Source organism: Streptomyces sp. NPDC028910 (assembly GCF_055564955.1).
This window is the reverse complement of sequence record NZ_JBVHVF010000003.1, coordinates 169,245-282,713: the sequence shown is the minus strand read 5'-3', so window position 1 is coordinate 282,713 and position 113,469 is coordinate 169,245. Positions and strand designations below refer to the sequence as shown.

At 70.0% G+C, this 113,469-nt stretch carries 103 protein-coding genes, 2 tRNA genes and 1 pseudogene (1 of these 106 cut by a window edge); 38 read left to right on the top strand and 68 right to left on the bottom strand.

Annotated elements, in window-relative coordinates:
• Positions 1–88 precede the first annotated feature (88 nt).
• Positions 89–367, top strand: coding sequence for a hypothetical protein (locus ACZ4TV_RS06150; protein WP_468131186.1), 279 nt, complete (start codon positions 89–91; stop codon positions 365–367).
• Positions 368–569: 202 nt separating this feature from the next.
• On the top strand, positions 570–1,631 hold the full coding sequence (locus ACZ4TV_RS06145; RefSeq protein WP_468131184.1) for a restriction endonuclease: 1,062 nt from the start codon (positions 570–572) through the stop codon (positions 1,629–1,631).
• Positions 1,632–1,691: 60 nt separating this feature from the next.
• Here the strand turns inward: ACZ4TV_RS06145 and ACZ4TV_RS06140 are convergent, their stop codons facing one another.
• The 6 genes and pseudogenes from ACZ4TV_RS06140 to ACZ4TV_RS06115 form a co-directional block, all read right to left on the bottom strand.
• Positions 1,692–2,420, bottom strand: a complete 729-nt coding sequence (locus tag ACZ4TV_RS06140; protein ID WP_468131182.1) for a class E sortase — start codon at positions 2,418–2,420, stop codon at positions 1,692–1,694.
• 13 nt (positions 2,421–2,433) lie between these two features.
• Positions 2,434–3,306, bottom strand: a pseudogene (locus ACZ4TV_RS06135) (class E sortase); the annotation flags it as partial.
• Complete coding sequence (locus tag ACZ4TV_RS06130; protein WP_468131180.1) at positions 3,270–3,908, bottom strand: aminodeoxychorismate/anthranilate synthase component II; 639 nt, start codon at positions 3,906–3,908, stop codon at positions 3,270–3,272. The gene ACZ4TV_RS06130 and the pseudogene ACZ4TV_RS06135, both read right to left, overlap by 37 nt.
• Positions 3,905–4,081: a hypothetical protein gene (locus tag ACZ4TV_RS06125; protein WP_468131178.1), complete on the bottom strand. Its 177-nt coding sequence runs from the start codon at positions 4,079–4,081 to the stop codon at positions 3,905–3,907. Before ACZ4TV_RS06125 ends, ACZ4TV_RS06130 begins: the two co-directional genes overlap by 4 nt.
• Positions 4,082–4,170: 89 nt before the next feature.
• Positions 4,171–4,935, bottom strand: coding sequence for a class E sortase (locus ACZ4TV_RS06120; protein ID WP_468131176.1), 765 nt, complete (start codon positions 4,933–4,935; stop codon positions 4,171–4,173).
• Positions 4,907–5,680 carry a DUF881 domain-containing protein gene (locus ACZ4TV_RS06115; protein WP_468131174.1) on the bottom strand — a complete coding sequence of 258 codons (774 nt, stop codon included), beginning with the start codon at positions 5,678–5,680 and terminating at the stop codon, positions 4,907–4,909. Before ACZ4TV_RS06115 ends, ACZ4TV_RS06120 begins: the two co-directional genes overlap by 29 nt.
• A 91-nt stretch (positions 5,681–5,771) precedes the next feature.
• Here ACZ4TV_RS06115 and crgA point away from each other — a divergent pair, with 91 nt between their 5' ends.
• The gene (gene crgA / locus ACZ4TV_RS06110) at positions 5,772–6,026 is read left to right on the top strand and encodes a cell division protein CrgA (protein WP_030383881.1); all 255 of its coding nucleotides are present in this window, start codon (positions 5,772–5,774) and stop codon (positions 6,024–6,026) included.
• A 115-nt stretch (positions 6,027–6,141) separates the two neighbouring features.
• On the opposite strand, the gene ACZ4TV_RS06105 is transcribed toward crgA, so the two are convergent.
• The gene (locus tag ACZ4TV_RS06105) at positions 6,142–7,017 is read right to left on the bottom strand and encodes a rhomboid family intramembrane serine protease (RefSeq protein ID WP_468131172.1); all 876 of its coding nucleotides are present in this window, start codon (positions 7,015–7,017) and stop codon (positions 6,142–6,144) included.
• A gap of 136 nt (positions 7,018–7,153) precedes the next feature.
• The gene (locus ACZ4TV_RS06100; RefSeq protein WP_468131460.1) at positions 7,154–7,681 is read right to left on the bottom strand and encodes a peptidylprolyl isomerase; all 528 of its coding nucleotides are present in this window, start codon (positions 7,679–7,681) and stop codon (positions 7,154–7,156) included.
• 174 nt (positions 7,682–7,855) lie between these two features.
• On the opposite strand from ACZ4TV_RS06100, the gene ACZ4TV_RS06095 reads away from it, so the two are divergent.
• A complete protein-coding gene (locus ACZ4TV_RS06095) occupies positions 7,856–8,605 on the top strand; it encodes a DUF5324 family protein (protein ID WP_468131170.1) in 750 nt (249 codons plus the stop codon).
• Positions 8,606–8,698: 93 nt separating this feature from the next.
• Here ACZ4TV_RS06095 and ACZ4TV_RS06090 read toward each other — a convergent pair whose 3' ends face one another.
• On the bottom strand, positions 8,699–9,238 hold the full coding sequence (locus ACZ4TV_RS06090; RefSeq protein WP_468131168.1) for a LysM peptidoglycan-binding domain-containing protein: 540 nt from the start codon (positions 9,236–9,238) through the stop codon (positions 8,699–8,701).
• Between the two features lie 193 nt (positions 9,239–9,431).
• On the opposite strand from ACZ4TV_RS06090, the gene ACZ4TV_RS06085 reads away from it, so the two are divergent.
• Both ACZ4TV_RS06085 and ACZ4TV_RS06080 read left to right on the top strand, forming a co-directional pair.
• The gene (locus ACZ4TV_RS06085; protein WP_468131165.1) at positions 9,432–10,367 is read left to right on the top strand and encodes an ATP-grasp domain-containing protein; all 936 of its coding nucleotides are present in this window, start codon (positions 9,432–9,434) and stop codon (positions 10,365–10,367) included.
• 86 nt (positions 10,368–10,453) lie between these two features.
• Complete coding sequence (locus ACZ4TV_RS06080; protein WP_468131163.1) at positions 10,454–10,615, top strand: hypothetical protein; 162 nt, start codon at positions 10,454–10,456, stop codon at positions 10,613–10,615.
• Between the two features lie 73 nt (positions 10,616–10,688).
• On the opposite strand, the gene ACZ4TV_RS06075 is transcribed toward ACZ4TV_RS06080, so the two are convergent.
• Positions 10,689–13,901, bottom strand: coding sequence for an AfsR/SARP family transcriptional regulator (locus ACZ4TV_RS06075; RefSeq protein WP_468131161.1), 3,213 nt, complete (start codon positions 13,899–13,901; stop codon positions 10,689–10,691).
• A 211-nt stretch (positions 13,902–14,112) separates the two neighbouring features.
• Here ACZ4TV_RS06075 and ACZ4TV_RS06070 point away from each other — a divergent pair, with 211 nt between their 5' ends.
• Positions 14,113–15,561 carry an NB-ARC domain-containing protein gene (locus ACZ4TV_RS06070; RefSeq protein ID WP_468131159.1) on the top strand — a complete coding sequence of 483 codons (1,449 nt, stop codon included), beginning with the start codon at positions 14,113–14,115 and terminating at the stop codon, positions 15,559–15,561.
• A 13-nt stretch (positions 15,562–15,574) separates the two neighbouring features.
• On the opposite strand, the gene ACZ4TV_RS06065 is transcribed toward ACZ4TV_RS06070, so the two are convergent.
• The 12 genes from ACZ4TV_RS06065 to ACZ4TV_RS06010 are packed head-to-tail and all read right to left on the bottom strand — an operon-like array spanning position 15,575 to position 28,435.
• The gene (locus ACZ4TV_RS06065) at positions 15,575–16,570 is read right to left on the bottom strand and encodes an MmcQ/YjbR family DNA-binding protein (RefSeq protein ID WP_468131157.1); all 996 of its coding nucleotides are present in this window, start codon (positions 16,568–16,570) and stop codon (positions 15,575–15,577) included.
• Positions 16,571–16,599: 29 nt separating this feature from the next.
• Positions 16,600–17,745 carry an NAD(P)/FAD-dependent oxidoreductase gene (locus ACZ4TV_RS06060; RefSeq protein ID WP_468131155.1) on the bottom strand — a complete coding sequence of 382 codons (1,146 nt, stop codon included), beginning with the start codon at positions 17,743–17,745 and terminating at the stop codon, positions 16,600–16,602.
• Between the two features lie 36 nt (positions 17,746–17,781).
• Complete coding sequence (locus ACZ4TV_RS06055; RefSeq protein ID WP_468131153.1) at positions 17,782–19,044, bottom strand: ATP-grasp domain-containing protein; 1,263 nt, start codon at positions 19,042–19,044, stop codon at positions 17,782–17,784.
• A gap of 5 nt (positions 19,045–19,049) precedes the next feature.
• A complete protein-coding gene (locus ACZ4TV_RS06050) occupies positions 19,050–19,553 on the bottom strand; it encodes a YbaK/EbsC family protein (protein ID WP_468131151.1) in 504 nt (167 codons plus the stop codon).
• Entirely contained in the window at positions 19,553–21,331 is a 1,779-nt protein-coding gene (locus ACZ4TV_RS06045; protein WP_468131149.1) for an ABC transporter substrate-binding protein, read from the bottom strand. Before ACZ4TV_RS06045 ends, ACZ4TV_RS06050 begins: the two co-directional genes overlap by 1 nt.
• The gene (locus ACZ4TV_RS06040) at positions 21,328–21,663 is read right to left on the bottom strand and encodes an avidin-fold protein (RefSeq protein ID WP_468131147.1); all 336 of its coding nucleotides are present in this window, start codon (positions 21,661–21,663) and stop codon (positions 21,328–21,330) included. Before ACZ4TV_RS06040 ends, ACZ4TV_RS06045 begins: the two co-directional genes overlap by 4 nt.
• Positions 21,660–22,484 (bottom strand): dimethylargininase, encoded by an 825-nt coding sequence (gene ddaH / locus ACZ4TV_RS06035; protein ID WP_468131145.1) that lies wholly within the window; start codon positions 22,482–22,484, stop codon positions 21,660–21,662. The genes ACZ4TV_RS06040 and ddaH (ACZ4TV_RS06035) overlap by 4 nt, the downstream gene beginning before the upstream one ends.
• On the bottom strand, positions 22,477–23,730 hold the full coding sequence (locus tag ACZ4TV_RS06030) for an ATP-grasp domain-containing protein (protein WP_468131143.1): 1,254 nt from the start codon (positions 23,728–23,730) through the stop codon (positions 22,477–22,479). The genes ddaH (ACZ4TV_RS06035) and ACZ4TV_RS06030 overlap by 8 nt, the downstream gene beginning before the upstream one ends.
• Positions 23,731–23,744: 14 nt before the next feature.
• Entirely contained in the window at positions 23,745–25,058 is a 1,314-nt protein-coding gene (locus tag ACZ4TV_RS06025) for an MFS transporter (protein ID WP_468131141.1), read from the bottom strand.
• A gap of 15 nt (positions 25,059–25,073) precedes the next feature.
• Positions 25,074–26,693 (bottom strand): class I tRNA ligase family protein, encoded by a 1,620-nt coding sequence (locus tag ACZ4TV_RS06020; protein WP_468131139.1) that lies wholly within the window; start codon positions 26,691–26,693, stop codon positions 25,074–25,076.
• The gene (locus tag ACZ4TV_RS06015) at positions 26,690–27,067 is read right to left on the bottom strand and encodes a cupin domain-containing protein (protein WP_468131137.1); all 378 of its coding nucleotides are present in this window, start codon (positions 27,065–27,067) and stop codon (positions 26,690–26,692) included. The genes ACZ4TV_RS06020 and ACZ4TV_RS06015 overlap by 4 nt, the downstream gene beginning before the upstream one ends.
• A 54-nt stretch (positions 27,068–27,121) precedes the next feature.
• Positions 27,122–28,435 carry a lysine N(6)-hydroxylase/L-ornithine N(5)-oxygenase family protein gene (locus ACZ4TV_RS06010; protein ID WP_468131135.1) on the bottom strand — a complete coding sequence of 438 codons (1,314 nt, stop codon included), beginning with the start codon at positions 28,433–28,435 and terminating at the stop codon, positions 27,122–27,124.
• A 281-nt stretch (positions 28,436–28,716) separates the two neighbouring features.
• Between ACZ4TV_RS06010 and ddaH (ACZ4TV_RS06005) the strand changes: the two genes are divergently transcribed.
• Positions 28,717–29,583 carry a dimethylargininase gene (gene ddaH, locus ACZ4TV_RS06005; protein WP_468131133.1) on the top strand — a complete coding sequence of 289 codons (867 nt, stop codon included), beginning with the start codon at positions 28,717–28,719 and terminating at the stop codon, positions 29,581–29,583.
• 114 nt (positions 29,584–29,697) lie between these two features.
• Here ddaH (ACZ4TV_RS06005) and ACZ4TV_RS06000 read toward each other — a convergent pair whose 3' ends face one another.
• The 5 genes from ACZ4TV_RS06000 to ACZ4TV_RS05980 form a co-directional block, all read right to left on the bottom strand.
• Entirely contained in the window at positions 29,698–31,125 is a 1,428-nt protein-coding gene (locus ACZ4TV_RS06000) for an FAD-dependent monooxygenase (RefSeq protein ID WP_468131131.1), read from the bottom strand.
• 33 nt (positions 31,126–31,158) lie between these two features.
• Positions 31,159–32,187 carry a methyltransferase gene (locus ACZ4TV_RS05995; RefSeq protein WP_468131129.1) on the bottom strand — a complete coding sequence of 343 codons (1,029 nt, stop codon included), beginning with the start codon at positions 32,185–32,187 and terminating at the stop codon, positions 31,159–31,161.
• A gap of 11 nt (positions 32,188–32,198) precedes the next feature.
• Complete coding sequence (locus ACZ4TV_RS05990) at positions 32,199–33,125, bottom strand: NAD-dependent epimerase/dehydratase family protein (RefSeq protein WP_468131127.1); 927 nt, start codon at positions 33,123–33,125, stop codon at positions 32,199–32,201.
• A 20-nt stretch (positions 33,126–33,145) separates the two neighbouring features.
• Positions 33,146–36,001 (bottom strand): AMP-binding protein, encoded by a 2,856-nt coding sequence (locus ACZ4TV_RS05985; RefSeq protein WP_468131125.1) that lies wholly within the window; start codon positions 35,999–36,001, stop codon positions 33,146–33,148.
• Between the two features lie 183 nt (positions 36,002–36,184).
• A complete protein-coding gene (locus ACZ4TV_RS05980; RefSeq protein WP_468131124.1) occupies positions 36,185–36,496 on the bottom strand; it encodes an ArsR/SmtB family transcription factor in 312 nt (103 codons plus the stop codon).
• Between the two features lie 119 nt (positions 36,497–36,615).
• Between ACZ4TV_RS05980 and ACZ4TV_RS05975 the strand changes: the two genes are divergently transcribed.
• Together ACZ4TV_RS05975 and ACZ4TV_RS05970 are read left to right on the top strand one after the other, a co-directional pair.
• Complete coding sequence (locus tag ACZ4TV_RS05975; protein WP_468131122.1) at positions 36,616–38,193, top strand: MFS transporter; 1,578 nt, start codon at positions 36,616–36,618, stop codon at positions 38,191–38,193.
• A 205-nt stretch (positions 38,194–38,398) separates the two neighbouring features.
• The gene (locus tag ACZ4TV_RS05970; protein WP_468131120.1) at positions 38,399–39,910 is read left to right on the top strand and encodes an FAD-dependent monooxygenase; all 1,512 of its coding nucleotides are present in this window, start codon (positions 38,399–38,401) and stop codon (positions 39,908–39,910) included.
• A 77-nt stretch (positions 39,911–39,987) separates the two neighbouring features.
• On the opposite strand, the gene ACZ4TV_RS05965 is transcribed toward ACZ4TV_RS05970, so the two are convergent.
• The 4 genes from ACZ4TV_RS05965 to ACZ4TV_RS05950 all read right to left on the bottom strand — a co-directional run bounded on the left by ACZ4TV_RS05965 (position 39,988) and on the right by ACZ4TV_RS05950 (position 43,306).
• Positions 39,988–41,196: a cytochrome P450 gene (locus ACZ4TV_RS05965; RefSeq protein WP_468131118.1), complete on the bottom strand. Its 1,209-nt coding sequence runs from the start codon at positions 41,194–41,196 to the stop codon at positions 39,988–39,990.
• A 27-nt stretch (positions 41,197–41,223) separates the two neighbouring features.
• Positions 41,224–41,880 carry an HAD family hydrolase gene (locus ACZ4TV_RS05960; protein ID WP_468131116.1) on the bottom strand — a complete coding sequence of 219 codons (657 nt, stop codon included), beginning with the start codon at positions 41,878–41,880 and terminating at the stop codon, positions 41,224–41,226.
• 42 nt (positions 41,881–41,922) lie between these two features.
• Entirely contained in the window at positions 41,923–42,936 is a 1,014-nt protein-coding gene (locus ACZ4TV_RS05955; protein ID WP_468131114.1) for a ScbA/BarX family gamma-butyrolactone biosynthesis protein, read from the bottom strand.
• Between the two features lie 297 nt (positions 42,937–43,233).
• Positions 43,234–43,306 (bottom strand) — tRNA-Ala (locus tag ACZ4TV_RS05950).
• 161 nt (positions 43,307–43,467) lie between these two features.
• On the opposite strand from ACZ4TV_RS05950, the gene ACZ4TV_RS05945 reads away from it, so the two are divergent.
• Together ACZ4TV_RS05945 and ACZ4TV_RS05940 are read left to right on the top strand one after the other, a co-directional pair.
• On the top strand, positions 43,468–44,016 hold the full coding sequence (locus ACZ4TV_RS05945) for a helix-turn-helix domain-containing protein (protein ID WP_468131112.1): 549 nt from the start codon (positions 43,468–43,470) through the stop codon (positions 44,014–44,016).
• A 44-nt stretch (positions 44,017–44,060) separates the two neighbouring features.
• Positions 44,061–45,332 carry a protein kinase domain-containing protein gene (locus ACZ4TV_RS05940; RefSeq protein ID WP_468131110.1) on the top strand — a complete coding sequence of 424 codons (1,272 nt, stop codon included), beginning with the start codon at positions 44,061–44,063 and terminating at the stop codon, positions 45,330–45,332.
• Here ACZ4TV_RS05940 and ACZ4TV_RS05935 read toward each other — a convergent pair.
• The 11 genes from ACZ4TV_RS05935 to dnaA all read right to left on the bottom strand — a co-directional run bounded on the left by ACZ4TV_RS05935 (position 45,319) and on the right by dnaA (position 59,584).
• Positions 45,319–46,644 carry a hypothetical protein gene (locus ACZ4TV_RS05935; protein ID WP_468131458.1) on the bottom strand — a complete coding sequence of 442 codons (1,326 nt, stop codon included), beginning with the start codon at positions 46,642–46,644 and terminating at the stop codon, positions 45,319–45,321. The two genes, ACZ4TV_RS05940 and ACZ4TV_RS05935, sit on opposite strands and share 14 nt — an antisense overlap.
• Before the next feature lie 121 nt (positions 46,645–46,765).
• A complete protein-coding gene (locus tag ACZ4TV_RS05930) occupies positions 46,766–46,900 on the bottom strand; it encodes a DLW-39 family protein (RefSeq protein WP_208809277.1) in 135 nt (44 codons plus the stop codon).
• 145 nt (positions 46,901–47,045) lie between these two features.
• Positions 47,046–47,119: transfer RNA gene (locus ACZ4TV_RS05925), tRNA-Ile, on the bottom strand.
• Positions 47,120–47,202: 83 nt separating this feature from the next.
• The gene (locus tag ACZ4TV_RS05920) at positions 47,203–47,751 is read right to left on the bottom strand and encodes a DUF3566 domain-containing protein (RefSeq protein ID WP_468131108.1); all 549 of its coding nucleotides are present in this window, start codon (positions 47,749–47,751) and stop codon (positions 47,203–47,205) included.
• A gap of 87 nt (positions 47,752–47,838) precedes the next feature.
• Positions 47,839–50,454, bottom strand: a complete 2,616-nt coding sequence (gene gyrA / locus ACZ4TV_RS05915; RefSeq protein ID WP_468131106.1) for a DNA gyrase subunit A — start codon at positions 50,452–50,454, stop codon at positions 47,839–47,841.
• Between the two features lie 41 nt (positions 50,455–50,495).
• Positions 50,496–52,565: a DNA topoisomerase (ATP-hydrolyzing) subunit B gene (gene gyrB, locus ACZ4TV_RS05910; RefSeq protein ID WP_468131104.1), complete on the bottom strand. Its 2,070-nt coding sequence runs from the start codon at positions 52,563–52,565 to the stop codon at positions 50,496–50,498.
• A gap of 390 nt (positions 52,566–52,955) precedes the next feature.
• A complete protein-coding gene (locus tag ACZ4TV_RS05905; RefSeq protein WP_468131102.1) occupies positions 52,956–53,495 on the bottom strand; it encodes a DciA family protein in 540 nt (179 codons plus the stop codon).
• Complete coding sequence (recF, locus tag ACZ4TV_RS05900) at positions 53,492–54,628, bottom strand: DNA replication/repair protein RecF (RefSeq protein WP_468131100.1); 1,137 nt, start codon at positions 54,626–54,628, stop codon at positions 53,492–53,494. The genes ACZ4TV_RS05905 and recF overlap by 4 nt, the downstream gene beginning before the upstream one ends.
• Before the next feature lie 110 nt (positions 54,629–54,738).
• Positions 54,739–55,614 (bottom strand): phosphogluconate dehydrogenase (NAD(+)-dependent, decarboxylating), encoded by an 876-nt coding sequence (gene gnd, locus ACZ4TV_RS05895; RefSeq protein ID WP_468131098.1) that lies wholly within the window; start codon positions 55,612–55,614, stop codon positions 54,739–54,741.
• Positions 55,615–55,805: 191 nt separating this feature from the next.
• Entirely contained in the window at positions 55,806–56,936 is a 1,131-nt protein-coding gene (dnaN, locus tag ACZ4TV_RS05890) for a DNA polymerase III subunit beta (RefSeq protein ID WP_468131096.1), read from the bottom strand.
• 875 nt (positions 56,937–57,811) lie between these two features.
• Positions 57,812–59,584, bottom strand: coding sequence for a chromosomal replication initiator protein DnaA (dnaA, locus tag ACZ4TV_RS05885; RefSeq protein ID WP_468131094.1), 1,773 nt, complete (start codon positions 59,582–59,584; stop codon positions 57,812–57,814).
• Between the two features lie 355 nt (positions 59,585–59,939).
• Between dnaA and rpmH the strand changes: the two genes are divergently transcribed.
• The 9 genes from rpmH to ACZ4TV_RS05840 all read left to right on the top strand — a co-directional run bounded on the left by rpmH (position 59,940) and on the right by ACZ4TV_RS05840 (position 66,404).
• Entirely contained in the window at positions 59,940–60,077 is a 138-nt protein-coding gene (gene rpmH, locus ACZ4TV_RS05880) for a 50S ribosomal protein L34 (RefSeq protein WP_008741645.1), read from the top strand.
• 21 nt (positions 60,078–60,098) lie between these two features.
• Complete coding sequence (gene rnpA / locus ACZ4TV_RS05875; protein WP_362389471.1) at positions 60,099–60,473, top strand: ribonuclease P protein component; 375 nt, start codon at positions 60,099–60,101, stop codon at positions 60,471–60,473.
• Positions 60,470–60,751 carry a membrane protein insertion efficiency factor YidD gene (gene yidD / locus ACZ4TV_RS05870; protein ID WP_076043740.1) on the top strand — a complete coding sequence of 94 codons (282 nt, stop codon included), beginning with the start codon at positions 60,470–60,472 and terminating at the stop codon, positions 60,749–60,751. The genes rnpA and yidD overlap by 4 nt, the downstream gene beginning before the upstream one ends.
• Before the next feature lie 3 nt (positions 60,752–60,754).
• Entirely contained in the window at positions 60,755–61,858 is a 1,104-nt protein-coding gene (gene yidC, locus ACZ4TV_RS05865; RefSeq protein ID WP_468131092.1) for a membrane protein insertase YidC, read from the top strand.
• Between the two features lie 15 nt (positions 61,859–61,873).
• On the top strand, positions 61,874–62,386 hold the full coding sequence (locus ACZ4TV_RS05860; protein ID WP_030707720.1) for a Jag family protein: 513 nt from the start codon (positions 61,874–61,876) through the stop codon (positions 62,384–62,386).
• A gap of 143 nt (positions 62,387–62,529) precedes the next feature.
• Complete coding sequence (rsmG, locus tag ACZ4TV_RS05855; RefSeq protein WP_468131089.1) at positions 62,530–63,246, top strand: 16S rRNA (guanine(527)-N(7))-methyltransferase RsmG; 717 nt, start codon at positions 62,530–62,532, stop codon at positions 63,244–63,246.
• 264 nt (positions 63,247–63,510) lie between these two features.
• On the top strand, positions 63,511–64,599 hold the full coding sequence (locus ACZ4TV_RS05850) for a ParA family protein (RefSeq protein WP_468131087.1): 1,089 nt from the start codon (positions 63,511–63,513) through the stop codon (positions 64,597–64,599).
• Positions 64,596–65,684: a ParB/RepB/Spo0J family partition protein gene (locus ACZ4TV_RS05845; protein WP_468131084.1), complete on the top strand. Its 1,089-nt coding sequence runs from the start codon at positions 64,596–64,598 to the stop codon at positions 65,682–65,684. Before ACZ4TV_RS05850 ends, ACZ4TV_RS05845 begins: the two co-directional genes overlap by 4 nt.
• Before the next feature lie 102 nt (positions 65,685–65,786).
• Entirely contained in the window at positions 65,787–66,404 is a 618-nt protein-coding gene (locus tag ACZ4TV_RS05840) for a GNAT family N-acetyltransferase (protein ID WP_468131082.1), read from the top strand.
• Between the two features lie 71 nt (positions 66,405–66,475).
• On the opposite strand, the gene trxA is transcribed toward ACZ4TV_RS05840, so the two are convergent.
• The 7 genes from trxA to ACZ4TV_RS05805 form a co-directional block, all read right to left on the bottom strand.
• Entirely contained in the window at positions 66,476–66,817 is a 342-nt protein-coding gene (gene trxA, locus ACZ4TV_RS05835; RefSeq protein WP_468131080.1) for a thioredoxin, read from the bottom strand.
• A gap of 61 nt (positions 66,818–66,878) precedes the next feature.
• Positions 66,879–67,841 carry a thioredoxin-disulfide reductase gene (gene trxB / locus ACZ4TV_RS05830; RefSeq protein WP_468131078.1) on the bottom strand — a complete coding sequence of 321 codons (963 nt, stop codon included), beginning with the start codon at positions 67,839–67,841 and terminating at the stop codon, positions 66,879–66,881.
• Positions 67,842–67,964: 123 nt separating this feature from the next.
• Positions 67,965–68,867 carry an anti-sigma factor family protein gene (locus ACZ4TV_RS05825; protein ID WP_468131456.1) on the bottom strand — a complete coding sequence of 301 codons (903 nt, stop codon included), beginning with the start codon at positions 68,865–68,867 and terminating at the stop codon, positions 67,965–67,967.
• A 14-nt stretch (positions 68,868–68,881) separates the two neighbouring features.
• Complete coding sequence (gene sigM, locus ACZ4TV_RS05820) at positions 68,882–69,577, bottom strand: RNA polymerase sigma factor SigM (protein ID WP_468131076.1); 696 nt, start codon at positions 69,575–69,577, stop codon at positions 68,882–68,884.
• A 98-nt stretch (positions 69,578–69,675) separates the two neighbouring features.
• On the bottom strand, positions 69,676–71,385 hold the full coding sequence (locus ACZ4TV_RS05815) for a protein kinase family protein (protein WP_468131074.1): 1,710 nt from the start codon (positions 71,383–71,385) through the stop codon (positions 69,676–69,678).
• Between the two features lie 117 nt (positions 71,386–71,502).
• On the bottom strand, positions 71,503–73,677 hold the full coding sequence (murJ, locus tag ACZ4TV_RS05810) for a murein biosynthesis integral membrane protein MurJ (protein WP_468131072.1): 2,175 nt from the start codon (positions 73,675–73,677) through the stop codon (positions 71,503–71,505).
• A 46-nt stretch (positions 73,678–73,723) separates the two neighbouring features.
• Positions 73,724–75,979, bottom strand: coding sequence for a DUF6049 family protein (locus ACZ4TV_RS05805; protein WP_468131070.1), 2,256 nt, complete (start codon positions 75,977–75,979; stop codon positions 73,724–73,726).
• A 186-nt stretch (positions 75,980–76,165) separates the two neighbouring features.
• On the opposite strand from ACZ4TV_RS05805, the gene ACZ4TV_RS05800 reads away from it, so the two are divergent.
• Positions 76,166–77,632, top strand: a complete 1,467-nt coding sequence (locus ACZ4TV_RS05800) for a CCA tRNA nucleotidyltransferase (protein ID WP_468131068.1) — start codon at positions 76,166–76,168, stop codon at positions 77,630–77,632.
• 69 nt (positions 77,633–77,701) lie between these two features.
• Here ACZ4TV_RS05800 and ACZ4TV_RS05795 read toward each other — a convergent pair whose 3' ends face one another.
• The 3 genes from ACZ4TV_RS05795 to ACZ4TV_RS05785 all read right to left on the bottom strand — a co-directional run bounded on the left by ACZ4TV_RS05795 (position 77,702) and on the right by ACZ4TV_RS05785 (position 80,809).
• Positions 77,702–78,970, bottom strand: coding sequence for an MFS transporter (locus ACZ4TV_RS05795; protein WP_468131066.1), 1,269 nt, complete (start codon positions 78,968–78,970; stop codon positions 77,702–77,704).
• Positions 78,971–79,074: 104 nt separating this feature from the next.
• Positions 79,075–80,157 carry an inositol-3-phosphate synthase gene (locus ACZ4TV_RS05790; RefSeq protein WP_468131064.1) on the bottom strand — a complete coding sequence of 361 codons (1,083 nt, stop codon included), beginning with the start codon at positions 80,155–80,157 and terminating at the stop codon, positions 79,075–79,077.
• 49 nt (positions 80,158–80,206) lie between these two features.
• Entirely contained in the window at positions 80,207–80,809 is a 603-nt protein-coding gene (locus ACZ4TV_RS05785; RefSeq protein WP_468131062.1) for a PadR family transcriptional regulator, read from the bottom strand.
• Between the two features lie 273 nt (positions 80,810–81,082).
• Here ACZ4TV_RS05785 and ACZ4TV_RS05780 point away from each other — a divergent pair, with 273 nt between their 5' ends.
• Together ACZ4TV_RS05780 and ACZ4TV_RS05775 are read left to right on the top strand one after the other, a co-directional pair.
• Positions 81,083–83,689 carry a transglycosylase domain-containing protein gene (locus ACZ4TV_RS05780; RefSeq protein WP_468131060.1) on the top strand — a complete coding sequence of 869 codons (2,607 nt, stop codon included), beginning with the start codon at positions 81,083–81,085 and terminating at the stop codon, positions 83,687–83,689.
• Positions 83,690–83,782: 93 nt separating this feature from the next.
• Positions 83,783–85,243, top strand: coding sequence for a glycosyltransferase family 87 protein (locus ACZ4TV_RS05775; protein ID WP_468131058.1), 1,461 nt, complete (start codon positions 83,783–83,785; stop codon positions 85,241–85,243).
• Positions 85,244–85,253: 10 nt separating this feature from the next.
• On the opposite strand, the gene ACZ4TV_RS05770 is transcribed toward ACZ4TV_RS05775, so the two are convergent.
• The 3 genes from ACZ4TV_RS05770 to ACZ4TV_RS05760 form a co-directional block, all read right to left on the bottom strand.
• Positions 85,254–86,285: an alanine racemase gene (locus ACZ4TV_RS05770; protein WP_468131056.1), complete on the bottom strand. Its 1,032-nt coding sequence runs from the start codon at positions 86,283–86,285 to the stop codon at positions 85,254–85,256.
• A gap of 77 nt (positions 86,286–86,362) precedes the next feature.
• Positions 86,363–87,481, bottom strand: coding sequence for a lipid II:glycine glycyltransferase FemX (locus ACZ4TV_RS05765; protein WP_468131054.1), 1,119 nt, complete (start codon positions 87,479–87,481; stop codon positions 86,363–86,365).
• A gap of 133 nt (positions 87,482–87,614) precedes the next feature.
• Positions 87,615–87,929: a hypothetical protein gene (locus ACZ4TV_RS05760; RefSeq protein ID WP_468131052.1), complete on the bottom strand. Its 315-nt coding sequence runs from the start codon at positions 87,927–87,929 to the stop codon at positions 87,615–87,617.
• A 250-nt stretch (positions 87,930–88,179) separates the two neighbouring features.
• Between ACZ4TV_RS05760 and rpsF the strand changes: the two genes are divergently transcribed.
• The 4 genes from rpsF (at position 88,180) to rplI (ending at position 89,884) form a co-directional block, all read left to right on the top strand.
• Positions 88,180–88,470: a 30S ribosomal protein S6 gene (rpsF, locus tag ACZ4TV_RS05755; protein ID WP_004950685.1), complete on the top strand. Its 291-nt coding sequence runs from the start codon at positions 88,180–88,182 to the stop codon at positions 88,468–88,470.
• Positions 88,471–88,542: 72 nt separating this feature from the next.
• Positions 88,543–89,139, top strand: coding sequence for a single-stranded DNA-binding protein (locus ACZ4TV_RS05750; RefSeq protein ID WP_468131050.1), 597 nt, complete (start codon positions 88,543–88,545; stop codon positions 89,137–89,139).
• Between the two features lie 43 nt (positions 89,140–89,182).
• Positions 89,183–89,419 carry a 30S ribosomal protein S18 gene (rpsR, locus tag ACZ4TV_RS05745; RefSeq protein WP_005315025.1) on the top strand — a complete coding sequence of 79 codons (237 nt, stop codon included), beginning with the start codon at positions 89,183–89,185 and terminating at the stop codon, positions 89,417–89,419.
• Between the two features lie 18 nt (positions 89,420–89,437).
• The gene (rplI, locus tag ACZ4TV_RS05740; protein WP_468131048.1) at positions 89,438–89,884 is read left to right on the top strand and encodes a 50S ribosomal protein L9; all 447 of its coding nucleotides are present in this window, start codon (positions 89,438–89,440) and stop codon (positions 89,882–89,884) included.
• Positions 89,885–90,057: 173 nt separating this feature from the next.
• Here rplI and ACZ4TV_RS05735 read toward each other — a convergent pair whose 3' ends face one another.
• Complete coding sequence (locus ACZ4TV_RS05735) at positions 90,058–91,395, bottom strand: MATE family efflux transporter (protein WP_468131046.1); 1,338 nt, start codon at positions 91,393–91,395, stop codon at positions 90,058–90,060.
• A 452-nt stretch (positions 91,396–91,847) separates the two neighbouring features.
• On the opposite strand from ACZ4TV_RS05735, the gene dnaB reads away from it, so the two are divergent.
• Entirely contained in the window at positions 91,848–93,311 is a 1,464-nt protein-coding gene (gene dnaB / locus ACZ4TV_RS05730; protein ID WP_468131454.1) for a replicative DNA helicase, read from the top strand.
• Between the two features lie 55 nt (positions 93,312–93,366).
• On the opposite strand, the gene ACZ4TV_RS05725 is transcribed toward dnaB, so the two are convergent.
• Both ACZ4TV_RS05725 and ACZ4TV_RS05720 read right to left on the bottom strand, forming a co-directional pair.
• Positions 93,367–94,257, bottom strand: coding sequence for a helix-turn-helix domain-containing protein (locus ACZ4TV_RS05725; protein ID WP_468131044.1), 891 nt, complete (start codon positions 94,255–94,257; stop codon positions 93,367–93,369).
• Between the two features lie 23 nt (positions 94,258–94,280).
• Positions 94,281–95,090, bottom strand: a complete 810-nt coding sequence (locus ACZ4TV_RS05720; protein ID WP_468131042.1) for an alpha/beta fold hydrolase — start codon at positions 95,088–95,090, stop codon at positions 94,281–94,283.
• Positions 95,091–95,257: 167 nt separating this feature from the next.
• Between ACZ4TV_RS05720 and ACZ4TV_RS05715 the strand changes: the two genes are divergently transcribed.
• Positions 95,258–96,643, top strand: coding sequence for a serine hydrolase domain-containing protein (locus tag ACZ4TV_RS05715; RefSeq protein WP_468131040.1), 1,386 nt, complete (start codon positions 95,258–95,260; stop codon positions 96,641–96,643).
• A 24-nt stretch (positions 96,644–96,667) separates the two neighbouring features.
• On the opposite strand, the gene ACZ4TV_RS05710 is transcribed toward ACZ4TV_RS05715, so the two are convergent.
• From ACZ4TV_RS05710 to ACZ4TV_RS05700, 3 genes are read right to left on the bottom strand one after another with little or no spacing between them, the layout of a single operon-like run.
• The gene (locus tag ACZ4TV_RS05710; RefSeq protein WP_468131038.1) at positions 96,668–97,843 is read right to left on the bottom strand and encodes a winged helix DNA-binding domain-containing protein; all 1,176 of its coding nucleotides are present in this window, start codon (positions 97,841–97,843) and stop codon (positions 96,668–96,670) included.
• A 54-nt stretch (positions 97,844–97,897) separates the two neighbouring features.
• Positions 97,898–98,359, bottom strand: a complete 462-nt coding sequence (locus ACZ4TV_RS05705; RefSeq protein ID WP_468131036.1) for a GNAT family N-acetyltransferase — start codon at positions 98,357–98,359, stop codon at positions 97,898–97,900.
• Positions 98,360–98,375: 16 nt separating this feature from the next.
• Positions 98,376–99,269: a GNAT family N-acetyltransferase gene (locus tag ACZ4TV_RS05700; RefSeq protein WP_468131034.1), complete on the bottom strand. Its 894-nt coding sequence runs from the start codon at positions 99,267–99,269 to the stop codon at positions 98,376–98,378.
• 155 nt (positions 99,270–99,424) lie between these two features.
• Between ACZ4TV_RS05700 and ACZ4TV_RS05695 the strand changes: the two genes are divergently transcribed.
• The gene (locus ACZ4TV_RS05695; RefSeq protein WP_468131032.1) at positions 99,425–100,075 is read left to right on the top strand and encodes an HAD family hydrolase; all 651 of its coding nucleotides are present in this window, start codon (positions 99,425–99,427) and stop codon (positions 100,073–100,075) included.
• Between the two features lie 228 nt (positions 100,076–100,303).
• Complete coding sequence (locus tag ACZ4TV_RS05690; protein WP_468131030.1) at positions 100,304–101,404, top strand: globin domain-containing protein; 1,101 nt, start codon at positions 100,304–100,306, stop codon at positions 101,402–101,404.
• A 34-nt stretch (positions 101,405–101,438) separates the two neighbouring features.
• On the opposite strand, the gene ACZ4TV_RS05685 is transcribed toward ACZ4TV_RS05690, so the two are convergent.
• From ACZ4TV_RS05685 to ACZ4TV_RS05675, 3 genes are all read right to left on the bottom strand, one after another.
• Positions 101,439–101,918, bottom strand: a complete 480-nt coding sequence (locus ACZ4TV_RS05685; protein ID WP_468131028.1) for an NUDIX domain-containing protein — start codon at positions 101,916–101,918, stop codon at positions 101,439–101,441.
• A gap of 169 nt (positions 101,919–102,087) precedes the next feature.
• Complete coding sequence (locus ACZ4TV_RS05680) at positions 102,088–103,257, bottom strand: cystathionine gamma-lyase (protein WP_468131026.1); 1,170 nt, start codon at positions 103,255–103,257, stop codon at positions 102,088–102,090.
• A 39-nt stretch (positions 103,258–103,296) separates the two neighbouring features.
• Entirely contained in the window at positions 103,297–103,677 is a 381-nt protein-coding gene (locus ACZ4TV_RS05675) for a phage holin family protein (protein WP_468131024.1), read from the bottom strand.
• A gap of 89 nt (positions 103,678–103,766) precedes the next feature.
• On the opposite strand from ACZ4TV_RS05675, the gene ACZ4TV_RS05670 reads away from it, so the two are divergent.
• The 4 genes from ACZ4TV_RS05670 (at position 103,767) to ACZ4TV_RS05655 (ending at position 106,063) form a co-directional block, all read left to right on the top strand.
• Positions 103,767–104,084, top strand: coding sequence for a cupin domain-containing protein (locus tag ACZ4TV_RS05670; protein ID WP_319721218.1), 318 nt, complete (start codon positions 103,767–103,769; stop codon positions 104,082–104,084).
• 176 nt (positions 104,085–104,260) lie between these two features.
• Positions 104,261–104,488: a DUF5326 family protein gene (locus tag ACZ4TV_RS05665; RefSeq protein WP_468131452.1), complete on the top strand. Its 228-nt coding sequence runs from the start codon at positions 104,261–104,263 to the stop codon at positions 104,486–104,488.
• Between the two features lie 257 nt (positions 104,489–104,745).
• The gene (locus ACZ4TV_RS05660) at positions 104,746–105,516 is read left to right on the top strand and encodes an IclR family transcriptional regulator (protein ID WP_468131021.1); all 771 of its coding nucleotides are present in this window, start codon (positions 104,746–104,748) and stop codon (positions 105,514–105,516) included.
• A 97-nt stretch (positions 105,517–105,613) separates the two neighbouring features.
• Entirely contained in the window at positions 105,614–106,063 is a 450-nt protein-coding gene (locus tag ACZ4TV_RS05655; protein ID WP_468131019.1) for an SsgA family sporulation/cell division regulator, read from the top strand.
• A gap of 66 nt (positions 106,064–106,129) precedes the next feature.
• Here ACZ4TV_RS05655 and ACZ4TV_RS05650 read toward each other — a convergent pair whose 3' ends face one another.
• The gene (locus tag ACZ4TV_RS05650; protein WP_468131017.1) at positions 106,130–107,509 is read right to left on the bottom strand and encodes a YibE/F family protein; all 1,380 of its coding nucleotides are present in this window, start codon (positions 107,507–107,509) and stop codon (positions 106,130–106,132) included.
• Between the two features lie 211 nt (positions 107,510–107,720).
• On the opposite strand from ACZ4TV_RS05650, the gene thiC reads away from it, so the two are divergent.
• Positions 107,721–109,508, top strand: coding sequence for a phosphomethylpyrimidine synthase ThiC (thiC, locus tag ACZ4TV_RS05645; RefSeq protein ID WP_468131015.1), 1,788 nt, complete (start codon positions 107,721–107,723; stop codon positions 109,506–109,508).
• Between the two features lie 67 nt (positions 109,509–109,575).
• Here thiC and ACZ4TV_RS05640 read toward each other — a convergent pair whose 3' ends face one another.
• Complete coding sequence (locus ACZ4TV_RS05640) at positions 109,576–110,664, bottom strand: tetratricopeptide repeat protein (RefSeq protein WP_468131013.1); 1,089 nt, start codon at positions 110,662–110,664, stop codon at positions 109,576–109,578.
• Positions 110,665–110,954: 290 nt separating this feature from the next.
• Between ACZ4TV_RS05640 and ACZ4TV_RS05635 the strand changes: the two genes are divergently transcribed.
• Positions 110,955–111,767 carry a hypothetical protein gene (locus ACZ4TV_RS05635; protein WP_468131011.1) on the top strand — a complete coding sequence of 271 codons (813 nt, stop codon included), beginning with the start codon at positions 110,955–110,957 and terminating at the stop codon, positions 111,765–111,767.
• Between the two features lie 40 nt (positions 111,768–111,807).
• Here ACZ4TV_RS05635 and ACZ4TV_RS05630 read toward each other — a convergent pair whose 3' ends face one another.
• Together ACZ4TV_RS05630 and ACZ4TV_RS05625 are read right to left on the bottom strand one after the other, a co-directional pair.
• Entirely contained in the window at positions 111,808–112,626 is an 819-nt protein-coding gene (locus ACZ4TV_RS05630; RefSeq protein ID WP_468131009.1) for a hypothetical protein, read from the bottom strand.
• 148 nt (positions 112,627–112,774) lie between these two features.
• On the bottom strand, positions 112,775–113,469 hold the 3' portion of the coding sequence (locus ACZ4TV_RS05625; RefSeq protein ID WP_468131450.1) for a metallophosphoesterase. 673 nt of this gene lie beyond the right edge of the window; 695 of the gene's 1,368 nt are visible here — the last part of the coding sequence; its start codon lies beyond the right edge, outside the window; it ends in the stop codon at positions 112,775–112,777.

The window sequence follows — 113,469 nt, the reverse complement described above, 5'->3', positions numbered from 1 at the left end:
GCTAGCTGCTACGGGACCGAGCTGTGGCGACGCTTATCAGATCGGCAGCACGGGGTACATCACGGTCAACGGAGCCACCGCGGCCTCGGTGAAGCAGTACTACTCCCCGAGCTGCAACAAGAACTACGGGTACGTCTACGTCTGGCAGAGCTTCCGCAACGCCCACTCCGGCTGGTTCGTCTCGGCCGGTGTGCTCTCCACCTCGGAGCAGTACGTCTATGCCGGCCAGGGTGACTACAACGTGACCGAGATCTGGTCCGGAGCGGCCAGCACGGCTGGCAAGTCCACCAAGGGCTATGGGCACCTCTCGGTCACGCCCCAACCCAACAACAGCTGGGGCACCGGCTCCAGCAGCGAGCGCTGCTGACGCTTCCCCACTGCCACGGCCGGCTCCCGCCCATCGCGAGAAAAAAATGGGTCCGGCTCTTCTCCCTTGAGAGAAGAGCCGGACCTTTCCTCATGCCGCACGACTGCGCACATTTCAACGAAACCCGATCGTGTCTTCATATGTCGGGAGTCGTTGATCCGGTTGGGGTGGGGCATCGGGCTCTGCCGGAGAGGGGCGGGCCGTGATCGAAGAAACCGTGCTGCTGGAGTCCAGGACCCTGCGCGGAAGCGTTCTGGAGCGGACGCACGTCCTGGACAAGGTGAAGACCCTGTCGCTGCTGCCGGACGGTCTGCATGTGACGACGGCGATGGTGGCGGCCTACTTTGAAGTCGCGGAGGAGGTCATCAACCGGCTGCGCCAGCGGCACCGCGAGGAACTCACCGCGAACGGCATGCGCACGCTCAAGGGCGCTGACCTGGAAAGTTTTGAAAGAGACAACCTGTCTCTTTCAAACGAGAGTTATCCACAGGGTCGTGGTGGACGGGTTCACCTGGCCGTTTACACCCGCCGGACCATCCTCAACGTGGCGATGCTGCTGCGCGATAGCGAGATCGCCCGGAACGTGCGCACCTACCTACTCGACCGCGAGCAGTCGTCCCGGACGCAGCCCGCCCCCAGCGACATCGAATCGCTCGACGAGCGGATCACCCGGCTCAGCGAGGCGAGCTTTACCAAGCTGCTGGGCAGGACCGTCGTCCCCATGCTCAATGCCCTCGTCGAGGCCTCCGGCGAACAGCGCAGGGACCTCCTCAGCCTCCGCAATGACGTGGAGCAGATCCAGATGAAACTCGTCGAGCACGATCTCCAGCTCAGCCGGCTTCAGCGCGGCCAGGACGTGAAGGCCCTCACCGGGGTCATCGGGACCATCGACGCCATGAACTGGAGGGAGTTCGAGCAGCACGTCGCCGGCCTGCTGCGCCGCGACGGGTGTACGGACGTCGAGGTGTACGGCGGGCACGGCGGCGACCGCGGGGTCGACATCACCGCCCGCACCGCCGACGGCCGCTCGGTCGCCGTCCAGTGCAAGAACTTCGCGCCCTTCCGGCACGTACTCAGTGGCGAGATGCAGAAGTTCCTCGGGGCGTCCAAGGTCCTTCACCAGGCCGACGCGGCCCTCTACGTGGCCACCTGCGCGTTTACCCGGGAGGCTCTGGCCATCTCCGCGCAAGGAGGCGTCACGGCCGTCCACAGGGGCCTTCTGGAGGCCTGGAGCGCCGGTGTCCGGCTCCAGGTACTCCGCTGATTTGAAAGCGACAGCCTGCCGCTTTCAAACGCCGAGTTATCCACAGCCCCGTAACTGCGGTCAGCGCAGTTCCGCCGGGGGCGTGCGCTTGGCGTCGACCTTTTCCGTCCGGACCAGTTCCCCCCACACGATGTACCGGTACTTCGAGGTGTAGACCGGGGTGCAGGTGGTGAGCGTGATGTAGCGGCCCGGGGCGGTCCGGCCCGATTCCTTCGGGACCGGGTTGATCACGTCGGTGTTGTACTTCGAGGTCTGGCGCAGTTCCGCGAAGACCTTGTAGACGTACCAGGTGTCCCGGGTCTCGAAGACGATCGCGTCGCCGTTCTTCACCTTGTCGATGTTGTGGAACTTCGCCCCGTGCCCGTCCCGGTGCGCGGCGAGCGAGAAGTTCCCCTTCTCGTCCCACGGCAGCGCCGACTTCACCGGCTCCGTGTAGTACCCGGCCACCCCGTCGTCGAGGACGTCGGGGGCCGTTCCGCGCTTGACGAGCACCTCGCCGTTCTTCATCGCCGGCACGTGCAGGAAGCCGACGCCGTCCTGGGTGTCCAGCGCGCCCGGTTCCGCGGGCCGCGCCGGGGCCGGTGCCTGCCACCGCTGGCGGATCTCGTCACCGCGCGCCGACGCCTGCCGGTCCGCGAGCACGTTCGTCCACCACAGCGAGTAGGCCACGAACAGGCCCAGCACCAGGCCCGCCGTGATCAGGACCTCGCCCAGCAGGCTCAGGAACCCGGCGAGCACACTGCGGCTGCCGGCGGACGGGGCCGCGGAGCGGCGGCGGGCACGAGACACTGCTGATTCGTCCTTAACTGGTCAGCGCGGGCGGCGGGCCCTGGCTGCGGGGGCGTTCATCGATCATCCTGCCCCATACGATCATCCGGTAGGTGCTGGTGAACTCCGGGGTGCAGGTGGTCAGCGTGATGTACCGGCCCTCGGAGGTGAACCCCGACCCCTCCGGCACGGGCTTGATCACCGACACGTTCGTCGGCGGTGTCTGCGCCAGCGAGGAGGTCATCGCGTACGTGTAGTACGCGTCCCGGGTCTCGACCACGACGGGATCCCCGGGCACCAGCCGGTTGATGTAGCGGAACGGCTCGCCGTGGGTGTTCCGGTGACCGGCCACCGCGAAGTTGCCCTTCTTGTCCGCCGGCATCGCCGTCTTCAGGGCGCCCTCGCCGTAGTGCCCGACCATGCCCCGGTCGAGCACCTTCGGCTTGCTGATGCCCTCGGCCACCGGGACCTTCACGTCCAGCTTGGGGATGTGGAGGATGGCGAAGCCCTGGCCGGGCTCGAAGGCCGTGACGGGCGGCGCGGCGGCCCCGTCGCCGCCCGATCCGCTCTCCCCGGACTGACGCTCCCACGTCTGCCGCAGGGAACCGGCGGCCCCGTTCGCCGTCCACTCCGCCAGCAGGTTCGTGTACCAGAGCTGGTAGGCGACGAACAGCAGCATCACCAGGCCCAGCGTGATGAACAGCTCTCCGCCCAGCCGGCTCGCGATGACCACCGGGCCGCCCGACGCGGGCCGCTTGCGCCGCCGCCCGCCCCGCCTGCGGGTGTTCCTGGCGGCCCGTTTCGCGGCCTCCTGAGCTGCCCTGCGTCGCGCGGCCCGGCCCTCCGTGGGGGCGGACGGCGCGACCGCCGTCACGCGACGGCCTTGCCCACCACCGGCGCCAGCCCCACCGAGCGCTCCACGGCACCCGCGTCACCGCACCGCACCAGCCAGTTCGCGAGCATCCGGTGCCCCCACTCGGTCAGCACCGACTCGGGGTGGAACTGCACGCCCTCGACATCGTGCTCCCGGTGGCGCAGGCCCATGATGATCCCGTCCTCGGTCCGCGCGGTGACCTCCAGCGCGTCGGGCAGGGTCTGCGGCTCGGCCGCCAGGGAGTGGTACCGGGTCGCGGTGAAGGGGGAGGGCAGTCCCTCGAAGACGCCCCGGCCCTCGTGCACCACCGGCGAGGTCTTGCCGTGCAGCAGCTCCGGGGCCCGGTCCACGACCCCTCCGTAGGCGACCGCCATCGACTGCATGCCCAGGCACACGCCGAAGACGGGAACGCCCGTCCGCGCGCAGTGCCGGACCATGTCGATGCAGACGCCCGCTTCCTCCGGCGTCCCCGGCCCCGGGGAGAGCAGCACGCCGTCGAAGCCGTCCTGGGCGTGCGAGAGCTCGACCTCGTCGTTGCGCAGCACCTCGCATTCGGCGCCGAGCTGGTAGAGGTACTGGACCAGGTTGAAGACAAAGCTGTCGTAATTGTCGACAACCAGAATGCGCGCGCTCACTGAGTGGCTCCCGATCCCTCGTCCACCGTCACATCGTTGAACGGCAGGAGCGGCTCGGCCCACGGGAAGACGTACTGGAACAGCACGAAGACCACCGCGAGGACCAGTACGAGTGAGATCAGCGCGCGCACCCACGCGTTGCCCGGCAGATGCCGCCAGATCCAGCCGTACATGCCGCCTGTTTCCTTTTCGTCCGCGTTCGTTCAACGCACCGCAGGGGCGGTACGCGAACAGACTAAAGCCACCGGCCCGAAAGGGTGGGTCACCTGGACAAACCCTCCGGTCCGCCCTGGCCCGCGGGTCGCGTCCCGGTCAGCTCCGCCCAGACGACCAGCCGGTGGCTGTGGCCCCATTCCGGGTCGCAGGTGGTCAGTGTCAGGTACCGGCCGGGCGCGGTGAACGGCGACTTCTCCGGAACGGGGTCGACCACCCCGACCTCGGTCGGCAGGGTGCGCAGGGGCCCGCCCCGCACGGTGTACGTGTACCAGGCGGAGGCGTCCTTGAGGATCACCTCGTCGCCCCGGCGCAGCCGCGGGAAGTCCTTGAAGGGATCGCCGTACGTGCGCCGGTGACCGGCCACCGAGAAGTTCCCGACGGCGCCGAGGCGGGCGGTGCCGGCGTAGTGGCCCAGGCCCTTCTTCAGCAGCTCGGTGTCCGTGCCCTCCAGGACGGGCTTGATCCAGTCCGGGCCGAAGCGCGGGACGTACATCTCGGCGAAGGCCCGGCCGGCGGGGTAGCGCTCCGGTGGCGCCGCTTGCGCCGGCTGCGGGGACGGCGCCGGGGCGGCCTCCGGGGCGGCCTCCGGGGCCGCCGCCGGGGCCGCCGCCTCCCAGCGGTCGCGCAGCCGCGCCATCTCCCCGTCCATGGCCCGGTCGGCCTTGACCCCGGTCCACAGCAGGACGTACGCCACGAACAGCACGATCAGCGTGCCCGCCGTCAGGCACACCTCGCTGAACGTCCGTACCACCAGGCGCAGTACGACGTCAGGACGAACCCCTTCACGGGGTGGGTGCCACCGGCTTCGCATAGTGGAGGTCCACTGTGCCGGAGTAGCCGGGAAGTGTCAGCGCCTTGTGCTCGTCCACTTTCCAGCCGAGCCCGTACGCGTTCACGTACAGCTGGTAGTTCTGCAGGGCGGGAGAGGCGGCCATGGCCTTGCGCAGCGCGCCCGGGTCGCCGACCGCCGAGACCTTGTACGGCGGCGAGTAGACCCGGCCCTGGAGGATCAGGGTGTTGCCCACGCAGCGCACCGCGCTCGTGGAGATGAGCCGCTGGTCCATGACCTGGATGCCCTGGGCGCCGCCCTGCCACAGGGCGTTCACCACGGCCTGCAGGTCCTGCTGGTGGATCACCAGGTCGTTGGGCTGCGGCTCGGGCACGTTGGGGATGCGGGCGGTGGCGTTCGGCGGAGCGTCGTTGAGGGTGACGGTCAGGCCCTTGCCGGCGAGCTCCTCGGTGCCCGAGGCCGCGCGCAGGGCGGCCAGTCTGGCGTCCTCGGCCTTGGTGCTGCCGTCGTCGCGTTCGGCGAGGGCGTCCACCCGGCGGCGTACCGCTCCGGTGCTCTCCTCCAGCTCCGCGTTGTCCTGGCTGCGTTCCTTGATGAGGTCCGACAGCTTGAGGAGCGAGGCGTCCGTCCGGATGTTCGTACCCTTGGAGGTGTTGAAACTGGTGACGAAGAGCAGCCCGGCCAGGGCGAAGACGGCGGCCGTCAGCAGCCGGACCGGTCTGGCCCGGCGACGGGGACCCGCGGAGGAGTCGTCGGAATTGCTCAACGTACCCTTCTCCTTCAACGCCACAGGTCCACTACGCTAACGGACGCCCGGGGCAGGCAAGGTCCCCAGCGCATCGACAGGAGAGCCCCTCGTGCCGAAGTCACGTATCCGCAAGAAGGACGACTACACGCCGCCGCCGACGCGGCAGCCGCAGAGCATCCGGCTGACGAACCGCAGCTGGGTCGCCCCGGTCATGCTGGCCTTCTTCCTGATCGGACTCGCGTGGATCGTCGTTTTCTACGTGACCGAGACCCAGCTGCCGATCGAGGCGCTGGGCAATTGGAACATTGTGGTCGGTTTCGGCTTCATCGCCGCGGGATTCGGCGTATCCACGCAGTGGAAGTAGCACGCATCAATCCCTGACGGAAGCTCTCCCCATGAGTTATCCACAGCGTCATCCACACCTGAGGAAAAGACAGAAGATCTGTGGATAACCCTGTGGAGAGTTGACGCCGGTGTGATCAGGTGAGTTCCGCCGTACGGAGCAGGATCACCGCCGCCGCCAGCAGGAAAGCCACCGCGCAGGTCCCCCACTGGACCAGTGTGCGGGTCCTGCCGGCGGCGGGCGTGAGCATGCCCAGGCCCACCAGCGCACCGGTGACCAGGCCGCCCACGTGGGCCTGCCAGGACACGTTGAGGCCGCCGCCGAACGGTACGAAGGTCAGCACCAGCATCAGCACGACCATGACGATCACCGGCCGCATCTCGTACCGCAGCCGCCGCACCAGCACCACGGTGGCGCCGAGCAGGCCGAAGACGGCGCCGGACGCGCCGAGCGTGGGGGTGTTCGGGGCGGTCAGCAGATAGACGAGGGCGCTGCCGCCCAGGCCCGAGAGCAGGTAGACGGCGAGGTAGCGGGCCCGGCCCAGCGCGGCCTCCAGCGGGCCGCCGATCACCCACAGCGCGATCATGTTGCCGATGATGTGCCACCACTCGACGTGCAGGAACACCGAGCTCAGCAGGCGGTGGTACTCGCCGGTGGAAACCCCCTCGACGGGGCCGCCGAGGTATTCGACGTAGCGGCCGAGCAGCTCCAGGTGGACCACGACCGCCGGAGCGAGGAGGCCGACGAAGAACACGGCGGCATTGATGGCGATCAGGGTCTTGGTGACCAGCTGGGGGTCCGCGGCGACCATCCCGCCCGCCAGGGTGCGCGGTGCGTTCGCGGCCGGGCGGTGGCCGGTGCCGGAGCCCTCGCGGACGCATTCGGGGCACTGGAAGCCGACCGAGGCGCTGATCATGCACTCGGGGCAGATGGGGCGCTCGCAGCGGGTGCAGCGGATCCCCGTGTCGCGGTCCGGGTGGCGGTAGCAGCCCGGCAGACGGTCGGTGTCCATCGGTTCCCTCGATCAGCGGCGAGGCAGGCAGTGCGCCCCGCCGGTCCGGTATGCATGCAGGACGGACGGGCGGGGCGGAAAGGTTCCCGGAGCCAGGCCCGGCCTCGGGTCCGGGTCGGGTCCGCGGCCGAGACCGTCAGCGCTTCTCGACGACGACGGACTGGATGATCACGTCGTCCAGGGGCCGTTCGGTACGGGGGTTGGTGGGGCTGGCGGCGATGGCGTCCACGACCTTCTGGCTGGCCGGGTCGGTGACCTCGCCGAAGATGGTGTGCTTGCGCGTGAGCCAGGCGGTGGGCGCGACGGTGATGAAGAACTGCGAGCCGTTGGTGCCCGGGCCCGCGTTGGCCATGGCGAGCAGGTAGGGCTTGGTGAAGGCCAGGTCCGGGTGGAACTCGTCCGGGAACTGGTAGCCGGGGCCGCCGGTGCCGTTGCCCAGCGGGTCGCCGCCCTGGATCATGAAGCCGCTGATGACACGGTGGAAGACGGTGCCGTCGTACAGCGGGTCCGTGGTCTTCTGACCGTCCGTGGGGCGGGTCCATTCGCGGGCGCCCGTGGCGAGCTCGACGAAGTTCCGGACGGTCTTCGGAGCGAAGTTCTCCAGCAGCTCGATCTCGATGTCGCCGTGGGTGGTCTTCAGGGTGGCGTAGAGCTTCTCGGCCACGGATCTGCCTTCCATAGTCATCACTGTCGGTCCAGATGGTCGCACGGAGCGCTCCGCGGCACTGAAATCGTCCACCCGTATGCCCTGTCACGCATGCCGGTCAGCGATATGGCAGGCATGATCCGACAAAGGGTGGAAAGGTGAACTGTGTCCGCCACCGAGGAGGAGGATCCCGTGACCCGCAAGGACAGCGTGCGCCTGGCCGCCGAGAGCGCCAAGGAAACGGTGAGGCACGCGTCGGAAGTGGTCGCGCCGTACGCGGAAAGCGCCAAGGGCGCGGCGGTGCACTACGCGCAGGAGGCGAATGCGCTGCTGGCGCCGAAGGTGTCGCATGCGGCCCATGAGGCCGCGCGGCAGGCTCGTACGACGTACGGCTGCCATGTGCATCCCCGGATCAAGGCGGCGCGTGCGCACGTACCGCCCAATGTCGACCGGGCGGCGACCCGGGCCGTGAAGCAGACGCGCCGGGCGGCGCGGCAGGCCGCCGACTTCACACAGCCGCGGATCGAGAGCGCGATCGCGGCCGCCACGCCCGTGGCCGAGGAGACCGTGTCGCGGTCGGCGGCCGCGCTGGCGGCGCTGCGCGGCCAGGTGTCGGCCAAGGAGGTGCGCAAGCTGGTGCGCCGCCACGAGCGGCGGGCACGCCGCAACCGGGTGTTCAAGGGTGTCGCGGTGGTCGGCGTCCTGGCGGGCGGCGCCTTCGCCGCGTGGAAGTGGTGGGACCAGCAGTCGAATCCGGACTGGCTCGTGGAGCCGCCGGCGGCGACGGAGATGTCGCCGCAGGAGGGTGTTGCGGCGCGCAAGGAGGCTGCTGCGGCGACCTTCGAGGACGAGCTGGCGGAGAAGGAACGCGAGGCGGAATCGGGGTCGTCACCGGCGTCCGGTTCCGACGCGGGGCCGGGTCCGGAGGACAAGCAACTCTGAGCGAGGCGCCGGCCGAGACGCGCGGCGCAAGCAGTGGTAGCGGAAGGGGCCCGGATCCCCACAGGATCCGGGCCCCTTCCGCGTGCCGGCTCCTCAGCCGGGGAGGGTGAGGACCATGCCCGGCCGGACGAGGTCGGGGTTGGCGCCGATGACGCCCTTGTTCATGGCGTAGAGCTCACGCCAGCGGGCTTCGTTGCCGAGCTCGTCCCGGGCGATCGTGGCGAGCGAGTCGCCGGGCTTGACGGTGTACGTGCGCTTCTCGGCGGCGGCCGCCGGCTTGGGCATGGGGGCCGCCGGCACGGCCTTGTGCGCGGCCGAGTGCGGCGTGGGGGTGTGCGGGGCGCCCGGCGGCGGGGTGGCGGAGGCCGCGGGCTTCGGCAGCGGAGGCTTGGGGGTGGCGGGTACCGCCTTGTGCGCGGCGGACGAGGGGGTCGGCATCGCGGGGGCGGGCCTGGGCGGCGCGGTGGCCGCCATGCGATCGGCGGCGCCCTTGGTGGCCGAGGCGGCGTCGGCCGCCGAGCTCGCGGGAGGCTTCCCCACCGCGGCCGACTGCTGCTCCACCTGCTCCTTGGCCTTCTCGGCGGCCTCGTGTGCTTTCTTCTTGTCGGACTTCAGGAAGTCGAAGAGTCCCATGTGTGTACGCCTCCGGCGTGATGGTGCCCCCCTGGCTCGGTGCCTTCCCCCACTGTCGGACACGGGCCGCGGGGCGGCCGCGTGACAGGGCCGTCCGGGGGACGCGTGGCCCCTACACCTCCTTGGGACCGCGCCGGGAAGGGACCGGGAAGACACGGCGCGAGCATCGTGGGACACGATGGAGGAGAATGCTGTGATCATCAGACAGGCCGCGGAGCGGGTAGTGCTGGTCAGGCCCGGACCCGGGCTCGTACGGGCCGCGGTCGTGGCGGGCCTGGACGTCTGGGTGGTGACGGATCTCGGACCGTGGCCACCGGACGCGCGGCTTCCCGCCGAGCTGCCCCCGCAGCGGCTGCTCCGGGTGGATTTCGACGACGCGGCCGCGCTGCGCGCCCTGCTGACGGACACGGTCCTCAAGCACGGGATCGGCCACATCCTCCATCTCGCGAGCGATCTCGGGAGGGGCCTCGCCGGTGCGGCGGCGGCCGCCGCCGGGGAGGTGCTCCGGGACCTCTCCGCGAGCCACGAGCAGCCGGCGGGCCGGCTGCCGGACGCGGTGACGATCCGGCGGATCCTCAACCAGAGCCGGACCTCGGCCGTACGCGCCGAGGAAGCGCGGTCCCTCGCCGAGGCGCGCTCACTGGCGGAGGACTTCCCCTTGCCGGTGGTCATCAAGTCGGCTGACAAGTCCGGCTGTTGGTGGACCGTGCCGGTGCACGACCGGGCCGGACTCGACCGCTGGTCCGAACAGGCGGTCACCGCCCGGCATTCACCCCCCTATCTCGTCGAAGAGCTCTTGACCGGAGCCAAGTTCCATGTGGAGACGCTCACGGTCGACGGCATGCACCTGGTCGCCGACATCACCGCCGACGGGGACGCGGACGCGGCGCCGCTCCGCGACGCGGAGCAGGCGGGGATCCGGGCGACGGTGCGCGCCCTGCTGGATCTGGCCGGGTACGAATCGGGGACCACGCGGACGGATGTGCTGGTCACGGCACGCGGATCGCGGATCGCGGCGGCGCGGGAACCGGACCGGGAACAGGACCGGGAATCCGGCCGGGAACACCCCGGTAACGGCCGTTCCCGACCCACGGCCACGAGCGGTATCGAGAGGGGAACGGACCGGTAAGGGCCTCGACGAGTCTTTGTCCTGTCGAGAGCGGCCACCGCACCACACGGGAACCGCACACCGGGTACAAACAGGGGGTTCAACACATGCGCAGCAAGCTGGCTGGACTGATCGGGATCTTCGCGGCGACCCTGGCGATCGGAGCCGGCGTGACGGTCCACGCGGCGGACGCCGGTCAGCCCTCCGGGTACCAGGTGCTCGCGGACGACAAGGGCCCGACGCTCCCCTCGCCGGTCCCCGCCCCGTAAGTCGGCCGCTTGCCGCGCAGGACGCGGATGTGCCCCGCACCGGATTCCGGTGCGGGGCACATCCGCGTGCGGGTCAGTAGGTCCGGCGGTGCTCCGGCAGACCCATGAAGTCGAATAATTCCTCGGCCGCCGTACGGTGTCCGGCCGCCGCCGGGGAATCACCGAGCGCCTCGGCCGCATGGGCGAGCCCCACCAGCGCGGACGCCTCCTCGGCACGGAAGCTCATCGGCGCCGCGATCTTGTACGCATGGGTGTGGAGGTCCAGCGCCTCCTCGTGTTCCCCCCACATCATGTGGAGCTGACCGACGACGTTCGCGACTTTGGCGAGCCGGATCGGGGCACCGCTCGTTCGGCCGAGGACCAGGGCCCGCTCGGCGAACGCGCGCGCCTGCGAGCCGTCGCCCCGCTCCTGCGCGACCTGGGCGGACAGCGCGAGCACCAGGGCGACGTCCCCCGGCGACCTCGTCTCGTCGCACAGGTCACGGGCGCGCTTCAGGCTGGCGTCCGCGTCCGCGTGGTCCCCGAGGCCCACCTGGGCGAAGGCCAGATCGGTCAGGGCCATGATCTCGTTGCTGTGGTATCCGAGGTCGCGGCCGATCTCGATCGCCTGGCGGGCGGCGGCGGCCGCTTCCGGATAGCGTCCCCACCGCTCGTACAGCGTGCTGAGGCTGGTCAGGCTCTCGGCTTCCGTGCGCGGGTCGCCCAGCTCCCGGGCCACGGCCACGGCCCGCTCCAGCAGGGGCAGGGCCTCTCCGTACCTCCCGAGCATCGACAGCAGCAGCCCGATGGTCGATTCGCTGTGCCCCTCGGTGTTCCGGTCTCCGGCGCGAATCGCGGTGTCGCGCGCCTCCTTGGCCACCTCCAGCCCTTCCTCGAAGCGGCCGAGCTTCCAGCATGCAGCGCCCAGATTGGCCAGGCTGACGCTCAGCAGCGCCGGGTCGTCGAGCCGGCGGGCGGCGGCGACCGCGAGGTGCCCGACGCTCCAGAACTCGTCGAGCTGTCCGTGCGCGTTCAGGTGGAATCCGACATTGCGGCTCAGCCATGCCGCGTACCGGTCGTGACCGCACCGCTCGGCGAGGGACACGGCCGCGAGCAGCCCGGCCTGCTCCCGGTCGAACCACCGCACGGCCTCGTCCGCGTCCCTGAAGGACGGCAGTTCGCCCCGATAGGGCGGGATCCCGGTGGGCCGGCGCTCGCGGCCGGGGAAGAGCAGCTCGCAGGCGGCGTTCGAGGTCGTCAGGTAGTAGCCGAGCAGCCGCTCGACCGCCGCCGCGTCGTCGTCCGCCGTCGCCGGGCCCCGCAGGCTCTGGGCGAAGCTGCGCACCAGGTCGTGGAAGGTGTAGAGGCCGATGTCGGGCTGCCGGACCAGGTGGACGTCGAGCAGGAACTCCAGGGCGTCCTCGGCGTCGCGGACGGCGGTGCCGAGGAGCGCGGCCGCCGAGTGGACGTCGGTACCGGCGCACGGGTACAGGCTCAGGATGCGGAAGGCGGTGCGGTACTCCTCGTCCATCGCCAGGTACGACAGGCGCAGGGTGGCCGCGACGCTGCGCTCGCCCGAGCTCAGCTCGTCCATCCGGCGCGTCTCGTCGCGCAGCCGCTCGACCAGGTAACGCACCGTCCAGCGCGGCCTGTTGCGCAGTCGGGCGGTCGCGATCCGCAGGGCCAGCGGGAGGTGGCCGCACAGCTCGGCCAGTTCGGCGGACGCCTCCGGCTCGGCGGCCACCCGGGTCGTGCCGAGCGTCTCCGTCATCAGGCTGGTGCTGTCCTCGGGCTGCATCATCCCGATGGACACCCACTCGACGCCGTCGAGGTCCAGCAGCCGCCCCCGGCTCGTGATCAGGACCAGACAGCCGGGCGAGGCCGGCAGCAGCGGCCGGACCTGCGCTGCGTCGACCGCGTTGTCGAGCAGGAGCAGCATCCGCCGGCCGTCCAGCTTCGAGCGCCAGAGGGTGGTGCGTCCCTCCAGGTCCTCCGGGATGCGGTCGCCGGGCGTACCGAGCGTCCGCAGCAGGCTGTCGAGGGCGGTGGCGGGCGCCACGGGCTTCCCGCCCGGGGTGAATCCGTGCAGGTCGATGTGGAGCTGCCCGTCCGGATACCGCCCGGCCAGGTGGTGGGCGGCCCGTACCGCCAGGGAGGTCTTGCCCATGCCGCCCATGCCGTCGAGGGCCACGATCCGGGAGTGCCGCTCGCCGCCCCGGCCCTCGCCCTGTACGTAGTCGAACAGTTCGGCCAGCTCCTTGGCACGGCCGGTGAAGTCGGGCAGGTCGTACGGCAGGGTGCACGGGGCATCGGCCGAGGTGGGCGGCGTGGCCCGTGGCTGCGTCTGCGTGTGCGTCTGTGCCTGTGCCTGTGCCTGCGTCTGTGCCTGTGCCTGCGGCGGCTCGGGAACCAGTTCCCCGAGAGCCGGCGGCTGGGAAGCCGCGGCCTCGGGCACCGGGCGTACGGCCGCGACCGGCTCGGGCTCCGGCCGTACGGGAACGACCGGCTCGGGCACGGCCCGTACGGGAGCCGGGCGCTCGGGAGCGGCCAGCTCGGGGCTGTCCCGCAGGATCGCCTCGTACAGCTTGGCCAGCCGGGGTCCCGGGTCGATGCCGAGCTCGTCGACGAGCAGCTCGCGCACCTCGCCGTACTCCTTGAGCGCCTCGGCCTGCCGCCCGGAGCGGTACAGGGCGAGCATCAGCTGACCGCGGAGGGTCTCCCTCAGCGGGTGCTGGGTGATCAGCGCGCGTAGCGCGGAGACGAGCTCGCCGCTCTCACCCAGTGCGAGGCACAGGTCGAAGAGCTGCTCGGCCGCGGCCAGTCGGCGTTCCTCCAGCGCGGTCGCCGCTGCCTCGATCACCGGGCCGCCCGCGCCGGACAGCACGGAGCCGCGCCACAGGGCGAGGGCGGTCCGCAGGGCTTCGGTGGCCGGGAACTGCCGGCCCTCCCTCAGGGCCTGACCCGCCGCCTTGATGAGTGCGTCGAACTCCAGGAGGTCAACCTGGTCGTCCGTCACCACCACGCGGTATCCGGGCCCATCGGTGGCGATCACCGTGTTGCCGGTCGGTATGCGCCGCCGCAGGTCGGCGACGGCCTTGCGTACCTGGTGCGCCGCGGTCACCGGCGGGTCCTTCTCCCAGGTCGCCTCGACGAGTCGCGCGACGGGCACCACCCGGCCGGCTTCGAGAAGGAGCATGCAGAGGACCCGTTCCTGAATCGCTCCCCCCAGCCTCAGCCGTACGTCGTCGATCCAGCCTTCGAGCGAGCCCAGCACGTTGAAACGCAGCCGGCCCCCCGCAGGGTCCACCCCGCGTCTCTCTCCAGAATCCGCATCCGCCCCCGGCATCGGACAACCACCCCCATTGACAACCCCCCTGGCGAGATCACGTCAACCGGATCATAGGGGTTCCCCCTAGCGCGCGGTAAGCATCCGGTAGCGGATCGGGAAGCACGAAACGGAAGCTTCAGCGGCAGGCCTGAGCAGGCGGCGACCAGAGCGAGTGCCAAAGGAGCAGAGTGTGGGAAGACTGGAGAGACCACTGGCCCCCGATGCCGGACCAGTCACCGCGTTCGCCCGCGAGTTGCGCAGGTTGCGGGCCGCGGCGGGCAGTCCCGGCTACCGCGACATGGCCACGCGGGCCATGTTCTCCGCCTCGGTTCTCTCCGACGCGGCCGCGGGCTACCGCCTCCCGACCCTTCAGGTGGCCCTCGCCTTTGCGGAGGCCTGTGGTGGGGACCGCGCCAGCTGGGAGCGCCGCTGGCACGAGGCGGCACGCGCCGAGGGCGATGACGGCACGCCCCGCCCGGCGGGCAAGGCCGTACAGCAGCACCAGGAGAACGAGCTGCGCGCCGCCGACGTGCGCGCCGTGCTGCCCGCGCCGGCCCAGTTGCCGATGGAGCCGCACCCCCTGGTCGGACGGGGCGAAATGCTCCAGCGCGCCAGGGCCCTGACCGCCCCCTCCTACGGGGAACAGCGCGCCTCGGCCCCGCTCGTGATCAGCGGGCAGGTCGGCGCGGGCAAGACGGCCTTCGCGCTGCGGCTCGCCCACGAACTGGCGGTGAACCTGCCCGACGGCCAGCTGTACGCGAACCTGGACCCGGCCGCGGACGGGCGCAAGGACGCCGCCGGTATCGCGGGCGGCTTCCTGGAGGCGCTCGGCATCCCCGCCGAACGCATCCCCAACGACCCCGGGCAGCGGATCGGCCTGTACCGCTCGCTGCTCAACCGGCGCCGGATCCTCGTGGTGCTCGACGGCGTGCAGCACGAGCGCCAGGTACGGGAACTCCTCACGGCCGCGCCCGAGAGCCGCATCGTCATCACCAGCCGCTCACGGCTGCTCGGCCTCGACGGAGTGAGCCGGATGCGGCTGCCCGCTTTGGACCGGGACGAGTCGATGGAGCTGCTCGCCCAACTGCTGGGCGGGGACCGCGTCGGCACCGAGCCGCGCGCCTGCCTGCGCCTCGCCGACGCCTGCGGGGACCTGCCGCTCGCGCTGAACCTGGCCGGCCGGCGCATCGCCGCACGGCCCGAGTGGATGCTCCAGGACGCCGTGTCCGAGCTGCTCGGCGAGGGGCGGCCGGAGCCCGGCCGGTTCCTGGGCCGGCTCCAGGTCGGGGACGACGCCCTGAGCGTCCGCCTGGAGAGCGCCTACCGGCTGCTGACGCCGTGGGCCCGCCTGATGCTGCGCCAGTTCGCCGTCTCCGAGAACCCTCCCTCGGTGGACAACGTCGTGTACGAGTCCACGGACGCCCTGGCCGTCCTGGTGGAACGGTCCGCGCAACCGGTGGAGGACCTCCTCGAACGCCTCCTCGACGCGGGTCTGCTCGACCACTCCGACCTGCCGGGGCAGTACGGTCTGACGCCCATGGCCCGGGCGTTCGCGCTGACCCAGCCGGACCCGACGGACGAGGAAGCGCCGCCCCCGGCGCGCGCCGGGGGACAGGCCCACGCGCGGGTGTCGAGGTAGCACACCGGGCCGCTCATGGCGCGGCGTCCTTCCTCGTGCCGTGGGTGATCGTGAGGTAGAGGTGTTCGTCGAGGATCTTGGCCAGGGACACGTCGGGCCTGCCGAGATCGGCGCACAGGGCCGCCTCGCGCGGACCGCCGCCCTCCGCGAGCGCCGCGCGCGCCCAGGCCCGGCCGGTCCGCAGGTGGCGGGCGAAGGCGGCCCCGTCCCGGACCCCGTAGAGCCGGTCCGCGATGGCCGCGTCCCAGGGCATGACGGAGGCGGGCCGCAGGGCGTACAGCGCCTTGGAGGCGGCGGTCGGGCCGAGGCTGCGGCGGCCGATCGGCAGCGCCGCCAGCTCCTCGTAGGCCCGGGCGAACCGGGTGATCTCGCGCGGGGTGAGCTGGGCCAGCGGCGCGTCCGGCAAGGGGTGTCGCCCCCACCATGCCGCGAGGCCCGCGCCGAACAGGTCGGGCTCGCCCTCGCGCGGGTAGCGGATCCGGCAGCCCCACGAGTTCAGCCAGCGGTGCAGGGCGGTCCGGTGGCCGGCGACGGTGAGGTCGAGGCCGGGCCGGGTCTCCTCGCGCAGCGCCAGCCAGCTCCGGTCCACATTGGCGAACCCGTTGAACACCTCGGCCGAGGCCCGTAGTGCGGCCAGGGACGGAGCGGGGGGAGACGGCTGCGCCGCGGCCGGCTCCAGGTGCTCGCGGGCGACCCGGGCCGGCACCACCATCCGCCAGGCCTCGGTGACCAGTTCCGTCAGCTCGTCGAGGTCCAGGGCCGGCAGCCTGGCCTCCACCCAGTGGAACCGCAGATCGGACTCACGGGGCAGGAAGAACTTCGCGGGTTCGGCGGCGACGAGCGCCGCCCGCTCCTCCTTGGGGAAGGCGAAGCCCAGTTCGGTCTCGTCCCGGGACAGGGCGAGATAGACGATCTTGCCGATCCGGAACTTCACCCGGTCCCGGATCAGGTGCTCCTCGGTCCTCGGCAGGCCGAGCGCGAGCCGCCGTACGTCCTCCACCGTGACCACCGTTTCCTCCTTCACTCACGGCCGCCGGCTCACAGACCCGCGAGGTGCGGGGTCCGGACGTCCAGCGGTGGTCCGTCGAGCGCACCGAGGCCGGTCAGCGACGGAGTCCTGCCGGTCAGCCGGTCGGCGAGCGACCGGGCGATGAGCGGCGCGAACTTGAAGGATGTGCCACCGCAGGCCGCGTACGCGTAAGCGGCGCCGCCGAGGGCGACGAGCAGCGGGCCGCCGGTCTCGGTGAAGGCCGTGTAGTAGGCGTCCTTGGCGGCGGTGACCCAGGCCGGGCCGAAGCCGGGCAGGATGTCGCCGAACTCCTTCTCCAGCCGGCGCTGCCAGTACGGGTCGGTGGCGTGGTCGGTGAGTTCGTCGACCACGCGGCAGGCGGTGGCCGAGGTGAGCTTGAGGGCCGTGCCCGCCACCGGTGGGATCAGCCAGGCACCGCCCTTGGTGCCGAGGGCCGGGATGGCCGGAGTGGCCGCCCAGGCCTGCGCCTGCTGCCGGGGCACCCGGCAGTAGAGGAGGGACTGCCGGTACAGGGTCAGCCGCTCGGCGATGCTCTGCGGCAGCAGGTCCCGGGACCAGGGCCCCACCGCCACGAGCACCGCGTCACCGCGCAGCACCCGCCCGTCGACCAGCCGTACGCTGCCGCTCTCGCCGTCCACGGCGGTCACGGCCCGGTGCTCGATCAGCTCGATGCCCCGCTGCCACTTCAGCCAGCCGACGCAGGCCGTGAGGACCCGTTCGGCGAGCAGGACCCCGGCCTCGTCCTCGAGCACCGCGCCGAGACCGCCGCCCACGTGCAGGTGCGGATAGCGGTCGGACAGGCCGGCCGCGGTCAGCTCCCTGGCGCTGCCCCCGGCGTTGCCGAGCAGCGCCGCCGCGTCCGCCGCCGCCGCGGGCGGCAGCACGGTGAGCGCGCCGACCTGCTCGTAGAAGCGGGTCAGGAACAGCTCTTCCAGTTCGACCCAGCGGCGGTGCGCACGCAGCGCGGCCGCCGTGGTCCGCGGGTCCTCGGGGTGCAGGGCCCGCAGGATCCGGTGCTGGTCGAAAGAGGTGGCTCTGCTGTGCGGGATGGGGCCCTGGTCCACCACCGTGACCTTGTGCCCTTCGAGTACGCACTCGACTGCCGTGAGCAGGGCGATCACACCGCCGCCCACTACCGTCACCCTCGCCGACATCACCCACCTCCCTTCAGTTTTCCGTGAGCCGACGTGTCAGCTGCCGAGGACGATCGTGGTCAGTGCGGCGGCCTTGGCGAGGGACTCCTCGCAGCCGGGCCAGTCGTCGCCGGCGCAGATCACGTTGGCGTACCTGCTGAGGTAGCCCTCCGGGGGCAGCAGCAGCGAGACGCCGGGCTCCACCATCACGTTCGCCTCCAGCAGCCCCGGTACGTCCGGGGCGGCCGGCACGTCGACCGATCGGACGGTGCCGTTCTCGTGCGGGTAGAGGAAGCGGATCCCCACCGTGCGGGACAGGGTCGGCGTCCACTCGGGGCGGACGCCGGCCGCCACCTCCACGGCCAGTTCGCCCGGCTCCACCCCGGTGGCGAGACTGCCGAGGTACGGGATGAGGTCCCCGCCCAGCCGGGCGTTCACCTCGATGATCACCGGTCCGCGGGTGGTGAGCTTCACCTCCGTGTGCGTGATCCCGTACCCGACTCCCAGTTCGCGGTGGGCGGCCTTGAGGACGCGCAGCAGCTCCTCGTCGGCCAGCAGCGGGTCGGTGGCGCTGACCACGTGTCCGGTCTCCTCGAAGTAGGGCGCCAGGCCCACTTCCTTGTGCGCGAGGAAGAGCGGGGTGTAGCCGCCGTCGAAGACCACTCCGTCGATGCTGATCTCGGGGCCCATGACGCACTCCTCGACCAGCACCCCGCCTTCGTACGCGAGGCTTCCGCCGCGGCTGGCGGCGTCCGCCACCTCGAAGGCCGGACGGATCGCCTCGGGCCCGTCGACCCGGATGACGCCGATGCTCGCCCCCATGCCGCGAGGCTTGAGCACGACCGGGTATCCGAAGGAGTCGGCCGTCGCGAGCGCCTCATCGGCGTCGGTCACGTAGGCGAAGTGCGGCTGGGGCAGTCCGGCGGCGGTCAGCAGTTGCCGGGTGTTGTGCTTGTTGCGGCAGTTGTCCGCACCGCGCGCGGTCAGTCCGGGCAGTCCGAGCCGCTCGGCTATGAGGGCGGTGGTCACCACGAGCGTCTCGTCGTAACTGAACACCCCCACCACCCGGTGCTCGGCGGCCACCGCCTCGGCGGCGCTGATCAGCCCCTCCTGGTCGGGCACCAGCCGTTCCCGGTCGAGCAGTTCAACCGTGGTGGAGCCGAGTACGTACGGCTCCTGCCAGGTCGGCGGGGCAGCGTCCAGGATCCATATCGGGCGTTTGCGGGCCGCGCCCGCCAGGAGGTACTCGCGGTAGGCGCGCTGTCCGCTGCCGACCAGGATCACCACGCCGTCATCGGTCGTCTTGGCGTCATCAGTCATCTTCGTCACCTCGCGGAGGGGGTAAGGACCCGGTGCCCGGCCGTCGAGATCGCCGCGACCTGCGGCGTGGCGATGGCGAGGTAGTCGGGGGTGGACAGGGCCACGGAGCGGTCCAGGCGGGCCGCGTTGAAGTAGATCTCCTCGGTGAGGAGCAGGTCCTCGTCGACGACGAGGTGCAGATCGGGGTGGAAGCTCAGCGGCATCACCGTGCCGCAGACGCTGCCGGCCAGGCGTTCGGCGATCTCGGGCGTGGCGAAGGCCGTCCTGCCCCCGCCGACCAGCGAGGCGACCGCGTCGAGGTCGACCTGCCGGTCACCGGGCACCACCGCGAGCACGTACTTGCCGACCCGCTTGGTGATGCTGACGCGGACGATGATGCACTTGGCGGCCTGCTCCAGCGGATGGCCGCGCAGCACGCTCGCCAGGTCCGTCCGGCCCTCGGCGGGGTGGTCGATCAGCCGGTAGCGGGCCTGGTGCCCGTCGAGGAGGTCGATCAGCCTCTGGTACATCACCGCACCTCGCCGACGTAGTGCCAGTCCTCGGGGTTGATCAGCCCGAACGGGTTGACCGGGGCCACGCCCTGGAGGTTCTTGGCCACCTCCAGCAGGCGGAAGGGGAAGTTCGGCATCCAGATCACCGGGACCTGCTGCGCGATGTAGTCCTGGTAGGCGTAGAGGTCCTCCAGGTCGTCGCTGACGACCGTGCGCGCGATCAGCTCGTCCGCCTTCGGGTCGCTGTAGCTGCCGAAGTTGACCGAGGAACCGGTCGAGTAGAGGGCTTCTCCGGTCGGGTAGAAGCCGGGACCGTAACCCCAGCCGCCGTTCCAGTCGCTGAACTCCCACAGGCAGGGGCTGTCGGGGCCCGGGGTGCAGGTGGTGTCCTCCAGGACCAGCACGCTCGCCTCGACCTCGGTCAGCACGATCTCGATGCCGGCCTGCGCGGCGTCGGCCGCGAACTTGCGCATGACCTCGGTCAGCGTCTCGTGCCCCTTGGCGTACCGCATCGAGAACCGCAGCGGGGTCCCGGCCGGGATGCCCTCACCCGCCTCGCCGGGTCCGGTCCCCTCGCGCACGCAGACCGCCGGGGTGGTGCTGGTGTCCCACCCGTTCTCGGCGAGGAAGCGCCGGGCCCGGTCGATGTCGAAGGGGTACGGGTCGTGGTGCGCGCCCGGCGAGAGCAGCGGGCTGTCCGGCAGGGCCGGGATCGGCCCGGTGGTCGGATAGCCGTATCCCTTGTAGACGTCGCGGATGGCGCCCCGGGAGTCGAGGCTGGACTGCAGCGCCTGGCGGAAGTAGAGCTGCTTGAAGATCTTTCCCGCGACCGTCGGGTTGTTGAAGTTGATCGGGAAGTAATGGATCTTGTAGGTGAGCTGGGGAACGAGGTCGTAGTGCTCGCCGAGCGGATTGGGCCCGCCCAGCTGGGGGTCCTCGGCCGGCTCGGTGACCTCGTCGAAGGGCAGGAAGCCGATCTGCACGCCGTCGGCGGCATCGGGGCCGCGACGGAGCATCTCGTACTGGTCGGTGTCCGAGGCGGTCGGCACCAGCCGGAACTCGTCGAGGTAGGGCTTGTTGGGGCCGGAGTAACTCTCGTTGGGCACCAGGACGGCCTCTCCCGAGGTGCCGTCGATCGTGTAACTGCTCAGCTTCCAGGGACCGTTGACCACGCTCCACACCGGACTGGTGTCCCAGCCCTTGCGCTCGTCGTTGCAGGCCCGCAGGTAGGCGTAGACCGCGGAGGCCTGGGCCGGGTCGTGGGTGGCGTCGGCCGGCCGGTCGTCACCCGTGCGGTCCCAGGCCCTGGGCAGCGGGGTGATGGTGCTGAACTGGTTCATCAGCACCCAGTTGTGCGAGTAGGCGCGGTCGAAGGTGAAGCTGACCTTGTCCTCGGCGACCTTCTCGTAGCCGGCCAGGTTGTCCGGGAAGAAGCCCGGCGTGTAGCCGCCGAAGCTGTCCTTCTCGGCCTCCAGCAGGTGCATCCACAGCATCACGTTGTCGGCGTTGACCGTCTCGCCGTTCGACCACCGGTAGGGCTTGACCGTGATCGTCGCCGTGAGCCCGTCCTCGCTCCACTCCGGGGGCTCGGCGAGGCTGCGCTCGTAGTCCACCGTCGGCTGCCCGCCGGAGCCGTACCAGTACAGCGGGCGGTACATCAGCGTCTGGAACTCGTGCAGGTTGGCCACCCCGTAGTACTCGCCGGGGGTGAACGGGAAGATGAAGACCGGGCTGAAGCCGCTGGTGCAGGCCCAGGTCACGCTGCCCCCGCGGAGCGGGGTGGTGGGCGGGGTCATCTCGGTACCTCCTCCAGTGCGGACTCGCCGCTTGCCGACCGGGCTCCGTAGCGCTCCCAGCGCTCGTTGAGCCGGATCCGTCCGTCGTCGAGGAACTCGGGGGTGCTCCAGCACCTCCCGGCGATCACTTCGCCGTCCGCGAGCACCATCGTGTAAGCGAATTCGAGCTTCCCGTCGGGCTTCACGCACCCGGTCAGCGCGCCCCTGCGGACGTCGCCGCCGTCGAAGTCCGCCCAGAGCAGGTCGCCTTCCTGGCGGTACCGGCCGATGGGGGCGTCCTCGTCCGACGGGTAGCCGGTGTTGCGGAATCTTCTGCCGTCGTAGTCGATCACCGGTGTCGTATCTCCTGAGTGATGCACTTGACCGCGCCGCCGGCCTTCAACAGTTCCGACATGTCCACGCCGTGCGGCTCGAAGCCGCGCTCGCGCAGTTCACCGATCAGGTGGGTGGCGGTCTCGGTCAGGACCACGTTCAGTCCGTCGCTCACCGCGTTCAGGCCGAAGGCGTCGGCATCGTCCCGGGTGGCGAGGATCGCGTCCGGGTAGATCTCCCGCAGCACGTCCTGGCTCTCTTCGGAGAAGGCGGCGGGGTAGTAGGCCACGAGGTCGTCGTCGAGGACGCACAGCGCGGTGTCCAGGTGGTAGAAGCGGGGGTCGGTCAGGGTCAGGCCGACCACCGGCAGGCCGAAGAAGGCGCGGAGCTCATCGAGCGCGAAGGGGTCGCTGCGGAATCCCGAGCCGGCCAGGATCCGCCCGCCGGCGGGGGCGAAGTCCCCCTCGCCCTCGTTGACGTGCTCCGGGACGAGGACCTCGCCGTAGCCGCGGTCCTCGAACCAGGTCCGGTACGCGTCGGCCTCGGCCGCCCGTTCCTGATGGCGGAACCTGGCGATCAGCGCCTTGTCGTCGATCACGGTGGCGCCGTTGGCGGAGAACACCATGTCCGGCAGACCCTCGACCGGGTCGATGAAGGAGACCTCGTGGCCGAATCCGAGGTAGAGGTCCCGGACCCGCTCCCACTGGGCCAGCGCGAGCTCGGCGTCCATCGGCTTGTCCGGGTTCATCCACGGGTTGATCGCGTAGCTCACCTCGAAGTGGGTGGGCCGGCACATCAGGTAGTGGCGCTTCGTGGTCCGCCGCCGCGTGGACTCAGCCATGCTCCGGCCTCATCTCCGTACGGATCTTGGTGGCCAGCACGTGGGCGGTGGTCAGCGCCTCCGTCAGGGAGGTGCCGGTGGCGCCGAGGAAGCCGAGGATGGTGTTGCCCGCCGGCGGACGCTTGATGACGGTCCCCGGGGTGGCCGTGATCTTGAGGAAGAAGACCGCGGGGTCCTGCGCGACCTCGGCCGGCACGTCGATCGACTCGACCGTGCCCGCTCCGCTGATCAGGCACATCGCGGCCGTGTGCACGGACGTCGGGGAGTAGTGCGAGACGTCGGGCCGGGCGCCCCGGGCCACGTCCACCACGCACTGGATGGGATCGTGGCCGGCGCTGATCCGCGCCATGTGGTCGAGACCGCCGCCGCCGGGACGGATCGCGATCTCCAGGATGAACGGCGCGCCCTGGTGGAAGCGCACTTCGGCGTGGAGCACGGACCGGCGCAGCCCCTGGGCGTGCGCGGCGTCCCGGACCACCTCGTGGACCGCGGCCACCTGCTCCTCGGTCAGGGCGCTCGGCGCGTGGTGGACGTCGTCGTCGAAGGTGCCGCTCTCGACGGTGATCCGGTCCACGATCGAGCCGAGGTACACCTCTCCGTCCCAGGCCAGCGCCTCGATGAGGTGCTCGTGGCCGTCGAGGTAGCCCTCGACGATGATCCCGTTCGGACCCAGGTCCAGGCCGTCGGCCTCCATCAGCGCCCAGGTCATGGTCTCGATGCCCCAGGTGGCGTCCGCGAAGCGGGCGCGCATCTCCTCGGCATCGTCGACCTTGAAGACGAAGTTGCTGGCCGCGCCCAGGGTCGGCTTGAGGATCAAGGGATAGCCGAGCTCCTCACCGGCGGCCAGCGCCGCCTCGACGTCCGGGGCGTAGCGGAAGCCGGGGTGCGCCGCGCTGCCGCGCTCGTGCGCCTGGCGCATCAGCAGCTTGTTGCGGCTGGTGCGGGCGGCCTCGAAGCCGATGCTCGGCAGGCCGAGCGCCTCGGCGACGACCGCCACCGTGACGACCCCGGACTCCGAGAAGGTCAGGACCCCCTCGAACTCCTCCTCCGCGTGCCAGACCTTGGCGGCCGTGACGATGTCCTCGATGTGCTTGGATCCGGCGATCCGGTACCGCTCCGCGTCCCAGAAGTCCTCGGTGCCTATGCCGTTGAGGACGTAGACCTGCGCTCCGCGCTCCTCGATCTGCTGGTAGCGGGACTTGTAGTAGGTGGCGTTCTGACTGGCCTCGATGGCGAGCAGCTTCATCTGCGCGTCCCCCCTCAGACCTTCGCCGCGACCGGCGCGGGGGCCTCGGTCTCGGGGGCGGACTCGGTGACGGCCTCGGAGGCGGTCTCGGCGACGGCCTCGGAGCGCTCGGCGGCGGCCGCGGTCTCCCGGTCGTACTTGCTGAGCGACATGACGGTGACGGTCGCGATGACGGCGACGAGCGCGCCCAGGGCGTAGAAGCCGTTCCGCACGTCGGTGGCGTCGACCAGGAGCGAGATCAGCACCACGGCGACGGTGCCGGCGGCGAGGCCGAAGGCGTTGGTGGCGCCGAACACGAAGCCCGTACGCTCCTCGGGCGCCGCGCTCATCAGGGCCGTACGGGCCGAGATGCGGGCCATGCAGAAGGCGATCGCGGCGAACGGGATGACGGCCATCATCATGTAGAGGTGGATCGACTCCATGACCAGGAGCACGGAGAACGCCAGGTATCCGATCAGCGCCGTCTTCAGCATGGTCGCCTTGGAGCTGACCTTCTTGAAGACCGCCGCGGCGAACAGCGCACCGATGCCGAACAGCGCGTCGACGATGCCGAGGTAGCCCGCGTTGGACTTGAAGCCCTCGATGACCAGGACCAGCATGATGCTGTTGCCGACGATGATGACGATGTTGCCGATGATGTAGAGCACCGCGAGACGGGCCAGCGGCGCGCTGACGGCGGCCAGCTTCGCGGCGGCGGCCGCCGCGGCCTTGGCCGCGGCCTCCGGTGCGCTGAGGACCACGTCGGCCGGACGGCGGCCCATGAAGAACAGCAGCGCGGCCGAGAGGAGGAACGTGACCGCGTTGAAGTAGAACAACGAGGTCGTGCCGACCCAGACGATCACCCAGCCGCCGAGGGCCGCCGAGGCGAGCGTGCCGCCCTGGATGGCGATCTCCGCGTTTCCGTTGAACTGGGCGAGCCGGGACTCGGGGATGCGCTCCTTGATCAGCGCGTTGCTGGCCGGGAAGAAGAGGGCCGCAGAGATCGACAGGACGAAGCTGGCGACGTAGCTGACCGTGGACGGGTCACCGCCGAGGGCCAGCCAGATCGGCAGGGCGATCGCCGCGGCGGCGCTGACCAGGTCGGAGACCATCGCCAGCGTCCGGCGGTCGAAGCGGTCGGCGAGCTTGCCGAAGAAGAGGGAGAGCGCCACCTGCGGGATGGTGACGGCGATCATCAGCCAGCTGACCGCGAGCATGGTGTTCTCCTCGGAGAACACCAGGTACGAGGCGGCGGTGAGCTGGATGCCGTTGCCCAGGTTGGTGATGAAGGTCGCGGGGATGAGCAGTCGTTCTGCTCGATTGGGCCGGAGTGGGGCGGTCGTGGACACAATGCTCCTCGGAGATCAGGCTCGGATGTCGACCGGCTCGGTCAGGGACTCGAAGGCCCCGACCTCGGTGGACAGGAGGGGGAGTCGCAGGGGAGCGACGGGGGCGGCCGCGAAGGGGCCGGCCGGCAGGGTCAGGTCGGCTCCGGCCCGCTCGGCACGGGCCGCGAGGTCGACGAGCAGCGGAGCGGCGCACGCCGTCAGCGTCCTGACGGCGAGGACCAGGTCCCCGAGGTCGCCCGGTACGTCCACCGCGACGCGATCCGCCTGCTTGAGCAGCCGGTCGAGGTGCACGACGATCAGGTCCGCGGCCCGGTGGAGGCTGAAGCTCTCCAGCTCGTAGTGGGAACGGAAGCGCTCGACGACGATCCCCGCGTGCGCGGCGCCGGTCTCGGACACCGGCAGCAGCGCGTCCGCCGGAAGTGCGGCGAGCAGGTCGTCCAGGCGGCCCGCGAGCCGGTTCCACGGCTCGACCAGCCGGGAGCTCGCCAGGCTGTCGAGCGCCTCGCGGCTGAAGTTCGTACGGGAGTGCTCCGGCGCGGTCAGCGCCAGGTAGAAGCGCACCAGGTCGCGCGGCACCTCGGCCACCAGATCGGCGGCCCACACCACGTGGCCCTTGCTCGTCGAGAACTTCTGGTTCTCCAGTTCGTAGAACTCGTTCGACACGATGGCGTGCGGCTCGACGTACCGGTCGCCGTGCGCCATCAGCAGCGCCAGGTGCGTCATTCCCCAGAAGTAGACGTTGTCGAATCCGAGGAAGTACACGAGCTCGATGCCGTGCTCGGCCAGCCAGTGCTCGTCGAAGCGGTCGGCGTGCTCACCGAGCTGCTCGGCCGCGTACCAGGTGCAGTACATCGACGCGGCCATGCCCTCGGCCCAGGCGTTGAGGACCTGCCCCGGCGTCTCGGTGAACGGCGCCGGGATGCCCCATCCGGTGGGATAGGTGATCGGGAAGTCCGGCAGCGGCCGGTCCAGCGCCTCGCGGATCAGCTGTGCGGTGTGCGGCCGCAGCACGTCGCGGTGCCTGACGTAGTAGTCGGCGAGGCGGTCCCGGTACTCCTCCATCGGCAGCACGAGGATCTGCGCCTCGCGGTGCGTCACCACGGCGTCCGGGTCGACGGTGGAACGCGGGCGGAGCAGCTCGTCGAAGTTGTTGGGGTGTCCGCAGGACTCACACAGGCCGCCGCGGCTCTCCACGAGGCACACCGGGCAGTCACCGGCGACCAGGCCCTCCATGAGGTACTCGCCGGTGGCCTCGACGTACGGCAGCAGCACCGTCTTCAGCCGGAAGGCACCGTCGCTGTGCAGGTCGGTGACGAAGTCGATGACGGTCTGCCGGTAGCCCTTGTCGAAGGGGGCGAAGCCGTCCACGGAGATCCCGGCCGCCTCCAGGGTGGCGCGGATCTGCGTCGCGGAGCGCAGGGCCAGTTCCTCCGGGGTCAGACCCGCCCGCAGGGCGCTGCCGACCACGTAGGTCTGGCTGTCGTCGGTACCGCTGGTGAAGATCACCGGACGGCCGGACGCCCGCAGGTAGCGTGCGTAGACGTCGCCGGCCAGGTAGGGACCCGCCAGGTGCCCGGTGTGCAGGTCCCCGTTGGGGGTCGGCGGCGGCGCGATGATGACCGTACGGCGTGTCATGCCGGGACTCCTTCGAGGCGTGCGTGGCGTGCTGCGAACCGCTGCGTCATGTCGAGGTCCCACCAGACGGAGTACATCTCGAAGTCCGCGTCGGACTCGTTGATCACCCGGTGCTCGGAGCCCGGGGTGAAGTGGACGATGTCCCCGGTCACGAAGGGCTTGCGGACGCCCTCCGACTCCAGGACTGCGGAGCCGGCGACGGCGATGAAGATCTCGTACTCGTGATGGGCGTGCGCCGTCGATGCGGTGCCGGGCCGGATCACGCACCAGGACCCCTCGAAGGGGGCGTTGAGCTCGGGCCAGGGCAGCAGCCGCTGGGCGTCCAGGCCGTTCTCGTGCGTGAGTCCGTCGCGGTCGAGTTGCTTGATGAGCATGTGGGTCGGTCTCTCCTCGTCAGACTGGTACGGCTCGTGGGGGGTGCGCGGCTCTCAGGACGCGCCGGCGAGCGCGAGCTCGCGCGCCTGGGCGGGGACCTCCACGGCCCTGGTCCGGCGGTGCGCGAGGATGTCCTGGGTGATCTCGGCGGAACGGCCCGCGAGGACGCTGAGCAGCGAGTCGGCGATGCCGTGGGTGGCTTCGTTGACGCCCTGCAAGTAGCAGGCGCCGGTCGCCGGGCGGCCCAGGTCGAGCCGGTAGTGCCGGCTCACGTTGATCTGGTCGAGTCCGATCGACTCCGCGAGCGCCTTGACCGCCCACGGCATGTCACGGACGAAGCCGGTCCCCAGGAGGACCAGATCGGTGCGCATCTCCCGTTCGGCACCGGTCTTGCGGTCCTTGAGGGTCAGGACGATCTCCTCGCCGTCCATGCGGGCGGCGCTCACGTCGGTCATGGCGTGCAGTCCCAGGCGCTCCTGTCCGGTGCGGCGGTCCTGGTAGAACTGCCGGTAGAGCGCGTCCAGGGTGGCGGGGGACAGACCGCCGTAGTTGGAGCGGTACATCTCGCCGAGCAGCTGCTGGCGGGCCTCGGGCGACGCGTCGTAGAACTCGTCGATGAAGGACGTGTAGTACAGCTCGTTGGTGAACTTGCTGCTCTCGTAGCCGTTCAGACCGATGGACCGCATGATCATGGTCGGCTTGCACTCGGGCAGGTCCCGCAGCGCCGCTCCGAACAGCTCGGCCGCGCTCTGCGCACCACCGATCACCGCGACCCGGTGCGGCAGGTCGGCCCGCACCTCGGCGATGCGCTGCGTGTACTGCGTGCTGTGGATGACGCGCTCGGCCGGCAGACCGTCGAAGACCGCGGGGACATGGGCGTCCCGGCCCGCGCCGATCACGAGGTAGCGGCAGCCGATGGTGTCGCCGTCGGCGAGGGTGACCAGCCAGCCGGAGATCTCGCCGTCGTCGCCCGTCACCGACTCGACGGCGGCGCACTCGCGGCCGTATTCGACCTGGACCATGGCCAGTTCGTCGGCCACCCATTGCAGGTACTCGGATATCTCGCTCCGGTACGGAACGAAACTGGCCAGGTTGACGAAGGCGTCGAGGCGTTCGTGGGAGTGAAGGAAGTTGACAAAGGAGAAGCGGCTGCACGGATTGCGCATGGTGACCAGGTCCTTGAGGAAGGAGACCTGACTGAGCGCGTCGGGCAGCAGCATGCCGCGCTGCCACACGATGTCCTGCTCACGCTCGATCAGCAGGGTGTCGCCGGCGAGCTCAGGAGCGAGCTCCTCGACGGCGACCGCCAGCGCGAGGTTCGCCGGACCTGCACCGACTGCGAGCAGTTCGACGTTGCGATGCGCCATGGAATGACCTCCAGATGGAACAGGTGGACAGGTTTGGAAACCGGTGATGACCACATTCCAAGTCGGCGGCGCATTGCCCGGAAGGACATTCGGACACGGACAATCAACTCGGCCGGGGGCCTGGTCAGGGGGTTGATTGGCCGGTTTCCGCCCGCGCTTCCGGTCAACGCGGAGCGCACTTTCCATGGGACCGAGTGATCAGTTGCGTCACACGCATCCGGCTGGCCGAAACATCCCTCGGGCGGCCGGGCTTCCATCGAAACCCATGAGAAGGAGCCCTCGTGCCGCTCACCGAGCCCATCACCCCTGCCGGCGCGCTCCACCGTTCCGACAGCACGACCCGGGTCGCCACTCGCCGCCGTCTGCTGATGTGCCGGCCCCAGCACTACGACGTCACGTACTCGATCAACCCGTGGATGAACCCGCAGCACAGCACGGACACCTCGCTCGCCCTCAGCCAGTGGGAGGCACTGCGCGACCTGTACCTCGAACTGGGCCACGTGGTCGAGGAGATAGATCCCATCGAGGGCCTGCCCGACATGGTGTTCGCGGCCAACGGCGCCACCGTCGTCGACGGAAAGGTCTTCGGTGCCCGCTTCCGGCACGCGGAGCGCACCGCGGAAGGGCCCGCGTACCTGCGCTGGCTGGAGAGCCGCGGCTACAAGGACACGCTGTGGCCCGAACACGTCAACGAGGGCGAGGGCGACATCCTCACCGTCGGGCGCCGCCTGCTGGCCGGTACCGGCTTCCGTACCGACCCGCGCTCACACGCGGAGGCGCAGGAGTTCTTCGGGCTCCCGGTCACCTCGCTGACGCTGGTCAACCCGGACTACTACCACCTGGACACGGCGCTCTCCGTGCTCTCGGACGACGAGATCATGTACTACCCGGCCGCTTTCTCGCCGGGCAGCCAGGCCGTCCTGCGCGCCATGTTCCCCACCGCCGTCCTGGCCACCGCCGAGGACGCGGCCGTCTTCGGGCTCAACGCCTTCTCCGACGGTCGCCACGTCCTCCTGCCCGCCGCGGCGACCGGCCTGCACACCAAGCTGCGGGCCCGGGGCTTCGAGCCCATCGGGGTCGAGCTCTCCGAGCTGCTCAAGGCGGGCGGCAGCGTCAAGTGCTGCACGTTGGAGCTCCGCGACCGCTGAGCATGCCGGGCCGTGCCGGGTCGGCCCGGGCCCGGACCGAGCGGGACCACGTAAAGGTGCGCCTTCCGTGCTGCCACGTCAGCACGGAAGGCGCACCTTTACGTGGGCGTCCCTTCACCGCACCGGCCAGCGCTCCAGCGCCGCGCGCACCCGCTCGGTGTCCGGGTCGTCAGCCGCCCAGGCGATGTGACCGTCCGGGCGGACCAACAGGGTGCTGCGCAAGCGCCCGGCGGGGGCGGCACGTCGCAGCCACCGCGTCTCCGGCACCGCGTGACCCCGGGTGACCAGCACGAAACCGCCGCCGCGCAACACCTCGTACAGGCGCTGTCCGTCCGCGAGCCGCAGGTCGGGCACCCGGCGGCCGGTGAGCGGGTGGCTGCCGCGCGGCGCCGGGTAGGAGATGCCGATGCCGGAGAGCAAACGTTCCCCGAGGGCGGTGAGCGAGCTCAGCCGGGACACGTAGGGCATCACGACGTCGCGCAGTCGGCGCACCCGGACGCTGCGGGGGGCGCTCAGCACGCCCCGCGTGATCGCCCCGGAGATCCGCAGCGCCTGCCGCCCGACGGGGTAGCGCTCCTGCTCATAGGAGTCGAGCAGCGATTCCCCGGCCCGGCCCTGAACCACCGCGGCCAGCTTCCAGCCCAGGTTGGCGGCATCCTGCAGCCCCGTGTTCATGCCCATGCCCCCGGCGGGCGAGTGCACGTGCGCGGCATCGCCCGCCAGCAGCACCCGGCCTTCGCGGTAGCGCACGGCCTGCCGCTCGTCGCTGTGGAAGCGCGAGATCCAACGCGGGTCGTGCATCCCGTAGTCGGAGCCGAGCACCCGCCGCAGCAGCCCGGCGAGCTCCTCCGCCGACACCGGCGCGTCATCGGGCCGGTCGTCGCCCGCGACCCATCCGATCGCCCGGTACCAGCCGTCACCGAAGGGCACCAGAGAGGCGAAACCGTGCTCGTTGGCGTTCGTGGTCACCGCCGCGGCCGGCACGTCCTTGAGCTGGACGTCGGCCAGCATCACCGAACGCACCACCCACCGGCCGGGGAACCCGATGCCGGTGAGCCGCCGCACCGCGCTGCGCACTCCGTCGCACCCCACCACGTACCCGGCGCTGAAGCTGCCCTGGCCGACCGTGTCCACCTCGACGCCGTCCGCCCTCTGGCGTAGCGCCACCACCTCGGCGCTGCGCACGATCCGCACGCCGGCGGCGAGGGCACGCCGCTCCAGCAGCCCCTCGAGGTTGTACTGCGGGGTGATCAAGGCGAACGGAAAACGGGTGCGCAGCCGCTCCAGGCGCAGTTCGAGCCGGCCGAAAACCCCTACCACGGGGGCCTTGCGCCCCAGGGCGACCAGTTCGTCGGCGAGGCCGCGTGCGTCCAGCACCTCCAGGGTGCGGGCGTGCACCGCGAAGGCACGGGTCATGTTGGCGTTGGCGTGCTCGCGCCGCTCGAGCAGGGTGACCCCCACTCCGGCGGCGGCCAGGTCCCCGGCCAGCAGCAGGCCCGTGGGCCCCGCCCCCACGACCAGTACGTCGACGTTTTCGGCCATGCGGATCCGCCCTCCTCTCGTTCGGTGCCGCGACTACGCGGGCGTCGTGGCTTCGATCAGGTGCTGGTACGAGTTGACGGGCCGCACGTCATGGACGACGAGGCCCGCCCGCTCCACGAGCCCGAGCAACCCCTGCCGGGTGTGCTTCCTGCCTCCAACGGTGAGGAGCATCCGCAGGTCCATCCCGGTGCTGAACTTCTGCCCCGGGCCGTCGTCGACGAAGTTCTCGACGATGAGCACGCGGGCACCGGCGCGGGCCGTCTTCACCAGGTTGGCCAGTACGACGACGGCGTCCTCGTCGTTCATCCCCAGGATGTTCTTGAAGACGTACGCGTCGACGTCCGCCGGGATCTCCTCGCGGCAGTCGCCGGCCACCAGCCGCACCCGCCCCGCGAGCGCGCCGCCGTCGCGCAACCGGGCGTCGGCGCCCGCCACCACGTCGGGCCGGTCGAACAGGATGCCCCGTACGTCGGGGTGGTGCTCCAGCAGCGAAGCCAGCAGGAGGCCCTGTCCGCCGCCGATGTCGGCGACGCTCCGCGCACCGGACAGGGGCAGGACACCGGCGATCGCCTTGGCGGACTGCCTGCTCGCCTGGGTCATCGCGCGGTCGAACACGGCCGCCGACTCGGGCCAGGCGGCGTGCACGTGGTCGAAGAACTCCCGGCCGTGCAGATCGACGAACACGTCCTTCCCGGTGCGCACCGACTCGTCGAGCCGGCCCCACAGCTCCCAGGTCCACGGTTCGGTCATCCACAGCACGAGGTGGTCGAGGCTGTCCGGAGCGTCCGCACGAAGCAGCCGCGAGACCTCCGTGTGGACGAACCGGCCCTCGGAGTCCTCGGCGAACACCTCGTGACAGGTGAGCGAGCGCAACAGTCGCCGCAGCGCGTCCGGGTCGGCCTCCACCGCCACGGCGAGGTCCTCCGCCGTCGCCGGGGTGTCACCGAGGGCGTCGGCGAGGGCGAGTTTCACGGCCGCGCGCAGCGAGGCCGCGCAACTGGCACTCAGCGCGCGCTCCAACAGCCCCAGCACGTTCGGTTCGGCGGGCGTTTCTTCGGTCACGATGGAATTCCTCATCTCTGGGAGGTTGCTTTGACGGCGCCGGGAAAGTGGGCCTCAAGGGTCTGCCGGACCCCTTCGCGCCAGGACAGCTCGCACGCGCCGGCGATGCTCCTGCGGCGGGTGTCGTCGAACGCGCTGACAGCGCGGGTGACGTCGCTCGGCACGAAGTCGACCGGCACCCCGGTGATCTCGGAGACGTAGGCCATGAGGTCCCGCACGCCGACGACCTCGTCCCCTCCCCAGTTCACGACGGTCGCGGGTGCCTTCGCCGCGGCCCACAGCCCCGGAACATGCCGCGCGATGTCGTCCGTGTGGATGGGGGAGCAGTAGTGCTGCCCCCCGTGGGGGACCGCGATCGGCTCCCCGGCGAGCATCTGCCGGAAGAAAATAGTCGGGAGCCCGCCGTGCCCGTGCGGTCCGTAGGCCACGTTGAGCCGGGCGATGGTCGTCGGCAGGCCGAGCGTCACGGCGAGCGCACGCACGGCGCCCTCGGTGGCCAGCTTGCCGACCGGGTACGTCGGCAGCCACGCCGATTCGGTCCCCAGCGGGTCGCCCTCGGTGTGCGGGTGGTCCAGTGCCTGCGGCGCGTACACCGCGCTGCTGGAGATGAAGAGAAAGGCTTCGGCGGAGCGGCAGTGGGTCATCAGGCGGCCGGTGGCGACGGAGTTGACCGCCACCACCTCCTCGAAGTCCCCGCTGCCGCGCTCGACCGCCGCGTGCAGCACATGCGTGAAGTCGTCGGGGACGCCGTCCAGTCCGTCCGCGGCCATGTCCCAGCGCCAGGTCCGTATCCCCCGTTCCCGGAGCCGATGCTCCACCTCGGGATCCGAGAAGCGTCCGAGACACCACACCTCGTTGTGTTCCGCGAGCGTCCCGGCCACGGAGCGCGCCACCAGACCGGTCGCCCCGGTGATCAGGATCTTCTTGCCAGCCGGCATACGGGTGTTCCCGCCTTCCTCTAGTTCCCGCTCGGCGCGGTCGGGTCGTTCGGGTCGTTCGTGGAGGCCGGCTCCGGCAGTACCCGGTCGAGCTCCGCTCGCAGGAGCGACTGGAAGGCGGCCACGTGCTTAGGCCCCATGAGGGTGTAGTGCTCGCCCGGCACGTCGATGTACCGGGGCGCCTCGCGGGTGAAGTCCTCCCAGCGCTTCAGTTCGTTGTTCAGCCAGTCCTGCTTGCTGCCGCGCAGCGGGACGGCGTAGAAGACGCTCATGCGGGCGACACTGCCGCGTGGCCGGTAGGTCCGGCCGAGGCCGGTGAGGCCGTCGGCGAGCTGCGCCCACGCGGTGAACCGCGCGAGGTCCAGGTCGAGTTCGGCGAGCCGGTCCGCGGGAGCGATCTCGATCAGACGGCCGAGCTGCTCCTGCTTGCTCAGCGGGCGCAGCTCGGCGGGCAGCGTCTTCGCCTGCTGCTCGGAGATCAGCTCCAGGAACATCGCCAGGTTGACCGCGGTCTCGACGAAGTCGAGCTCGTCCATGCGGTACTTGATGTGCGGGGGCAGGTTGAAGCTTCCCAGGAAGTCCACCCGCTCGCCCTCGGCCTCCAGCAGCTTGGCCACCTCGAAGGCCACCGCCGCGCCGAAGGAGTACCCGGCGATCGCGTAGGGGCCGTGCGGCTGCCTGGACCGGATCGCGTCCACGTAGGCGCGTGCCATCTCCGCGAAGCTCTCGAACGGCTTCTCCCCCGGGTTGAACCCCCGTGCCCGCAGGGCGTAGAAGGGCCGCTCGTGGACGAAGTACTTGGCCAGGTTCACGAAGACGAGGACCTCGCCGACCCCGGGATGGACACAGAAGAGCGGTGTCCCGGAGCCGCTGGTCTGGAGCGGAACGATCGGGTCGTACGGGGCGGGCTCCGCGCTGCGGCCGGTCTCGATGCGTGCGGCCAGCGCGCGGACGCTGGGCGAGGTGAGGATCGCGAGCACCGGGAGCTCCGTGCCGGGGAAGCGCTCGGAGACCATGCTCTTGAGGCGCAGGATGTCCAGCGACGTCCCGCCGAGATCGAAGAAGCCGGCGGTGGCACTGATCGTGGACGGTTCCACCTCGAACAGCTCGCCGTAGAGTTCGGCGAGGGTCTGCTCGATCTCGCCGACGGGGGCGACGTGGCCGCCGAGTTGGCGGGTCACCAGCTCCTCGACCGACTCCAGGTACTCGCCGTAGTCACCGGCCTCCAGTCGGCGGCGCATGAGTGATCGGGGGATCTTGCCCAGGCTCGTCTTCGGGAAGGCGTCCTGGGGAAGCGGCAGCAGGAGCGCCGGACGGAACCCCCAGTGCAGGACCACGCTGTTCCTGATCGCGATGAGCAGGCGGTGGAGCGCCGCCTCGTCGCCGGCCACGTCGGGGGCGGCCGCGAACACGACGGCGAGGTGCTCGGTGTCGCTGCCCTGCGGGCGGGTCGGGAACGCGGCGACGAAGGACTTCTCCACTCCTTCGAGGTCGTCGAGCACCGATTCCAGGTCATGGCTGTAGTAGTTGACGCCGTTGACGATGATGCTGTCCTTGCTCCGCCCCACGAGGGTCAGCCGTCCCCCGCGGAGCCGGCCGAGGTCACCGGTCCGGAACCAGCCGTCCGCCGTGTACGCGTCCTGGGTCGCTTCCTTGTTGTTCCAGTACCCGCCGGTGATCATCGGGCCCGTGAGCTGCACCTCGCCGACTTCGCCGTCGGCGAGCGGCGTATCGCCGTCCGCTTCCGCGATCCTGATCCGGAGCCCGTCGACCGGCCGCCCGACCGCCGCGAACTCGGCCCCGCGGTCGGCGTCGGGGAACTCCTGGTTGTAGATGCTGCCGGCGCAGGTCTCGGTCATCCCGAAAGCGGGCCACAGGGCCCCGCGGCGCAGCCCGTACGGGGCCAGCCGGTCGAGGAAGCCGATGCCCGTGGCGACCGGATTGGCCTCACCGCCGGAGACGATGTGCCGCAGGCAGGACAGGTCCAGGGGCGGCGGGGACGGCAGCTCGTCCAGGGACTTGTTGATCAGCCCGAGCAGGAAGTTCGGGGTGAAGGTCATCGTCACCCGGTGGGCATCGATCAGCTCCAGGAAGCGCATCGGGTCGGCCAGCACCGACTCCGGCGGGACCTGGAGCTGCACGGCCCCGACGGACAGCGGGAGCAGGTGGGCCTCCAGCAGCGCGGCGACGTGATCGTAAGAGATCCAGTTGAGTGTCACGTCGGCCGCGGTGAGCGACTGCGCCGCGGCCTTCGCCGCCATCGAGGCCAGCAGGTTGCCGTGAGTGAGCCGAACCGCCTTGGAGGCGCCGGTGGAACCGGAGGTGAGCACGAGCAGCGCCACCTCGTCCGGGCCCGGGGCAGCCGCCCGGACCGTGCGCGCGTCCGTGTCGGCCGCGGCCACGAGCAGGTCCTCGATCGTGGCGACCGCCAGATCCTGAACGGCGGGAAGCGCCTCGCGTGTGCGACGGTCGGTGACCAGGAGCGGTCCGTCGAGCAGGGTGTTGACGTGGCTCAACTGCGCCGCCCACCGCTGTGGATCGTTCCGGACGGGAACCAGCGGGCAGGCGGTGATCCCTCCGAGCAGGCAGGCCCAGAAGGCGGGAATGAAGTCCTCGGGGCGGTCGAGCGACAGTGCTACGACCCGCCCCGGCCGGACCCCGGCCTCCCGCAGGGAAACGAGCAGCCGGAGCGACTCCTCCAGGAGCTGGGGATAGGTCCGGAACGTGTGGTCGGAGGGCCGCTCTCCCGAGCAGTACCGCAATCCGTGCTCCGGGAACCGCGCCGCGGCCCTCACGAGCAGCCCGCCCAGGTCGGCGCCTTCGTCGCCCTCGACCGCAGCGGCTCGACCCACGGATAACTCCTGGTTCGTCGTCATCGTCTCTCCTTCACGTGGCTTGTCCGGGCATGCGTGGGAGCCGCTCGGCGCAACCGCTGTTCGACAGCGCCGGCCGGGCGGCATGTGATCAGTGCGACACGGGGGTGTCCGGGGACCCGCGGCTACGCGGCGACGGATCCTGCCGGGTGGTCACCGGGTGGTCACCGGGTGGTCACCGGGTGGTCAGCGGTCGGCTCCGATCAGGTCCAGCAGGCCGGGAAAGCGCTCGTCCAGGTCCGCCCGGCGCAGCGTGGCCGCCCTGCTGTTGCCGCGGTCCACCTGTCGTACCAGGCCCGCCTCGCGCAGGATCCTGAAGTGGTGGGTGATCGTCGACTTCGAGACCGGAAGGTTGAAGGAGGCGCAGGTCCGCGCCGTCCCTTCCGGTTCCCTCAGCAGGGCGGCCACGACCGCGTAGCGCAGGGGGTCGGACAGCGCGCTCAGCACGGTCAACAGGCTCATCTCCTCGAGCGAGGGGTGGCCATCCTCGTCGGGCATCGCGCCCTCCCTTCCTGAGGTACGGGTTGCATCATACCTCTCATCTGTGCCAGCTTAAGGTTCGATCCAAACCGTACCTGGTCGTGAGTCGGCCGGACCGAGCCTGGAGTAGTGCCCCCATGAGTACGCAGACCACGTCGTCGGCCGCGCCACCTGTGCAGGCGGAAGGGCAGCCGGGCCGCACGCTCACCCTGGCCGCCGTGCTCCTCGCGGTGTTCGTCGTCCCGATGTCGATCTCCGGCACGGCCGTCGCGCTGCCCGACATCGGGGCCGACACCCACGCCGGCCTCGCCCCCCTCCAGTGGGTGGTGAACGGCTTCAACGTCGCCTTCGCCTGCTTCACACTCGTCTGGGGTTCCGTCGCCGACATCGTCGGCCGGGTCAAGGCCTTCGCCGCCGGTGCCGCCGTCTACGCCGTGGCCTCGCTGGCCAGCGCCCTCGCCACCAACGTGCTGTGGCTGGACGCCGCCCGCGCGCTCGCCGGAATCGGCGGCGCGGCGATCTTCTCCTGCGGCGCGGCGATCATCGCGACCGTGTTCGACGGCCCGGCCCGGGCCAAGGCCTTCGCCCTGTTCGGCACCGTCGCGGGCGTCGGCGTGGCGATCGGGCCCTCGCTGGCCGGCGTGCTCGTGCAGGGCCTCGGCTGGCGCTGGGTGTTCGCGGTGCACGCGGTCGCCCTGCTCATCGTGCTGCTCGCGGTGCCCGCCATCGCCAAGGCCATGCCGGCCGACGGCGGCAGCGGTGCGAGCATCGACGTGCCGGGCAGCGCGCTGTTCGTCGTCGCCATGGTGCTGCTGACCACCGCCATCGTGCAGGGCTCGCAGTGGGGCTGGGGGAGCACGGGCGTGCTCGGGCTGTTCGCCGGCGCGGTCGTGGTCCTCGCGGTCTTCGCGGCGGTCGAGAACCGCCGGGAGCACCCCATGCTGGACCTGAGCGTGCTGCGCAACCGGCGCTTCGTCGGCCTGTGCCTGGTGCCGGTCGCCGCGTCCTTCGGCTTCGTCACCATGCTCACCTACCTGCCGAGCTATCTGACCGCCGCCACCGGCCGCGACAGCGGCGCCGCCGGCCTGATCATGCTGCTGCTCACCGCGCCCGTGCTGGTCTGCCCGATGCTCGCCGCGAAGCTGGTCACCCGCGGGGTCTCCGCGATCACCCTCATCTACATCAGCCTCGCCTGCCTGGTCGTCGGCGATCTGGCGCTCACGCTCTTCTCGCCCGACGTGAAGATCCTCGTCGTCGCCCTGCCGATGCTCGTCACCGGCGCCGGCATGGGCCTCGCGGCGGGGCTCGTCGACGGCCAGGCGCTGGAGCTGATCGACCCGGCCAAGGCGGGCATGGCGGCGGGCTTCCTCAACACGCTGCGGCTCGGCAGCGAGGCCATCGCCGTGGCGGTGTACGGGTCGGCCCTCGCGACCGTGCTCGGCACCCGCGTCGAGGACGGCATCGGCGACTACGCCGGCGCCTCGCACGCCGACCAGGTCGCCGACCAGGCCGCGGGCGGCGACCTGGCCCGGGCCGCCGAGGTGTCCGGTGCGGTGGACACCGAGGGCTTCACCCACTTCCTCGCCCAGTCCTACGACTCCGCGTTCCACACCGTCCTGTGGGGACTCGCCGCGGTCTGCGTCGTGCTGTGCGCCGTGGTCTTCGTCCTGCTGCGCGGCGGCTCCGCCAAGAGCGCCGCCAAGAGCGCCGCGTGAGCGTCGTATGACCGTCGTGTGAGCCCGGGGAGCGCCCACCGCGCTCCCCGCCCGATCCACGCGACACCCCGAGACCGGCCCGGCGCCCCGATTCCCCCGTCAAGGCGCCGGGCCACCCGCGTTCACCCGCGCCGGCACGCCCGCGGTCCCCGCAGCACACCGTGACCGACCGGCCGGGGCGGCACCAGGAAAGGACCCGCGCCCCATGAACCGTCCCCTCGACGACCCCCGCCCCGCCCGCACCCACGCCCAGGTCCTGGTCGTCGGGGGCGGGCCCGTCGGGATGCTCGTCGCCGCCGAGCTCGGGCACTACGGCGTCTCCACCGTCGTGCTCGAAGCCGAACCACGGACCGTCGACCAGCCCAAGGCCGGCACCCTGCACGCCCGCACCGTGCAGGGCCTCGCCCGGCGCGGTCACCTGCACGCGCACGCCGCGACCGAGGACCGGATGCGGCGCAGTTCCGCCGACACCTTCCACTTCGCGGGCATGCCCGGGCTCGTCATCACCGCTCCCGCCACCGAGCCCGGACCCATCGTCGGCCGTTCGCAGGCCGACCTGGAGCGGGACTTCGAGCGCCGGGCCCGCGACAGGGGCGTCACCGTGCTGCGCGGACACCGCGTGACCGACATCGTCCAGGGTCCCGACGCGGTCGAGGTCACCGCCCAAGGGCCCGACGGCGTACGTCACTTCACCGCCGAGTACGTCGTCGGCGCGGACGGCGCCCGCAGCACCGTGCGCGAGCGGCTGGGCTTCGCCGAGGACACCCACCCCGCGACCGTGTCCGCCCTGCTCGGCCTCGTGCGGCTGACCGACCCGGACAACGTGCCGTACGGCTGGCACCGCACCCCGCGCGGCTGGACGGTCGCGGGCGTCAACCCGTACGGGCACAGCCGGTTCATCACGATCGACTTCCGTGGCGCGCACCCCGACCGGCACTCCGAGCTCACCCTCGACGAACTGCGCCAGGAGGGCGAGCGCATCCTCGGCCACGGCGTGCCGATGGCCGACCCGGTCTTCTTCTCCCGCTTCAGCGACTTCGCCCGCCTGGTACGCGACTACCGCCAGGGCCGGGTCTTCCTCGCCGGCGACGCGGCCCACGTCCACTTCCCGGTGGGCGGACAGGGACTCAACCTCGGTCTCCAGGACGCCCTCAACCTCTCCTGGAAACTCGCGCACACCCTTGCGGGCACCGCGGGCAAGGACCTGCTGGACACCTACGACAGGGAACGGCGGCCCGCCGGACAGCGCGTCATCGACAACACCCGCGCCCAGCTCGCCCTGATGCGGCCGGACCCCGGCCTCGACCCGCTGCGCGACCTCGTCGCCGAACTCCTCGGGCTCGACGAGGTGAACACCCGTATCGGCCACATGATCAGCGCCCAGGAGACGGTGTACCCCGCGCGAACCGGGCTCGGCTCCCGCTGGGAGGGCCAGTTCCTGCCGAACCTGCCGCTCACCCATGACGGCGGCCCGACCGATCTGACCCGCCTGCTGCTGCCCGGCCGCCCCGTGCTGCTCCTGCTCGGCGAGGCCGGCACGGTCCACCGCGAACAGGGCGAGCGCTGGGCCCACGTGCTGCGCACCGTACCCGCGACGACCGCCCGCCCGCTGCCCTGGGACGCCGTCCTCGTCAGGCCCGACGGCTATGTCGCCTGGGCCCCGGACGGGGGCTCCCTGGCCGACACGCTGCGCCAGTGGTTCGGCGAGCCGCGCTGACGGGCGCGACGACGGGGCGGGCACGGACCTCCGTACCCGCCCCGTCAGGGCCCCGTCACCTCAGCCGGAACGCCGGCTCACCAGCGCACCGGCAGCGAAGTCGGCCGGCGCAGCACCGTTCCGTTGTCCCAGGGCACCTCGGCCGGGTCGGTGGCCAGCGCCAGGTGGGGGAACTCCTGGGCCAGGCGCGTCAGTACGGTCACGATCTCCATGCGGGCGAGAGCGGAGCCGATGCAGTGGTGCATGCCGTAGCCGAACTGCAGGTGCCGCTTGGCCGGCGTGCGGTCGGGGTCGATGGTCAGCGGTTCCGGGAACGCCTCGGGGTCGCGGTTGGCGGCGAAGGAGTCCGGGTAGACCACGCTGCCCGCCGGCACGACCCCCTCGCTGGTGTGCAGGTCGCGACCCACGATGCGCGGAAACGCGGAGATCGTGCCCAGCGGGATCAGCCGGATCAGTTCCTCCGCGAGGCGCGGGGCGATCCCGGGATCGTCGGCGAGCCGGCGCCACAGCGGGGGTGCCGCGAGCAGCGCGTACAGCGACTTGGTCAGCACGGACACCACGTTCTGGTCGGCGCCGAGCAGCGAGCCGAAGAAGATGCCGGTCAGCTCGGCGTCGTCCAGCGGCGGCTGGGCCCGGTCACGGTCGCCGCGGAAGCGGTCGATCAGACCGCCCGGCAGCACCGGCCGGGCCCCGGTCACCAGGTCCTGGACGTAGCCGTACACCCGGTAGAAGTGCTCCACCAGATCCGGCACGTCCTCGTGCGAGGCGATCTGCACGATCCGCGCCGACGGCCGGAAGTACGGTACGTCCTCGGCCGGCACGCCGAGGAAGTGGCAGTTGACGGCGATCGGAACCCGGTCGACGAGGTCGGTGAAGAGGTCGGGGGACGCCGCCGAGCGCAGTCGCCGGATCCCCTCGTCCACCACCTGATCGAGCACCGGGCGCAGCCGCTCGACGCCCGCCGCGCTGTAGTCGGCGGCGGCGAAACCGCGGACCCGGGCGTGGTGCGGGGCGTCCAGGTTGAGCAGCAGTTCCTTCGGCATCACGGTCGGCAGGAAGCTCGGCCCGCCCTCGACGTTGGTCTCGGTGCGGCCGGACGCCGGGTCGGTGAGCACCTTGTGCACATCGGCGTAGCGGGTCAGGTGCATGACCTTGTGGCCGCTCGGCAGCTGGATCAGCGGGACGCCGCCCGGGGCGCGCTCGTCGAGCCGGGTGAAGGCCGGGACGGGGTCGAGGTGGGGTATGTCCGCGACGGTGACGGCCGCGGACGTGGCGGTACTGGTCATGTGTGCTCCGTGGGGAAGAGTGGTGCGTCAGACGAGGGCGGGCAGTCCGGTGAGGCCCGCCAGCTCGCGTACGGCCTGGGCGTTGTTGCGGAAGTGCACCGCGCGCCAGCCGACGGAGCGGGCAGCCGCGCAGTTCTCGTCGAGGTCGTCGACCAGCACGCACTCCCCGGCCGGCACCCGTGCCTCCTTCTCGGCCCGCCGGAAGATCTCCGGATCGGGCTTGCGGACGCCGACCTCGCAGGAGTCGACGATGCAGTCGACCTCGCCGACGGGCGCGACGATCGCCCGCCAGTAGGGCTCCCACTCGACGACGTTGTTGCTGAGGATGCCGATCCGGTAGCCGTGCTCCTTGGCGTGCCGGGCCGTCGCCACCATCACCGGGTTGGCGCGGACGCCCTCGAACCACTGCCGGCCGAAGTGCTCGAAGCGCGCACGCGACAGGTCGATGCCGGGGTTGGCCTCCTTGAGGACGCGGACCATGGACCGTCCCCAGTCGGCCTCGGTGAGCAGGGCCAGTTCGAGGGGTGCCAGGGGTTCGAGGCCCATCTCGGCGGCGACCGCGGCGAGCGCGGTCTTCATCTGGCGGGGCGTGATGCCCGTACGCGCGTGGTACGAGTCGAAGAGGTCGTCGAGCGGCGGCGAGAGCACACCGCCGAAGTCGAACCAGATCATGGGCTGGGGCACTGCTGTGTCTCCTTGAGTCGCCCGGTTACGGGATACGCGCGCTCAGGCGCCTGCGGCGGCGTAGGAGAACTGGTTCAGCAGCGCTCCGGCGATGGGGCTGGTACGGGTGAGGTGCACCCGGGCCCGGGCGATCTGCTCCTCCTGGCTCATGGTGATCTCGAAGGCCACCGAGTCCGGAGTCGGCGATTCCACCATCCGCACCAGGCAGTCGGTGGGCAGCTCGAACTCACCGAAGCGCGTGAAGTCCGTCTCCACGCGCGTGAGCAGGAGCCCTCGCGGCGAGAGGCCGAACAGCTCGTACGCGGCGTGCACCGCGGACTGCCGGAACCCCTCGAAGATCAGCGCACCGGGTATGTGGTCCAGCGGGTGGTCGAAGAGCGCCGGGTTCGTCTGGTCGACGATGACCTGCGTGAGCACCTCGTAGTCGCGCACCTCGGTCTCGGACAGCACCACGTTCTGCGGAGAGATGCGTCCCACGGTGACCGGGGCGACGCGGCGGCCGGTGGGGTGCGGCCGGGCCTCGGTCAGCGCGAGCGAGGCGCGCCCCTTCTCGCGCATCCGGTTCCACGCCCGGCCCGGCATCCACTGGCAGGTGGTGCGCATGGTCGCGGCCTCACGCCCGTCCACCGTGAGGACCATGTCGAGCGTGCTGCCGGTGACCACACCGTCGCGGTGCTTCAGCCCCGCCTGCCGGGCGCGGATCTGCGCGTGTCCCGGCCGTGCGCCGATGTGCAGGGCGGTGACGTCGGTGATGACCATGTCGCCGCTGTTGAAGATGAACTTCTCGTCGACCGCGGCGTCGAGGAAGGTGTGGGCGGTGTAGATCGACGCCTGGCGGAAGACCTCGACGAGGAGCAGCGGGTCGTAGACGGCGGGCGACGTGATCTGGTCGTTGTAGTAGCTATGCACGCGCGGGAGTTGCGCGGCGATGAGGTATTCGTCCTCGGCCACCCGGACGGAGTCGGTGAGGAACACCTCACAGACGGCCGCTCGGTGCACCAGGGCTCGTGTCACGGTGCTCGAGTAGCTGAGTTCGGCTTCCATGGTCGTGGACATGGCTGAGTTCCCCCTCTTGCATGCAGGTACGCCTCCGAACGGAGGTACGCATACGACCGTACCTTGATCGACCGCCCGGCCACCGTGGCGTACGCCACTTCAGGGGCGCCCTTCGCCTTCCGGCGAGGCGTCTCCCGTGGTCCGGAGGTTTCCAGCCACCCCACACCCCACGGGATTTGTAGATGTATTCACCATACTTTCGGACAGCGGTCCGCAAGGGCAGCCACGCCCGCCGCGCCCCGGCACAAAAAAATGCCCCCCGAGCCGCGTTTCCGCAGATCAGGGGGCATTTATATGTGGAGCCTAGGAGATTCGAACTCCTGACATCTGCCTTGCAAAGGCAGCGCTCTACCAACTGAGCTAAGGCCCCATGGAACTGGACGCACCCGTCCCAGGCGGGAGAGCGGTCGTTCCGCAGAACAGAGTACCGGGTGTACCCCCTCATCCCGCAAAATGATAGGGACTCCCGCCCCGCGACCACTCTCCGTAAGATGCTCGCGAGGTTCGCACCAGCGAAGGGGAGTAGTAAGAGTGGACGCAGTACAGCAAGAGGCTACGGCCAGAGCCAGGGAGCTCCAGCGCAGTTGGTACGGGGAGCCGCTGGGCGCGCTCTTCCGCCGGCTCATAGATGACCTCGGCTTGAACCAGGCCCGCCTCGCTGCCGTCCTCGGACTGTCGGCGCCCATGCTGTCGCAGCTGATGAGCGGCCAGCGCGCCAAGATCGGCAACCCGGCCGTGGTGCAGCGTGTCCAGGCCCTCCAGGACCTCGCCGGCCAGGTGGCCGACGGAAGCGTCAGCGCGGCGGAGGCCACCGACCGGATGGACGAGATCAAGAAGACCCAGGGAGGCTCCGTCCTCAGCAACAGCGGCCAGACCCCCACCAGCTCCGGCGCACCCACGGTCAAGCGGGTCGTCCGCGAGATCCAGTCGCTGCTGCGCTCGGTCTCCGCGGCCGGCGACATCATCGACGCGGCGAACACGCTCGCCCCCAGCCACCCGGAACTGGCAGAGTTCCTCCGGGTGTACGGCGCGGGCCGCACCTCCGACGCGGTGGCCCACTACGAGGCGCACCAGAACTGAGACGTACGAGGGCGGACGACGGGTGACGGGGGACGGGCGCAGCGATGGGTGAGGTCTTCGCCGGTCGGTACGAGTTGATCGATCCGATCGGGCGCGGTGGCGCGGGCGCCGTATGGCGGGCCTGGGACCACCGCCGGCGCCGCTACGTCGCCGCGAAAGTCCTGCTGCAGAGCGACGCCCACACGCTCCTGCGGTTCGTACGGGAGCAGGCGCTGCGGATCGATCACCCGCACGTACTGGCCCCTGCCAGCTGGGCGGCCGACGACGACAAGGTCCTCTTCACCATGGACCTGGTCGCCGGCGGCTCGCTCGAACACGTGATCGGGGACTACGGTCCCCTGCCGCCCCGGTTCGTGTGCACCCTGCTCGACCAGCTCCTGTCGGGGCTGGCGGCGGTGCACGCGGAGGGCGTGGTCCACCGCGACATCAAACCGGCCAACATCCTGATGGAGGCCACCGGAACCGGGCGTCCGCACCTGCGGCTGTCCGACTTCGGCATCTCCATGCGCAAGGGCGAGCCCCGGCTGACCGAGACGAACTACGTGGTCGGCACGCCGGGCTATTTCGCCCCCGAGCAACTGCTGGGCGCCGAGCCCGACTTCCCCGCCGACCTCTTCGCCGTCGGGCTGGTCGCCCTGTACCTCCTCCAGGGGCGCAAGCCCGATTCCCAGGCCCTGGTGGAGTACTTCCTGGCCCACGGGACGCCGGGCGCCCCGCAAGGCGTTCCCGCCCCGCTCTGGGACGTCATCGCCAATCTCCTGCTGCCGGACCCCCAGAGCCGGTTCAAGACGGCCACAGGGGCCCGCAAGGCCCTTGCCGAGGCGGTGGAGCTGCTGGCCCCGCCCGCCCCGGACGAGGGTCCGGTGGAGGTGTTCGACCAACTCGGGCCGCTGCCGCCCGGATTCGGCCCCGAGGGCCCGGTGGCCACGGCGGCGGTGACGCCCGGGGCGCCCACCGCGGGCGGGGCGGCGCCGGGCGGGCCCGCCTCGGTGACGATGGCCGCGGAGCCCACCCGTACCGATCCGCGCGGTACGGCTGCGACGGGGGCGACGGCTCCGATGGCCCCGCCCGCTTCGAACGCTTCCACCGCTTCGACGGCCCCGTACGCGGCCGTCCCGGCCCAGGTGCCGGCGTACGGACCCTCGGAGACGGGCAGCTTCCACCTGCCGCCGCCGACCGTGCCGGACGCGACGGCCGCCACCGCCCCCGGGGCGGCCCGCGGGATCACTCCGCCCCCGCCGAAGGCGGTGGCCTCGATCCTCGCCGCGGCCCTGCTCTGCTTCGCCGTGGGCGTCTGGGCCCTCACCCAGCTGTAGCGCCGCGCCCCCGTCGGCCGAGCAGGATCCAGCCGCCCAGCACGAGCAGCAGCACCGTCCCGGTGCCGAAGCCGGCGCCCGCCACGACCCGCATCACGGACCGGTTCGCGGCGGCGTCGGCGGCCTCCGGGGCGGTGAGCCCCTCCTTGGCGGCGATCCGGTCCTCGGCTCCGACCCCGAACCCTCCGGCGGCCAGACTCCCCTTGTACGCGGGCGCCTTGGCGGGGGCACCGCTGACGTCCACCCGCAGGGTCAGCGGCACGGGCACCGCGTCCTCGGTGAATTCGGCGACCTTCCCGCCCATGGTCACCGCGACGTAGTACCAGCCCGCGATGCTCACGGACCGCACGGCCCGGTCGGTGGAGAAGCGGTTCTCGTAGGCGACCGGAGGGGTCTTCTCCAGGGTGATCCCGGCCTGCTTGCCGTCGTACGAGGTGTCCTTGTCCGAGATCGGGCTCCGGTAGGGACTGTAGAGGGAGACGGTGAGCCCGCCCGGGGCGAAGCCGGACGGCTTGGTCAGCTTGGCCGCGGCGAGTTCGGCGCCGAGGCCCAACTGCCGGCCCCAGTCCAGCGGGACCCGGTAGTAGCGGGTCTGGCCGGGCCTCATCTCGTCGCGCCACACCCCCGCGTCCAGCGCGCGGGCGTCGTTGAAGCCGGTGCCTCCGGCGCGGCCCACCGCCTCGGTGCCGGGCAGGGCCGGGGGACCCGAGGGCCAGGTGCTGGGCGCGGTGGTGGGAAGGCCCGGACCGCGGCCCGGTTCCCGCTGCACGCGCAGTTCGAGCGGCCAGGGGCTCTGGTCGGAGGGCTTGGCCGAGGTCCGGGTGACCTTGGCGTAGTACACGCCGGCGGGCGCGCAGTCCGCGTCCTCGTCCCCCCACCGGACGCCGGCGGCGCTGAGGGGGGAGGGGTCGTAGCCGAAGTTTGCCCGGCCGGTACTGCCCAGGCAGGAGCTGCCGGCGGTGGTCATGATCTCCACCTCGATGCCGTCGCTGGGGGAGACCTTCGCGCCCGGAGCGGGCCGGACCACGGCGGAGACGTAGACGTTGGACTCGTCCTTCTCCAGCACCAGCCGGTACACGCGCTCCCCGGGAGCGAGCGTGTCCTTGTAGAGGGATCCGGCCTCCAGGAGCGGGGCGTCCGCCGTGGACGGCTTGCCCTCGACCGGCTTCGCGCCGTCGGCGGCGCGGTACGTCGGCAAGGGCTGCGGAGCGGCCCCCTCGGCGTGCGCGAGCCCCGGCAGAGCGGCCACCAGGCCCAGGCCCAGACCCAGGCCCAGGGCCGCCGCCCCCACTGTCGTCCGTACCCGACCCATCACACCCACCCCGAGTTTGCTAGCGCAAGCCAAATCTTTGCATAACGCAAGTTTTCGTCACAGAACAGCACAAAGCCCCGGCCGCAGCGGCAGCCGGGGCTTCATAGATCAGCCTTCGGTCTCACACACCGGAACCAGAGGGCACGGAGTCAGTTGCCTCCGTCCACAGGTCCTGCTCGGCGCGGTCCGCCTGGATCTGGCGGTACACGAGGAGCCCGCCGATGGCGGCCAGTGCGACCAGGAGCAGCTTCTTCACCGCGCGACCTCGTCTTTCGTTGACGTAGGGGACTTCTGGCGCCCAACAATACACACCGACCGATACCGATCGGTGACCTGCCGGCCCACCAACCGGCCCAACGACGAAGACCCCCAGGCCTTGGGCCTGGGGGTCTTCGACACTGTGGGGCTAACAGGATTTGAACCTGTGGCCTCATCCTTATCAGGGATGCGCTCTAACCAACTGAGCTATAGCCCCATCCGCGCTGCGCGCTGACTCCTGAAGATTAGCGCACAGACCCGGTCAGGCCAAAATCGGTTCCTGAGGGGCGTCTGCGCAGGTCACTCGTCCTCGGCGAGGGTCAGCTCCACACCGCCGACGAAGCCCGCCGACAGGTTGTAGATGAACGCGCCGAGCGTCGCCAGAGCCGTCGCCAGCACCACGTCGATCACCGCGATCACCGACGTGAAGATCAGTACGCGCGGCAGCGACATGAACGCCTGGAGGTCGAAGCCGTTGCTCTCGTTCGAGCCGGTCGCCTCGCTGATCGTGCTGCCGACGGTCGAGAAGACGCCCATCGCGTCCATGACCATCCACAGCACCACCGACGCCACGATCGTGCAGATGCCGAGCGCGATCGACAGCAGGAAGCTGACCTTCATCACCGACCACGGGTCGGCCTTGGCCACCCGCAGCCGCGCCTTGCGCGTCCGGGGCGGCGTACGGACCCCGGTGCGCGGCTTGCGCTGCGCGGTGGCTCCCGTGCCGCCCCGCGGCGCCCCCGGGCCCGAGGGCGCCGCGTAGGCCTGCGGCGGGTGGTACGGCTGTGCGGGCCGCTCCTGGCCGGCGTCCGCGTCGGCCGGCGGCTGCGGCCCTCGGGTGTCCGTCACGGTTCCCCCCTGGGAGTCCGCGGCAGGGCCACGGGCACCGTTCGCTCCAGTCCCGGCCGGTCCGGCGCCCGTGGCTCCACTCACGACTTACTCCTCGTGCTCCCCGGCCGAAGGCTGCGTGCCCTCGGCGGCCTCGGCGGCCGGTCCGCCGGCCACCTCGGTCTCGTTCTCTTCGCCCACGACCTCATCAGCTTCCTGACCGGCCTCGGCGTTACGGGCGATGCCGACCACGGCATCGCGCTTACCCAGGTTGATCAGCTGGACGCCCATGGTGTCACGGCCGGTCTCCCTGACTTCGTTGACGCGCGTACGGATCACACCACCGCTGAGCGTGATGGCGAGAATCTCGTCCGTTTCGTCCACCACGAGCGCCCCTACGAGCGACCCGCGGTCCTCCACGATCTTCGCGGCCTTGATGCCGAGACCACCACGACCCTGGACGCGGTACTCGTCGACCGGCGTCCGCTTGGCGTAGCCGCCGTCGGTCGCGGTGAAGACGAACGTACCGGGCCGGACCACGCTCATGGAGAGCAGTTCGTCACCCTCGCGGAAGCTCATGCCCTTCACGCCCGAAGTGGCGCGGCCCATCGGACGCAGCGCGTCGTCGGTCGCCGTGAAGCGGATCGACTGCGCCTTCTTGCTGATCAGGAGCAGGTCGTCCGCTGCGGACACCAGCTCGGCGCCGATCAGCTCGTCATCGCTGCCGTCCTCCGTCTCACGGAGGTTGATGGCGATCACACCACCCGAACGGGGCGAGTCGTAGTCCTTGAGCGCCGTCTTCTTCACCAGGCCGCCCTTGGTGGCCAGGATCAGGTAGGGCGCCGCCTCGTAGTCGCGGATCGCGAGGATCTGCGCGATCTTCTCGTCGGGCTGGAAGGCCAGCAGGTTCGCCACGTGCTGCCCGCGCGCGTCCCGGCCGGCGTCCGGGAGCTCGTACGCCTTGGACCGGTAGACCCGGCCCTTGTTCGTGAAGAACAGCAGCCAGTGGTGCGTGGTGGACACGAAGAAGTGGTCGACCAGGTCGTCCTGCTTCAGCTTGGTGCCGCGCACGCCCTTGCCGCCGCGCTTCTGCGAGCGGTAGTCCTCGGTCTTGGTGCGCTTGACGTAGCCGCCGTGCGTGATCGTGACGACGATGTCCTCTTCGGCGATCAGGTCCTCGATGGACATGTCACCGTCGAAGGGCACCAGCTTGGAACGCCGGTCGTCGCCGAACTTCTCGACGATCGCCGCCAGTTCCTCGCTCACGATGGAGCGCTGACGCTCCTCCGAGGCCAGGATCGCGTTGTACTCGTTGATCTTGGCCTGGAGCTCGTCGTGCTCGGCGACGATCTTCTGCCGCTCCAGCGCCGCCAGGCGCCGCAGCTGCATCTCCAGGATCGCGTTCGCCTGGATCTCGTCGATCTCCAGGAGGCCCATCAGGCCCTCGCGCGCGATCTCGACCGTGTTGCTGCGCCGGATCAGCGCGATGACCTCGTCGATCGCGTCCAGCGCCTTGAGCAGGCCGCGCAGGATGTGGGCGCGCTCCTCCGCCTTGCGCAGGCGGAAGCGCGTGCGCCGGACGATGACCTCGATCTGGTGCGTCACCCAGTGGCGGATGAAGGCGTCGATCGACAGCGTGCGCGGCACGCCGTCCACCAGCGCCAGCATGTTCGCGCCGAAGTTCGTCTGCAGATCGGTGTGCTTGTAGAGGTTGTTCAGCACCACCTTGGCGACCGCGTCCCGCTTCAGGACGATCACCAGGCGCTGGCCGGTCCGCGACGAGGTCTCGTCACGGACGTCGGCGATGCCGCCGACCTTCCCGTCCTTCACCAGGTCGGCGATCTTCTGCGCGAGGTTGTCGGGGTTGGTCTGGTACGGGAGCTCCGTGACCACCAGGCACTGGCGGTTCTGGATCTCCTCGACCTCCACCACCGCGCGCATCGTGATGGAGCCGCGACCGGTCCGGTACGCCTCCTCGATACCCTTGCGGCCCACGACCAGGGCACCCGACGGGAAGTCAGGGCCCTTGATCCGCTCGATGAGCGCGTCCTGGAGCTCCTCGTGCGAGGCCTCCGGGTGCTCCAGCGCCCACTGCGCACCCGCCGCGACCTCGCGGAGGTTGTGCGGCGGGATGTTGGTCGCCATGCCGACCGCGATGCCGGCGCTGCCGTTGACCAGCAGGTTCGGGAAGCGCGCCGGCAGGACCGTCGGCTCCTGGTTGCGGCCGTCGTAGTTGTCCTGGAAGTCGACGGTCTCCTCGTCGATGTCCCGGAGCATCTCCATGGCCTGCGGCATCAGCTTGCACTCGGTGTAGCGCATCGCGGCCGCCGGGTCGTTGCCCGGAGAGCCGAAGTTGCCGTTCGAGTCCACCAGCGGCATGCGCATCGACCACGGCTGGGCCAGGCGGACCAGGGCGTCGTAGATCGAGCTGTCACCGTGCGGGTGGTACGTACCCATGACGTCACCGACGACGCGGGCGCACTTGTAGAAGCCCTTCTCGGGCCGGTAGCCGCCGTCGTACATCGCGTACAGCACGCGGCGGTGCACCGGCTTGAGGCCGTCGCGCACGTCCGGCAGGGCGCGCGAGACGATGACGGACATCGCGTAGTCGAGGTAGGAGCGCTGCATCTCCGTCTCGAGCCCGACGGGCTCGATCCGCAGCACGGGCTGCTCCTCCGCGGTGTTCTCAGCGTTCTCTGCGGTGGGGGTGGTTTCGTCGGCCATTGCTGGTCAGAAGTCCTTTCAGGCGGTCAGCGGAGACCGACTCAGATGTCGAGGAACCGAACGTCCTTGGCGTTGCGCTGGATGAAGGAGCGCCGTGCCTCGACGTCCTCGCCCATCAGCACCGAGAACAGGTCGTCGGCCTGCGCCGCGTCGTCCAGCGTGACCTGGCCGAGGACACGGTGGTCCACGTCCATGGTGGTGACGCGCAGCTCCTCGGCGTTCATCTCGCCCAGACCCTTGAAGCGCTGGATCGAGTCCTCGCGGACCCGCTTGCCGTTCTGCTTGCCGAGCTCCGTCAGCGCGTCGCGCTCGCGGTCCGAGTACGCGTACTCGAAGTCGTCCCGGCCCCACTTGATCTTGTAGAGCGGCGGACGGGACAGGTACACGTGACCGGCCTCGACCAGCGGCCGCATGAAGCGGAAGAGGAAGGTCAGCAGCAGGGTGTTGATGTGCTGGCCGTCGACGTCGGCGTCCGCCATCAGGATGATCTTGTGATAGCGGAGCTTCTCGATGTCGAAGTCCTCGTGCACACCGGTACCGAAGGCACTGATCAGCGCCTGGACCTCGGTGTTCTGGAGGATCTTGTCGATACGGGCCTTCTCGACGTTCAGGATCTTGCCGCGGATCGGCAGGATGGCCTGGTACATCGGGTTGCGGCCGGACTTGGCGCTGCCACCGGCCGAGTCGCCCTCGACGATGAAGATCTCGCACTTCGTCGGGTCGTTCGACTGGCAGTCCGACAGCTTGCCCGGCAGCGAGGCGCTCTCCAGCAGGCCCTTGCGACGGGTGAGGTCACGGGCCTTGCGGGCCGCGACGCGCGCCGTGGCCGCCTGGATCGACTTGCGGACGATGTCCGCGGCCTCGTTCGGGTTCCGGTCGAACCAGTCGTTGAGGTGCTCGTGCACGACCTTCTGCACGAAGGTCTTCGCCTCCGTGTTGCCCAGCTTGGTCTTCGTCTGGCCCTCGAACTGCGGCTCGCCCAGCTTCACCGAGATGATCGCCGTCAGACCCTCGCGGATGTCCTCGCCGGCGAGGTTGTCGTCCTTCTCGCGCAAGAACTTCTTCTCGCGCGCGTACCGGTTGACCAGGCCCGTCAGCGCCGCACGGAAGCCCTCCTCGTGCGTACCGCCCTCATGCGTGTGGATCGTGTTCGCGAAGGAGTACACGCCCTCCGTGTACTGCGAGTTCCACTGCATCGCGATCTCGACCGAGAGCATCCGCTCCTTGTCCTCGGACTCGACGTCGATGACGGTGGGGTGGATCAGCTCGCCCTTGCGCGAGTTCAGGTACTTCACGAAGTCGACGATGCCGCCCTCGTAGTAGTACTTCACCGTGCGCGCCGCCGGCTCGGCCGCGTCCGCGTCCGGATCGTCGGCGCCCACCGTGGCCTTCGCCGACTCGCGCTCGTCGGTGAGCGAGAGGGTGAGGCCCTTGTTCAGGAAGGCCATCTCCTGGAAGCGCCGCGACAGCGTCTCGAAGGAGTACTCGGTCGTCTCGAAGATGTCGCCGTCGGCCCAGAACGTGACCGAGGTGCCGGTCTCGTCGGTCGCCTCGTTCTTCGCCAGGGCGGCGGTCGGGGCACCGAGCTTGTAGTCCTGGGTCCAGCGGTAGCCGTCACGCCGGACCTCGACCGCGACCCTCGTCGACAGGGCGTTCACGACGGAGACGCCCACGCCGTGCAGACCGCCGGAGACGGCGTAGCCGCCGCCACCGAACTTGCCGCCCGCGTGCAGGACGGTCAGGACGACCTCGACGGCCGGCTTGCCCTCGGACGGCACGATGTCGACCGGGATGCCGCGGCCGTTGTCGACGACCCTGACACCCCCGTCCGCCAGGATCGTCACGTCGATGGTGTCCGCGTGGCCGGCCAGGGCCTCGTCGACGGAGTTGTCCACGACCTCGTAGACGAGGTGGTGCAGACCACGCTCGCCCGTGGAGCCGATGTACATGCCGGGCCGCTTGCGGACCGCGTCCAGGCCCTCCAGGACCTGGATGTTGCTGCCGGTATACGAAGACCCACCTGCCTCGGCGACCTCGCCCTCGGTGGTGGACTCGTTCTTGTCGTTGGGGTTGCCGGAATCGGCCACGAAGCGCCCTTTCTGGCACAGCACAGGCCGAACTCCGGGCCAGCAGGCATGCAAGCAGGAGCGGCTGCGTCGATCTGCGTTGTCAGCTTTTGTCAGCGGGATCCCGCAAGCGGGCGGGATTTGCTTCAGTCTACCGGTACCACGGACATGAATGGGGGTTTGCGGGTACCTGAGTCCGCATGTGCCGCCCTGAACCTCCTCTCTCCGACTCCCCACATCCGGGAAGGGGCTCAAAGAGGCTCACACGGGCATCCAGCCCTTCGGCCTGTCAACCTCCGACTACCGTGAGGGACACCACCCGAACCGAGCCCCACGGGGCCCACTCCAGCCCTTCCAGCCCCGCCGGCGTTTGAGGCGCGGGGTCCGGGGCGGAGCCCCGGGTCCCGGCGCAGCCGGGCTCCCCGGGCGGCTCCCTTAGCCGTACGTGTCCCCCGGCCCCTTACTCCCCGGCGCCCGCCACGGCCCGTACCCCTTGGGCCGCCCCCCAGGCCCCCGCACCAGGATCACCCGCACCGTGCCCTGCCCCAGATCCCCGTTCAGCCGCGCAACCAACTGCGGAGCCAGCAGCTTCAGCTGCGCCGCCCACGCCGAGGAATCGCACCGCACCACCAGCTCACGGTCCTCGTACCGCTCCGGTTCGCAGTGCGCCGCGATCTCCGGGCCGACGATCTCCGGCCAGCGCTCCATCACGCCCGCCACCGCCATCGGCATCTCCCAGCCGCGCTCGGTCCGCAGCCGGTCCAGCGCCGCCATCAACGGCATCGGGTCCCGGCCGTCCGCGCGGGCGCCCGAGCGCAGCCCCGGCTGCTGCTGGCGCTTCTTGCCGCCGGCCGCGTTGCCCCGGGCCCGCGCCTGTTCCCGCGCCGCCGCGAGGGCCTGGCGCGCCAGGTCCACCCCGGAGACCTCCGGAGCCTTGCGACCCTCCCGCGGGTCCTTGCCGTGCTGCTCGCTCACAGCCGGGTCACCTCACCGCCGGACACCGCGAACCGCTTTCCCGCCAGCACCCCCGGGACGTCGTCGTCCACCGCCGCCGTCACCAGCACCTGCTCGCCCTGCGCCACCAGCTCCGCCAGCCGCTCCCGGCGCCGCGCGTCCAGCTCCGCGAAGACGTCGTCCAGGATCAGCACCGGCTCGCTGCCCTCCGAGCGCAGCAGCTCGTAGGAGGCCAGCCGCAGCGCCAGCGCGTACGACCACGACTCGCCGTGGCTCGCGTACCCCTTCGCGGGCAGTTCCCCGAGCCGCAGCAGCACGTCGTCGCGGTGCGGGCCCACCAGCGTCACTCCGCGCTCGATCTCCTGCTTGCGCACGTCCGCCAGCGCGGCCAGGAGCACCTCGTAGATCGCCTCGCGGGTGCGCGCCGCGCCGCTGTCCACCGGCTCGCCGGCCGAGGACCTGTACGACAGCCCTAGCGGGCCGCCGCCGGGCGCGAGCTGCTCGTACGCCTTGTCCGCCAGCGGCAGCAGCGTCGCGATCAGATCCAGCCGCTGTGCCAGCAGCTCCGCGCCCGCGCGCGCGAGGTGCTGGTCCCACACGTCCAGCGTCGACAGGTCCATCGACCGCCCGCCGTGCCGCCGCGCCATCGCGGCCGACTTCAGCAGGGTGTTGCGCTGCTTCAGCACCCGCTCGTAGTCCGAGCGGACCGCCGCCATCCGCGGCGAGCGCGCCGTGACCAGCTCGTCCAGGAACCGCCGCCGCTCCCCCGGGTCGCCCTTGACCAGCGCCAGGTCCTCCGGCGCGAACAGCACCGTCCGTACGATCCCCAGCACGTCCCGAGGCCTCACCTGCGAGGACCGGTTGATCCGGGCCCGGTTCGCCCGTCCCGGATTCAGCTCCAGCTCCACGAGCTGCTGCCGCTCGCCCTGGGTGACGGCCGCGCGGATGATCGCCCGGTCCGCGCCCATCCGTACGAGCGGGGCGTCCGAGGAGACGCGGTGGCTGCCGAGCGTCGCGAGGTAGCCGATCGCCTCGACGAGGTTGGTCTTCCCCTGGCCGTTGGGGCCCACGAAAGCGGTGACGCCCGGGTCGAGGGGGACCTCGGCCCGGGCGTACGAGCGGAAGTCGGCCAATGAGAGATGCGAAACATGCATACGGCGCCGACCTCCCCCGGCTTCCTTCCCACTACTCGCTGTACTGCTGTGCCGCTCTGAACTGCGCGGCCTGGTTCCCGACTGCTACTTCTGCGACGGCTGCCTTCCGACTACTTCTTCTCGACCGCGTGGCCGCCGAACTGGTTGCGCAGGGCGGCGATCATCTTCATCTGCGGGGAGTCGTCCTGCCGCGAGGCGAACCGCGCGAACAGCGACGCGGTGATCGCGGGCAGCGGCACGGCGTTGTCGATCGCCGCCTCCACCGTCCAGCGGCCCTCGCCCGAGTCCTGCGCGAAGCCGCGCAGCTGTTCCAGGTGCTCGTCCTCGTCGAGGGCGTTCACGGCCAGGTCCAGCAGCCAGGAGCGGATGACGGTGCCCTCCTGCCAGGAGCGGAAGACCTCGCGGACGTCGGTGACCGAGTCCACCTTCTCCAGCAGCTCCCAGCCCTCGGCGTAGGCCTGCATCATGGCGTACTCGATGCCGTTGTGGACCATCTTCGCGAAGTGGCCCGCGCCGACCTTGCCGGCGTGCACGGCGCCGAACCGGCCCTCGGGCTTGAGGGCGTCGAAGACCGGCTGCACGCGGGCCACGTCCTCGGCGGCGCCGCCGTACATGAGGGCGTAGCCGTTCTCCAGGCCCCACACGCCACCGGAGACACCGCAGTCGACGAAGCCGATGCCCTTGGCCGCCAGTTCCCCGGCGTGCTTCTCGTCGTCGGTCCAGCGCGAGTTCCCGCCGTCGACCACGACGTCACCCGGCGACAGCAGCTCGCCGAGCTCGTCGACGGTCGACTGGGTGGCCGCACCGGCCGGGACCATGACCCACACGACGCGCGGGGCCGGCAGGCTGTCCACAAGCTCCCGCAGGCTGTGGACATCCGCGAGGTCCGGGTTGCGGTCGTATCCGATGACGGTGTGGCCTGCGCGGCGGATGCGCTCGCGCATGTTGCCGCCCATCTTGCCGAGACCGACGAGACCAAGCTCCATCAGGTGGTTCCTTAAGCGTTGTGGCCGTCTTTGCCGGGGGGCCCGTGGATCCCGGGGACCACCCCAGGCCCCGAGCCTACGCCGGGCCGTGCGGCCCGGCTCCATGGGGCGCGCACTGCCGCGCACTGGCCCCCGTAACGCGCTCAGGCCCGGTCTCGCGGTCCGCGAAACCGGGCCTGACCTGCGAAGAATCAACCGGAAAGGCGCACCGGCATGATCAGGTACTTGTAGCTCTCGTCCGCTTCCGCGTCCATAGCCGGGCGGCCGCTGAGCAGCGCGGGCTTGGTGGACGTGGTGAAGCTGAGCTGGGCCACCGGCGAGGCGATCGCGCTCAGGCCGTCCAGCAGGAAGGTCGGGTTGAAGGCGATCGAGATGTCGTCGCCGTCCAGCTGCGCGTCGACCCTTTCCACAGCCTGTGCGTCGTCGGAGGAGCCCGCCTCCAGGATCAGCACGCCCTGCTCGAAGCTCAGCCGGACCGGGGTGTTGCGCTCGGCGACCAGGGCCACGCGCTTGACGGCCTCGACGAAGGGCGCGGTCTCGATCACGGCGATGGAGTTGAACTCGGTCGGGAACAGCGTCCTGTACTTGGGCAGGTCGCCCTCGAGGAGCCGGGTGGTGGTGCGGCGTCCGGCGCCCTCGAAACCGATCAGGCCTTCGCCCGCGCCGGAGCCGGACAGCGCCAGGGTCACGGTGTCACCGCTGGTCAGCGAGTTGGCGATCTCCTGGAGCGTCTTGGCGGGCACCAGGGCCACGGCCGACGCGTCCGGGTTCTCCGGCTTCCACAGGAACTCGCGGACCGCGAAGCGGTAGCGGTCGGTGGAGGCCAGGGTGACGCGGTCGCCCTCGATCTCGATGCGGACACCGGTCAGCACGGGCAGCGTGTCGTCACGGCCGGCGGCGGTGGCCACCTGCTTGGCGGCGGAGGCGAAGACCTCACCGGGCACGGTGCCGGTCGCGGTCGGCATCTGGGGCAGTGCCGGGTATTCCTCCACAGGCAGGGTGTGGAGTGTGAATCGCGAGGAGCCGCAGACCACGGTCGCCCGTACACCCTCTGTGGAAATCTCCACCGGGCGGTTGGGCAGGGCGCGGCAGATGTCGGCGAGCAGCCGGCCGGAGACGAGGACGGTGCCGTCCTCCTCGACGTCCGCCTCGACGGAGACACGGGCCGAGACCTCGTAGTCGAAGCCCGAGAGGCTCAGCTTGCCGTCCTCGGCCTTCAGCAGCAGGCCCGCGAGAACGGGCACCGGCGGCCGGGCCGGGAGGCTACGGGCCGCCCAAGCCACCGCCTCCGCGAGTACGTCGCGCTCCACCCGGATCTTCACCGGAACCGCCTCCTGCTGTTGCTCGCTCGTCTGCCGGCCTTCGTCGTCGGCTCGTCGATGCCTCGACCGATGCCGGGGACCAGTCTGACGTACGGCGCCGACAGTCGGTGCGGTCGGCGGTCAAGTCGGGAGCGAGGCGTCGGGGCGGCCGCTCGACGAGTTGTGCACAGGACCCGCTTGAAAACCGAATCCGGGCTCACTCTCTATGGGGGTAGTAGTAGGGCCTGTGGAAACGGTGGATAACCCCGTTCCCGCAGCTCAACCCCGGTTTTTTATCCACCGACCCTGTGGGCGACACCGGTGGACAACCCGGTGTCCCTGTGGAGAACGAAAAGTTCTGCACAGGCTGTCCCCAGGGGACCCCCACTACTCCACAGGTGTGTCCCCAGCTTTCCCCCGGTACTCCACAACCCAAACGTCTACTTCCGTGTGACCGCTTTCACTCCGGCCGGTGAGAGGGGGTGGTGCGTTGCCGAACGGTGGACAAGGGTGTGGAGAAGAGATCGCATCCTGTGCACAGGGTGGGGAAACCTGTGGGGCGACGGTGGACAACGACGTGGACATGGCTGTGGACGAAATAGTTGTCCACAGCCTGTGGATGACGCTTGCGCACAATTCCACAGGGTGTTGACCTGGCCTGATGGGTACTCACCCCGCACGCCTGTGGATAGATTGTGGGTGACGGGGCGCGTCCCCAGGCTGTGGACGGAAGGAAGTCCCTGAATCTGTGGATGAGTTGCTCCGGCGGGGGCGTATTCGAACAGGTCAGGGGCGCGCGGACGAAGAAGGGCGCCCCCGTTGTGGTCCGGGAGCGCCCTCTGAACGCGTGGGGAGAGGCCCTGGCGCGGCCCCGGCACAGCGGCCGGGGGCCGTTCTCAGGCGTTCTTGATGCGGTTGGTGAGCTCCGTGACCTGGTTGTAGATGGAGCGGCGCTCGGCCATGAGAGCGCGGATCTTGCGGTCCGCGTGCATGACGGTGGTGTGGTCGCGGCCGCCGAACTGTGCCCCGATCTTGGGCAGTGACAGGTCCGTGAGCTCCCGGCACAGGTACATGGCGATCTGCCGGGCGGTGACCAGGACCCGGCTGCGCGAGGAGCCGCACAGGTCGTCCACGGTCAGACCGAAGTAGTCGGCGGTGGCCGCCATGATGTCGGTGGCGGTGATCTCCGGTGCGCTGTCCTCGCCGCCCGGGATCAGGTTCTTGAGGACGTCCTCGGTGAGGCCCAGGTCGACCGGCTGCCGGTTGAGGCTGGCGAAGGCCGTGACCCGGATCAGCGCCCCCTCCAGTTCGCGGATGTTGCGCGAGATGCGGGAGGCGATGAACTCCAGTACCTCCGGCGGGGCGTTGAGCTGCTCCTGGACCGCCTTCTTGCGCAGGATCGCGATACGGGTCTCCAGCTCGGGCGGCTGGACGTCGGTGATCAGGCCCCACTCGAAGCGGTTGCGGAGGCGGTCCTCCAGGGTGACGAGCTGCTTGGGCGGCCGGTCGGAGGAGAGCACGATCTGCTTGTTGGCGTTGTGGAGCGTGTTGAAGGTGTGGAAGAACTCCTCCTGCGTCGACTCCTTGCTCGCGAGGAACTGGATGTCGTCGACGAGCAGGATGTCCATCTCGCGGTACCGCTTGCGGAACGCGTCGCCCTTGCCGTCGCGGATGGAGTTGATGAACTCGTTGGTGAACTCCTCGGAGCTCACGTACCGCACCCGGGTGCCGGGGTAGAGGTTCCGCGCGTAGTGCCCGATGGCGTGCAGCAGGTGCGTCTTGCCGAGGCCCGACTCCCCATAGATGAAGAGGGGGTTGTAGGCCTTCGCGGGCGCCTCGGCGACGGCCACCGCGGCGGCGTGCGCGAAGCGGTTGGAGGCGCCGATGACGAAGGTGTCGAAGAGGTACTTGGGGTTCAGCCGGGCGGTCGGCTCCAGCGGGCCCGAGGTGGAGCCGCCGGACGGGGCCGGCGCCGCGGGCCGGCCGGGGGCCTGGCGCTGCGAGGGCTGCTCGTACGGCTGCTGCTCGTACTGATGGGACTGATGGGCCTGGTGCGGCTGCTGGGGCTCGTATGGGGACTGCTCGTACTGCTGCTGTTCGTAGGAGCCCTGGTCGTAGCCGGAGGGCTCGGACTGCTGGAGGTAGCCCGGCTGCGGGGAGGCGTACGGGTCGCGCTCGGGGAAGCCGCCGAGGCGGGGCTGCTGCCATCCGTAGTCGTCCTGCTGGCCGCCGCGGGGCCAGGCGCCGGGCTCGGGCCGCGGCTGCTGGTAGTCCGGGTAGGCGGGGCGGGCGGTGGGGAGCTGGTCGTCGGACGGGCCGCTGCCGGGGCGCTGGCCGCCGTACGTCTCGTACCCGCCCGGCTGCTGGACGGGCGGGGCGGGGGGCGCGGGCTCGCCGGCGGAGTCGTCCACGGTGATGGCGATCCGGATGGGGCGGCCGCACTCCCGGCTGAGCGCGTCACTGATCAGCGGGGCGAGGCGGCCTTCGAGGACGCGCTTGCCCCACTCGTTGGGGACGGCCAGCAGTGCGGTGTCGGCGACGAGTGCCAGGGGCTGACAGCGCTCGACCCACTGCTTGTCCTTGGGCTCGATCCCCGGCTGTCCCTCCCCGAGGAGCTTTTCGAGCACCCTTGGCCACACTGCGGCAAGATCGGCAGGTACGTCAGCCACAGGGCACGCTCTCTCACAGGAGTCCCACGAATGTGTGGTTCTTTGGGACGGTCGGGACAAAAAATCCGGGGTCGGGCAACGGTAGTCAGGCCAACGGGTACGGTTCAAGTCGTTGTCCACAGCCTGTGCACAGTGTGGGGCCACGTCGGCTCGGTTTGACCGGATGGCGTAGCCGCGCGTACCGTAACGAGGTCGAGTTGTCGATGGCTGCTGCCGCCTGCCTACCGATGGGCGAAGGTCACTGATAGTGATCATTTAGCGGTGCCACTCGGGCGAACACGCGAGTTTCCTCGTGGGCGCACGGTGACAGCCAGGCGATGTCCCGCCACAACGATTCATTCTCTGGAGCCCCCGAGTGAGCAAGCGCACCTTCCAGCCGAACAACCGCCGTCGTGCCAAGACCCACGGCTTCCGCCTGCGGATGCGTACCCGTGCCGGTCGCGCGATCCTCGCGAACCGTCGTGGCAAGGGCCGCGCCGCCCTTTCCGCGTAACAACACGCAGGTCGTGACGTCGTGCTGTCTCCCGAAAATCGGCTGAGGCGGCGCGAGGACTTCGCGAGCGCGGTACGTCGAGGTCGTCGGGCTGGTCGCCCGCTCCTCGTCGTCCACCTACGTACAAGCGGTGCAACGGACCCGCACGAGTCGGGGGAGATCGATCCCTCGGCGCGTGCGGGTTTCGTCGTCAGCAAGGCTGTCGGCAATGCCGTCATACGTAACCGGGTGAAGCGCCGTCTGCGCCATCTGGTCCGAGAGCGGCTGTCGCAGCTGCCCGCCGGTAGCCTGGTGGTGGTACGTGCGTTGCCCGGAGCGGGTGATGCCGGCCCCGACGAACTGGCCCGGGACCTGGATGCCGCTCTGGTGCGGCTCCTGGGAGGCGTCGCTCGATGAAGTACCCGCTGCTCGCTTTGATCAAGCTGTACCAGTGGACGATCAGTCCGCTGCTCGGCCCGGTGTGCCGCTACTACCCGTCGTGTTCGCACTACGGATACACGGCCATCGACCGGCATGGTGCGGTGAAGGGGACGGCTCTGACCGCCTGGCGGATCCTGCGGTGCAATCCGTGGTCCCCGGGTGGTGTGGACCACGTCCCACCTCGTAAACGCCCGCGTTGGCACGAGCAGCTGCGCAGTGCGTTGCGTAGATCTCGCAATGCTCAAGGAGCCTGATTAGTGGACACGATCGCCAGTATTTTCGCCTTTATCACCACACCCGTTTCGTGGATCATCGTCCAGTTCCACACGCTGTACGGTGCGATCTTCGGTGCGGACAGTGGGTGGGCCTGGGGCCTGTCCATCGTGTCCCTGGTGATCTTGATCCGTATCTGTCTGATCCCGCTCTTCGTGAAGCAGATCAAGGCGACGCGGGGCATGCAGGCGCTCCAGCCGAAGATGAAGGCGATCCAGGAGCGCTACAAGAACGACAAGCAGCGCCAGTCCGAAGAGATGATGAAGCTGTACAAGGAGACGGGTACCAACCCGCTCGCCTCGTGCCTTCCCATCCTGGCGCAGTCTCCGTTCTTCTTCGCTCTGTACCACGTGCTGGCGAACATCGCCGATGGCAAGAAGATCGGCGCGATGGACCAGCAGCTGGTCGACAGCGCCCGTGAGGCCAAGATCTTCGGTGCGCCGATCGCCGCCAAGTTCATGGACAGCTCGGAGAAGGTCGCGGCCCTGGGGGCCTCGCTGACGGACGTCCGGGTCGTGACCGCAGTCATGATCATCCTGATGTCGCTGTCGCAGTTCTACACCCAGCGTCAGCTGATGCAGAAGAACGTCGACCTGTCGGTCAAGACGCCCTTCATGCAGCAGCAGAAGATGCTGATGTACATCTTCCCCGTGATCTTCGCGGTCATGGGCATCAACTTCCCCGTCGGTGTTCTCGTCTACTGGCTGACCACGAACGTGTGGACCATGGGTCAGCAGATGTACGTGATCAGCCAGAACCCGACTCCGGGCAGCAAGGCTCAGGACCAGTACCTGACGCGTCTGCTGAAGCACATCGGCTCGCACGGTGACGTCAGGGGCCGGGGCAAGAAGAGGGTCGTCGCGGCGATCGTCGCCAAGGGCCCGGACCGCAACGACAACGAGCGCAAGTTCATCACGGCCCTGTCGAAGCAGGGCATGGCCGCCCAGCCCGACGGTTCCGTGATCAAGAGTGTCGAGGTCACGGCAGACTCGGATGCGGCGAGCGGCGGTGCCCCCAAGCGGCAGCAGCCCAAGCGGCAGTCGAAGTCGCAGCGTCAGACGCCCAGCAAGTCCTCTCCCAAGAAGTAAGAAGGAGTCCCTCCCGTGACGGAAGGCACCACCACCGCCGCCGCTGAGAGTGGCGACACCCTGACCCGCCTCGAGCAGGAGGGTGAGATCGCGGCCGACTACCTCGAGGGTCTGCTGGACATCGCCGACCTGGACGGCGACATCGACATGGACGTCGAGGCCGACCGGGCCGCGGTGTCGATCGTCAGTGACTCCGCCAGCCGTGATCTGCAGAAGCTCGTGGGCCGCGACGGTGAGGTTCTGGAGGCTCTGCAGGAGCTGACCCGCCTTGCCGTGCACCGGGAGACCGGGGATCGCAGCCGGCTGATGCTGGACATCGCCGGGTTCCGCGCGAAGAAGCGCGAGGAGCTGGCGGCGCTGGGCGCCCAGGCGGCGGCGGACGTGAAGGCGTCCGGCGAGCCGATGAAGCTTGCTCCGATGACTCCGTTCGAGCGGAAGGTCGTCCACGACGCCGTGGCGGCCGCCGGTCTGCGGAGCGAGTCCGAGGGCGAGGAGCCGCAGCGCTTCGTCGTTGTGCTCCCGGCCTGACCGCCAGCGCAAGTATTCGGCCCCGTCTGTGTCGCAGGCGGGGCCGATGTTTGTCAGCCTGGCATGTGAACGACGCGGCATCTTTCGCGGCATCTTGAAGACGTGGTTGTTTCAGAACCATGCGGTACGGAAGGACGGTCCCCGTGACGGAGGCAGCTGAGCTTCCCCCGGCGCCTGAAGAGGCGCGCGCGGTGTTCGGTGAGTTTTTCCCGGAAGCTGTGCGGTATGCGGAGCTGCTGGCGGACGCGGGAGTCAAGCGGGGCCTGATCGGGCCGCGCGAGGTGCCGCGGCTGTGGGAGCGGCACCTGCTGAACTGCGCTGTGCTGTCGGAGGTGGTGCCCCAGGGCGTCACCGTGTGCGATGTGGGTTCGGGCGCGGGTCTGCCCGGCATCCCGCTGGCGCTGGTGCGACGGGACCTCAAGATCACGCTGCTTGAGCCCCTTTTGCGTCGGACGACCTTCCTCCAGGAGGTCGTGGAGCTGCTGGGCCTGGACCACGTCACGGTGATGCGCGGGCGGGCCGAGGAGGTCCTCGGCAAGCTGCAGCCCGTGCACGTGGTGACGGCGCGCGCCGTGGCTCCGCTGGACCGGCTGGCCGGCTGGGGCGTGCCCCTGCTGCGTCCGTACGGGGAGATGCTGGCGCTGAAGGGCGACACCGCCGAAGAGGAACTGGTGTCGGCGAAGACCGCGCTGACGAAGCTGGGTGTGGTGAAGACCTCGGTCCTGCACGTGGGCGAGGGTCTGGTGGATCCGTTGTCGACGGTGGTGAGGGTCGAGGTCGGAGAGAGCCCCGGCGGGGTGAGATTCGCGGCCAAGCGGGCCAAGGCGGCCCGGGTGAGTCGCACCCGTCGTCGCCGTTGATTCTCCGATGAGCCGGGTTCAAGCGGGTATTTCGCCTGTGTTGGGCCCTATAGGTATGGATTTCGGAGTGTCGTAGCGGCCTGAAGACTCCGCCCGGGCATCGTGTTTCACGTGAAACGTCGCTCTCTGCTGCACGGAATCATCAGCCGCGGTCGTACGGCTGCGTCCCCCCTTGACCGCAAGGACGCAAGGGGGACGGAGTTGTCCACATCGGTGGATTCATCCACAGGAGTACGGGCCCCGCTGGTTCGCGACCCCGGTGCCATGGCAGGCTCTGTTCATCGCGAGCCTGATGTCGAGGAGAGTGACACCGTGCGGTCCGACGCCAACCTCGCGGGGCCGATGGCCGATCCGGTCCCCGGTCCCCGCTCTGAATCGGCGGGAGACGATGTTTCACGTGAAACATTGCCTCCGCCCCTTGTAGACAACGACACCCCCATCGGCCGCTCCGCCCAGCTGGCGGTCGAGGCGCTGGGGCGCGCCGGTGCGGGTCTGCCCCGGCCGGAGCAGACCCGGGTCATGGTGGTCGCCAACCAGAAGGGCGGCGTGGGTAAGACCACGACGACCGTGAACCTGGCTGCCTCTCTGGCACTGCACGGGGCGCGGGTCCTCGTGGTCGACCTCGACCCGCAGGGCAATGCCTCCACGGCGCTGGGCATCGACCACCACGCGGACGTGCCGTCGATCTACGACGTGCTCGTGGACAGCCGTCCCCTGCTGGAGGTCGTCCAGCCGGTCGTCGACGTGGAGGGCCTCTTCTGTGCTCCGGCCACCATCGATCTGGCGGGTGCGGAGATCGAGCTGGTATCGCTCGTGGCGCGGGAGAGCCGCTTGCAGCGGGCGATCCAGGCGTACGACCAGCCTCTCGACTACATCCTGATCGACTGTCCTCCCTCGCTCGGGCTGCTGACGGTGAACGCCCTCGTGGCCGGCGCGGAGGTGCTGATCCCGATCCAGTGCGAGTACTACGCGCTGGAGGGCCTGGGTCAGCTGCTGCGCAATGTCGATCTCGTGCGGGCCCACCTCAACCCGACCCTGCACGTGTCGACCATCCTGCTGACGATGTACGACGGCAGGACCCGGCTGGCCTCGCAGGTCGCGGAGGAGGTGCGCAGCCACTTCGGCAAGGAGGTGCTGCGGACGAGCATTCCCCGGTCGGTGCGCATCTCCGAAGCGCCGAGCTATGGGCAGACGGTGCTCACGTATGACCCGGGTTCCAGTGGTTCCCTCTCCTATCTGGAGGCGGCGCGAGAGATCGCGTTCCGGGGGGTCGGAATGCAGTACGAAGCCCAGCACGCCCATCTGGGCGCGGGCATGAACAGCACGCAGAGTGTGGCGGAGGGGATCCAGTGAGTGAGCGACGTAGAGGTCTGGGGCGGGGGCTGGGTGCGCTGATCCCCGCGGCTCCGCAGGAGAAGACGCCGCCAGTGATCAACGCCGTGTCGACGTCTCCGTCGGCGGTGCCGGTCATGACGTCGGAGCGCGGGATCGCGGCGGCGAAGCTTGCTTCGCTTGCGCAGGCCGATGTTTCACGTGAAACATCGCTCGCGGTCGTCCCGGTGAACGAGCCGGAGGCGCCGGCCGAGGCCAATGTGGTGGCGGGAGCGACGTTCGCGGAGCTTCCGATGGACGCGATCACGCCGAACCCGCGGCAGCCGCGCGAGGTGTTCGACGAGGACGCGCTCGCCGAGCTGGTGACCTCCATCCAGGAGGTGGGTCTGCTCCAGCCGGTGGTGGTGCGGCAGTCTGCGCCCGGCCGCTATGAGCTGATCATGGGCGAGCGGCGCTGGCGTGCCTGCCGGGAGGCCGGACTCGAGGCGATCCCGGCGATCATCCGCGCGACGGACGACGAGAAGCTGCTGCTGGACGCGCTGCTGGAGAACCTGCACCGGGCTCAGCTGAACCCGCTGGAGGAGGCTGCGGCGTACGACCAGCTGCTCCAGGACTTCAACTGCACGCACGACCAGCTGGCGGACCGGATCGGGCGTTCGCGTCCTCAGGTCTCGAACACCCTGCGGCTGCTGAAGCTGTCCCCGTCGGTGCAGCGCCGGGTGGCCGCGGGTGTGCTCTCGGCCGGGCACGCCCGGGCGCTGCTCTCGGTGGACGACTCCGAGGAGCAGGACCGGCTGGCACACCGGATCGTGGCCGAGGGACTGTCGGTGCGTGCGGTCGAGGAGATCGTGTCGCTGATGGCCTCGGAGCCCGCCGGCGCGGTGAAGCCGAAGGGTCCGCGCGCGGGTGCCCGGGTGGCTCCGGCGCTCAGCGAGCTGGCGACGCGCCTGTCGGACCGGTTCGAGACGCGGGTGAAGGTGGATCTCGGCCAGAAGAAGGGCAAGATCACCGTCGAGTTCGCTTCGATGGAGGATCTGGAGCGGATTCTGGGGACGCTGGCGCCGGGCGAGGGCCGGGTGCTGGAGCAGGGTCTTTCCGGGGAGTGATCCCCGGGCCGCCGAGGGGCGGATCGCGCCGGTTCGAATCGGTGCGGTCCGCCCCTTCGCTTTGCTGTCGAAGAACGATGGACCAGTGGATACGATGCGGTCATGGGTCGTCGGCTGGTACCGCTCACGCTGGACAACCTCCAGGACCTGCCCCGTCGTTGCCGGTCCTGTGTGTTCTGGGAACTGGATCCGGTCAGCGGTGAGGCCGCTGTGAAAGCGGGTACTCCGGCTCTGGAGAAGGAGGCGTGGATCTCCGCTGTCCTGCTGGAGTGGGGATCCTGCGGCCGCGTGGTCTACGTGGACGAGATTCCGGTGGGGTTCGTGCTGTACGCGCCGCCGGCCTACGTGCCGCGTGCGACTGCGTTTCCGACCAGTCCGGTCTCGCCGGACGCCGTGCAGCTGATCACCGCCTGGATCATGCCGGGTTATCAGGGGCAGGGCCTGGGGCGGGTCATGGTCCAGACGGTCGCGAAAGACCTGCTGCGGCGGGGGTTCCGGGCGATCGAGGCATTCGGGGATGCGCACTGGGAAGGTCCGGCGTGCCTGTTGCCCGCGGACCATCTCCTGGCGGTGGGCTTCAAGACCGTACGGCCGCATCCGGTGCATCCGCGGCTGCGGCTGGAGCTGAGGTCGACGCTCTCCTGGAAGGAAGACGTGGAACTGGCGCTGGACCGGCTGCTGGGCGCGGCGCGCAAGGAGCCGGCACTGCGCCCACTGTGAGCGGGATACGTGAAACGGGGCCGCCCCCTTCAAGGGGGCGGCCCCGTTTCACGTGAAACATTGGTCGCCGGTCAGCCGGCCTTGACCTCGACGAAGTCCGAGAGGTCGCGCAGGATGGCGGCCTTCGGCTTCGCACCGACGATGGTCTTGGCGACCTCGCCGCCCTGGTAGACGTTCAGCGTGGGGATGGACATGACGCCGTACTTGGCGGCCGTGGCCGGGTTCTCGTCGATGTTGAGCTTGACGATCTCGATCTGGTCGCCGTACTCGGCGGCGATGGCCTCGAGGGACGGCGCGATCTGGCGGCACGGGCCGCACCAGGCGGCCCAGAAGTCCACCAGTACGGGCTTGTCGCTCTTGAGGACCTCGGCCTCGAAGTCAGCGTCGGTCACGTTCTTGAGGGTGCCGGCCACAGCGGCCTCCTTCTTCTTCCTGCGGGGTGTGGGGTGGGGCTGGTTGCGAGGGTCAGGCCGGTCAGACCGCGGCGGCGTGGGCCTTCTCGGCGTCCGCGAGGGCGGCGAGGAAGCGCTCGGCGTCGAGGGCGGCGGAGCAACCGGTGCCCGCGGCGGTGATGGCCTGACGGTAAGTGTGGTCCACGACGTCGCCGGCGCCGAACACGCCGGTGACGCTGGTCCGGGTGGAGGGGGCGTCGACCTTGAGGTAACCGTCGTCGTCGAGTTCCAGCTGGTCCTTGAACAGCTCGGTACGCGGGTCGTGGCCGACGGCGATGAAGAGGCCGGTCACGGGCAGCTGGGAGGTCTCACCGGTCTTGGTGTTGCGCAGCGTGAGGCCGGAGAGCTTCTGCTCGCCGTGGATCTCGGCGACCTCGCTGTCCCAGGCGAACTTGATCTTCGGGTCGGCGAAGGCGCGGTCCTGCATGGCCTTCGAGGCGCGCAGGGTGTCGCGGCGGTGGACGATCGTGACGGACTTGGCGAACCGGGAGAGGAAGGTGGCCTCCTCGATCGCGGTGTCGCCGCCGCCGACGACGGCGATGTCGTGGTCCTTGAAGAAGAACCCGTCGCACGTGGCGCACCAGGAGACCCCGCGACCGGAGAGGGCGTCCTCGTTGGGCAGGCCGAGCTTGCGGTGCTGGGAGCCGGTGGTGACGATGACGGCCTTGGCGCGGTGCACCGTGCCGGCGGTGTCCGTGACGGTCTTGATCTCACCGCTGAGGTCCACGGCCACGACGTCGTCGGGGACCAGCTCGGCTCCGAAGCGCTCCGCCTGACCACGCATGTTGTCCATGAGGTCCGGGCCCATGATGCCGTCCCGGAAGCCCGGGAAGTTTTCCACCTCGGTGGTGTTCATCAGGGCGCCACCCGCGGTGACGGCACCTTCGAAGACCAGCGGCTTGAGCGAAGCGCGTGCGGTATACAGGGCGGCGGTGTAACCGGCCGGCCCGGAGCCGATGATGATCACGTTTCGGACGTCGCTCACAGGTTTCTTCCTCGTCTCTGCGGACTGCGTGCTGCTACCGGGGGCCGGTGCGGACTCTCACCCCACCCAACGGATCCTACGGCGCATGCATTCCCCACCCGTCCCCGTGCGGACCTGAACGTGTCAGCCGCGGGGATAGGTGCCCGTCAGGAGGACCTTTCCGGGGGTGGCCGAGGCGGCGCTCTCGCAGCGGGTGTCGATGAGGTAGGCGTCCACACGTGTGGAGTCACCCGGGTGCGGCAGGACGAGCAGGTAGACGGCGGTGCCCTGGTAGCTGCCGCGCTCGGCGCCGAGCGGGGTGTCGGGGCGGCCGGTGGCGTCCTGGACGCAGGCAGGAACGGGGGGTGCTGCCCGCTGGTCGCCGGGGGCGACTCCTGGGGCGGGGGTGGTGTTCTCCATCCCGTAGGTGTTGTTCTGCTCTCCCGGGGCGGTCTTCGCGGCCTGTCCTGTGGCGATGAGCTGTTGGACGCTGTCCCGGAGGCCCTGTGCGGTGTAGTTGCCGCCGGCGGCTGGGGGCGGCTGGGCGGCGGAGTCCGATGCCTGGGTGCGGTTGGCGGTGTCGCGGGCAGGAGTGCCGGAGAGGTCGCCGAACAGGAAGATGCCGAGGGCGCAGGCCGCGGCTCCGGCCAGGCCCCCGAGGACGGCGATCCTGCGGCGAGCGCGGCGGCGCCCGGGGCCGGTTGGGCCGGTGGGGTGACCGGAGGGCGATGTTTCACGTGAAACATCGCGCTCGCTCGTGCGGGGGCGGGGAGCCGGTGCGGACTGGCCCCGGGACTGGGTGGCGTCGAGAAGCGCCTCGGCGGCGAGGGCCGCGTCGATGCGGCCGGCGATGTCGGCGGGCATCCGGGCCGGCCCCGGGAGGGTGCCGAGGAGGCCGCGGATCTCCTGTAGAGAGGCCCGGACGTCGGCGCACAGGGCGCAGTCGCCGAGGTGGCTGCGGACTTCCGCGGTGCGGGACGGGGAGAGCAGTCCTTCGGTCAGGTCGGAGATCTCCGAGACGTCCGGGTGCCGGGTCGTGCCGGGCATGCCAGTCGCTGGGGTCACGGTCGTCCACCTCCGCCCTTCACAGCGTCTGGGTCTGAATGCCTGGGTTCTGCCGCTGGTGGGACGGCTGTCCCCGGCGTCCGGTTCCTTCCCCGCTCGGTGGTGGTGTTATCCCCGGCATTCGTGCGCAGATGAGTGAGGAGCGGGACGAGTTTCGCCCGGCCCCGTGCGCACCGGCTCTTGACGGTGCCGGTGGGGACGTCGAGGATGCGGGCGGCTTCCGCGACGGGGTATCCCTGCATGTCCACGAGGACGAGGGCGGCCCGCTGTTCGGCCGGGAGGGTACCGAGGGCGGCCAGGAGCTGGCGGTGGAGGTCCTGGCGCTCCGCCGGGGCCTCAGCGGACTCGTGGGGCTCCAGGAGACGCTCCAGGCGGTCCGTGTCGTCGAGAGGCGCGGTCCTGCGGGAGGCGGCCTTGCGGGCACGGTCGAGGCAGGCGTTGACGGTGATGCGGTGCAGCCAGGTGGTCACGGCGGATTCCCCGCGGAAGGTGTGGGCGGCCCGGTAGGCGGAGACCAGGGCGTCCTGCACGGCGTCGGCGGCCTCCTCGCGGTCGCCGAGGGTCCGCAGCGCCACGGCCCACAGCCGGTCCCGGTGACGCCGCACGAGCTCACCGAAGGCCTCGGTGTCGCCGGCGGCGTGCCGGGCCAGCAGGTCCGCGTCGCTCGCGTCGCCGGTCGTCGCGTCGTGCATCACACCTCGCCTCCGGGAGGGAGATTACGGCTTGGGCGGGGGAATCACGAGGGTCCGCTGTGCCGGTGGCGCAGCGGACCCCGGGGCCCCCGGGCGGGCTAGGAAGCCGTGCCGAGGATCTTGATTTCGTTGATGCCGCCCCGGTAGCCGCCCTCGCCGTCGGCGGGCAGCTCGGTGATGTGGATGAGGACGTACCGGGTGCGGACCGGGGTGGCGAGCGTGGCCTCGAGCTTCTTTCCAGCGGTCTCCAGCTTGGTGAGGGGCTGGTTGAAGTCGCTGACGGAGCCGGGTGCGGAGGCCTCGGGGGCCGCTGCGCGGACTTCGAGTTTCTGGCCGGGCAGATACAGGTCCAGGTCGATCCCGGTCACGTTATGCGGGGTGCCGAGGTCGACGATGATGCCGCTGCCGTCGTTCAGCAGGTTTCCGAACTTCGCGTAGTTGTAGTACTGGGGCGTGTACCAGGCCGTGTCGGGTTTGCCGTCGATGCTCAGCCCGGCGCGTGCCGGGCTCACGTCCGCGATGACGGACACGTCCCTGATCGCCAGTGGCTTGCCGGGTTCGACGGGCTTCTGGGCGTCGTCGGACTCGTTCTGCGTGTGGTTCGGGCCGTTGGTGCCGCCGTTGCTGTGATCCAGGATGGTGTCGGCGAGCTGCCAGCTGCCCAGGCCGAGGGCGGCGATGAGCAGGGCGGCGACACCCCACTTGAGGGCCCGGCCGGTACGGCTCTGCAGAGGGGGCGGCGGGGGCGCGACGGCCAGGCTCTGGGCGGTGGTCCCGCCAGGAGGCGTGGGACGGCCGTAGCTGCCTTGCTGGTAGGTGGTGTGCTGGTACTCGGGCGGGGCGGTGAAGGCGGGCTCCGGCGGCCGGATGCGGGGCATCGCGGCCACGGCCTTGGCCAGCTCCTCGGGGGTGGTGCAGGCCGGTTCCTGGCGGGAGGCGGTGGCCCCGTCGTTGGCGAGTGCGCGCATGGCGAGTTCGCCCAGGCCCCGATGGACGCCGGCGCGGACCTGGTCGGGGGCGATCAGGCCCACGCCCTTGGGCAGGCCGGTGAGACCGTACGCGTCGTTCTCGTACGGCCAGCGCTGGGTGAGGGCGGCATACAGGAGGGCGCCGATGGCTTCGGTGTCGGCGCGCTGGGGGGTCTCGCTCGTGATGCCGCGCAGCGCGGCGTTCACGGCGAGGCCGCGGATGCGGTACTGGCCCGTGGAGGTGCGCAGTATCGCGCTGGGCGTCAGCCGCAGATGGGCGAGACCCTCGCGGTGCGCGGCGGCCATCGCCTGGGAGATCTGGCTGACGAGCTGGTAGGCCTCATGGGCCTCCAGGGGGCCGGCGGCCAGAAGCGCGGTGAGTTCGGTGGCGTCGGGCAGCCACTCGTGGACGACGTAGACGAGGTCGTTCTCCTCCACGGCGTCGAGGACCTGGACGAACCGGGGGTCGCCGAGGAGGGCGGAGGAGCGCGCGGCTGCCAGGACGGAGCGTGCCCGCGCGTGGTCGGCGGGCATCAGGTGGACGCCCACGGCGCGGCGCAGTTTCTCGTCCATCGCACGCCAGCTGCTGAATCCGTCCACACGGGTGACGCACTCTTCCAGCCGGTAGCGTCTGGCGAGCTTGTGGCCGCTGTGGAGTTCGGGTGCGGCCGCGGGGGCCGCCTTCGTGCGTTCGCCGTCCTTGTCGGGCATGGGTCCGTCCGCGGCTCGTCCGTTCTGGGTGTCCACCCCGTCGGACGTGGCCTGTGCCGCCTGAGCGGTCAGCGGCTCATCGCCGCTGTTGTCGGCCACGTCGACGGCAGCCGTGCTACGTTCCGCCACCGTCGTTCCCGCCTCCCCATCCGTTGCGCGCTGTAGGCCAGTCTGCGAAGCCATGCCAATTGTGCCCACAGTCCGACGCTATGCACGACACACGAAGGGGGGCGACGGTTGTGCGCATCAGCGCCCCAAACGTCCGCGGACCATTCCGACCATCGAGTTGAGCTCTTCGATCCGCATGCGCTTGGCGGCGATGAGGAACACGGCTGCCAGGGCGATCCCGCCGGCCAGGAGGGCGGCGGCGGAACCGCCGACTCCGTTGCCCAGCCACCGGGTTACCCCGTAGGCGGCGGCGCCCGCCACGGCGGCCGCGGGGACGCAGGCGCCGGTGAGGCGGGCGTAGGTGCGCATCACGTGGGGGCCGTCGAGGTCGCCGCCGAGGCGGGTGCGCAGACGGCGCCAGGCGACGCCGACGCCGACGGTGTAGCCGAGGCCGTAGGCGGCGGCCATGCCGACGACCGCCCACCGGGCCGGCAGCACGAAGAAGGAGGCCGTGGAGACCGCCGCGTTGACGGCGGCGACGATGACGGTGTTGTAGAAGGGCGTCCGGGTGTCCTCGTAGGCGTAGAAGCCGCGCAGGACGACGTACTGGACGGAGTACGGGATCAGTCCGAGGCCGAAGGCCATCAGGACGTAGCCGATGTTCTGGGCGCCGGCGCCCGACCCGGCGTAGAGCAGGGTGGCCATCGGGACGCCGAGGGCGAGGAACGCGAAGGCGCAGGGCACGATCGCGACGGCCGAGGTGCGCAGTCCGTAGGAGATGTCGTCGCGGACCGCGGCGGCGTCCCCGTCGTGGGCGGAGCGGGAGATGCGGGGCAGGACGGCCGTCATGACGGAGACGGTGATGATCGCCTGCGGCATCTGCCACAGCAGCAGCGCGTAGTTGTAGGCCGTGATGCCGGTACCGGAGTGGCCCTGCTTCTCCGCGACGGCTCCCGCCCAGGTGGCGAGCTGGGTGACGACGACGAGGCCGATCTGGTTGGCGAGGACGAAGAAGAACGTCCACTTGGCCAGCCGGGCGGCCTTGCCGAGGCCGTGGCCCTTCCAGTCGAAGCGCAGGCGCGGCTTGAAGCCCGCGTCGCGCAGGTAGGGCAGCATCGCGAGGGCCTGGACGGTGAGGCCGAGCAGGGTGCCCAGGCCCAGCAGGCGCACGCCCTCCGCGGTGACGGTGGTGGCGTTGACGCCGGAGGTGGTGAAGCCGCCGAAGGCCCAGATGAAGGCGCCGAAGGTGGCGATGACCACGATGTTGTTGAGGACCGGGGTCCACATCATCGCGCCGAAGCGGCCGCGTGCGTTGAGGATCTGACCCAGGACCACGTGGACGCCCATGAAGAACATGGTGGGCAGGCAGTAGCGCGCGAAGGCGACCGCGACGTCCATCTGCTGGGGGTCCGAAGCGATCTTCGGCGACATCATCGTGATGAACACGGGTGCGGCCAGCACACAGATGGTGGTGATGCCGGCCAGCAGGACCACGACGAGGGTAAGCAGCCGGTTGGCGTACGCCTCTCCCCCGTCGCTGTCGTTCTTCATGGCCCGGACCAGCTGCGGGATGAAGACGGCGTTGAGGGCGCCGCCACCGACCAGCACGTAGATCATCGTGGGCAGGGTGTTGGCGATCTGGTACGTGTCGTTGAAGGTGCCGACGCCGATGGCGCCGGCGATGACCAGGGTCCGCAGGAAGCCGGTGATGCGGGAGACGATCGTGCCGGCGGCCATGAGCGCGCTGGACTTGAGGAGGCTGGCGGCCCGTCCGGCGGGCTTGCTCGGTGCCGGGGCGGCGACGGGGGGGTCCTCGGCGGGGGTGCGGGGCGCCGCCTCCTGGTCCCGGTAGAGGTGCGCGAAGGCGTCGGGTGCGGGCTGCTCGTCCGAGGCCTGGGTGACGAGGGAGTCCACGCCGACGAACTGGGTGGTGGAGGGTCGGTCGCCGTACGGCAGGTGGCGGGAGGGGCCGTCCGGCTCGGGCGGCGGGGTCTGGGCCCAGACGCGCGGGTCGGGAGAGTACGAGGGCGAGGTCGGCGCCGCGTAGAGCGGGCCGGGCTCCTGGTAGGTACCGGGCGGCGGCGGGGGGTGGGCGGCCCGGTCGTAGAGGACCTCGGCGACGGGGTCCTGGGCGGACAGGTCCTGAGACCGGTACGGGTCGTAGTCGTAGGCATCCTGGACATACGGGTCGCGGTCCGGCGCGGGCGCAGGCGCGGGGACCTGCCCGGGCACGGGAGTGCCCGGGGCAGTGCCCTGGGCGGGCGCAGGCCCACCAGTGCCCTGCGCGCGGTCACCGTCGTACGGCGCGTTCATCGAAACCCCACCTCATCGTCCCCAGGCCGGCCGGCCACGGCATCGCTCAACGGTCCACTGTCTCACCCGTGCCGGACCCGTCGGTGCTTTGCGGTCCGGTGTCCGGGGACTCGTCACTCTGCTGCGTGCTCTCCTCGGCGGCCGCGCGTGCCGCGACGCGCTTGCGACTGGCGTACATCTTGATGCCTGCCAGGACCAGGAGGAGCACACCGCCGGCGATGACCAGCATGACGGTGGGGGTGATCTCGGTGGCCTCGACGGTGAACCTGCGTTCCTTGCCGTACGGGATGCCGTCCTTGGTGTAGAGCTGTGCGGTGACCTCGACGGGGCCGCTCGCGGTGGCGTTGGCGGTGAACTTGACCGTCTGGGTGTGGTCGCCCTGGACGGTGACCTCCTGCTCGCTGTCGCCGAACATCAGACGGGTCGGGTTGGCGGACTTCACCCGCAGGACGAGGTTGTGGACGTCCTGGACGAGGCTGTTCTGGACGCTGACCGGGATGGTGGCGCTGTGTCCGGACAGGGTGGCGTCCGACTTGGGGACGACCTTGACCTTCTCGGTGAGACCGATCAGGTAGTCCTGCACCTGGTCCCGGTAGAGGCGGGCCTCTTCGGGACGCCCGCGCCAGGAGGTGGACATCTCCCGGTTGGTGGTGTTGCCGAAGGGGATCTCCACGCGGTCGGGCGCGGCAAGGATCACTTTGAAGTGGTCGAGGGTGTTCTGCGTGGTGCGGATCTTCTCGAAGGCCGAAACCGGCAGCTCCTGCTTGCGCAGGGCATCGGGATACTGCCCGGCGCCCGGCACCTGGGTGGTGGCTCGGGGATCGGGCTTGGCGGCGGCCGCGGCCTCCAGGTCCCCGGGCTGCGTCCAGCGGCCCGCGTGGAGGCCGCGGAGGGCGGCGGCCATCGTCTGCACCTGACTGACGGTGGGCATCCGCTGTGGGGCGACGACGAAGCTGCGCGGCTCGTCGGTCTTCTGCAGGTTGAGGGCGAGGCTGTGGGCGAGGAACCGCTGCACCGCGAGGGTGGAGCTCCCCGCGTTCAGCATGCTGCCCTCGAAGGCGGTGGACAGGTCGGCGTCCGCCACGACGGCGGTGGTGCCGGCGCCGATGGGCCGGGCGGCCGAGGGCGTGTATCCGAGGGCGCCGCTCTCCACCAGGCTGTCGCTGCGGGTGAGGACGTTGTGGGCGCCGGCGGAGGTGGCGACGTTGACGATCGAGGGGTCGATGGCGCCGTCGACGGGCCAGGAGAAGTCGGTGGACGCGGGTACGTGCAGGACCGTCTCGACGGCCTGCTTCGCCTTGTCGGTCGCGGGGCGCAGCTGGCCCAGGGTGCCGGAGACGTCCTTGCCGTGGTGGGCGAGGGAGGCGAGGTCGGGGTCGGCGAACGGCAGGGCGACGACCTTCTTGCCCTGGACGGCGGCTTCCAGGGAGCTCAGCCACTGCTCGGCGACGGCCTTGTTCTTCCCCTGGACGGGCTTGCCGCCCGGGCTGCGGACCCGGTAGCCCTTGGTCATCGCGTCGACCGTGTAGAGCAGGTCGGGGTCGATGACCCAGGTGATCGGCAGGTCTTTTCCGAGGGTGACCATCTGCTCCAGGCGGCCGCCCGGCCTGAGCTCCTCGGCGAGCGAATCATCGAGGAAGACGGGGGTCTGGAGTTCGTCGGAGCCGGTCTCCGCCGTCACGCGGGTGGTGGAGATCAGCGGCCACGCGTAGGTCAGCTGGGAGCGCTTGGCGGCGGCCTCCGGCTGCCAGGGCAGGAAGGTCCGCTTGATGCCCAGTACCTGTTCGGACGGGCGGCTCTCGGTCACCCCGGACAGGGAGACGCCGAGCTGGTAGACGCCGTCCTTGTCCAGCTCCAGCTTGTTCACCGGGATCGTGAGGGTGAAGGGCCGGCTGACCTTCGACGGCAGGGAGGCGATCTTCACCGCGTAGGCCGGGTCGATCTCGCCCGGGTCGATGCCGGCCCGGAAGCTGTTGCGCTCGGCCGCCTCGTCGATGGACGAGCGGTCCGCGAGGGCGGGCCCGACCCGCAGGCCGACATGGGCCTCGGTGATCGTCTCCGATCCGGTGTTGAGCACCGTGCCCTCGATGGTGAGGGTGTCTCCCTTGACGGGGGCGCTGGGGGCCAGGGAGACCAGCTGGACGTCGACGGAGGAAGCCTGGACGGCCTCGGCCTTGGGGGCGGGGGAGTAGACCAGAGCGGCGAGTACGGGCGTCCCGCTCAGCAGGACGACCGCCCGGCGCAGCCATCGGCGCCGGACAGGAGCGGGGGACTCCCCCTGGATGTCTGCCGCCTCGGCCACGCGCTAGCCCGTCCCTCGAAGTGTCAGTGGTCGTCTTTTGTGCGTCCACGCATGGTAACGAGGCCCGCTGTGTGCGAGTGCCGCGCCTTGCTCCACATGATCGGCTCGGCCCTGGGGCAGCCGTGTACCGGGGTCGCCGCAAAACGGGGCGGCCCCCGGCGGGCCGGGCACGTACCCTTTTCTGTTGTGCCGAACGCCAATGAAGACAATCCCAGTGCCCTGAGTCAGGTGCAGCGCCGCGCGGTCAGTGAACTGCTGCGGGTCGCCCCTGTCGCCGACGAGCTCGGCCGCCGATTCCAGGAGGCGGGCTTCCGCCTCGCCCTGGTCGGTGGGTCCGTCCGCGACGCGCTGCTCGGGCGTCTCGGCAACGACCTCGACTTCACCACAGACGCCCGCCCCGAGGACGTGCTCAAGATCGTCCGGCCGTGGGCCGACTCGGTGTGGGACGTCGGCATCGCCTTCGGCACCGTCGGGGCGCAGAAGAGCGCCCGCGTCGCGGACGCCGTACGGGACTTCCAGATCGAGGTGACGACGTACCGCTCGGAGGCCTACGACCGCACGTCGCGCAAGCCCGAGGTCGCCTACGGGAACTCGATCGACGACGACTTGGTCCGGCGTGACTTCACGGTCAACGCCATGGCGCTGGCCCTGCCGGAGCAGGAGTTCATCGACCCGTACAGCGGTCTGGATGACCTGGCGGCCGGTGTGCTGCGCACCCCCGGCACCCCGGAGGACTCGTTCTCCGACGATCCGCTGCGGATGCTGCGGGCGGCGCGGTTCGCCGCGCAGCTGGACTTCGAGGTCGCCCCGGAGGTCGTTGCGGCCATGAAGGCGATGGCCGACCGCATCGAGATCGTCTCGGCGGAGCGGGTCCAGGCCGAGCTGAACAAGCTGATTCTGTCCGACCACCCGCGCAAGGGTCTGGGACTGCTGGTGGACACCGGGCTGGCCGACCGGGTGCTTCCCGAGCTGCCCGCCCTGCGGCTGGAGAGTGACGAGCACCACCGGCACAAGGACGTCTACGATCACTCGCTGATCGTGCTGGAGCAGGCGATCGCCCTCGAGGAAGAGGGTCCGGACCTGGTGCTGCGGCTCGCGGCCCTGCTGCACGACATCGGCAAGCCCCGCACCCGCCGCTTCGAGAGTGACGGCCGGGTCTCCTTCCACCACCACGAGGTGGTCGGCGCGAAGATGACCAAGAAGCGGCTGACCGCTCTGAAGTACTCCAACGACATGATCAAGGACGTGTCCCGGCTCGTGGAGCTGCATCTGCGCTTCCACGGCTACGGCGACGGGGAGTGGACCGACTCCGCGGTGCGTCGCTATGTCCGCGACGCCGGTCCGCTGCTGGAGCGCCTGCACAAGCTGACCCGGTCCGACTGCACCACGCGCAACAAGCGCAAGGCCGGCGCCCTCTCCCGTACCTACGACGGGCTGGAGGAGCGCATCGCGCAGTTGCAGGAGCAGGAGGAGCTGGACGCGATCCGCCCCGACCTGGACGGAAACGAGATCATGCAGGTGCTGGGTGTCGGCCCTGGTCCGGTGATCGGCAAGGCCTACGCCTTCCTGCTGGAGCTGCGGCTGGAGAACGGTCCGATGGGGCGTGACGCCGCCGTCGCCGCGCTCAAGGAGTGGTGGGCCGCGCAGGCCTGACGTGCCGGCGCCGGGGGTGGATGTTTCACGTGAAACATGCACCCCGACCTCGTCAGCCGAGTCGATGTTTCACGTGAAACGTCGCCCGTGCCGAGCCAGTATCGCCGCGGTCGCGGCGTAGAGGGCGGCCACAGTGAGGAGCAGGGCCACGGACCGCCCGTCGGGGGGCAGCATGAGGGCGGCCACCGCCGCCGCTCCGACGAATGCGACGTTGAACAGCACGTCGTAGACGGAGAAGACACGGCCGCGGTACTCGTCGTCCACCCGGGACTGCACTTCCGTGTCGGTGGAGATCTTGGCGCCCTGAGTGGCGAGGCCCAGGACGAACGCGGTGACCAGCATCGGTCCGGGCGCGAAGAACAAGCCGAGGGCCGGCACCAGGATCGCGGAGCCCGCGGAGCAGGCCGTGATCCAGCCGAGGGTGCCCAGCCGGTCCACCAGCCGTGGGGTCACTACTGCGGCCGCGAAGAACCCGGCCCCGGAGGCGCCGACCGCGACGCCCAGCAGGGCCAACCCGTCGGCCTCGTTGTCCGACCAGGCGTAGCGGCAGAGCATCAGCAGCATGACGAACAGGGCCCCGTAACAGAACCGCATCGTGGTCATCGCGATGAGCGCGCGGGCCGCCTCACGCCGGTCGGCGAGGTGCCTGAGGCCTTCGGCCATGCCCCGCGCGGTGTGGGCGATCCCTTCTGCGACCGAGGGCTGGACCTGGCCAGGGGGATGGTCGGGCCCGAGCAGGCCGACGGCCAGGCGCAGCGAGACGAGGGCCGCACAGAGATAGAGCCCGGCGCCGAGCTGGACGACGACAGCGTCGGAGTCGGAGGTCAGCAGCCGGACGAGGACGGCCAGTCCTCCGCCGGCGACCGCCGCGAGGGTTCCCGCGGTGGGGGAGAGCGCGTTCGCGGTGACCAACTGGGCGGGGCCGACGACGTGCGGCAGCGAGGCGGCGAGCCCGGCCAGCACGAAGCGGTTGACGGCGGTCACGGACAGCGCCGAGGCGTAGAACAGCCAGTCGGGAACGTGCGCGACGATCAGGATCCCGGTGACGCAGGCCAGGAAGGCACGCAGCAGATTGCCGTAGAGGAAGACCTGACGGCGGCGCCAGCGGTCGAGCAGTACTCCGGCGAAGGGTCCGATCGCCGAATAGGGCAGCAGCAGGACCGCCATGGCCGAGGCGATGGCTGCCGGGGAGGTCTGCCTCTCCGGGGAGAAGACGACGTAGGTGGCGAGCGCGACCTGGTAGACGCCGTCCGCCGCCTGGGAGAGCAGCCGTACGGCGAGCAGGTTGCGGAAGTCCCTCAGGCGCAGGAGTACGCGCAGATCACGTACGACAGGCATGAGGGCAAGGGTCACATACGCGGAGGGTCCCCGGGCACATTGCCCGGGGACCCTCCGCGGAAGAACAGTCGAAGCCCTGGTGTCCATAGGACCCTTGGGTTCGACTAGCGCTCGACCTCGCCCTTGATGAACTTCTCGACGTTGGCGTAGGCCTCGTCGTCGAAGTACTGCACCGGCGGCGACTTCATGAAGTAGCTGGACGCCGAAAGGATCGGGCCGCCGATGCCGCGGTCCTTGGCGATCTTCGCAGCGCGCAGCGCGTCGATGATGACACCGGCGGAGTTCGGGGAGTCCCACACCTCGAGCTTGTACTCGAGGTTCAGCGGGACATCGCCGAAGGCACGGCCCTCGAGGCGGACGTAGGCCCACTTGCGGTCGTCGAGCCACGCCACGTAGTCGGACGGGCCGATGTGGACGTTCTTCTCGCCGAGCTCACGGTCGGGGATCTGCGAGGTGACGGCCTGCGTCTTGGAGATCTTCTTCGACTCGAGGCGGTCGCGCTCCAGCATGTTCTTGAAGTCCATGTTGCCGCCGACGTTGAGCTGCATGGTGCGCTCAAGACGGACACCGCGGTCCTCGAACAGCTTCGCCATCACACGGTGCGTGATGGTGGCGCCGACCTGCGACTTGATGTCGTCGCCGACGATCGGGACACCGGCCTCGGTGAACTTGTCGGCCCACTCCTTGGTGCCGGCGATGAAGACCGGGAGAGCGTTGACGAAGGCGACCTTGGCGTCGATGGCGCACTGGGCGTAGAACTTCGCCGCGTCCTCGGAGCCGACGGGCAGGTAGCAGATGAGGACGTCGACCTGGCGGTCCTTGAGGATCTGGACCACGTCGACGGGAGCCTCGGGGGACTCCTCGATCGTCATGCGGTAGTACTTGCCCAGCCCGTCCAGGGTGTGGCCGCGCTGAACGGTCACCCCGGTGTTCGGGACGTCGCAGATCTTGATGGTGTTGTTCTCGCTGGCGCCGATGGCGTCCGAAAGGTCGAGGCCGACCTTCTTCGCGTCGACGTCGAACGCGGCGACGAACTCGATGTCACGCACGTGGTAGTCGCCGAACTGGACGTGCATCAGACCGGGGACCTTGGACGCCGGGTCGGCGTCCTTGTAGTACTCGACGCCCTGCACCAGCGAGGCGGCGCAGTTGCCTACGCCGACGATGGCTACGCGAACCGAACCCATTCCGGTTGCTCCCTATTTGTTCTCGGACGAGGTCTGCGAGATGCAGGCCTCATTTTTCAGTTTCGTCGGACGGACCGGATCGTCTCCGATCCCGTCCCGCCCGCTCACTCTCGATGAGCTCGTTCAGCCAGCGCACTTCGCGCTCCACCGACTCCATGCCGTGCCGCTGCAGCTCAAGCGTGTAGTCGTCGAGGCGCTCCCGCGTGCGGGCGAGTGAGGCGCGCATCTTCTCCAGGCGCTCCTCCAGCCGGCTGCGGCGGCCCTCCAGTACCCGCATGCGCACGTTTCGTTCGGTCTGGCCGAAGAAGGCGAAGCGGGCGGCGAAGGACTCGTCCTCCCAGGTGTCGGGGCCCGTGTGGGAGAGGAGCTCCTCGAAGTGCTCCTTACCCGCGGCCGTCAACCGGTAGACGATCTTGGCGCGGCGCCCTGCGAGTGAAGCGGCGAGAGCGTCTTCCGGGGCGTTGCCCGGTTCTTCGATCAACCAGCCGTTGGCGACCAGAGTCTTGAGGCAGGGGTAGAGCGTCCCGTAGCTGAAGGCCCTGAACACCCCCAGTGAGGTGTTGAGCCGCTTGCGCAGCTCGTAGCCGTGCATGGGGGATTCGCGAAGCAGGCCGAGGACGGCGAACTCGAGGATGCCTGAGCGTCTGCTCATCCGCCTGCCTCCCTCCGCCCCTGAGTCTTTATGCCGAGCTGATGTATCGACTCGATACATCCAGACGATAGAACGGGCCGCCCTGATCGACAAGGGGAGGCGTGGTGACCGGCGTCACATCACCAATTCGCGGGAGGCAGGTTGCCTGATTTGGGGTGAACTTCGGCACTGGTCGGGTTTTGAGCGTGCGTAGTCTGTGCGCCATGACACCGGGGGAACCGGAATTCATCTGCCGCTTCCAGGCCACTCGCCTGCCCGAGGAGTAGTCGTTCGATGAGCGAGCACCGTCGCAAACCGCCGCAGCCCCAGGGTGGTGGGCGCGCCGCCGCCCGCCGCGCCGCCCAGCAGCGCCCCGGCAGGGGCGCTGCGGCAAGACGTGACGTCCCCACCGCGTCACCCAGCGGCCCGTACGGACAGCAGCCCGCCGCCGGCAGTCGTGCCGAGGCCCGCCGGGCCGCCCAGAGAGGGTCCGCCGGCCGCGGAAGAGGAACCGGAAACGCCGCGCGCGGCGCCGGTCGCCCGGACAAGCGGCTGATCAACTACCCGCGGTCCGACCGGGACGGCTGGAAGCGCTTCGTACCGTCCTGGAAGTTCGTCTCCGGCACCGCCCTGGGCTTCTTCGCGGTCATGGTCGCCGGCGCCGGCATCGGCATCGCCCTGGTGAACACGCCCGACCCGCACAAGGCCGCCCAGGCGCAGAACAACGTCTTCTACTGGGAAGACGGCAGCCAGATGGTGGCGACCGGCGGTTCGATGAACCGGCAGATCGTGCCCATCTCGAGCATCCCCCGGTCGATGAGGGACGCCGTGATCGCGGCGGAGAACCAGTCCTTCGAGACGGACAAGGGCGTGGACCCGATGGGCATCGCCCGCGCCGTGTGGAATATGGCCACGGGCGGCTCGACCCAGGGCGGCTCGACCATCACCCAGCAGTACGTGAAGAACACCTACCTGGACTCCGAACAGACGCTCAAGCGGAAGGTCACCGAGCTCTTCATCGCGATAAAGCTGGGTGTCTCCGAGGAGAAGGACACCGTCCTCGCGGGCTACCTCAACACCGCCTACTACGGGCGGGACGCCTACGGCATCCAGGCCGCGGCCCGCGCCTACTTCGGCAAGGACAGCCAGGACCTGAACCCCGCCGAGTGCGCCTTCCTCGCCGCCGTGCTCAAGGGCCCCAACCTCTACAACCCGGACGGCGGCATCGGCGCCGCGGCCACGCCCGCCCTCAACGAGCAGCGGGCCAGGAAGCGCTGGGCCTGGGTGCTGGACCGCGAGGTCGAAGTCGGCCGGATGGACAAGGCCGAGCGGGAGAAGTACAAGGACGCGGACTTCCCCCCGCGCGTCGAATCGGAACAGGCCCGCGGCATGACGGGCCAGATCGGCTACCTGGTCGACACGGCCAAGGCCTACGTGATGAAGACCAAGGGCATCACTCCCGAGCAGATGGCCCTGGGTGGTTACCGGATCAAGACCACCTTCCAGAAGCCGAAGGTGGACGCCCTGGTCAAGGCGGTCGAGGACATCCGCAACGGGTTCATCGACGAGAAGAAACGCCCTGATACCGACACCTTCGTGCAGTTCGGCGCGGCCTCCGTGGACGTGAAGACCGGGGCCATCGTGGCCCTGTACGGCGGCCCGGGCTGGGACCAGAAGTACTTCAGCAACAACGCCAACACCAGCGGTGTCCCGGTCGGCTCGACCTGGAAGCCGTACGTGCTGGCGGCGGCGATGGAGTACGGCACCCAGTACTCCAAGGGCCAGGGCATCTCGGTCGACAGCAAGTACCAGGCCAACGACCTGACCGTGATCAACAACCGTGACGGCAAGCCCCTGCGCGATGCCTCCGGGAACCCCTTCAAGCAGAAGAACGAGGCCACCACCCCCTTCGGATACGTCGACCTCAACGAGGCGATGGAGAAGTCCATCAACGTCCCGTTCGCCCAGCTCGTCTTCGACGTCGGCCACGACAAGGTCCGCGAGGTGGCCACGTCCACGGGCCTCCTCCCGGAATCGCTGAACCCGAACAACGACGCCTCCTTCGCCCTGGGCACCTCGACGCCCAGCGCCATCCGGATGGCCGACTCGTACGCCACCTTCGCCGCCTCCGGTACGCACCGCGAGCCGTACTCCGTGATCGAAGTCGCGAAGAACGGCGAGAAGCTGTCCGGCTTCGAGCCCCCCAAGGACCAGCGGGCCATGGACGCCTCCGTCGCGGACAACATCACCAAGGTGCTGGAGAACGTCGTCCAGAACGGCACCGGCAAGAAGGCCAAGAAGCTGGGCCGGCCCGCGGCGGGCAAGACCGGTACCACGGACAAGAACAAGTCGGCGTGGTTCGTCGGCTACACCCCGGAGCTGTCCACCTCCGTCGCTCTCTTCCGCAGCGACCCCAATTCGGCGGACAAGGCGCTGATCTCCATGAACGGCGTCGGTGACATCCCCTCCATCCACGGTGGTGACATCCCGGCCGAGATCTGGACCGAGTACATGAGCGAGGCGCTCAAGGGCGTCCCGGCCAAGAACTTCCCGGAGGCCGAGGACATCGGCGTCACCGCCGACTCCGCCGGTGCCCCCTCCCCCACCCCCTCGGTCCTCGTGCCGCCGTCCGCGTCTCCGTCGACGCTCCCCCCGAGCTCCCCGCCGCCGTCCCCGAGCCCCTCCAAGGGCGGCAAGCCGTCCTGCAAGCCGTGGGAGCTGTACTGCGACCCGGACACCACGGGCGGGACCAGTGACGGAAGCACGAACAGCGGATCCAGCTCAGGGATCATCGCCGGCACCACCGGCGGATCCAGCGGATCGCCGTCGCCGACGAACACCGCCAAACCGGGCCGCCCGGGTGGCACCACCGGAGACGTCACCGGCAGCGAGGCCGAGTGATGGGCCCCGGCGCCCCGTGAGCCGAGGAAGGCCGTCGCACCCGCCGTGCGACGGCCTTCCCTCATGTCCGGCCCCGTACGGCAGGATGAGCCCATGACCAAGGTGCACGAGGACCGCCCCGTACTGCCCACGCAGCAGGACGAGGTCGCCGCAGCCGGCAGTGAGCTCATCGGTGGCCCGCTCGGCCGCTACGCCCGGCTCGGCGGCCACTGGCTGGGGCCGGTCCGCATCGTGGCCCTGATCGCCATCGGCATGTTCGCGCTCGGCATGGTGCAGAAGCTGCCCTGCTACGACTGGGCATGGTTCCGGGGAGCGGGCTCGCAGTACACGCACGCCTGCTACTCCGACATCCCGCACCTGTACGCGGTACGCGGTTTCGCCGACAACCTGACGCCCTACTTCGACCGGCTCCCCGGCGACATGGAGTATCTGGAGTACCCGGTGCTCACCGGGCTCTTCATGGAGATCGCCTCCTGGCTGACCCCCGGCAGCGGCTCCATGCAGCACCGCGAGCAGATGTACTGGATGGTCAACGCGGGCATGCTGATGGCCTGCGCGGCGGTCATCGCCGTCTGTGTGGCCCGTACCCACCGGCGCCGGCCCTGGGACGCCCTGCTCTTCGCCCTCGCGCCCGCCTTCGCACTGACGGCGACGATCAACTGGGACCTGCTGGCCATCGCACTGACCGCCGCCGGGATGCTCATGTGGTCGCGCGGGCGCTCGGTCCTCTTCGGCGTCCTCATCGGCCTGGCCACCGCTGCCAAGCTCTATCCCGTGCTGCTGCTCGGGGTGCTGTTCGTGCTCTGCTGGCGGGCGGGCAAGTGGCGCGACTTCGGCTCGGCCGTCGTCGGCGCGGCCGCGGCCTGGCTCGCGGTGAACCTGCCCGTCATGCTCTTGGCCTGGGACGGCTGGACGAAGTTCTACACCTTCAGCCAGGAGCGGCCCATCGACTTCGGATCCGTATGGCTGCTGATCTCCCAGCGCTCGGGCAACCCCCTGGACGGCGCGAACACGTACGCGACGGGGCTGACGCTCCTGCTGTGCGGGGCCATCGCACTGCTCACCCTGACCGCCCCCCGGCGGCCCCGGTTCGCGCAGCTGGCCTTCCTGGTGGTCGCCGTCTTCATCCTGTGCAACAAGGTCTACTCGCCGCAGTACGTGCTGTGGCTCATCCCGCTCGCCGCGCTGGCCCGGCCGCGCTGGCGGGACTTCCTGATCTGGCAGGCCGGCGAGGTCGTCTACTTCCTCGGGATCTGGTTCTACCTCGCCTACACGACCAGCGGGGACAAGCACCAGGGCCTGCCCGTGGAGGGCTACCAGCTGGCGATCGCCGCCCACCTGCTGACCACCCTCTACCTGTGCGCGGTCATCGTCCGGGACATCCTGATGCCCGAGCGGGACGTCGTGCGCCGGGACGGCTCGGACGACCCCTCCGGTGGCGTCCTGGACGGGGCCGAGGACGTGTTCGTGCTGTCGGACGCGGCGAGGGCGCCGCGGTACGCGGCGCCCTCGGAGGGACAGCGGGTCGACTGGGGCACGGGCCCCAGGCACTGACCTGGCCGGCTCAGGCGTCGAGCACCCGGTCGAACTGCGTGGTGGTGTGGCGCAGGTGCGCCACGAGCTCGTCGCCGACCTTCGGCTCGGTCGCGTCCGAGGGGACGAACAGGATCGAGACCTGCATGTGCGGAGGCTCCGCGAACCAGCGCTGCTTGCCCGCCCACACGAAGGGCGACAGGTTCCGGTTGACCGTGGCCAGGCCCGCCCGGGCGACGCCCTTGGCGCGCGGCATCACGCCGTGGAGCGCCTTGGGGGCCTCCAGGCCCACCCCGTGCGAGGTGCCGCCGGCGACCACGACCAGCCAGCCGTCGGAGGCGGCCTTCTGCTGGCGGTAGCCGAACCGGTCGCCCTTGGCCACGCGCGTGACGTCGAGGACCGCGCCGCGGTACTCGGTCGCATCGTGGTCGCCCAGCCACAGCCGGGTGCCGATGCGGGCCCGGAAGCGGGTCTGCGGGAACTGCTGCTGGAGCCGTGCCAGCTCCTGTGCCCGCAGGTGGCTGACGAACATGGTGTGCAGCGGCAGCCGGGCCGCGCGCAGCCGGTCCATCCAGCCGATGACCTCCTCGACGGCGTCCGAGCCGTCGGGGCGGTCCAGCGGCAGGTGCAGGGCGAAGCCCTCCAGCCGGACGTCCTCTATGGCCCCGTGCAGCTGGCCGAGGTCCTGCTCGGAGATTCCGTGACGGCGCATCGAGCTCATGCACTCGATGACCACACGGGCGCCGACCAGGCCGCGCACCCCCTCCAGCGAGGACACCGATCGGATGACCCGGTCCGGCAGCGGTACCGGCTCCTCGCCCCGCCGGAACGGGGTGAGGACGAGCAGGTCGCCGCCGAACCAGTCCTTGATGCTCGCGGCCTCGTACGTCGTCCCGACGGCGAGCACGTCGGCGCCCATCCGGGTCGCCTCCTCGCACAGCCGCTCGTGGCCGAAGCCGTAGCCGTTGCCCTTGCAGACCGGGATCATTCCGGGGAACTGGTCCTGGATCTGCTTCTGGTGCGCACGCCAGCGCGCGGTGTCGACGTAGAGCGTGAGCGCCATGCCCGTCCGGAACCTCTCCTGAGAAGCTGCGTGTGCAGCGGTGTTGTGTATGTGGATGGGGCGGGGTGGGGATCGGGTCAGCGGCGCGACATGTAGATGTCGAGTGCCTTGTGCAGGACCTTGTTGAGGGGGAAGTCCCACTCGCCGACGTACTCCACGGCCTCGCCGCCCGTGCCGACCTTGAACTGGATCAGACCGAACAGGTGGTCGTTCTCGTCCAGCGTGTCAGAGATGCCGCGCAGGTCGTAGACGCTCGCGCCGAGCGCGTACGAGTCGCGCAGCATGCGCCACTGCATCGCGTTCGACGGCCGGACCTCGCGCTTGTGGTTGGCGGAGGCACCGTAGGAGTACCAGACGTGCTGGCCGACGGTGAGCATCGTGGCGGCGGCCAGCGGCTCCCCCTCGTGCGTCGCGATGTAGAGGCGCATCCGGTTGGGGTCCTCGGAGTTGAGGGCCGTCCACTGGCGCTGGAAGTAGCTGAGCGGGCGCGGGCGGAACTTGTCGCGCTCGGCCGTGATCTCGTACAGGTGCTGCCAGGTCGGCAGGTCGTCGTAGCCGCCCTGGACGACCTCGACGCCGGCCTTCTCGGCCTTCTTGATGTTGCGGCGCCACAGCTGGTTGAAGCCCTTGAGGACGTCGTCCAGCGAGCGGTTGGCCAGCGGTACCTGGAAGACGTAGCGGGGCTGGACGTCGCCGAAGCCGGCGCCGCCGTCCTCGGCCTGCTGCCAGCCCATGCGGCGCAGCTTGTCGGACACCTCGAAGGCGCGGGGCTCGATGACCGAGGCCTCCACGTCGCGTAGACGCTTGACGTCGGGGTCCTGGATGCCGGCCTTGATGGCGGTCGAGTTCCAGCGGCGGATGACGACGGGCGGGCCCATCTTCACGGTGAAGGCGCCCTGTTGCTTGAGGTGGGCCAGCATCGGCTGGAGCCACTCCTCCAGGTTCGGGGCGTACCAGTTGATGACCGGGCCCTCGGGAAGGTACGCGAGGTACCGCTTCACCTTGGGCAGCTGTCGGTACAGGACGAGGGCCGCGCCGACGAGTTCTTCGGACTCGTTGAACCATCCCAGGTTCTCCGAACGCCACTCGTTCTTCACGTCGGCCCACGCCGGGACCTGGCAGTGGCTCGCCGAGGGCAGGCTCTGGAGGTAACCCAGATGCTGCTCTCGGCTGATGGTCCTCAGGGACAGGCTCATGCGGGGCGTCTCCTCCGGCGGCTTCGCTGGCTATGGCGCGAAGCCTACTGCGACAAGGGCGCCACCCATCTGGGGGACGGGCCGGGGGCCCGGGCCGGTGCGCGGCCGGCGCCCTGCCGCGGAGGTCCCCCGGTCAGCCCAGCCAGCCCCCGAAAAGGCCGCCGTGCGCCATTCCGAGGAAGAAGCCGATGGCTGCTGCGCCAAGGCCGATGATCAGTGCGAAGCGCTCGCGTGTCGTGACGGAGATGAACTGCCCGTACGCGCCGGTCAGGATTCCGATCAGCCCGGTCCACGAGCTGAGCAGGTGCAGGTGGTGGAAGAACCCCGTGACGAACGCCACGGCGCCGAGGACCAGGGTGACCGCCAGCAGGGTGTCCTGTAGCGGGTGGGGCTTGCCGTCGGTCGAGAAGAGCGAGATCGAGGACTTGGGTCGCGTTGCCTGTGCCATCGGAAAGGCACCTCCTGGCTGAAGCAGAGCGGTGCGCGGGGCCCGCCTCCGGAGGATCCGGGACATAGCACCGAGCACACCCGATGGATACAGATTGTGGCCCCCTCCTGCCGGATTTCAACCGGAAGGAGTCGAGCAGGTAGTCTGTACGGTCTGCGCGGTGTCTGCTCTCGGACACCGTGCGCACGCATCACGACCCTCCTGCCACGGAACGACCGTGGCCGCTGAGTCCAAAGGAGGTGGGTTCCACATGCGTCACTACGAAGTGATGGTCATCCTCGACCCCGATCTCGAGGAGCGCGCTGTCTCCCCGCTGATCGAGAACTTCCTTTCTGTCGTCCGTGAGGGCAACGGAAAGGTCGAGAAGGTCGACACCTGGGGCCGTCGTCGTCTCGCTTACGAGATCAAGAAGAAGCCCGAGGGCATCTACTCGGTCATCGACCTCCAGGCCGAGCCTGCGGTCGTCAAGGAGCTTGACCGACAGATGAACCTGAACGAGTCGGTTCTCCGGACCAAGGTCCTTCGCCCCGAGACCCACTGAACTTCGGTTCAGCGGTAATCGGGATCGAGTAGCACAGCAGCCCAGCAGCAATCCCCGCCGAGAGGTTCATCCATGGCAGGCGAGACCGTCATCACGGTCGTCGGCAATCTCGTCGACGACCCCGAGCTGCGCTTCACCCCCTCGGGTGCGGCGGTCGCGAAGTTCCGTGTCGCGTCCACCCCCCGCACCTTCGATCGTCAGACCAATGAGTGGAAGGACGGCGAGAGCCTGTTCCTGACCTGCTCGGTGTGGCGACAGGCGGCGGAGAACGTCGCTGAGTCCCTCCAGCGAGGCATGCGCGTCATCGTGCAGGGCCGGCTGAGGCAGCGGTCGTACGAGGACCGTGAGGGTGTCAAGCGCACGGTCTACGAGCTGGACGTCGAGGAAGTCGGCCCCAGCCTGAAGAACGCCACGGCCAAGGTCACCAAGACCACCGGTCGCGGCGGCCAGGGTGGATACGGCGGCGGCGGTCAGCAGCAGGGCGGCGGCGGCGGTAACTGGGGCGGAGCCCCCAGCACCGGTGCCCCGCAGGGCGGCGGAGCTCCCTCCGACGACCCGTGGGCGTCCAGCGCGCCGGCCGGTGGCCAGCAGCAGGGCGGCGGCGGGGGCGGCTGGGGCGGAAGCTCCGGCGGCTCCGGCGGTGGCTACTCGGACGAGCCGCCCTTCTAGGGCAGCTCGCATCCCCACTTCTTGATCACACAGGAGAGACACAATGGCGAAGCCGCCTGTGCGCAAGCCTAAGAAGAAGGTCTGCGCGTTCTGCAAGGACAAGACCGCGTACGTGGACTACAAGGACACGAACATGCTGCGGAAGTTCATTTCCGACCGCGGCAAGATCCGTGCCCGCCGCGTTACCGGCAACTGCACGCAGCACCAGCGTGACGTCGCCACGGCCGTGAAGAACAGCCGTGAGATGGCGCTGCTGCCCTACACGTCCACCGCGCGATAAGGAAAGGGTGACCGACTAATGAAGATCATCCTGACCCACGAGGTCTCTGGCCTCGGTACCGCCGGCGATGTCGTCGACGTCAAGGACGGTTACGCTCGCAACTACCTGGTCCCGCGTGGTTTCGCGATCCGCTGGACCAAGGGTGGCGAGAAGGACGTGGCGCAGATCCGCCGCGCCCGCAAGATCCACGAGATCGCGACCATCGAGCAGGCCAACGAGGTCAAGGCCAAGCTCGAGGGTGTGAAGGTCCGTCTGGCCACCCGCGCGGGTGACGCCGGTCGTCTCTTCGGTTCCGTGACCCCGGCCGACATCGCCACGGCGATCGAGTCCTCGGGCGGCCCGAAGGTCGACAAGCGCCGCGTCGAGCTGGGCTCCCCGATCAAGACCCTCGGTTCGTACCAGGTCTCCGTGCGTCTGCACGCCGACGTGGCCGCGAACGTGGGCATCGAGGTCGTCGCCGCCTAAGGGCTGCGTACGTGAAGGGCCGCACCCCGCTGGGGTGCGGCCCTTCGCCGTTGCCGGGCGCTCGTCGCTTCACCTGTCGGCCAGGGCGACGTTTCACGTGAAACGTCGGGTGACCCGTGCATGTTTCACGTGAAACATGCCGAAGGGTGTCGTGCCGTTCGGGCCCGACCCGCCTACCGCGTGGCTCCCGCGATCACCCACCGGCCCGAGTGGGCGCGCAGCTGGAGGGTGGCCATCCGGACCAGCATCATCAGTGTCATGGCCCACCAGAGCGTCGTCAGGCCGCCGCCCGCGACCGGGACGAGCAGCGCGGCCGGGATGAAGGCGGCCAGCGTCAGGAGCATGGCCCGGGCCAGGTAGCGGCCGTCGCCCGCGCCCATCAGTACGCCGTCGAGCACGAAGACGATGCCGGAGACGGGCTGCGCGAGGGCCACGACGAGCAGGGCGGGCAGCAGGGCTTCCTCGACCGCCGGATCACTGGTGAACAGCGGGATGAACACCGGGCGCGCCAGGACGACCAGCAGGCCGAGCACGACCCCCGAGACGATTCCCCACTGCACCATGCGGCGGCAGACGGCCTTGGCGCCCTCGGTGTCGCCTGCGCCCAGGTAGCGGCCGATGATCGCCTGCCCGGCGATCGCGATGGCGTCCAGAGCGAAGGCGAGCAGGCTCCACAGGGAGAGCAGTATCTGGTGCGCGGCGATGTCGGCGTCGCCGAGCCGGGCGGCCACGGCGGTCGCGATCATCAGGATGGCCCGCAGGGACAGGGTACGGACCAGCAGGGGCGCCCCGGCCTGGGCACAGGCCCGGATTCCCGCCGTGTCCGGGCGCAGCGAGGCGCCGTGCCGCCGGGCTCCGCGCACCACCACGACGAGGTAGGCGGCGGCCATGGCGCACTGGGCGATGACCGTGCCCCAGGCGGAGCCGGCGATGCCGAGGTCCGCACCGTAGACGAGCGCGGCGTTCAGGCCCGCGTTGAGGGCGAAGCCGCCGACGGCGACGTAGAGCGGGGTGCGGGTGTCCTGGAGGCCGCGGATGACGCCGGTGGCGGCCAGGACCATCAGCATGGCGGGAATGCCGAGAGCGGAGATCCGCAGGTAGGTGATCGCGTAGGGGGCGACGGTCTCGGAGGCCCCGAAGAGGGAGATCAGCGAGGGTGCCGCGGGCAGCACCACGGCGATGACGGCCCCGCCCAGAAGGAGAGCGAGCCATATGCCGTCCATGCCCTGCCGGATGGCCGCCTGCAGGTCGCCCGCACCGACCCGGCGGGAGACGGCCGCGGTGGTGGCGTAGGCGAGGAAGACGAAGACGCTCACGGCGGTGGTGAGCAGGGCGGCCGCGATGCCGAGGCCGGCCAGCTGGGGAGTGCCGAGGTGTCCCACGATGGCGCTGTCGACCATCACGAAGAGGGGCTCGGCGACGAGGGCGCCGAAGGCGGGCACAGCGAGCGCGAATATCTCGCGGTCGTGCCGTCCCGGCCTCGCCTTGGGTGCTGCGACGGCCTGTGTCATGCGCTCAATCTAATCTTCCACAGGTAATGGATGCAACCCAGCTTAGATCCTTACCGTAGCGCTGACTTGCGCGTTCCTTCCACCTCGTTGGAGGCGATCTTGAGACAGTGGCCAAGAATTTTCTCTTCCACGGTCTTCGGAGAAGAAAGTTGCAGGTCAGCCGGGGTGGAGGGGCGGGTCAGGTGATTTTGTCCACAGCGTCGTCCCCCGGTCCGTGCACAGCTTCCGGCGACTTACCCACAGCATTGGCGCCGTCGTCCACAACTCATCCACACAGCCTGTGGATAACCAGATTGGCTGACGCCGCTCCCGGCCCTACCGTGGTGCGTTGCCCGGCTCGCCAACAGCCGACTCGGGTGCCCCATATGTCAGAGCCGTGTCGTAGAAAGAGTGACACGGCGAGGTCCGCTTTGCGGACGGGAGGAGGCGGCCCGGTGAGCATGCCCGAGCCCATGGACGACCCCTGGGCCGACAGCAGTCCGGGTGACCGTCTGCCCGCCCGTTCGCGCCGCAACGGTGAAGGTCGCGGCCGCGGGGACGAACAGCACGACCGGGGCCGTGAGGGCGGCTCGTGGGACGGCGGCGGTGGCGGCTTCGAGCGCGTTCCGCCGCAGGACCTCGACGCCGAACAGTCCGTGCTCGGCGGCATGCTGCTGTCGAAGGACGCCATCGCCGATGTCGTCGAGGTCCTGAAGGGCCACGACTTCTACCGGCCCTCGCACGAGACGATCTACCAGGCCATCCTCGACCTCTACGCCAAGGGCGAGCCGGCCGACCCGATCACCGTCGGCGCCGAGCTGACCCGGCGCGGCGAGATCAGCAAGGTCGGCGGGGCCTCGTACCTGCACACCCTGGTCCAGTCCGTACCGACGGCGGCGAACGCCGAGTACTACGCGGAGATCGTCCACGAGAGAGCCGTCCTGCGGCGCCTGGTCGCCGCCGGTACGAAGATCACGCAGATGGGATACGCGGCCGACGGCGACGTCGACGAGATCGTCAACAGCGCCCAGGCCGAGATCTACGCGGTCACCGAGCAGCGGACCTCCGAGGACTACCTGCCGCTCGGCGACATCATGGAGGGCGCCCTCGACGAGATCGAGGCGATCGGTTCGCGCAGCGGCCAGATGTCGGGCGTCCCCACCGGCTTCACGGACCTGGACTCGCTGACCAACGGCCTGCACCCCGGCCAGATGATCGTCATCGCCGCCCGCCCCGCCATGGGCAAGTCCACGCTCGCGCTGGACTTCGCCCGGGCCTGCTCCATCAAGAGCAACCTGCCGAGCGTGATCTTCTCCCTCGAAATGGGACGCAACGAGATCGCCATGCGCCTGCTGTCGGCGGAGGCCCGGGTGGCGCTGCACCACATGCGCTCGGGCACGATGACGGACGACGACTGGACCCGGCTGGCCCGCCGGATGCCGGACGTCTCCGCCGCCCCGCTCTACATCGACGACTCCCCCAACCTGTCGATGATGGAGATCCGTGCCAAGTGCCGTCGGCTCAAGCAGCGCAACGACCTCTCGCTCGTGGTCATCGACTACCTCCAGCTGATGCAGTCGGGTGGCTCACGCCGTCCCGAGAGCCGCCAGCAGGAGGTCTCGGACATGTCCCGAAACCTCAAGCTGCTGGCGAAGGAGCTGGAGGTCCCCGTGATCGCGCTCTCTCAGCTCAACCGTGGTCCGGAACAGCGCACCGACAAGAAGCCGATGGTCTCCGACCTGCGTGAATCGGGCTCGATCGAGCAGGACGCGGACATGGTGATCCTGCTGCACCGCGAGGACGCGTACGAGAAGGAGTCCCCCCGCGCGGGCGAGGCCGACCTGATCGTGGCGAAGCACCGTAACGGCCCCACGGCCACGATCACGGTGGCCTTCCAGGGCCACTATTCGCGCTTCGTGGACATGGCCAACACGTAACGACGTACGCTGTGGGATCTCAGATTCCGTGGACGAGTCTCACGAAGACCTCAGCTCACTTCGCCGGAACCTGACGGATGGGAGACGTCGACGGTGTCAGGTCCGCGAACGAAGTCGGCCACGCGACGTCATCGATGGCGAGCCACGGCGCAGCGGCTACGGCGGTGGGTGTCACCCCGGTGAACGCTTTGACCTCGCGGTGGAGGTGGGCCTGGTCGACGTAGCCGCCTGCGGCCGCCACGCGGGCGGCGGCGTTACCCGCCGCGAGGAGATGGGCGGCGTGGTCGAAGCGCACCAGCCGGGCGGCGTGCTTGGGGGTGAGGCCGATCTGGGACCGGAAGCGGGACCACAGGCGCTTACGGCTCCATCCCACCTCGTTCGCCAGGCTGTCGACGCGCACCCGTCCCCGACTGGTGAGCATCATCCCCCAGGCAGCGGCCACCTCTGGATCAAGCGACGGGCGGGCGCTCATCCGTCGGCCAAGGGCATCCAGTGCGATTGTGAACCGCTCGTCCCACGACGCGGCGGCCCGCAGCCTTTCTTCGGCTCGCCCGGCGTCGCGGCCCCAGACATCCTCCAGGGAGACCACCGTCCCGCTGAGGTCGGTCGATGCGCCGAGCACCGCAACCGCCAGGACCGGCGACAACCGGATCTGGAGGCACTCGATCCCCCCGGCCGCCCGGCCTCCGAGCCGAAGGTCGCCCGGTACCAGTCCAACGACCGTACTGCCGCATTCGCGCCGGCCGTGGACGTCGTAGACAAGGCTGTCTCCGTCGCTCAGGTCCACGAACAGAGTGACCGAGGGGTGCGCGACCATAGCGATATCCACGCGCGCCGGAGCACGTTGGCGGAACCCAGCCATGCTGACCCCCGGCAGCCGGCCCGGCTGCCGGGGCACGGCGACCTCCACCGACGCCCAGTCAGGTGGTGATTCGGTGGACTTCACAGCACCAGGCTAGGCGATGGGTGTCAGCGGCCCGTCGCTGCGAAGCGCAGCAGCAACTCGCCGGTCGCCTCCGGCGCTTCGAGCATGGGGAAGTGCCCGACGTCGGGCAGCTGCTCGACTCGCGCGTTCGGCACCGTCTCGTAGTGGTGCACGGAAGACGGATCCCAGCGGCGGTCGGCAGCGCCGAAGATCACCAGAACCGGGACGTCGAGTGCGGTCAGGCGCGCGGGTACGCTCCTCTCGGCGATGTACGCGCCGTTTTGGCGCAGCACCGTCCTGAACGTGCGGTAGCCAATGCCCCGTACATCGGCGACCAAGTCGTCCGGGACGTCCACCGGGCGGTTGCACACCGCGGTCACCCCCCGGCGGAGCATCGCGTCGGAACGGATTCTCCATAGAAGCGGGCCGAGCGGCGGGTCGATCAGGACCCGAAGGAGGACCGGCTGCGGAAGGAGCGCGTCGGGACTCGGGCCACTGCTGATCAGTGCGAGCGAACCCACCAGGTCCGGGCGCTGTTCGGCGAGGGCGGTGGCGATGTATCCGCCGCTGGAGTGCCCGGCCACGGTGACCGGACGAAGGCCGAGCTCATCGAGCGCCGCGGCCAGGCTGGCTGCCTGCTCAGGCACGTCGTACGACGGCGCGGGCGGGGACTGACCGTGGCCCGGGAGGTCGATCCGGATGACGTGATACCGGCTGGCCAGTGCCGGCACTACCGGGCCCCAGGAGCTGCCCGAGGCCCCCGATCCGTGGATGAGCACTAGCGGCGGCGCCTCCCGCGGGCCGTCGTGGACCACGTGCATCCCGTGCAAGTGCTTACCGTCGTAGATACCCATACGCGGGAGGATGCCTGGGCTGCCGGCCCTCGGTCTTGTACAAATGTCGTCACGGGGCCGACGAGCGCCAGGACTTCCGTCTCCACGGCGAGCGGGACTTCCGCGAACGCCAGGCCGTTTGAGATCGGCAGACGCTACATACGCCAAGGTGTGGTACCTACACGATCATGGATGAGTTTTCTGAGGACGTGGAACTTCTCCCTGCCACCAGACGTGCGCTCCGGCACCGGATCGCCGTCGCGCAGAGCGAAGGACGGGCGCCGTCCGTGGTGGCGGCCGTCGTGCGGGGAGGTGAGGTCGTCTGGGAGGGCTCTCGGACCTCGGTCGAGGGACACGGTCCGGACGGGGACGTCCAGTACCGGATCGGGTCGATCAGCAAGACCTTCACCGCCGTTCTGGTGATGCGCCTGCGGGACGAGGGGCTGCTGGAGCTCGCGGATCCGCTGGAGAAGCACCTGCCGGGGACCGGCGCCGGCGAGGTCACCATCGGCCAGTTGCTGGCTCACACCGGCGGGTTGGGGGCGGAGACGCCCGGCGAGTGGTGGGAGCGCACCCCCGGCGACATGCGGCCCGAGCTCGCCGACGTACTGGGCGAGGACCCGTTCAGGCTCACGCCGGGAAGCAGGCACCACTACTCCAACCCGGGTTACACCCTGCTGGGTTCGCTGGTCGGGACGCTGCGCGGAATGCCGTGGGAAGAGGCCCTGCGGACCGAGGTGCTGGAACCCCTGGGGCTGGACCGCACGAGTGGACAGCCGCAGGCCCCGCACGCGGGCGGCTGGGCGGTGCATCCGTGGGCGGACGTGATGATGCCCGAGCCGTTGGAGGACCTGGGGCTGATGGCCCCGGCCGGTCAGCTGTGGTCCACGACCCGCGACCTGGCACGGTTCGCCGACTTCCTGCTGCGCGGTGACGAGCGGGTCCTGAGCGCCGAGTCCGTACGGGATATGCGTACGCCGGCAGCGCCCCCCGAGCCCGGTTTCGCCGATCTCGGTTACGGGCTGGGGATGCAGCTGACGGCCGACGGCGCACGAAGGCTCGCGGGGCACAGCGGATCGCTGCCGGGGTTCGTCGCGGGGCTGTGGCTGAGCGAGGCGGACGACGTGGCGGCGGTGGTGCTGGCGAACTGCACCTCGGGGCTCGCGGCGACGGCGGTGGCCGTGGACCTCGTCGGGATCGTGGCGGATGCCGAGCCGCGGTTCCCGCAGCCGTGGCGGCCCTTCCTGGAGTCGGATCACGTGCCGCTGGAGCTGTGCGGCCCCTGGTACTGGGGGACTTCGGCGCACGTGGTGCGGCTGGCGGCGGACGGGTCACTGGAGCTGGGGCCGGTGGGCGGGACCGGGCGTACGGCCCGTTTCCGGGCCGAGCCGGACGGCAGCTGGACCGGGCTGTCCGGCTACTACGCCGGTGAGACGCTGCGGGCGGTGCGTCGCGAGGACGGGTCGGTCAGCCACCTCGATCTGGCGTCCTTCGTGTTCACACGTGAGCCGTACGACGCCCAGGCCCCGGTGCCCGGCGGGGTGGACCCAGAGGGCTGGCGGGGCATCGGCTGACGGTTCAGGGCTTCCTGGCCCGGCTCAGGCGACGAGTTCGCGCTCCAGCGGGGTTCGGAAGCGCGGGGTGATCCGGGCGTCGCCCACCCATGCGGCGAGGCGGGCGGCCTCGGCGGCGATCGCCTTCTCGGCGGTGCGGCCGGGGCCGGCGAGCAGCCGCCAGACCACCTCGCCGTCGGAGCGCTGGGCCCAGCCGCCGACGATCTCGCCGTTCCACCACACGGTGGGGCCGATGTTGCCGGCGTAGTCGAAGAGGGCGGCCCTGTGGGCGGGGTCGAGGTGGAAACCGCGGTCTGCCCAGCCCATCCCGGTCGGGTCGAGGCCGGGCAGCAGCGCGGCCCAGGGCTCCGGGGCCGGTTCGGGCGCGGTGTCCCCGGGACTGACGAGGGCGGTGGTGCCGTCTTCGAGGCGGACCTGGTCGGGGCCCACGGCGGCGAGGGCCTTGCGGGCGTCCGTGAGGGTCCAGCCGGTCCACCACTTGAGGTCGGCCTCGGTGGCGGGGCCGTACGCGTGCAGCCATCGGCGGGCGATCTCCGCGCGGGCCTCGGCGGCGGGTACGGCGGGCCAGGGCTCGGTGTGCACCCAGCGGTACTGGCTGGAGGTCCACGATCCACGCGGCCGCGCGCGGCGGATCCGGCCCTCGGCGGCCAGCAGGCGGATGACACGCGTGGCGACACCGGTGTGCGTCTCGTACTTCTTGCCCCGGCCGACCGTGAGCTTCTGCCGCAGGGCGGGCACGACGGCGGACAACTGGCTGCCCGTGGCGGGGCCGAGGGCGTCGAGTGCGTCGAGCGCGGCGGCCTCGGCCCGGGCCAGCCACTCGGCGTCGAGTCCCTGCCCGTCCTCGTCGAGGTGTTTGAGGAGGGTGCGGCGCTCCTTGACGGCGATGGCCCGGGCGGTCGAGGCGTCGACGTACGGGGCGAGTTCCGCCGAGACCGCGAAGAGCGTGTTGCGCATGCTGAGCAGCCGCACGAGGCTGACGTCCTCGTAGAGCGCTCGCTCGACCGCCTCGGGGCCGCCTTCGGTGAGCCGGGCGCGGGCGGAGAGGAAGATGGTCGCGGCGTCGGTGGCGTGCAGGGCGACGACGGAGTCCGCCGCCTCGGCCACGGTGGTGGCGCGGGCCGAGGGAGCCAAGCGGTGGCGTCGGCCGAGCCGGTGGCGGCGCTCGGCGGTGGTGACGAGGGGGAGGAGGGGGCTCATCCTCCCGATCGTAGGCCGGGCCGCCGGCACGCGGCCCGGCCTGCCGCCGGCCGGTCAGAGCTGCAGCTTGAACCCGACGTGGGAGGCGGTGAACCCGAGCCGCTCGTAGAAGCGGTGGGCGTCGGTCCGCGTCCCGTCCGAAGTCAGCTGCACGAGGCCGCACTTCTCGCTACGGGACTTCTCGACTGCCCATTCGACGAACCGGGTGCCCAGCCCGCTGCCGCGCTCGTCCGCATGGACGCGGACGCCCTCGATGACGGAGCGGGTGGCTCCCTTGCGGGAGAGGCCGGGGACGATCGTCAGCTGGAGGGTGCCCACGACACGGCCCGCGCGGACGGCGACGACCACGTGCTGATTCGGGTCGTCGGTGAGGCGCCTCAGGGCCGCGAGGTACGGGGTGAGGTCCTCCGGGGACTCGCGGGTGGCGCCGAGCGGGTCGTCGGCCAACATGGCGACGATGGCGGGCAGATCGGCCTCGGTGGCGGGCCGGATCGCCAGCTCGGAGGTGTCGGTCACGAGGGGTCTTCCTCTCTCAGCCCGCGGCCACGGTCAGGGGCGCCCAGCGGCGGGTCCAGTCGCCGGGCAGGTCGGGGACGTCACGGGTCATGACGGCGTTGAAGGCCACGGATTCCAGGCCGCGCTCCTTGAGCCAGGCGAGGAGCTCCTCGTGCCGTACGTCGACGTCGGTGCGCAGCGCCCGGTCGGTGCCCAGGGCGAGCGCGGTGATCAGCGACTGGGCGGTAGCGGTGTCATGGGCGATCAGCGGACCGATGACATGGGTGTCCATGTTGGGCCAGGCCGCGGCGTAGCCCGTGAGCGTGCCGTCTCCGGCGGGGTCTTCGGCGACCATCAGCTGATCGGCGAAGGCGGGCAGCCGGGTGATCATGTGCGTGCGGTCGGTGCCGAAGACCTCGGCGTCCAGACGCAGGATGCGCGGCAGGTCCTCGGCGGTGGCGGGCCGGACCCTGGGAGTGCCGTACGCGTCGGCGGCGCCCTCGGGCCGGAAGACGCCCTTCAGCATCTCGGCGCGGCCCGTGGTCTCGAAGCCGAGCTCCTCGTACAGGGGGCGTCCGTAGGGAGTGGCGTGGAGGGTGAGGGGGACGCCCTTGAGTACGCCGTCGCAGACGTGGGTCATCAGACGGCGACCCAATCCCTGGCGGGCGTAGCGGTCGGCCACGAGGACCATCCCGATGGCGGCGAGCTCCGGTCCGGCATGAGTGGTGCCGTACCGGGTGACGACGCAGACGGCCGCGAGTCCCTGGCCGTCCGGGGCATCGACGCCATAGCCGTCTCCGGCGGCGAGGAGCAATCCCCACTTGTGGTCCTCGCGCAGCCAGCCGCGGTCTTCGGACAGGTCGGCGCAGCGGCGGAGATCGTCCACGGTCAGCGCTCGGATCGGCAGATCGGTGATGTGTGGTGGTGTCACCGACTCAGACTGGATCATCGACCGGGAGCCGTCCAGGGGATTCGGGCGCGGATGTTTCACGTGAAACAAGGGGTACTTTCCTACAGCGGCCGCCGAAGATGTTTCACGTGAAACACGGTGTTTCACGTGAAACGGAGCCACTAGCCTCGATGGCTATGACTGTCCTGCACCTCTTCGACCTCGACGGCACGCTGATGTACGGCTCGGCGGCGCCGGTTGAGATCTCCCGCCAGCTCGGACTCAGCACCGAGATCGCCGCACTGGAACGGGCCTTCGGCGCGCAGGAGATCGGGCCGCATCAGTTCTCGGTGGCAGCGCACGCGCTCTGGGCCGAACTGACGCCCGCGCACGTCCGGGCGGCGTTCGACGGAGCCCCTTGGCTCACGGGCATCCGGGACGTGTGGCAGGAGATCCGGGAGCGCGGGGACTACTGTGCGGTGATCTCCTTGTCGCCGTCCTTCTTCGTGGAGCTGCTGCTGGAGTGGGGCGCGCATGCCGCGCACGGGTCGGTCTTCCCGGAGGTGCCGTTCACCAGGCCCGTGGAGGAAGCCGGGATCCTGACACCCGAGGGCAAGGTCACGGTGGCGGACCGGCTGTGCGCGCAGTTCGGTGTGAGCCTGGACGACTGTGTCGCGTACGGGGATTCGGTGACCGACGCGATGCTCTTCGAGGCGGTGCCGGTCTCGGTGGCGGTCAACGCGCGGCCGTATCTGGCAGCGCGCGCTACCCACGTCTATGAGGGCCGGGACTTGCGGGAGGCCTACCAGCTCGTGACGATGGCGCGCCCGGGAGTTGACGCATCTTAGGAGGAAAGTGGGTTCGAAACCCGGATTTTCCGCATTCCCCCGCAGCCCTATGGACCGGCTGGCACGCTGTGAAACCCGGAACCACGGATTCAAGGCCGTGGCGTGTGCAGACCGACCGAGATGTTCGAAGCGAGGCACCACATGGACGCTCCGCCCACCAGATCGGCCAGACACGAATCGGGCCGGATACCCGCTGAGGGCGGTGCGACCGAGCCCTCACCGGATGCCGTGCTCATCCGCCGGACCCTCGCGGAGATCGCCCCCGTCGCCGACAAGGTGACCTCGTACTTCTACGCTCTGGTCTTCACCGGGCACCCGGAAGTGCGGGGCATGTTCCCCGCGGCCATGGACGCGCAGCGCGACCGGCTCCTGAAGGCGCTGCTGACCGCCGCCGAGCACATCGACAATCCGGCAGTACTCGTGCCCTACCTGCGCCGACTGGGCACGGGCCACCGCAAGTACGGCACCATGGCAGGCCATTACCCGGTGGTCGGCGAAGCCCTCGTCGGGGCGCTGGCCCGGTACGCGGAGCAGAGCTGGGGGCCGGAGGCGGAGGCCGCCTGGGTACGGGCGTACACCGCGATCTCCCAGATCATGATCGACGCGGCGGCGGAGGACGAGGCGAAGGCCCCGGCGTGGTGGCACGCCGAGGTGGTCTCCCATGATCTGCGCACCCCGGACATCGCCGTGCTGACGGTCCGCCCCGACCAGCCGTACGCCTTCCTGGCCGGCCAGTACACGAGCCTGGAGACCCCGTGGTGGCCGCGGGTGTGGCGGCACTACTCCTTCGCCTCGGCGCCGCGCGCCGACGGCCTGCTGTCCTTCCACGTCAAGGCCGTCCCCGCGGGCTGGGTCTCCAACGCACTCGTGCGGCACGCCCGCCCGGGAGACGTGCTGCGTCTCGGACCGCCGGCCGGCTCGATGGTGGTGGACCACACCACGGACAACGGGATGCTGTGCCTGGGCGGGGGCACCGGTATCGCCCCGATCAAGGCGCTGATCGAGGACGTGGCCGGGCACGGTGAGCGGCGGCCGGTGGAGGTGTTCTTCGGGGCGCGCAGCGCCGACGACCTGTACGACAAGGACACGCTGCTGGGGCTGCAGCGCTCCCATCCGTGGCTGTCGGTGCGCCCGGTGGTCGGCGACGGTCTGGCCGGGCAGCTGCCGCAGGCGGTGGGTGAGCACGGGCCGTGGAGTTCGTACGACGCGTTCGTCTCGGGGCCGCCCGCGATGATCAGGAGCGGGGTGGACGAGCTCCTGCGGATCGGCATTCCCGGCGAGCGGATCCGGCACGACGCGGTGGAGGAGCTGGCCGGCATCGCCGGCTGAGACCGGCGGGCAGCCCACCGGTCTCCGGCCGGCCTCAGCCCAGGTCGGGAGCGTGCATGGCGCGGACGCCCTCGATATTGCCGTCGAGGTAGTGCCGCAGGGACAGCGGGACGAGATGGACGGCGGCGATGCCCACCCGGCTGAAGGGCACGCGGACGATCTCGTACTCGCCCTCGGGCTCGTCGATCTCGGGGCCGTGCCGCAGGCTCGGATCCATCGATTCGAGGCGGCAGACGAAGAAGTGCTGCACCTTCACGCCGGTCACCCCACCGTCGGCGATGTGCTCGACGGTGTCGACGAAGCAGGGCACGACGTCGGTGATCTTCGCGCCGAGTTCTTCGTGGACCTCCCGGTGGAGCGCGTCGACGACGGTGGCGTCCGAGGGCTCCACTCCCCCGCCGGGGGTGAGCCAGTACGGATCGACGCCGGGCTTGGTGCGTTTGATGAGGATCAGGTCGTCACCGTCGAGCAGGATCGCGCGGGCGGTGCGTTTGACCACTGGACGTTCGGTCATGGGAGAAGAGTGGCCCACCGCTCCGCTTCTGAAACGCGCCACGGGCCGGAAAAGGGCGGCTCACCAGTGACGCGGAGTCAACCAGCCTTGTCGCGTGGTTCTTCGCGCGCGGAATCCGGGGTGGTCCGAGCCACCATGAAGAGGCTCGGACCGCCCTTCCGCAGCCTGTTCAGCCGTGACCACCCGCGGAGTCGAGGGCACGCAGGACGTCCGCGACCAGGTCCTCCGTGTCCTCGGCCCCCGCGGAGAAGCGGATGAAGCCCTCCGGCACGGCGTCACCGCCCCACCGTCCGCGCCGCTCGGCGGTGGACCGCACTCCGCCAAAACTCGTGGCGTCCTCGACCAGGTGCAGAGCGGCCATGAACCGTTCCGCGTGCGCGCGGTCGGGCAGGGTGAAGGAGACCACCGATCCGAAGCCCCGCATCTGGCGGACGGCCGTCTTGTGGGAGGGGTCCGTGGCCAGGCCCGGGTAGCGCAGCCCGGTCACGTCGGATCGGTCGGTGAGCGCCTCGGCGACGGCCAGTGCGTTGGTCCACTGACGCTGCGCACGCAGCTGGATCGTGGCCAGCGAGCGATGGGCGAGCCAGGCCTCCATGGGGCCCGGGATCGCGCCGACGATCTTGCGCCACCGCCGGATGTGCGCGGCGAGTTCCGGGTCGCGGCAGACGACGTATCCGAGCAGCACGTCGCCATGGCCGGTGAGGCCCTTGGTACCGCTCGCCACCGAGAAGTCCGCCCCGAGCTCCAAGGGACGCTGCCCGAGCGGGGTGGCGAGGGTGTTGTCGACGGCGACCAGCGTCCCGCCGGCGTGCGCGGCGAGCGCGAGGCGTCGTACGTCGCACACGTCGAGCCCGGGATTGGACGGGGTCTCGATCCACAGCAGCCGGGCTCCGTCGAGGACCGAGAGCTGGGAGTCGTCGCCGGTCGGGGCGGTGCGCACGTGGATCCCGTACGCCTCCAGCTGCTCCCGCAGCAGAGGCAGCGCCTGGTAGCCGTCGTCGGGCAGGACGACGGTGTCGCCCGAGCGCGCCTGGGAGAGGAGGACGGCGGAGACCGCCGCCATGCCGGAGGCGAAGACGACGGTGTGCACGTCCTGGCCGGGGGCCTCCAGTTCCCCGATCGCCCGTTCCAGCAGGGTCCAGGTGGGGTTGGTGTCGCGGCCGTAGGCGTACGGGCCTTCGACGTCGCCCGGGAGGTGGAAGTGGGCGGCGAAGACCGGTCCTGGCAGGGGCGGCTCGTTCTTGACGGGCTCGGGCAGTCCGGCGCGGACGGCCCGGGTGCCGTCGCCGAGCGGAGCCGGGCCGGGCGGCCCGGCCTCTTCGGGGGCGTACTCGTTCACGCGGTGTGCTCCTTCACGGCCTCGCGTACGGCGGCCCGGTCAGTCCTTGTCGGGCAGGACGAGGTTCAGGGCCCAGGAGACGATGGAGATGATGAGGCCGCCGAGGACCGCGGTCCAGAAGCCGTCGACGTGGAAGCTGAGGTCGAGCTTGCCGGCCAGCCAGGAGGTCAGCAGCAGCATCAGGGCGTTCACGACGAGGGTGAACAGGCCCAGGGTGAGGATGAACAGCGGCAGGGAGAGCAGCTTCACCACGGGCTTGACGATGAAGTTGACCAGGCCGAAGACCAGCGCGACCAGGATCAGGGTGAGCGTACGGCGGCCCAGGCTGCTGCCGTCGTCGAGCGTGATGTCGGCAAGCAGCCAGATGGCCACGGCCAGGGCTGCCGCGTTGGCGAGCGTCTTGACTACGAAATTCGTCATGTGTCTGATCGTGGCAGAGAAGATCCCGGTGGGACATCCGCAGAACAGCGGATGCGACGGCACGATCGAGTACAAGGGGCACAACCACGATGAAAGCCTTCCGGCTTGACGAGCTCGAAGCGGAGCGGGCCGCCAATGACGGCGCCTATCTGCAGTTCCTGCGCGAGCGGAACATGTCGGTCGGGCTGTACGCGCTCGACGCCGGCCAGGTCGATCCGCAGCAGCCGCACCGCCAGGACGAGGTGTACTTCGTCGTGAGCGGGCGCGCCTCGATCACGGTCGGGGAGGAGACGACCACCGTGGCACGCGGCAGCGTGGTCTACGTCCCGGCGGGCGTCCCGCACAAGTTCCACCACATCACCGAGGACCTGAAGGTGATGGTGGTGTTCTCCCCGCCGGAGAGCTGAGCCGAGCCGAGCCGAGCCGAGCTGAGCCGAGCGCAGCGGCGGCCGGGTGAGGGTCGCGGCCCTGATCCCCCTAAGGGGCGGATCAGGGGACTCCGAGGGCTCGCCGGCCCCCGTACGAGGCCGTGCCCTCCTAGCATCGGGTGCAGGAAGTCACGGACGAGGAAGAGGTCGAGGACATGGACGGCATCCGAGGGATATTCGCAGGCATGCCCTGGTGGGTTAAGTGGATCGCCGTTCCACTGCTGGCGCTGTTCGTGTTCGGCGGTGTGATCACCAGCGTCCTGGGCGCGCTGATCGGGTTCGTCTTCAAGCTGCTCCTCTTCGTCGCCCTCGTCGGCGGCCTGATCTTCGTGGTGAAGAAGTTCAGTGGCGGCGCTTCGAAGTCCTCCTCCGGTGAGTGGTAGGAGGGGGCGGGCCGGCGGCTGCGGGATTGAGCCAGCTGAGGGAACGTGAGGCACTAAACCGTCCACACCGTGGGAATCGGCGGATAGAGTGGCAATCTGTGCCGATCCCTGGGCACCGAAAGCCGGAACTGCCGCCCTGACCTGCGGTGATGTTAACGAGCCGCCGAGTACGACCCCCAGGAGCCACGGCAGACGCGGGGGCGGCCCCCGCAGGGCGGGCCTCCCCCAAGGCCCACCGCCACGCCTGGGGGTGAGCTTTGTCTTCGGTTCACAATGCCGGTGTGCCGACTCTGATCGGTTCGGTGCAGAGGGCTCTGAGGCTGCTCGAAGCAGTGGGGTCCCACCGTGAGGGAGCACCGGCGAAGCAACTGGCGCGCGAGGCCGGGCTCCCGCTTCCCACCGCGTACCACCTGTTGCGGACCCTGACGCACGAGGGCTATCTGCGCAGGGAGGGCGGGGTCTTCGTACTGGGCGCAGCCGCGGGGCGGCTGGCCGGTGGCGGACTCCAGCAGAAACGTCGCAGCATGATCCTCGACTCCCTCGCGCACTTCCGCGACGCGGTCGGGGCACCCGTCTACTTCGCGGTCTACCGCGAGGGTGAGATCGAGGTCGTGGGTGTCTCGGACACCCCGGCCAACCCGGCCTGCCAGGAGTGGGCCGACTTCCGGGAGACCGGCCACGCGCACGCCATCGGCCAGTGCCTGCTCGGACAGCTCGACGAGAAGACGCGCAAGGACCACTACGACCGTCACCCGGTCGAGCCCATCACCCCTTATACCGTGCCGGATCTACGGTCCCTGGAGCACCGGATCGGGGCGCTCGGACGAATGCAGCCAGTGACCGAACGCCAGGAATATGCTCTTGGCACGGTCTGTGCCGCCATCCCCATCACGGCCGGCGATACCGCCGCCACCATGGCGATTTCTCTACCCCTCCATCACCAAGACCGATTGCTCTATGTAGTCGATCGACTACGGAGTGAAGTAGGCGCGCTGTTGAGCACCCTCTCCTTCTCTATCAGTATCTGAAAACTCACTCCTTGTGATCTGCTAGCGCTTCCACCACTCTTGTCAAGAGGGCCCTGGGGGATCATTCCTGGCCACTTCCACTACAGCGGGGTAGGCAATGCGCGAGTCGGTACAGGCAGAGGTCATGATGAGCTTCCTCGTTTCCGAGGAGCTCTCGTTCCGTATTCCGGTGGAACTCCGGTACGACGCTCGGGACCCGTACGCGGTCCGCCTGACCTTCCACCTTCCCGGAGACGCGCCCGTGACGTGGGCGTTCGGCCGGGAACTCCTCCTCGACGGCATCAACAAGCCGTGCGGTGACGGCGATGTGCACATCGCCCCCACCGATCCCGACGATCTGTCCGATGTCCACATCCGGCTACAGGTCGGTGGCGACCGGGCCCTGTTCCGTGCCGGCGCGGCTCCGCTCGTCGCGTTCCTCGACCGGACCGACCGGCTCGTTCCGCTCGGTCAGGAGCGGAACCTGGGCGACTTCGAGGAGAACCTCGACGAGGCGCTCGACAAGATCCTGACCGAGTCGCGGCAGAACGAGCAGAACGCCGGCTGACCCGACCCGACCCGCCCGACCCGACCCGCCCGACCCGACCCGACCCGAATCCCCTCCGAAACACCTTCAGCGCTTGCGCCGCCGGCCCCGGCCGCCGCGGACCGGCCCCGAGGCCGGCAGGGCGGCCGGGGATCCAGGCCGGTCGGCGGACACGACCAGCGCGGCCAGTGCCGTCGTCACCGGGACGGAGGCCACCAGTCCGATCGAGCCCACGAGGGTCCGTACGATCTCCTCCGCGACCAGCTCGCTGTTGGCCACCGAACCCATACTGCTGTTCGCGATCGAGAACAGCAGGAGCAGGGGCAGCGCGGCACCCGCGTAGGCCAGCACCAGGGTGTTGACCACCGACGCGATGTGGTCGCGCCCGATCCGGATGGCCGCCCGGTAGAGGGCGCGCGGCCCCATCGAGGGGTCGGCCTGGTGGAGTTCCCAGACCGCCGAGGTCTGGGTGACCGTCACATCGTCGAGCACGCCCAGCGATCCGATGATCACGCCTGCGAGCAGCAAACCGCTCATGTCGATGTCCGGGTAGAGCCCGTGGATCAGCCCGGTGTTGTCATCGGTGTTGCCGCTGAGGAACGCCCAGTCGATGAACACCGAGCCCAGCAGCCCGATCAGCAGCAGCGAGACGAGCGTGCCGAGGACGGCGACCGAGGTACGGGCGGTCAGACCGTGGCACATGTAGAGCGCGCTCAGCATGATGGCGCTCGCCCCGACCACCGCCACCACCAGCGGGTTCGAGCCCTGCAGGATGGCCGGGAGGATGAAGAGGGTCAGCACGCCGAAGCTGACGACCAGCGCGATCAGTGCGAACAGCCCGCGCATCCGCCCGACGAGGACGACCGCCACCGCGAAGATGCCGGCCAGCAGCGCCATGGGGAGCTTGCGGTTCACGTCGATCACCGAGTACTGGAGGTCGCGGGGGGCGTCCGGCGCGTACGCCACCACCACCCCCTGGCCGTCCGTCAACTGCCGTGGCGCGCCCGGCTGGACGATCTCCACGAAGGTGCGGCCCTTGTCCGGGCCGCTGCCGACCTCGATGGTGGCCTTCTTGCACTCCCCGGTCTGCGCGGCCAGGGCCTCGCGGCCCTCGGGGGTGGACGTGTCGCCGGTCGGCGGTACCTGCGCGGCGTTCACGGATTTGCAGTCGACGCGTTCGAGCGAGACGACCTTGCCCTGCTGGGTCTGCCGGTCGAAGCCCACCCCGGTGCGCTCGTGGGCGGGCGCGCCGCCCGGCCAGAGCACCACCATGCCGATGAAGACGGCGGTGGCGAAGGGGATCAGGACGGCCGCGATGACCTTGCGCAGGTGCTTCGAGACGGGGGCCGCCGGGCCGTGGCCGTGGCTGTGGGCATGACCGGAGGAGTGCCCGGGGGCCGGGTGCGCGGGGCCTGTGTGGTCATGGGGCTCGGTGGGCTCATTGGGGGGCTGCGGCGTGGACGTCACCAGCAGATCATCGCAAGAGATGAGGGGGCCCACTGTTCAGCACGCCATGGATGACGCTAGCGTGGGGGCACCTTTGCACAACGCGGGAGCTCGGAGCACCGGGCTGAGAGGGCGCTGATCACCGTACGCGATCACGAATGCGTACGGGAAGAGGCTGCGCCGACCGCCGAACCTGTTACCGGGTAATGCCGGCGTAGGGAGATCAGGTCTCATGACCATTCAGGACGCACGCACGCCTGCCGTCAGCCAGGACGCCGACGGCCAGACCGAGCGCCAGCCCGGCTGGCACAAGGGATACCTGGCGGGCTCCCGCCCCGACCTCAGGGTGCCGGTCCGCCAGGTCCACCTCACCAACGGCAAGGACGTGACGCTGTACGACACGTCCGGGCCGTACACCGACCCGCAGATCGAGACCGACGTGCGGCGGGGCCTCGCGCCGCTGCGCGAGAACTGGATCATCGGGCGCGGGGACACCGAGGAGTACGCGGGACGTCCCGTGCGCCCCGAGGACGACGGCATCAAGCACACCTCTCCGCGCGGTGGCCTCAAGAACCTCGACGCGGTCTTCCCGGGCCGCCCCCGGCAGCCGCGCCGGGGCCGTGGCGGCGCCGCCGTCACGCAGCTCGCGTACGCCCGCCGGGGCGAGATCACCCCGGAGATGGAGTACGTCGCGATCCGCGAGAACGTCTCTCCGGAGGTCGTCCGTGAGGAGATCGCCGCAGGTCGCGCGGTGCTTCCGGCGAACGTGAACCACCCCGAGATCGAGCCGATGATCATCGGCAAGCGGTTCCTGGTGAAGGTCAACGCCAACATCGGCAACTCCGCGGTCACCTCCTCCATCGAGGAGGAGGTCGACAAGATGACCTGGGCGACCAAGTGGGGCGCCGACACGGTCATGGACCTCTCGACGGGCCGCAACATCCACACCACCCGCGAGTGGGTGCTGCGCAACTCCCCCGTCCCGATCGGCACCGTGCCGCTCTACCAGGCGCTGGAGAAGGTCGACGGCCGCGCCGAGGACCTGACCTGGGAGATCTACAAGGACACGGTCATCGAGCAGGCCGAGCAGGGCGTCGACTACATGACGGTCCACGCCGGCGTGCTGCTGCCCTACGTGCCGCTGACCGCCCGCCGCAAGACCGGCATCGTCTCCCGCGGCGGCTCGATCATGGCCGCGTGGTGCCTGGCGCACCACAAGGAGAACTTCCTCTACACGAACTTCGAAGAGCTCTGCGACATCCTCGCGACGTACGACGTCACGTACTCGCTGGGTGACGGCCTGCGCCCCGGCTCCATCGCGGACGCCAACGACGCGGCCCAGTTCGCCGAGCTGAAGACGCTGGGCGAGCTGAACACGATCGCCAAGCGGCACAACGTCCAGACGATGATCGAGGGCCCGGGCCACGTCCCGATGCACAAGATCAAGGAGAACATCGACCTCCAGCAGGAGATCTGCGAGGAGGCGCCGTTCTACACGCTCGGCCCGCTGACCACGGACGTCGCGCCCGCGTACGACCACATCACCTCGGGCATCGGCGCCGCGATGATCGCCTGGTGGGGCACCGCGATGCTCTGCTACGTCACGCCCAAGGAGCACCTGGGCCTGCCCAACCGTGACGACGTCAAGACCGGCGTCATCACGTACAAGATCGCGGCGCACGCGGCGGACCTGGCCAAGGGGCACCCGGGCGCCCAGGAGTGGGACGACGCCCTGTCCGACGCACGGTTCGAGTTCCGCTGGGAGGACCAGTTCAACCTGGCCCTCGACCCGGACACGGCCCGTGAGTTCCACGACGAGACCCTTCCCGCCGAGCCGGCCAAGACCGCGCACTTCTGCTCCATGTGCGGTCCGAAGTTCTGCTCGATGAAGATCTCGCAGGACATCCGGCGCGAGCACGGCGGTGACCTGAAGGCCGATGAGATCGAGGCGGGCATGGCGGAGAAGTCCGCCGAGTTCGCGGCCTCGGGCAACCGCGTCTACCTGCCGCTGGCCGACTGAGCCACGCCCTGAACAGGACCGGCCCGCACCCGAGGGGGGAGGAGCGGGCCGGTCCGGCGTGCGTCGGTCAGGCAACCACCTGATAGTCGGGGCCGAGCTTGCGCCGCGCGAACGCGAGGTTCTCGGAGACCCGTTCGCGCTGGCTGTCGGGGAGCTCGTTTCCCGACAGGAGGCGCTCGCAGCACTCCAGCGACTCCTCGTACTTGCCGACCCAGTAGGCGGCCACGGCGAGTTCGTCGAGTGCGCGCCAGTCGTGCCAGTCGAACTCGACGAAGAGGATGTCGTCCGGGCGGGGGATCCGAACCGCCTGCTGAGCGAACATGTACGCCAGCGGCCAGCGCTTTGCGTTGCGGCAGAGACGGGCGAGACTGCCGAGCGCTTCGGCACGCGAGGGGCGGCTCTCGTGGGTCCGGAGGAAGCGGTCCACGACCTCGGCCCACGGCCTGCCCAGGCTCGCCGCGATCCGTGCCGCGTAGAGCTGGGCGCAGAAGCGTTCCTCGGCGAACCCGCCCATGCCCGCCCGCTGATCGTAGACGGCGAGGGACTTCTCCGGTTCGCCCGCGTCTCGCCAGCTCTGGGCCAGATAGAAGGCGTAGCGGGCGTTCTCGGGCTCCTTGATCAGTCCTTGCTCGAGAATGCGGGCGTCACGCAGATACTTCTCCCGCTCGCTCCCTTCGCCTTGGCGTGCCCCACCGCCGACGACGAGGATATGGGCGCCTTCGAGCGCTCCGCGGCTGAACTTCACCTCGCAATCGAGGTACTCGTGGAGTACGCCGACGTATTTCCAGGGCAATCGGGTGGAGACCAGAGCGGGCCGCCAGTGGATGACGGGCTCGTGATGCACCGCCACGTCGTACGCGTCCAGTGTGAGGTCCGGCATGTGAAAGCCGGGCTCCACCCGCATCAGGTCGTCGGCGTCGATGAACAGCAAGTAGTCCGCGCTGGAGCGGGCCAGGTCGATCGCCTCGCTGCGGCTGCCGTCGAATCCCTTCCACGGTCGCTCGTGCAGAACACCGGGCAGATCGCTGAAGAACTCCCGGATGATGTCCTGGGTGCCGTCCGTCGAGCCCGTGTCCACGATCACCCAGGTGTCGATCAGGGGACGCACCGATTCGAGACAGCGCCGGATCACCGGAGCCTCATTCTTGACGATCATGTTCAGACAGACCGTTGTTTTCAAGGTTCCCATCCACTTGTAGTGATGAAAATGACCTTGAGTCGACCGTAGGCATCCGGTTAATGCCGTGCAAGGAAGCTCGACCGGGACGAAAAGGGCCGGCCCCCGCGACACGGCGGATGAGGCCATTGGGGTCGCGCCACTGGTCCGATAAGTGGACGTCTGCGCGAGGCGTCACGCCTCTCGTGGCCGCGGTCCCCACGATGACCGAGGTGGTCCCAAGGCCCCACACACATCGTTCGATCCGGTTTCGAGAAGGAGCGGCGTTTATGAGTCCTGAGAACAGGACCAGGTCAACCCTCGGTCCGCTGCCCAGGCGGAGCGGCTGGCTGGCTGGTGGCACCCTCGCATCGCTTGCCCTGCTGATGGTGGGCATCTCCAGCCCCTCGTTCGCCACCGCCCAGAACATGCGGGCGGCTGAGACGGTCACCGTGGCGGGCCCCATGGGCGACGACTGCCCGCCGGACAGGGATCACCACGACGACTACGATCCGAGAAAGGCAGACCAGGCCGGCCCCCGTGGTGGTGGCGGCGACGACGAGTGCAAGCGGGGCCCGGAGGGTCCGCAGGGCCCGCGGGGTCCGCAGGGCGCGACCGGTGCCACCGGAGCCACTGGTGCGACCGGAGCCACCGGTGCGACGGGAGTCGCCGGCCCGTGCAGTGACGTCGACGCATACCGGCCGAGCAACGCCGTCGACCTCAAGGCCGTCCTCAGCGAGGGCGTCGCGTACGCCGGTATCCGGGACCTCCAGGGGACGGACGCCCCCACGGACTTCCTCTGGTACGACCTGACGGACGACGAGGACGACTTCCCCGAGGACGCTTGCGCCATCTCCATCGCCTCCCAGACCAACGCGACCGGCGGTGTCTCCATCCAGACGCTGACCACCGGGGGCGAAGTCTGGGAGATCACCTGCGACGTGGAGCAGGACCCGTCCCCCACCGTCGGGTTCGTCCTCGACTGCGACGACGAGTGGAACGAGCTGACCACCCCGACGCCCGGCGCGGACGGTCCGCCCACCGCCCGGTTCAAGGGGAAGCTCGACGTGGTCAAGGACCGCCGGATGCTGAACAAGGCGTAGTCGAGCGGCAGCCCCACATGGCCGGAGTACCGGTCGGAACTCAGTCCGGCTCGTGCTCCGGGCCGCCGAAGTCCGGGCTCGTGAAGTCCGGAGGCGTGTAGCCGGGTCGCGGTCCCCGTGACGGGGATCCCGGACTGGTGAAGTCGGGCCGGGTGTACCCCAGGTTGGGGATGCGCCCGGCCCCTGGCGTGCGGGGGGTGGGAAAGCCCGGCCCCGCACTCGGGTCGGCCAGCGCGTCCCGCAGGAACGGCATGATGCCGCGCTCCAGCAGCGCGTGCCGCCAGGCCTCGCGGGCCCGCGCCACCTCCTCTGGTATCGCCTCGGTCTCGTCCGCCGCCACCTCGGTCGCGCTGTTGCGGACGGCCGTCACCAGCAGCCCGATCACGGCGAAGAGCAGAGCGGCCGCGGTGAGCGCGCCGAAGAGCCAGCCCGCCGTCAGCATGGTGTCGGCGAAGGCCGGTTCGGGTTCGACCATCTTCAGGATGTAGCCCACGAGCAGGAAGATCAGCATGGCGGTGCCCGCCAGGACGGGCGCGAGCACCGCGACCACGGCGCTGACGCCCGCGCCGCCGCCGCTGCCCTGCCCGCCCTCCTCGTCCCCCGTCGTACCGGGCGCGGACAGGACCTCTTCGCGTCGTTCCTCGCGGACCTTCACGTAGTGCCCGTACTCGGCGGCCGCGGCGGCTGCCAGCAGCGCGCTGGCCCCCTGGGCCATGGTGCGCAGCTGCTCGGCGTTCAGCCGCTCGCCGAGGGTGGCGAGCTCGGGCCGTTCGTGCGCGGTGCGCAGCGCCTCGTCGAGGAGCCGATCGAACTCGGGCCGGTCTTCGGTCAGCAGGTGCGGAGCGCTGGTCATGTGCATCCCCCGATGCTCCGTAGAAGCCGGTATGCCCGCGTAGAACGGGGCGCCGGCACAAACGGAGGAGAGCCTGCTACGGATAGAGCGATGGTAGAGCGCCCGCACCACGCCGTGACAGGGGCTTTACGGAAATACCCCTCTGCGTAAGCTCTCAGTCGCTCAGGGGGAGTTGTACGACGAGCAGCTTGCCCGCCATGGTCACCCCGCCGTCCATCGCGATGGCGAGCCCTTCCGCGTACACGTGCGGGCCGTCCACGGTCTCGGGGCCGTGCGAGTCGTCACCGTCCTCGGTGCCCACTTCGCCGAGCAGGTACGGGATGGGGCTGTGCCCGTGCACGACGCGGCTGCCGCCGTAGGTGCCGAGCAGTTCGCGTACGGCCTGCGGGCCGGTCCCCTCGTCGCGGAAGGCGAACCGCTTGGTGAACTTGCGGAAGAGGTCCCAGGTGATGTCGGCGTCGCCCCGGTTGAGGAGCTCGTGGATGGTGTCGTTGACGTCCTCGATGGAGTCGCCGTAGTCGAGGTAGGCCGTGGTGTCGGAGTGCAGCAGCAGGTGGCCCTCCTCCAGGACGGCCGCGTCCAGGCGCGACATCCACTGCAGGTGTACGTCCTGCAGGCGCTCCATGTCCGTGCGCTGGCCGCCGTTGAGGAGCCACGCGGCCTGGAAGGTCGCGGTGCCGGCGCCGGAGACGACGGGGGTGTCGCCGAACCGCTTGGCGCCGATGAGCAGCAGTTCGTGGTTGCCCATCAGGGCCTTGCAGTAGCCGCCGGCGGCGGCGGCCTCGGCCGACAGCCGCATGACGAGGTCGATGACGCCGATGCCGTCGGGACCGCGGTCGGTGAAGTCGC

What these genes read in the sequence shown, in the direction of transcription:
- ACZ4TV_RS06120 (WP_468131176.1), bottom strand. Translation starts at nt 4,935, where the DNA reads ATGCGAAGCCGGTGGCACCCACCCCGTGAAGGGGTTCGTCCTGACGTC.
- ACZ4TV_RS05970 (WP_468131120.1), top strand. Translation starts at nt 38,399, where the DNA reads ATGAACCGTCCCCTCGACGACCCCCGCCCCGCCCGCACCCACGCCCAG.
- ACZ4TV_RS05790 (WP_468131064.1), bottom strand. Translation starts at nt 80,157, where the DNA reads ATGGGTTCGGTTCGCGTAGCCATCGTCGGCGTAGGCAACTGCGCCGCC.
- ACZ4TV_RS06125 (WP_468131178.1), bottom strand. Translation starts at nt 4,081, where the DNA reads ATGTACGGCTGGATCTGGCGGCATCTGCCGGGCAACGCGTGGGTGCGC.
- ACZ4TV_RS05780 (WP_468131060.1), top strand. Translation starts at nt 81,083, where the DNA reads ATGAGCGAGCACCGTCGCAAACCGCCGCAGCCCCAGGGTGGTGGGCGC.
- ACZ4TV_RS05670 (WP_319721218.1), top strand. Translation starts at nt 103,767, where the DNA reads ATGAAAGCCTTCCGGCTTGACGAGCTCGAAGCGGAGCGGGCCGCCAAT.
- ACZ4TV_RS05985 (WP_468131125.1), bottom strand. Translation starts at nt 36,001, where the DNA reads ATGACGACGAACCAGGAGTTATCCGTGGGTCGAGCCGCTGCGGTCGAG.
- gyrA (WP_468131106.1), bottom strand. Translation starts at nt 50,454, where the DNA reads ATGGCCGACGAAACCACCCCCACCGCAGAGAACGCTGAGAACACCGCG.
- ACZ4TV_RS05770 (WP_468131056.1), bottom strand. Translation starts at nt 86,285, where the DNA reads ATGGCGCTCACGCTCTACGTCGACACCGCGCGCTGGCGTGCGCACCAG.
- ACZ4TV_RS05775 (WP_468131058.1), top strand. Translation starts at nt 83,783, where the DNA reads ATGACCAAGGTGCACGAGGACCGCCCCGTACTGCCCACGCAGCAGGAC.
- ACZ4TV_RS06030 (WP_468131143.1), bottom strand. Translation starts at nt 23,730, where the DNA reads ATGAAGCTGCTCGCCATCGAGGCCAGTCAGAACGCCACCTACTACAAG.
- ACZ4TV_RS05990 (WP_468131127.1), bottom strand. Translation starts at nt 33,125, where the DNA reads ATGCCGGCTGGCAAGAAGATCCTGATCACCGGGGCGACCGGTCTGGTG.
- ACZ4TV_RS05685 (WP_468131028.1), bottom strand. Translation starts at nt 101,918, where the DNA reads ATGACCGAACGTCCAGTGGTCAAACGCACCGCCCGCGCGATCCTGCTC.
- ddaH (WP_468131145.1), bottom strand. Translation starts at nt 22,484, where the DNA reads ATGGCTGAGTCCACGCGGCGGCGGACCACGAAGCGCCACTACCTGATG.
- ACZ4TV_RS06105 (WP_468131172.1), bottom strand. Translation starts at nt 7,017, where the DNA reads ATGGACACCGACCGTCTGCCGGGCTGCTACCGCCACCCGGACCGCGAC.
- ACZ4TV_RS05635 (WP_468131011.1), top strand. Translation starts at nt 110,955, where the DNA reads ATGAGTCCTGAGAACAGGACCAGGTCAACCCTCGGTCCGCTGCCCAGG.
- ACZ4TV_RS06090 (WP_468131168.1), bottom strand. Translation starts at nt 9,238, where the DNA reads ATGGGACTCTTCGACTTCCTGAAGTCCGACAAGAAGAAAGCACACGAG.
- ACZ4TV_RS05825 (WP_468131456.1), bottom strand. Translation starts at nt 68,867, where the DNA reads ATGCCCGGCACGACCCGGCACCCGGACGTCTCGGAGATCTCCGACCTG.
- yidD (WP_076043740.1), top strand. Translation starts at nt 60,470, where the DNA reads ATGAAGTACCCGCTGCTCGCTTTGATCAAGCTGTACCAGTGGACGATC.
- ACZ4TV_RS05655 (WP_468131019.1), top strand. Translation starts at nt 105,614, where the DNA reads ATGCGCGAGTCGGTACAGGCAGAGGTCATGATGAGCTTCCTCGTTTCC.
- ACZ4TV_RS05630 (WP_468131009.1), bottom strand. Translation starts at nt 112,626, where the DNA reads ATGCACATGACCAGCGCTCCGCACCTGCTGACCGAAGACCGGCCCGAG.
- dnaB (WP_468131454.1), top strand. Translation starts at nt 91,848, where the DNA reads ATGGACGACCCCTGGGCCGACAGCAGTCCGGGTGACCGTCTGCCCGCC.
- murJ (WP_468131072.1), bottom strand. Translation starts at nt 73,677, where the DNA reads ATGAACGCGCCGTACGACGGTGACCGCGCGCAGGGCACTGGTGGGCCT.
- ACZ4TV_RS05665 (WP_468131452.1), top strand. Translation starts at nt 104,261, where the DNA reads ATGGACGGCATCCGAGGGATATTCGCAGGCATGCCCTGGTGGGTTAAG.
- ACZ4TV_RS06080 (WP_468131163.1), top strand. Translation starts at nt 10,454, where the DNA reads ATGCGCAGCAAGCTGGCTGGACTGATCGGGATCTTCGCGGCGACCCTG.
- ACZ4TV_RS05795 (WP_468131066.1), bottom strand. Translation starts at nt 78,970, where the DNA reads ATGCCTGTCGTACGTGATCTGCGCGTACTCCTGCGCCTGAGGGACTTC.
- rpsF (WP_004950685.1), top strand. Translation starts at nt 88,180, where the DNA reads ATGCGTCACTACGAAGTGATGGTCATCCTCGACCCCGATCTCGAGGAG.
- ACZ4TV_RS05785 (WP_468131062.1), bottom strand. Translation starts at nt 80,809, where the DNA reads ATGAGCAGACGCTCAGGCATCCTCGAGTTCGCCGTCCTCGGCCTGCTT.
- ACZ4TV_RS05720 (WP_468131042.1), bottom strand. Translation starts at nt 95,090, where the DNA reads ATGGGTATCTACGACGGTAAGCACTTGCACGGGATGCACGTGGTCCAC.
- sigM (WP_468131076.1), bottom strand. Translation starts at nt 69,577, where the DNA reads ATGCACGACGCGACGACCGGCGACGCGAGCGACGCGGACCTGCTGGCC.
- ACZ4TV_RS06050 (WP_468131151.1), bottom strand. Translation starts at nt 19,553, where the DNA reads ATGTACCAGAGGCTGATCGACCTCCTCGACGGGCACCAGGCCCGCTAC.
- ACZ4TV_RS06015 (WP_468131137.1), bottom strand. Translation starts at nt 27,067, where the DNA reads ATGCTCATCAAGCAACTCGACCGCGACGGACTCACGCACGAGAACGGC.
- ACZ4TV_RS05765 (WP_468131054.1), bottom strand. Translation starts at nt 87,481, where the DNA reads ATGAGCCTGTCCCTGAGGACCATCAGCCGAGAGCAGCATCTGGGTTAC.
- ACZ4TV_RS05975 (WP_468131122.1), top strand. Translation starts at nt 36,616, where the DNA reads ATGAGTACGCAGACCACGTCGTCGGCCGCGCCACCTGTGCAGGCGGAA.
- ACZ4TV_RS05760 (WP_468131052.1), bottom strand. Translation starts at nt 87,929, where the DNA reads ATGGCACAGGCAACGCGACCCAAGTCCTCGATCTCGCTCTTCTCGACC.
- ACZ4TV_RS05735 (WP_468131046.1), bottom strand. Translation starts at nt 91,395, where the DNA reads ATGACACAGGCCGTCGCAGCACCCAAGGCGAGGCCGGGACGGCACGAC.
- ACZ4TV_RS05965 (WP_468131118.1), bottom strand. Translation starts at nt 41,196, where the DNA reads ATGACCAGTACCGCCACGTCCGCGGCCGTCACCGTCGCGGACATACCC.
- ACZ4TV_RS06055 (WP_468131153.1), bottom strand. Translation starts at nt 19,044, where the DNA reads ATGACTGATGACGCCAAGACGACCGATGACGGCGTGGTGATCCTGGTC.
- ACZ4TV_RS06060 (WP_468131155.1), bottom strand. Translation starts at nt 17,745, where the DNA reads ATGTCGGCGAGGGTGACGGTAGTGGGCGGCGGTGTGATCGCCCTGCTC.
- ACZ4TV_RS05715 (WP_468131040.1), top strand. Translation starts at nt 95,258, where the DNA reads ATGGATGAGTTTTCTGAGGACGTGGAACTTCTCCCTGCCACCAGACGT.
- ACZ4TV_RS05695 (WP_468131032.1), top strand. Translation starts at nt 99,425, where the DNA reads ATGACTGTCCTGCACCTCTTCGACCTCGACGGCACGCTGATGTACGGC.
- ACZ4TV_RS05710 (WP_468131038.1), bottom strand. Translation starts at nt 97,843, where the DNA reads ATGAGCCCCCTCCTCCCCCTCGTCACCACCGCCGAGCGCCGCCACCGG.
- ACZ4TV_RS06045 (WP_468131149.1), bottom strand. Translation starts at nt 21,331, where the DNA reads ATGACCCCGCCCACCACCCCGCTCCGCGGGGGCAGCGTGACCTGGGCC.
- ACZ4TV_RS05750 (WP_468131050.1), top strand. Translation starts at nt 88,543, where the DNA reads ATGGCAGGCGAGACCGTCATCACGGTCGTCGGCAATCTCGTCGACGAC.
- rpsR (WP_005315025.1), top strand. Translation starts at nt 89,183, where the DNA reads ATGGCGAAGCCGCCTGTGCGCAAGCCTAAGAAGAAGGTCTGCGCGTTC.
- ACZ4TV_RS05955 (WP_468131114.1), bottom strand. Translation starts at nt 42,936, where the DNA reads ATGTCCACGACCATGGAAGCCGAACTCAGCTACTCGAGCACCGTGACA.
- ACZ4TV_RS05935 (WP_468131458.1), bottom strand. Translation starts at nt 46,644, where the DNA reads ATGGGTCGGGTACGGACGACAGTGGGGGCGGCGGCCCTGGGCCTGGGT.
- ACZ4TV_RS06020 (WP_468131139.1), bottom strand. Translation starts at nt 26,693, where the DNA reads ATGACACGCCGTACGGTCATCATCGCGCCGCCGCCGACCCCCAACGGG.
- ACZ4TV_RS05840 (WP_468131082.1), top strand. Translation starts at nt 65,787, where the DNA reads ATGGGTCGTCGGCTGGTACCGCTCACGCTGGACAACCTCCAGGACCTG.
- ACZ4TV_RS05850 (WP_468131087.1), top strand. Translation starts at nt 63,511, where the DNA reads ATGGCAGGCTCTGTTCATCGCGAGCCTGATGTCGAGGAGAGTGACACC.
- ACZ4TV_RS05640 (WP_468131013.1), bottom strand. Translation starts at nt 110,664, where the DNA reads ATGATCGTCAAGAATGAGGCTCCGGTGATCCGGCGCTGTCTCGAATCG.
- ACZ4TV_RS05675 (WP_468131024.1), bottom strand. Translation starts at nt 103,677, where the DNA reads ATGACGAATTTCGTAGTCAAGACGCTCGCCAACGCGGCAGCCCTGGCC.
- ACZ4TV_RS05980 (WP_468131124.1), bottom strand. Translation starts at nt 36,496, where the DNA reads ATGCCCGACGAGGATGGCCACCCCTCGCTCGAGGAGATGAGCCTGTTG.
- recF (WP_468131100.1), bottom strand. Translation starts at nt 54,628, where the DNA reads ATGCATGTTTCGCATCTCTCATTGGCCGACTTCCGCTCGTACGCCCGG.
- rplI (WP_468131048.1), top strand. Translation starts at nt 89,438, where the DNA reads ATGAAGATCATCCTGACCCACGAGGTCTCTGGCCTCGGTACCGCCGGC.
- thiC (WP_468131015.1), top strand. Translation starts at nt 107,721, where the DNA reads ATGACCATTCAGGACGCACGCACGCCTGCCGTCAGCCAGGACGCCGAC.
- gnd (WP_468131098.1), bottom strand. Translation starts at nt 55,614, where the DNA reads ATGGAGCTTGGTCTCGTCGGTCTCGGCAAGATGGGCGGCAACATGCGC.
- ACZ4TV_RS06000 (WP_468131131.1), bottom strand. Translation starts at nt 31,125, where the DNA reads ATGGCCGAAAACGTCGACGTACTGGTCGTGGGGGCGGGGCCCACGGGC.
- ACZ4TV_RS05940 (WP_468131110.1), top strand. Translation starts at nt 44,061, where the DNA reads ATGGGTGAGGTCTTCGCCGGTCGGTACGAGTTGATCGATCCGATCGGG.
- ACZ4TV_RS06010 (WP_468131135.1), bottom strand. Translation starts at nt 28,435, where the DNA reads ATGGCGCATCGCAACGTCGAACTGCTCGCAGTCGGTGCAGGTCCGGCG.